Source organism: Hymenobacter sp. BT730 (assembly GCF_030542105.1).
Taxonomy (GTDB): Bacteria; Bacteroidota; Bacteroidia; order Cytophagales; family Hymenobacteraceae; genus Hymenobacter.
On record NZ_JAUOFB010000008.1, the window covers coordinates 1 to 111,638 of the forward strand.

Annotated in this window: 100 protein-coding genes, 2 tRNA genes and 1 pseudogene; 61 read left to right on the top strand and 42 right to left on the bottom strand. The window is 55.6% G+C overall.

Annotated elements, in window-relative coordinates; genetic code table 11:
• The first annotated feature begins 2 nt into the window (after nucleotides 1-2).
• The 9 genes from Q4G72_RS16110 (at nucleotide 3) to Q4G72_RS16150 (ending at nucleotide 13,296) form a co-directional block, all read left to right on the top strand.
• Nucleotides 3-74: transfer RNA gene (locus Q4G72_RS16110), tRNA-Glu, on the top strand.
• 256 nt (nucleotides 75-330) lie between these two features.
• Nucleotides 331-1,080, top strand: a complete 750-nt coding sequence (locus Q4G72_RS16115) for a hypothetical protein (protein ID WP_303312455.1) — start codon at nucleotides 331-333, stop codon at nucleotides 1,078-1,080.
• A 58-nt stretch (nucleotides 1,081-1,138) separates the two neighbouring features.
• Nucleotides 1,139-3,901, top strand: a complete 2,763-nt coding sequence (locus tag Q4G72_RS16120; protein WP_303312456.1) for a TonB-dependent receptor — start codon at nucleotides 1,139-1,141, stop codon at nucleotides 3,899-3,901.
• The gene (locus Q4G72_RS16125) at nucleotides 3,902-5,071 is read left to right on the top strand and encodes a DUF4249 domain-containing protein (RefSeq protein ID WP_303312457.1); all 1,170 of its coding nucleotides are present in this window, start codon (nucleotides 3,902-3,904) and stop codon (nucleotides 5,069-5,071) included.
• A gap of 64 nt (nucleotides 5,072-5,135) precedes the next feature.
• The gene (locus Q4G72_RS16130) at nucleotides 5,136-6,335 is read left to right on the top strand and encodes a DUF4249 domain-containing protein (protein ID WP_303312458.1); all 1,200 of its coding nucleotides are present in this window, start codon (nucleotides 5,136-5,138) and stop codon (nucleotides 6,333-6,335) included.
• Between the two features lie 4 nt (nucleotides 6,336-6,339).
• Nucleotides 6,340-8,817 (top strand): hypothetical protein, encoded by a 2,478-nt coding sequence (locus tag Q4G72_RS16135; protein WP_303312459.1) that lies wholly within the window; start codon nucleotides 6,340-6,342, stop codon nucleotides 8,815-8,817.
• Nucleotides 8,818-8,847: 30 nt separating this feature from the next.
• The gene (locus tag Q4G72_RS16140; RefSeq protein WP_303312460.1) at nucleotides 8,848-10,017 is read left to right on the top strand and encodes a DUF4249 domain-containing protein; all 1,170 of its coding nucleotides are present in this window, start codon (nucleotides 8,848-8,850) and stop codon (nucleotides 10,015-10,017) included.
• Nucleotides 10,018-10,259: 242 nt separating this feature from the next.
• Nucleotides 10,260-12,434: a bifunctional alpha,alpha-trehalose-phosphate synthase (UDP-forming)/trehalose-phosphatase gene (locus Q4G72_RS16145; RefSeq protein ID WP_303312461.1), complete on the top strand. Its 2,175-nt coding sequence runs from the start codon at nucleotides 10,260-10,262 to the stop codon at nucleotides 12,432-12,434.
• Between the two features lie 139 nt (nucleotides 12,435-12,573).
• A complete protein-coding gene (locus tag Q4G72_RS16150) occupies nucleotides 12,574-13,296 on the top strand; it encodes a M48 family metallopeptidase (RefSeq protein WP_303312462.1) in 723 nt (240 codons plus the stop codon).
• Between the two features lie 134 nt (nucleotides 13,297-13,430).
• On the opposite strand, the gene Q4G72_RS16155 is transcribed toward Q4G72_RS16150, so the two are convergent.
• A complete protein-coding gene (locus tag Q4G72_RS16155; protein ID WP_303312463.1) occupies nucleotides 13,431-15,212 on the bottom strand; it encodes a glycoside hydrolase family 15 protein in 1,782 nt (593 codons plus the stop codon).
• A 236-nt stretch (nucleotides 15,213-15,448) separates the two neighbouring features.
• On the opposite strand from Q4G72_RS16155, the gene Q4G72_RS16160 reads away from it, so the two are divergent.
• Nucleotides 15,449-16,948: a L,D-transpeptidase scaffold domain-containing protein gene (locus Q4G72_RS16160; protein ID WP_303312464.1), complete on the top strand. Its 1,500-nt coding sequence runs from the start codon at nucleotides 15,449-15,451 to the stop codon at nucleotides 16,946-16,948.
• A gap of 55 nt (nucleotides 16,949-17,003) precedes the next feature.
• Entirely contained in the window at nucleotides 17,004-18,803 is a 1,800-nt protein-coding gene (locus Q4G72_RS16165) for an ABC transporter ATP-binding protein (protein ID WP_303312465.1), read from the top strand.
• A 21-nt stretch (nucleotides 18,804-18,824) separates the two neighbouring features.
• Here the strand turns inward: Q4G72_RS16165 and Q4G72_RS16170 are convergent, their stop codons facing one another.
• The gene (locus Q4G72_RS16170) at nucleotides 18,825-20,810 is read right to left on the bottom strand and encodes a T9SS type A sorting domain-containing protein (protein WP_303312466.1); all 1,986 of its coding nucleotides are present in this window, start codon (nucleotides 20,808-20,810) and stop codon (nucleotides 18,825-18,827) included.
• A gap of 251 nt (nucleotides 20,811-21,061) precedes the next feature.
• Here Q4G72_RS16170 and Q4G72_RS16175 point away from each other — a divergent pair, with 251 nt between their 5' ends.
• The 3 genes from Q4G72_RS16175 (at nucleotide 21,062) to Q4G72_RS16185 (ending at nucleotide 23,690) form a co-directional block, all read left to right on the top strand.
• On the top strand, nucleotides 21,062-21,937 hold the full coding sequence (locus tag Q4G72_RS16175; protein WP_303312467.1) for a M48 family metalloprotease: 876 nt from the start codon (nucleotides 21,062-21,064) through the stop codon (nucleotides 21,935-21,937).
• Nucleotides 21,938-22,064: 127 nt separating this feature from the next.
• Nucleotides 22,065-22,889, top strand: coding sequence for an Fpg/Nei family DNA glycosylase (locus tag Q4G72_RS16180; RefSeq protein ID WP_303312468.1), 825 nt, complete (start codon nucleotides 22,065-22,067; stop codon nucleotides 22,887-22,889).
• Nucleotides 22,890-23,186: 297 nt separating this feature from the next.
• Nucleotides 23,187-23,690 (top strand): DUF5004 domain-containing protein, encoded by a 504-nt coding sequence (locus tag Q4G72_RS16185; RefSeq protein ID WP_303312469.1) that lies wholly within the window; start codon nucleotides 23,187-23,189, stop codon nucleotides 23,688-23,690.
• Between the two features lie 106 nt (nucleotides 23,691-23,796).
• Here the strand turns inward: Q4G72_RS16185 and Q4G72_RS16190 are convergent, their stop codons facing one another.
• Nucleotides 23,797-24,831: an SDR family NAD(P)-dependent oxidoreductase gene (locus tag Q4G72_RS16190; protein WP_303312470.1), complete on the bottom strand. Its 1,035-nt coding sequence runs from the start codon at nucleotides 24,829-24,831 to the stop codon at nucleotides 23,797-23,799.
• 183 nt (nucleotides 24,832-25,014) lie between these two features.
• Between Q4G72_RS16190 and Q4G72_RS16195 the strand changes: the two genes are divergently transcribed.
• Nucleotides 25,015-25,518 carry a DUF4890 domain-containing protein gene (locus Q4G72_RS16195; RefSeq protein WP_303312471.1) on the top strand — a complete coding sequence of 168 codons (504 nt, stop codon included), beginning with the start codon at nucleotides 25,015-25,017 and terminating at the stop codon, nucleotides 25,516-25,518.
• Nucleotides 25,519-25,587: 69 nt separating this feature from the next.
• On the opposite strand, the gene Q4G72_RS16200 is transcribed toward Q4G72_RS16195, so the two are convergent.
• The gene (locus tag Q4G72_RS16200; protein WP_303312472.1) at nucleotides 25,588-26,352 is read right to left on the bottom strand and encodes a sulfite exporter TauE/SafE family protein; all 765 of its coding nucleotides are present in this window, start codon (nucleotides 26,350-26,352) and stop codon (nucleotides 25,588-25,590) included.
• A gap of 144 nt (nucleotides 26,353-26,496) precedes the next feature.
• Between Q4G72_RS16200 and Q4G72_RS16205 the strand changes: the two genes are divergently transcribed.
• The 6 genes from Q4G72_RS16205 (at nucleotide 26,497) to Q4G72_RS16230 (ending at nucleotide 34,294) form a co-directional block, all read left to right on the top strand.
• Nucleotides 26,497-27,537: an LLM class flavin-dependent oxidoreductase gene (locus tag Q4G72_RS16205; protein WP_303312473.1), complete on the top strand. Its 1,041-nt coding sequence runs from the start codon at nucleotides 26,497-26,499 to the stop codon at nucleotides 27,535-27,537.
• A 220-nt stretch (nucleotides 27,538-27,757) separates the two neighbouring features.
• Nucleotides 27,758-30,304 carry a TonB-dependent receptor gene (locus Q4G72_RS16210; RefSeq protein WP_303312474.1) on the top strand — a complete coding sequence of 849 codons (2,547 nt, stop codon included), beginning with the start codon at nucleotides 27,758-27,760 and terminating at the stop codon, nucleotides 30,302-30,304.
• A 97-nt stretch (nucleotides 30,305-30,401) separates the two neighbouring features.
• Nucleotides 30,402-31,631 carry a PepSY-associated TM helix domain-containing protein gene (locus Q4G72_RS16215; protein WP_303312475.1) on the top strand — a complete coding sequence of 410 codons (1,230 nt, stop codon included), beginning with the start codon at nucleotides 30,402-30,404 and terminating at the stop codon, nucleotides 31,629-31,631.
• Between the two features lie 115 nt (nucleotides 31,632-31,746).
• The gene (locus tag Q4G72_RS16220; RefSeq protein ID WP_303312476.1) at nucleotides 31,747-32,760 is read left to right on the top strand and encodes a bile acid:sodium symporter family protein; all 1,014 of its coding nucleotides are present in this window, start codon (nucleotides 31,747-31,749) and stop codon (nucleotides 32,758-32,760) included.
• Between the two features lie 101 nt (nucleotides 32,761-32,861).
• Nucleotides 32,862-33,320 carry an ankyrin repeat domain-containing protein gene (locus Q4G72_RS16225; RefSeq protein ID WP_303312477.1) on the top strand — a complete coding sequence of 153 codons (459 nt, stop codon included), beginning with the start codon at nucleotides 32,862-32,864 and terminating at the stop codon, nucleotides 33,318-33,320.
• A gap of 113 nt (nucleotides 33,321-33,433) precedes the next feature.
• Nucleotides 33,434-34,294 (top strand): hypothetical protein, encoded by an 861-nt coding sequence (locus Q4G72_RS16230; RefSeq protein WP_303312478.1) that lies wholly within the window; start codon nucleotides 33,434-33,436, stop codon nucleotides 34,292-34,294.
• Nucleotides 34,295-34,365: 71 nt separating this feature from the next.
• Here the strand turns inward: Q4G72_RS16230 and Q4G72_RS16235 are convergent, their stop codons facing one another.
• The 3 genes from Q4G72_RS16235 to Q4G72_RS16245 form a co-directional block, all read right to left on the bottom strand.
• Nucleotides 34,366-35,073: a dienelactone hydrolase family protein gene (locus tag Q4G72_RS16235; RefSeq protein ID WP_303312479.1), complete on the bottom strand. Its 708-nt coding sequence runs from the start codon at nucleotides 35,071-35,073 to the stop codon at nucleotides 34,366-34,368.
• A gap of 120 nt (nucleotides 35,074-35,193) precedes the next feature.
• On the bottom strand, nucleotides 35,194-35,553 hold the full coding sequence (locus tag Q4G72_RS16240; protein ID WP_303312480.1) for a hypothetical protein: 360 nt from the start codon (nucleotides 35,551-35,553) through the stop codon (nucleotides 35,194-35,196).
• Between the two features lie 50 nt (nucleotides 35,554-35,603).
• The gene (locus tag Q4G72_RS16245; protein WP_303312481.1) at nucleotides 35,604-38,219 is read right to left on the bottom strand and encodes an MGH1-like glycoside hydrolase domain-containing protein; all 2,616 of its coding nucleotides are present in this window, start codon (nucleotides 38,217-38,219) and stop codon (nucleotides 35,604-35,606) included.
• A 206-nt stretch (nucleotides 38,220-38,425) separates the two neighbouring features.
• On the opposite strand from Q4G72_RS16245, the gene Q4G72_RS16250 reads away from it, so the two are divergent.
• The gene (locus tag Q4G72_RS16250; protein ID WP_303312482.1) at nucleotides 38,426-38,665 is read left to right on the top strand and encodes an aminoacyl-tRNA hydrolase; all 240 of its coding nucleotides are present in this window, start codon (nucleotides 38,426-38,428) and stop codon (nucleotides 38,663-38,665) included.
• 22 nt (nucleotides 38,666-38,687) lie between these two features.
• On the opposite strand, the gene ygiD is transcribed toward Q4G72_RS16250, so the two are convergent.
• A complete protein-coding gene (gene ygiD / locus Q4G72_RS16255; protein ID WP_303312483.1) occupies nucleotides 38,688-39,521 on the bottom strand; it encodes a 4,5-DOPA-extradiol-dioxygenase in 834 nt (277 codons plus the stop codon).
• Between the two features lie 238 nt (nucleotides 39,522-39,759).
• Here ygiD and Q4G72_RS16260 point away from each other — a divergent pair, with 238 nt between their 5' ends.
• A complete protein-coding gene (locus tag Q4G72_RS16260) occupies nucleotides 39,760-40,470 on the top strand; it encodes a hypothetical protein (protein WP_303312484.1) in 711 nt (236 codons plus the stop codon).
• Nucleotides 40,471-40,647: 177 nt separating this feature from the next.
• On the opposite strand, the gene dnaB is transcribed toward Q4G72_RS16260, so the two are convergent.
• Nucleotides 40,648-42,264, bottom strand: coding sequence for a replicative DNA helicase (gene dnaB, locus Q4G72_RS16265; RefSeq protein WP_303312485.1), 1,617 nt, complete (start codon nucleotides 42,262-42,264; stop codon nucleotides 40,648-40,650).
• Between the two features lie 201 nt (nucleotides 42,265-42,465).
• Between dnaB and Q4G72_RS16270 the strand changes: the two genes are divergently transcribed.
• The gene (locus Q4G72_RS16270) at nucleotides 42,466-43,851 is read left to right on the top strand and encodes a UDP-N-acetylmuramate--L-alanine ligase (RefSeq protein ID WP_303312486.1); all 1,386 of its coding nucleotides are present in this window, start codon (nucleotides 42,466-42,468) and stop codon (nucleotides 43,849-43,851) included.
• A 9-nt stretch (nucleotides 43,852-43,860) separates the two neighbouring features.
• Nucleotides 43,861-44,559 carry an alpha/beta fold hydrolase gene (locus tag Q4G72_RS16275; RefSeq protein ID WP_303312487.1) on the top strand — a complete coding sequence of 233 codons (699 nt, stop codon included), beginning with the start codon at nucleotides 43,861-43,863 and terminating at the stop codon, nucleotides 44,557-44,559.
• A gap of 178 nt (nucleotides 44,560-44,737) precedes the next feature.
• On the opposite strand, the gene Q4G72_RS16280 is transcribed toward Q4G72_RS16275, so the two are convergent.
• Entirely contained in the window at nucleotides 44,738-45,301 is a 564-nt protein-coding gene (locus Q4G72_RS16280) for a hypothetical protein (protein WP_303312488.1), read from the bottom strand.
• 21 nt (nucleotides 45,302-45,322) lie between these two features.
• Nucleotides 45,323-46,117 carry a M48 family metallopeptidase gene (locus tag Q4G72_RS16285; protein WP_303312489.1) on the bottom strand — a complete coding sequence of 265 codons (795 nt, stop codon included), beginning with the start codon at nucleotides 46,115-46,117 and terminating at the stop codon, nucleotides 45,323-45,325.
• A gap of 306 nt (nucleotides 46,118-46,423) precedes the next feature.
• On the opposite strand from Q4G72_RS16285, the gene Q4G72_RS16290 reads away from it, so the two are divergent.
• The 8 genes from Q4G72_RS16290 (at nucleotide 46,424) to Q4G72_RS16325 (ending at nucleotide 54,580) form a co-directional block, all read left to right on the top strand.
• Entirely contained in the window at nucleotides 46,424-47,038 is a 615-nt protein-coding gene (locus Q4G72_RS16290) for a fumarylacetoacetate hydrolase family protein (RefSeq protein WP_303312490.1), read from the top strand.
• Nucleotides 47,022-49,019: a M23 family metallopeptidase gene (locus Q4G72_RS16295; RefSeq protein ID WP_303312491.1), complete on the top strand. Its 1,998-nt coding sequence runs from the start codon at nucleotides 47,022-47,024 to the stop codon at nucleotides 49,017-49,019. Before Q4G72_RS16290 ends, Q4G72_RS16295 begins: the two co-directional genes overlap by 17 nt.
• A 126-nt stretch (nucleotides 49,020-49,145) precedes the next feature.
• On the top strand, nucleotides 49,146-49,700 hold the full coding sequence (locus Q4G72_RS16300; protein ID WP_303312492.1) for a lipocalin family protein: 555 nt from the start codon (nucleotides 49,146-49,148) through the stop codon (nucleotides 49,698-49,700).
• Between the two features lie 9 nt (nucleotides 49,701-49,709).
• Complete coding sequence (bcp, locus tag Q4G72_RS16305; protein WP_303312493.1) at nucleotides 49,710-50,156, top strand: thioredoxin-dependent thiol peroxidase; 447 nt, start codon at nucleotides 49,710-49,712, stop codon at nucleotides 50,154-50,156.
• 182 nt (nucleotides 50,157-50,338) lie between these two features.
• A complete protein-coding gene (locus Q4G72_RS16310) occupies nucleotides 50,339-51,226 on the top strand; it encodes a transketolase (RefSeq protein ID WP_303312494.1) in 888 nt (295 codons plus the stop codon).
• 130 nt (nucleotides 51,227-51,356) lie between these two features.
• A complete protein-coding gene (locus Q4G72_RS16315) occupies nucleotides 51,357-52,769 on the top strand; it encodes a vWA domain-containing protein (RefSeq protein ID WP_303312495.1) in 1,413 nt (470 codons plus the stop codon).
• Nucleotides 52,770-52,933: 164 nt separating this feature from the next.
• Nucleotides 52,934-53,890 (top strand): transketolase family protein, encoded by a 957-nt coding sequence (locus Q4G72_RS16320; RefSeq protein WP_303312496.1) that lies wholly within the window; start codon nucleotides 52,934-52,936, stop codon nucleotides 53,888-53,890.
• A gap of 231 nt (nucleotides 53,891-54,121) precedes the next feature.
• Nucleotides 54,122-54,580 (top strand): ASCH domain-containing protein, encoded by a 459-nt coding sequence (locus Q4G72_RS16325; protein WP_303312497.1) that lies wholly within the window; start codon nucleotides 54,122-54,124, stop codon nucleotides 54,578-54,580.
• A gap of 204 nt (nucleotides 54,581-54,784) precedes the next feature.
• Here the strand turns inward: Q4G72_RS16325 and Q4G72_RS16330 are convergent, their stop codons facing one another.
• Nucleotides 54,785-55,066, bottom strand: coding sequence for a hypothetical protein (locus Q4G72_RS16330; RefSeq protein ID WP_303312498.1), 282 nt, complete (start codon nucleotides 55,064-55,066; stop codon nucleotides 54,785-54,787).
• A 181-nt stretch (nucleotides 55,067-55,247) separates the two neighbouring features.
• Between Q4G72_RS16330 and Q4G72_RS16335 the strand changes: the two genes are divergently transcribed.
• Nucleotides 55,248-55,799, top strand: coding sequence for a hypothetical protein (locus tag Q4G72_RS16335; protein WP_303312499.1), 552 nt, complete (start codon nucleotides 55,248-55,250; stop codon nucleotides 55,797-55,799).
• Nucleotides 55,800-55,982: 183 nt separating this feature from the next.
• Here Q4G72_RS16335 and Q4G72_RS16340 read toward each other — a convergent pair whose 3' ends face one another.
• The 3 genes and pseudogenes from Q4G72_RS16340 to Q4G72_RS16355 all read right to left on the bottom strand — a co-directional run bounded on the left by Q4G72_RS16340 (nucleotide 55,983) and on the right by Q4G72_RS16355 (nucleotide 57,279).
• Nucleotides 55,983-56,237 carry a hypothetical protein gene (locus Q4G72_RS16340; RefSeq protein WP_303312500.1) on the bottom strand — a complete coding sequence of 85 codons (255 nt, stop codon included), beginning with the start codon at nucleotides 56,235-56,237 and terminating at the stop codon, nucleotides 55,983-55,985.
• Nucleotides 56,238-56,271: 34 nt separating this feature from the next.
• A pseudogene (locus Q4G72_RS17925) lies at nucleotides 56,272-56,618 on the bottom strand (single-stranded DNA-binding protein).
• 10 nt (nucleotides 56,619-56,628) lie between these two features.
• Nucleotides 56,629-57,279, bottom strand: coding sequence for a zinc ribbon domain-containing protein (locus tag Q4G72_RS16355; protein ID WP_303312503.1), 651 nt, complete (start codon nucleotides 57,277-57,279; stop codon nucleotides 56,629-56,631).
• A gap of 235 nt (nucleotides 57,280-57,514) precedes the next feature.
• Here Q4G72_RS16355 and Q4G72_RS16360 point away from each other — a divergent pair, with 235 nt between their 5' ends.
• From Q4G72_RS16360 to Q4G72_RS16375, 4 genes are all read left to right on the top strand, one after another.
• Nucleotides 57,515-58,060: an RNA polymerase sigma factor gene (locus tag Q4G72_RS16360; RefSeq protein ID WP_054412355.1), complete on the top strand. Its 546-nt coding sequence runs from the start codon at nucleotides 57,515-57,517 to the stop codon at nucleotides 58,058-58,060.
• A gap of 30 nt (nucleotides 58,061-58,090) precedes the next feature.
• Nucleotides 58,091-58,564 (top strand): hypothetical protein, encoded by a 474-nt coding sequence (locus tag Q4G72_RS16365; protein ID WP_303312504.1) that lies wholly within the window; start codon nucleotides 58,091-58,093, stop codon nucleotides 58,562-58,564.
• Between the two features lie 4 nt (nucleotides 58,565-58,568).
• Nucleotides 58,569-59,084, top strand: a complete 516-nt coding sequence (locus tag Q4G72_RS16370; protein WP_303312505.1) for a hypothetical protein — start codon at nucleotides 58,569-58,571, stop codon at nucleotides 59,082-59,084.
• Nucleotides 59,085-59,208: 124 nt separating this feature from the next.
• Complete coding sequence (locus tag Q4G72_RS16375) at nucleotides 59,209-60,426, top strand: aspartate aminotransferase family protein (RefSeq protein WP_303312506.1); 1,218 nt, start codon at nucleotides 59,209-59,211, stop codon at nucleotides 60,424-60,426.
• A gap of 6 nt (nucleotides 60,427-60,432) precedes the next feature.
• On the opposite strand, the gene Q4G72_RS16380 is transcribed toward Q4G72_RS16375, so the two are convergent.
• Nucleotides 60,433-60,807: a tellurite resistance TerB family protein gene (locus Q4G72_RS16380; RefSeq protein ID WP_303312507.1), complete on the bottom strand. Its 375-nt coding sequence runs from the start codon at nucleotides 60,805-60,807 to the stop codon at nucleotides 60,433-60,435.
• Between the two features lie 325 nt (nucleotides 60,808-61,132).
• Between Q4G72_RS16380 and pfkA the strand changes: the two genes are divergently transcribed.
• A complete protein-coding gene (gene pfkA / locus Q4G72_RS16385) occupies nucleotides 61,133-62,104 on the top strand; it encodes a 6-phosphofructokinase (RefSeq protein ID WP_303312508.1) in 972 nt (323 codons plus the stop codon).
• A gap of 111 nt (nucleotides 62,105-62,215) precedes the next feature.
• On the opposite strand, the gene miaA is transcribed toward pfkA, so the two are convergent.
• Nucleotides 62,216-63,136, bottom strand: coding sequence for a tRNA (adenosine(37)-N6)-dimethylallyltransferase MiaA (gene miaA / locus Q4G72_RS16390; protein WP_303312509.1), 921 nt, complete (start codon nucleotides 63,134-63,136; stop codon nucleotides 62,216-62,218).
• Nucleotides 63,133-64,254 carry a glycosyltransferase gene (locus tag Q4G72_RS16395; RefSeq protein WP_303312510.1) on the bottom strand — a complete coding sequence of 374 codons (1,122 nt, stop codon included), beginning with the start codon at nucleotides 64,252-64,254 and terminating at the stop codon, nucleotides 63,133-63,135. Before Q4G72_RS16395 ends, miaA begins: the two co-directional genes overlap by 4 nt.
• A 142-nt stretch (nucleotides 64,255-64,396) precedes the next feature.
• Between Q4G72_RS16395 and Q4G72_RS16400 the strand changes: the two genes are divergently transcribed.
• The 5 genes from Q4G72_RS16400 to Q4G72_RS16420 all read left to right on the top strand — a co-directional run bounded on the left by Q4G72_RS16400 (nucleotide 64,397) and on the right by Q4G72_RS16420 (nucleotide 71,834).
• Nucleotides 64,397-68,440: a PAS domain S-box protein gene (locus Q4G72_RS16400; RefSeq protein WP_303312511.1), complete on the top strand. Its 4,044-nt coding sequence runs from the start codon at nucleotides 64,397-64,399 to the stop codon at nucleotides 68,438-68,440.
• Between the two features lie 63 nt (nucleotides 68,441-68,503).
• A complete protein-coding gene (locus Q4G72_RS16405; RefSeq protein WP_303312512.1) occupies nucleotides 68,504-68,881 on the top strand; it encodes a response regulator in 378 nt (125 codons plus the stop codon).
• A gap of 95 nt (nucleotides 68,882-68,976) precedes the next feature.
• Nucleotides 68,977-69,744, top strand: a complete 768-nt coding sequence (locus Q4G72_RS16410) for an MBL fold metallo-hydrolase (protein ID WP_303312513.1) — start codon at nucleotides 68,977-68,979, stop codon at nucleotides 69,742-69,744.
• 2 nt (nucleotides 69,745-69,746) lie between these two features.
• Nucleotides 69,747-70,280 (top strand): hypothetical protein, encoded by a 534-nt coding sequence (locus Q4G72_RS16415; RefSeq protein ID WP_303312514.1) that lies wholly within the window; start codon nucleotides 69,747-69,749, stop codon nucleotides 70,278-70,280.
• Nucleotides 70,281-71,834, top strand: coding sequence for an NFACT RNA binding domain-containing protein (locus Q4G72_RS16420; RefSeq protein WP_303312515.1), 1,554 nt, complete (start codon nucleotides 70,281-70,283; stop codon nucleotides 71,832-71,834).
• 79 nt (nucleotides 71,835-71,913) lie between these two features.
• Here the strand turns inward: Q4G72_RS16420 and Q4G72_RS16425 are convergent.
• Nucleotides 71,914-71,995: transfer RNA gene (locus Q4G72_RS16425), tRNA-Leu, on the bottom strand.
• 252 nt (nucleotides 71,996-72,247) lie between these two features.
• Between Q4G72_RS16425 and Q4G72_RS16430 the strand changes: the two genes are divergently transcribed.
• Nucleotides 72,248-72,715 (top strand): low affinity iron permease family protein, encoded by a 468-nt coding sequence (locus tag Q4G72_RS16430; protein WP_303312516.1) that lies wholly within the window; start codon nucleotides 72,248-72,250, stop codon nucleotides 72,713-72,715.
• 66 nt (nucleotides 72,716-72,781) lie between these two features.
• Here the strand turns inward: Q4G72_RS16430 and Q4G72_RS16435 are convergent, their stop codons facing one another.
• Nucleotides 72,782-73,429, bottom strand: coding sequence for a Dps family protein (locus Q4G72_RS16435; RefSeq protein WP_303312517.1), 648 nt, complete (start codon nucleotides 73,427-73,429; stop codon nucleotides 72,782-72,784).
• A gap of 106 nt (nucleotides 73,430-73,535) precedes the next feature.
• On the opposite strand from Q4G72_RS16435, the gene Q4G72_RS16440 reads away from it, so the two are divergent.
• The 3 genes from Q4G72_RS16440 to Q4G72_RS16450 all read left to right on the top strand — a co-directional run bounded on the left by Q4G72_RS16440 (nucleotide 73,536) and on the right by Q4G72_RS16450 (nucleotide 75,365).
• Nucleotides 73,536-74,243 carry a VIT1/CCC1 transporter family protein gene (locus Q4G72_RS16440; protein ID WP_303312518.1) on the top strand — a complete coding sequence of 236 codons (708 nt, stop codon included), beginning with the start codon at nucleotides 73,536-73,538 and terminating at the stop codon, nucleotides 74,241-74,243.
• Nucleotides 74,244-74,313: 70 nt separating this feature from the next.
• Nucleotides 74,314-74,802, top strand: a complete 489-nt coding sequence (locus Q4G72_RS16445; RefSeq protein ID WP_303312519.1) for a hypothetical protein — start codon at nucleotides 74,314-74,316, stop codon at nucleotides 74,800-74,802.
• A 29-nt stretch (nucleotides 74,803-74,831) separates the two neighbouring features.
• Nucleotides 74,832-75,365 (top strand): MOSC domain-containing protein, encoded by a 534-nt coding sequence (locus Q4G72_RS16450; protein WP_303312520.1) that lies wholly within the window; start codon nucleotides 74,832-74,834, stop codon nucleotides 75,363-75,365.
• Between the two features lie 27 nt (nucleotides 75,366-75,392).
• Here Q4G72_RS16450 and Q4G72_RS16455 read toward each other — a convergent pair whose 3' ends face one another.
• Nucleotides 75,393-76,832: an RtcB family protein gene (locus tag Q4G72_RS16455; protein WP_303312521.1), complete on the bottom strand. Its 1,440-nt coding sequence runs from the start codon at nucleotides 76,830-76,832 to the stop codon at nucleotides 75,393-75,395.
• 116 nt (nucleotides 76,833-76,948) lie between these two features.
• Here Q4G72_RS16455 and Q4G72_RS16460 point away from each other — a divergent pair, with 116 nt between their 5' ends.
• Nucleotides 76,949-77,953 (top strand): J domain-containing protein, encoded by a 1,005-nt coding sequence (locus Q4G72_RS16460; protein ID WP_303312522.1) that lies wholly within the window; start codon nucleotides 76,949-76,951, stop codon nucleotides 77,951-77,953.
• 3 nt (nucleotides 77,954-77,956) lie between these two features.
• Here the strand turns inward: Q4G72_RS16460 and Q4G72_RS16465 are convergent, their stop codons facing one another.
• The 8 genes from Q4G72_RS16465 to Q4G72_RS16500 form a co-directional block, all read right to left on the bottom strand.
• Complete coding sequence (locus tag Q4G72_RS16465) at nucleotides 77,957-78,826, bottom strand: alpha/beta fold hydrolase (protein ID WP_303312523.1); 870 nt, start codon at nucleotides 78,824-78,826, stop codon at nucleotides 77,957-77,959.
• A gap of 84 nt (nucleotides 78,827-78,910) precedes the next feature.
• Nucleotides 78,911-79,627, bottom strand: a complete 717-nt coding sequence (locus Q4G72_RS16470; protein ID WP_303312524.1) for a PD-(D/E)XK nuclease-like domain-containing protein — start codon at nucleotides 79,625-79,627, stop codon at nucleotides 78,911-78,913.
• A gap of 169 nt (nucleotides 79,628-79,796) precedes the next feature.
• The gene (locus Q4G72_RS16475; RefSeq protein ID WP_303312525.1) at nucleotides 79,797-80,798 is read right to left on the bottom strand and encodes an MlaD family protein; all 1,002 of its coding nucleotides are present in this window, start codon (nucleotides 80,796-80,798) and stop codon (nucleotides 79,797-79,799) included.
• Between the two features lie 30 nt (nucleotides 80,799-80,828).
• The gene (locus Q4G72_RS16480) at nucleotides 80,829-81,632 is read right to left on the bottom strand and encodes an ABC transporter ATP-binding protein (RefSeq protein ID WP_303312526.1); all 804 of its coding nucleotides are present in this window, start codon (nucleotides 81,630-81,632) and stop codon (nucleotides 80,829-80,831) included.
• An 8-nt stretch (nucleotides 81,633-81,640) separates the two neighbouring features.
• Nucleotides 81,641-82,399, bottom strand: a complete 759-nt coding sequence (locus tag Q4G72_RS16485; protein ID WP_303312527.1) for an MlaE family ABC transporter permease — start codon at nucleotides 82,397-82,399, stop codon at nucleotides 81,641-81,643.
• Between the two features lie 71 nt (nucleotides 82,400-82,470).
• Complete coding sequence (locus Q4G72_RS16490) at nucleotides 82,471-83,373, bottom strand: universal stress protein (protein WP_303312528.1); 903 nt, start codon at nucleotides 83,371-83,373, stop codon at nucleotides 82,471-82,473.
• Nucleotides 83,374-83,432: 59 nt separating this feature from the next.
• Complete coding sequence (locus Q4G72_RS16495; protein ID WP_303312529.1) at nucleotides 83,433-84,254, bottom strand: universal stress protein; 822 nt, start codon at nucleotides 84,252-84,254, stop codon at nucleotides 83,433-83,435.
• Between the two features lie 40 nt (nucleotides 84,255-84,294).
• Entirely contained in the window at nucleotides 84,295-85,119 is an 825-nt protein-coding gene (locus tag Q4G72_RS16500; RefSeq protein WP_303312530.1) for a universal stress protein, read from the bottom strand.
• 318 nt (nucleotides 85,120-85,437) lie between these two features.
• On the opposite strand from Q4G72_RS16500, the gene Q4G72_RS16505 reads away from it, so the two are divergent.
• The 3 genes from Q4G72_RS16505 to Q4G72_RS16515 all read left to right on the top strand — a co-directional run bounded on the left by Q4G72_RS16505 (nucleotide 85,438) and on the right by Q4G72_RS16515 (nucleotide 88,467).
• Complete coding sequence (locus tag Q4G72_RS16505) at nucleotides 85,438-86,142, top strand: Crp/Fnr family transcriptional regulator (RefSeq protein WP_303312531.1); 705 nt, start codon at nucleotides 85,438-85,440, stop codon at nucleotides 86,140-86,142.
• Nucleotides 86,143-86,567: 425 nt separating this feature from the next.
• The gene (locus Q4G72_RS16510) at nucleotides 86,568-86,936 is read left to right on the top strand and encodes a Crp/Fnr family transcriptional regulator (RefSeq protein WP_303312532.1); all 369 of its coding nucleotides are present in this window, start codon (nucleotides 86,568-86,570) and stop codon (nucleotides 86,934-86,936) included.
• Complete coding sequence (locus Q4G72_RS16515; protein ID WP_303312533.1) at nucleotides 86,929-88,467, top strand: thymidine phosphorylase family protein; 1,539 nt, start codon at nucleotides 86,929-86,931, stop codon at nucleotides 88,465-88,467. The genes Q4G72_RS16510 and Q4G72_RS16515 overlap by 8 nt, the downstream gene beginning before the upstream one ends.
• 20 nt (nucleotides 88,468-88,487) lie before the next feature.
• Here Q4G72_RS16515 and Q4G72_RS16520 read toward each other — a convergent pair whose 3' ends face one another.
• Both Q4G72_RS16520 and Q4G72_RS16525 read right to left on the bottom strand, forming a co-directional pair.
• On the bottom strand, nucleotides 88,488-89,300 hold the full coding sequence (locus Q4G72_RS16520; protein ID WP_303312534.1) for a universal stress protein: 813 nt from the start codon (nucleotides 89,298-89,300) through the stop codon (nucleotides 88,488-88,490).
• A 36-nt stretch (nucleotides 89,301-89,336) separates the two neighbouring features.
• Nucleotides 89,337-89,567, bottom strand: a complete 231-nt coding sequence (locus Q4G72_RS16525; protein ID WP_303312535.1) for a hypothetical protein — start codon at nucleotides 89,565-89,567, stop codon at nucleotides 89,337-89,339.
• On the opposite strand from Q4G72_RS16525, the gene Q4G72_RS16530 reads away from it, so the two are divergent.
• Nucleotides 89,551-92,241 carry a cation-translocating P-type ATPase gene (locus Q4G72_RS16530; RefSeq protein ID WP_303312536.1) on the top strand — a complete coding sequence of 897 codons (2,691 nt, stop codon included), beginning with the start codon at nucleotides 89,551-89,553 and terminating at the stop codon, nucleotides 92,239-92,241. The genes Q4G72_RS16525 and Q4G72_RS16530 overlap by 17 nt on opposite strands.
• An 88-nt stretch (nucleotides 92,242-92,329) precedes the next feature.
• On the opposite strand, the gene Q4G72_RS16535 is transcribed toward Q4G72_RS16530, so the two are convergent.
• The 6 genes from Q4G72_RS16535 to uvrA form a co-directional block, all read right to left on the bottom strand.
• Nucleotides 92,330-92,605, bottom strand: coding sequence for a hypothetical protein (locus Q4G72_RS16535; RefSeq protein ID WP_303312537.1), 276 nt, complete (start codon nucleotides 92,603-92,605; stop codon nucleotides 92,330-92,332).
• A gap of 37 nt (nucleotides 92,606-92,642) precedes the next feature.
• On the bottom strand, nucleotides 92,643-92,984 hold the full coding sequence (locus Q4G72_RS16540) for a hypothetical protein (protein ID WP_303312538.1): 342 nt from the start codon (nucleotides 92,982-92,984) through the stop codon (nucleotides 92,643-92,645).
• 18 nt (nucleotides 92,985-93,002) lie between these two features.
• Complete coding sequence (locus Q4G72_RS16545) at nucleotides 93,003-93,272, bottom strand: hypothetical protein (RefSeq protein ID WP_303312539.1); 270 nt, start codon at nucleotides 93,270-93,272, stop codon at nucleotides 93,003-93,005.
• Nucleotides 93,273-93,518: 246 nt separating this feature from the next.
• Nucleotides 93,519-94,508, bottom strand: coding sequence for an ABC transporter ATP-binding protein (locus tag Q4G72_RS16550; RefSeq protein ID WP_303312540.1), 990 nt, complete (start codon nucleotides 94,506-94,508; stop codon nucleotides 93,519-93,521).
• Nucleotides 94,509-94,609: 101 nt separating this feature from the next.
• Nucleotides 94,610-95,179, bottom strand: coding sequence for a class I SAM-dependent methyltransferase (locus Q4G72_RS16555; protein WP_303312541.1), 570 nt, complete (start codon nucleotides 95,177-95,179; stop codon nucleotides 94,610-94,612).
• 83 nt (nucleotides 95,180-95,262) lie between these two features.
• On the bottom strand, nucleotides 95,263-97,809 hold the full coding sequence (uvrA, locus tag Q4G72_RS16560; protein ID WP_303312542.1) for an excinuclease ABC subunit UvrA: 2,547 nt from the start codon (nucleotides 97,807-97,809) through the stop codon (nucleotides 95,263-95,265).
• Nucleotides 97,810-98,336: 527 nt separating this feature from the next.
• On the opposite strand from uvrA, the gene Q4G72_RS16565 reads away from it, so the two are divergent.
• Nucleotides 98,337-100,307, top strand: a complete 1,971-nt coding sequence (locus Q4G72_RS16565; RefSeq protein ID WP_303312543.1) for an OmpA family protein — start codon at nucleotides 98,337-98,339, stop codon at nucleotides 100,305-100,307.
• A 4-nt stretch (nucleotides 100,308-100,311) separates the two neighbouring features.
• On the opposite strand, the gene Q4G72_RS16570 is transcribed toward Q4G72_RS16565, so the two are convergent.
• The 5 genes from Q4G72_RS16570 to Q4G72_RS16590 form a co-directional block, all read right to left on the bottom strand.
• Nucleotides 100,312-100,680 (bottom strand): hypothetical protein, encoded by a 369-nt coding sequence (locus Q4G72_RS16570; RefSeq protein ID WP_303312544.1) that lies wholly within the window; start codon nucleotides 100,678-100,680, stop codon nucleotides 100,312-100,314.
• A complete protein-coding gene (locus Q4G72_RS16575; RefSeq protein WP_303312545.1) occupies nucleotides 100,677-100,916 on the bottom strand; it encodes a hypothetical protein in 240 nt (79 codons plus the stop codon). The genes Q4G72_RS16570 and Q4G72_RS16575 overlap by 4 nt, the downstream gene beginning before the upstream one ends.
• Nucleotides 100,894-102,552, bottom strand: a complete 1,659-nt coding sequence (locus Q4G72_RS16580) for a DUF4153 domain-containing protein (protein ID WP_303312546.1) — start codon at nucleotides 102,550-102,552, stop codon at nucleotides 100,894-100,896. The genes Q4G72_RS16575 and Q4G72_RS16580 overlap by 23 nt, the downstream gene beginning before the upstream one ends.
• A 73-nt stretch (nucleotides 102,553-102,625) precedes the next feature.
• Nucleotides 102,626-102,919, bottom strand: a complete 294-nt coding sequence (locus Q4G72_RS16585; protein ID WP_303312547.1) for a winged helix-turn-helix domain-containing protein — start codon at nucleotides 102,917-102,919, stop codon at nucleotides 102,626-102,628.
• A complete protein-coding gene (locus Q4G72_RS16590) occupies nucleotides 102,916-103,569 on the bottom strand; it encodes a hypothetical protein (RefSeq protein WP_303312548.1) in 654 nt (217 codons plus the stop codon). Before Q4G72_RS16590 ends, Q4G72_RS16585 begins: the two co-directional genes overlap by 4 nt.
• 1,171 nt (nucleotides 103,570-104,740) lie before the next feature.
• Here Q4G72_RS16590 and Q4G72_RS16595 point away from each other — a divergent pair.
• The 7 genes from Q4G72_RS16595 to Q4G72_RS16625 form a co-directional block, all read left to right on the top strand.
• Nucleotides 104,741-105,721: an aspartate carbamoyltransferase catalytic subunit gene (locus tag Q4G72_RS16595; RefSeq protein ID WP_303312549.1), complete on the top strand. Its 981-nt coding sequence runs from the start codon at nucleotides 104,741-104,743 to the stop codon at nucleotides 105,719-105,721.
• 79 nt (nucleotides 105,722-105,800) lie between these two features.
• Nucleotides 105,801-107,078: a dihydroorotase gene (locus Q4G72_RS16600; RefSeq protein WP_303312550.1), complete on the top strand. Its 1,278-nt coding sequence runs from the start codon at nucleotides 105,801-105,803 to the stop codon at nucleotides 107,076-107,078.
• Between the two features lie 87 nt (nucleotides 107,079-107,165).
• The gene (purE, locus tag Q4G72_RS16605; RefSeq protein ID WP_303312551.1) at nucleotides 107,166-107,699 is read left to right on the top strand and encodes a 5-(carboxyamino)imidazole ribonucleotide mutase; all 534 of its coding nucleotides are present in this window, start codon (nucleotides 107,166-107,168) and stop codon (nucleotides 107,697-107,699) included.
• Entirely contained in the window at nucleotides 107,696-108,946 is a 1,251-nt protein-coding gene (locus Q4G72_RS16610; RefSeq protein WP_303312552.1) for a 5-(carboxyamino)imidazole ribonucleotide synthase, read from the top strand. Before purE ends, Q4G72_RS16610 begins: the two co-directional genes overlap by 4 nt.
• An 84-nt stretch (nucleotides 108,947-109,030) precedes the next feature.
• Nucleotides 109,031-110,110, top strand: coding sequence for a glutamine-hydrolyzing carbamoyl-phosphate synthase small subunit (gene carA / locus Q4G72_RS16615; RefSeq protein ID WP_303312553.1), 1,080 nt, complete (start codon nucleotides 109,031-109,033; stop codon nucleotides 110,108-110,110).
• Nucleotides 110,111-110,171: 61 nt separating this feature from the next.
• Nucleotides 110,172-110,744 carry a hypothetical protein gene (locus Q4G72_RS16620; RefSeq protein ID WP_303312554.1) on the top strand — a complete coding sequence of 191 codons (573 nt, stop codon included), beginning with the start codon at nucleotides 110,172-110,174 and terminating at the stop codon, nucleotides 110,742-110,744.
• Nucleotides 110,745-110,847: 103 nt separating this feature from the next.
• Nucleotides 110,848-111,638 (top strand): ATP-binding protein (locus Q4G72_RS16625; RefSeq protein ID WP_303312555.1); only part of this gene is annotated, 791 nt, incomplete at its 3' end.

The following is a 111,638-nucleotide window of genomic DNA, read 5'->3' on the forward strand; positions in this document are numbered from 1 at the left end:
CTGGTCCGTTCGTCTAGGGGTTAGGACAGTAGATTTTCATTCTACCAACAGGGGTTCGATTCCCCTACGGACTACTCCCCGTCGTTTTTAAAAAGGCCAGCTGCTCTTCCTGAGCAGCTGGCCTTTTTGCTTTTTGGCACTTTCCGATAGCCACCCCTATTTTTCTTTGTGGAAGGATGCAACGAATAGCATCCTTCCGGAGTCCGCTAGTAGATAGCGGGGAGAACTGCATGGCTTTCATCCGCCAAAATCAGCTTACCTTAATGGCGGCAATAGCAGGCGTTGAACGCAGTTGATTGAGGCTGAAGAACTTATTACTATCGTGTTTACATGAAAATACTTTTCCCCTTGTTTACGCTGCTGGGAATAGCTGGCAGCCATTCTTTACTCGCCCAATCCTCCTCTCCCGCCGACACTGTTTTACTGGCACAGGCCCGGCAGGAACTAGCCTCCCGCTACACCAAATCCCTGGCAAAAAATGCCAGCCTGTATACCGGGCCGGAATACCTTGACTATACCAAGATTTACAGCAAGCGCGAGGGGCATCAGTTTTTCCTGAGTGAGCAACGGCAGATTGGCAGCGTATTTTATGATGGTGTGCAGTACGAGCAGGTACCGCTACTATATGATACCCGCTTAGATCAGGTGATAACCACGCTGCCGGATAATCCGCTGAACGTACGTCTGAACCGCTCCCTGGTGAAGCACTTCACTTATGCCGACCATCGGTTTATTTATCTGAAGCCTGACTCCGCCTCGGCCAGTGTAGCGCCCACCGGTTTTTACGATGTGGTGTTTGCCGATGGGATACAACTGCTGGCGCACCGCAGCAAACGCATGCAGGAGCACCCTAAGCAGTCTGGGGTAGAAGTTGAGTTTACGGAAACGGATAAGTATTTCCTGCGCAAGGACAACCTCTTATACCCGATCCAGACCAAACAATCTCTCCTGAAAGTGCTGCGGGATAAACGCCGGGAATTGCAACAGTTTGCCCGGGAGCAGAAGCTTTCTTTTCAGAAGGATAGCCGGGAAGCCGCATTCCTGCAGTTGGTAGAACACTATGTCTCGCTACGGAAGTAGTACTTATTAAGAGTATAGGATTCTTTGCATAAGCCTTTCAGAATTAACTCATTTCTACATGCTGCAACGTCTTACGCTGCTAATACTGCTATTGAGTCTGTCAGTAGTCAGTTTCGCCCAGCAGGCTGATTCTGTTCGAATTTCCGGCACGTTCAACCGCACGCCTTTTCCCGATTTTGTGAAGGAGTTGGAGGCCCGCACCGCTTACCGCTTTTACTTTAATCCTGCCGATGTAGACAGCCTTTCTGTTACCCTGCAGGCTACCGGCAAGCCACTGGCTGCAGTGCTGGAGCAGGCCCTAAGCGGAACGGCCCTAAAGTTTGCCATTGATGCAGACAAGCACGTTTTTGTAACGGCGGGCGCCCCTATTGAAACGAAGCTGCCCGACAGTTTTTTTCAGCCTGAGAACTCCGGAGCCATATTTGCTGCCGAGCCTGACCCCGAACCCCAGGGCAATAACCGGCGCCAGAATATCTCAGAGCAAAAGCTCTACGAAATTGGGATTGACCGGGGCAGCGACGCCGGCAGCAAGGCCACCCTGGCTGGCTACGTGCGCGACAGCAAAAGCGGAGAGCCGGTGATTGGTGCCTCCGTTTTTGTGGAGAAGCCTTCCATTGGTACCGCCACCGACCAGTTTGGCTTTTTCTCCCTCACCCTGCCGGTAGGCCGCTATGAGCTGAAAATCCGGGGTATTGGCATCAAAAACGCCAAACGCCAGATTTCGCTGCATTCTGATGGCAAGCTCAATATTGAAGTAGAAGAAGACATTGCCCGCCTGCGGGAAGTGGTGATTGAGGCCGAAAAGGACCGCAACGTGGCCGGTATGCAGATGGGGGTGGAGAAGCTGGATATCAAAACCATTCGCCAGGTGCCTACCACCTTTGGCGAAACCGATATTCTGCGCGTGGTGCTCACGCTGCCGGGCGTGAAGTCGGTGAGTGAGGGCACTACGGGCATGAACGTGCGCGGCGGCGCAGCCGACCAGAACCTGATTCTGTTTAACGATGCCACGGTGTATAACCCGGCGCACTTATTTGGCTTTTTCTCTGCCTTTAACCCGGATATCATTAAGTCGGTGGAGCTATTTAAAAGCGCCATTCCGGCTAAGTATGGTGGGCGCCTGTCGTCGGTGCTGGATATTACTACCCGGGACGGCAACAAGAAGAAGTTTGCCGGGGCCGGCGGCATTGGGCCGCTCACCAGCCGTCTGATGCTGGAAGGCCCCATTCTCAAAGACAAAAGCTCGTTCATTATCAGCGGGCGGAGCAGCTATTCTGATTGGCTGCTGAAGCAGATTCCTAATAAGAGCTACCAGGAAAGCTCCGCCTTCTTTTATGATGTGAATGCGCACATCACCCATGATTTTAACAGCAAGAATACCCTGTACCTGACTGGCTACAGCAGCAGCGACAAATTCCGCCTGGCCAGCGACACGACCTACCGCTATCAGAACCAGAACGCTACGCTTAAATTCAAGCACGTTTTTGGCAATAAGCTCTACGGCGTGTTTACGGGCACCTACAGCCACTATGCCTATGACGTAGCCAGCGAACGGAACCCCAGCACTTCCTCCCGCCTCACCTATGGCATTGATCAGACCGGCGGCCAGTTGGATTTCAGCTACTTCCCCAGTTCCAAGCATACCATTGATTTTGGGGCCAGCACGCTGCTCTACAATATCTCGCCGGGTAGTCTTACACCGCTGGGGGGAGAGTCGTTAATGCTGCCGGACGTGCTTCCCCGGGAAAGGGGCCTTGAAAATGCGCTGTACATCTCCGATAAGATTGATATTTCCAACCGTTTCTCCGTGTATGCAGGCGTGCGTTTCTCGCTGTATGCCGCCTTGGGGCCCCGGGATATTTACCGCTACTTAGCTGATGCGTCTAAATCGGAAAGCACTATCACCGACACTATTTCCTATGCCTCGGGCAAGGTAATGGGCACTTACCAAGGGCCGGAGCTGCGTCTTTCCGCTAAATATGCGGTAACGGAAAACTCTTCGGTGAAAGTGAGCTACAACCAGATGCGCCAGTACATTCATATGCTGTCGAACACGGCTTCTATGTCGCCCACGGATATCTGGAAGCTGAGTGACCCGAATGTGCGGCCGCAGCTGGGCGACCAGTATTCCATTGGCTACTACCGGAACTACAAAAGAAACACGGTAGAAACCTCGGTAGAAGTTTACTACAAGAACATGCGCGACTTTGTGGACTACAAAAGCGGCGCAACGCTCCTGTTGAATCACCACATTGAAACCGACGTGGTAAATGCCAAAGGCGTAGCCTACGGGATGGAAATGATGCTGAAAAAGCTGTCGGGTAAGCTAAATGGCTGGGTAAGCTATACGTACTCCCGCTCCCTGGTCCAGGTGAATAATGCCACCACCGGTGACCTGGTGAATGGCGGCAAGTTTTATCCCAGCAACTTCGATAAGCCACATGACTTCATGCTGGTCTCGAACTACCGGTTCAGCCGCCGCTTCAGCGCCTCTTTCAATATGAACTACAGCACCGGGCGGCCCATTACTCTGCCGCTGGCCAAATACCAGGTAGGCAACACGGTGCGCGTATACTACTCGGCGCGGAATGCCTACCGCGTGCCGGATTACTTCCGTACCGACTTCTCTCTCAATATTGAGGGAAACCACAAAGTGAAGAAAGCCGCGCACGGTTCCTGGACGCTGGGCGTGTATAACCTGACTGGGCGGCGAAATCCATTCTCCGTGTATTTCAAGTCAGAAAATGGACAGATTAAAGGATACAAGCTGGCCATTTTTGGTACGCCTATCCCCACCATCACCTACAACTTTAAATTCTAGATGGCTGCCTTCCGATACTTACTGGCTAGTGGGCTATGCGCCCTGCTGCTGGGCTTGAGCGGGTGCATTGAACCGTTTGAGCCGGAGGTGAAAGTGCAGGACACGAAAGCCCTGGTGGTGGACGGTTTCATCAACAGCAACGGACGTACTACCATCCGGCTCTCCCATACTTATGACCTGGAATCCACGGCCGGGCCATTGACCGAAGACAAAGCGGAAGTCTTCATTCAGGGTCAGGGCGTCGGCGAGGAGTACAGGCTGCGCGAGGTAAAAAGCGGCACTTATGTATCCGATAGCCTGGTGCTGGATCCGACGAAGAAATACCGCCTGTTTTTCCGCACCCGAGACGTCCGACTGCAGCTGAAGGGACAGTATGCCTCCAGCTACGAAACCGTGAAGACCAGCCCGCCGATTGATGCCTTGACCTGGAAGGTTGTGCCGCGTGGCCTGGAGCTCTACGCCAACACGCACGACGAGACCGGTCAGTCCATCTACTACCGTTGGGATTACACCGAAACCTGGGAATTTACGTCTCTGGCCGAATCCATTATCCAGTATGTGGACCACCAGATGGTGAAGCGCACGGAGGACATTTACCATTGCTGGCAGACGGTTAACAGCCCCAGCATCAGGCTGACGAGCACCAAACGCCTGGCACAAGACCAGGTCAAGGAGTTTCCCCTGATTGAGTTTGTGGAAGGAGATACGCGCCTGCGCTACAAGTACAGCGTGCTGGTGCGCCAGTATACGATGAGTGCCGAGGAGTACCAGTATTGGGAAACGCTGAAAAAGAACACGGAAACCATCGGCTCTTTATTTGACCCGCTGCCTTCCCAGTCTTTAGGCAACATCCGCAACCTGAACAAGCCCACGGAACCCGTGCTGGGCTATGTGGGCGTGGGCTCCATGACCCAGAAGCGTATCTTCATTTCTTATGATGAACTCCCCAGATGGCAGTTTACCACCGGCTATGAAAGCTGCGGTATCCCTGATACCCTGCTGCCTTTGAAGGGAGTCCCCTATCAGGACGTAGTCGACGACCGTTTTGCCAGTCAGTCATCACAACCTATCCGGAAGGATTATGATAGTGGCTATTATCTCTATTCCTCCAAAGAATGCGTGGATTGCCGGGAACGGGGTACTACAGTACGGCCCAGTTTCTGGCAATAAGCCCGGCGGGCCCTCCAATTAAGGTTGGGTTTCGCTGATTCTTTTCTATCACTAACTATTCTTTATGCCACTGCCTGACTTCCGCCTCTCTCTCCTCAGTCTAAGCGGGATTTTGCTGCTGGGCCTAAGCCTGGGCGGTTGCATCGACCCGTTTGAGCCGGAGGTGAAGGTGCAGGACACGAAGGCCCTGGTGGTGGATGGCTTCATCAACAGTAACGGACGCACCACCATCCGGCTCTCCCATACCTATGACCTGGAATCCACCGCCGGACCATTGACGGAAGACAAAGCCCAGGTGTTTATCCAGGGGCAAGGAAATGGGGAGGAGTATTTGCTGCGCGAAGTAAAGGGCGGCACCTATGTCTCCGACAGTCTGGTATTAAATCCCGCAGTCCAGTACCGCCTGTTTTTTCGTACCCGAGACACCCGGCAGCAGCCCATGGGGCAGTACGCTTCGACCTATGCTCCGGTAAAAACCAGCCCGCCCATCGATGCCTTGACCTGGAAGGTTGTGCCGCGCGGGCTTGAGCTTTATGCCAACACCCACGATGAAACGGGCCAGTCCGTTTACTACCGCTGGGATTACACTGAAACCTGGGAGTTTACCTCCGCCGGTCTTTCTTATTTCGTGTACGAAAACCACCGTATGCGCCGCCGCCGTCCGGATGAGGACATTTACCATTGCTGGCAGACGGTTAACAGCCCCAGCATCAGGCTGACGAGCACCAAACGCCTGGCACAAGACCAGGTCAAGGAGTTTCCCCTGATTGAGTTTGTGGAAGGAGATACGCGCCTGCGCTACAAGTACAGCGTGCTGGTGCGCCAGTATACGATGAGTGCCGAGGAGTACCAGTATTGGGAAACGCTGAAAAAGAACACAGAAACCATCGGCTCTTTATTTGACCCGCTGCCTTCCCAGTCTTTAGGCAACATCCGCAACCTGAACAAGCCCACGGAACCCGTGCTGGGCTATGTGGGCGTGGGCTCCATGACCCAGAAGCGTATCTTCATTTCTTATGATGAACTCCCCAGATGGCAGTTTACCACCGGCTATGAAAGCTGCGGCAGCTTGCCGGAAGATGTACCTCCTCAGGAAGGCACCCCTTATTTCGCTGTACTGGAAGAAATGTTCGGCAATGGCAAAAACATCCCGATTAGCCAAAATTTCACTGAGGAGTTTGGGCTCTTCTTTACCTCATACCCAGTAGAGTGTGCCGACTGCACTTTACGTGGCACCACTACCCGACCTTCCTTCTGGCAATAGCAGTATGTCTTCCCTATCTACCTCCGTGAGCAAGCGTCTGATTACTACTTCTACTTTACTGGTGCGGCCCTTACGCCAGCAGTTGGCCAGCGCTTTCCTGCTACTAGCTACTGTGGCGGGCACTACCGCTCAGGCCCAGGCGCCGGTTGATTCCCTGAAGAATCAGTTTCAGCGCTATGCACTGCATGGCTTGCACGAAAAGCTTTTTCTACACGTAGACCGCCCCACTTACCTTTGCGGAGAGGTGCTCTGGTTTAAGGTATACGCCGTGGATGGCACCTACCACAAGCCCCTGCCCATGAGCCAGGTAGCTTACATAGAGGTTCTGGATAAAGCCCAGCGGCCGGTACTTCAAAGCAAAATACCACTGCAGCAATCCGTAGGCCAAGGCTCATTCCTGCTGCCCACCTCGCTGGCCTCGGGCACTTATACCGTACGGGCCTATACCAGCTGGATGAAGAACTTCAGCCCCGACTTTTATTATCAGACATCGGTTACGGTGCTGAACCCGGCGGCAGCCTCTTCTCAGTCCACGGCTAAAGACACACTGGCCTACGATATTCAATTTTTCCCCGAGGGCGGCAACCTGGTGCGGAACATCAATAGCAAAGTAGGCTTTAAAATTGCCGACCGAAAAGGCCGCAGCCTGGATGCTGAGGGCTCCGTACTGAATGAAAAAGGAGTTGTAGTAGCGCGCTTCCGCAGCCTAAAATTTGGGCTGGGCTCGTTCAGCTTCACCCCTGAGTTGGCCGGTACCAATTATACGGCATCGGTAAAGCTGCCCAATGGCCGCCTGCTAACGCGCCGTTTACCGGCCGTAGCAGAGCAGGGTATGGTACTTCATCTGGAGGAAGGCGCCGCCGATGAGCTGACTATCCGCGTATCGGCTATGGGGACGGGGCAAATCACTGAGCCGGTGTTTTTGCTGGGCCATGCCCGTCAAAAGGTAACAGTAGTAGCTTCTGCCGCTTTAAATAATGGTCAGGCCCTATTTCAGGTAAAGAAGCAGGATCTGCCCGATGGCATTTCCCACTTCACCCTGTTCAACAGCCGCCAGCAGCCTGTATGCGAGCGGCTCTATTTCCGCCGCCCCACGCATTTGCTCCGCATTTCGGCCACAACCGATAAAAGAGAGTACAGCACCCGCGACAAGGTAAGACTGCAACTGGGCACAGCTACCCCCTCCCTGGCAGTGGCCCCAGCCAGTCTGTCGGTAGCCGTGTTCCGGCAGGATTCCCTGAGCACTACCCCCTCCACGGACATCCTCAGCTATCTGTGGCTTACTTCGGACATCAAAGGCACCATTGAAAATCCCGGCTATTACCTGACCAGCCCCGATGCCGATGCCCGGCAGGCCGCCGATAATCTCATGCTGACCCAAGGCTGGAGCCGTTTCCGGTGGGCAGATGTACAAGCGGCGAAGGCGCCGGCTTTCGAGTTTTTGCCTGAGTTGAGCGGACATCTGATTCGGGGGCGCGTGGTAAACCGCACTACGGGCGCTCCGGTGCCTAACGTGCATGCTTACCTTACCTCACCCAACCGACAGGGGCGCCTGTTCAGTGCCGTGAGTCAGGCCGACGGCAGTGTAGTGTTTGAAGTGAAGGAGTTTTACGGGGCCAAAGACCTTGTGATACAGCCTAACCAGCTGATGGACAGCACTAGCCGGATAGAGATTCTCAATCCCTACTCCGTGAGCTACCCTTCTGCGGCCGCTCCTTACGCCCCCCTCCCGCTTACAGTACGATTTAAAGACGCTATTACGCAGCGTTATCTGCAGACCCAGCTGCAGAAGTCCTATTTCAAGGGCTACAACAACCACTATACCTTCCCCGCGGTAGATACGCTGCTTTATACCGGCAAGCCCGATGAGCACTACAACCTGGACGAGTTTATTCGTTTCCCGACTATGGAGGACATTATGCGGGAATATGTACCCGGCGTGGCCCTGCGCAGACGCAAAGATGGGTTTCACTTCCTGGTAATTGATGCCCCCCGGAAAACGGTGTTTGCGGCCAATCCACTGGTTCTGCTAGATGGCGTGCCCGTGTTCAGCATTAACAAGATTATGACGCTTGACCCGCTGAAAGTGCAGAAGCTGGATGTATTTACCCGACACTATTTTGTGGGCCAACTAATGTTTGACGGTCTGGTGAGCTACACCACTTACAAAGGTGACTTGGCTGGCTTTCCGCTCAACTCCAATGTGCTGATGCAGGAGTATGAAGGTCTGCAATACCAGCGCGAATTTTATGCACCGAGTTATGAAGCGGCCCAGGACCAAGCCAGCCGCCTGCCCGACTTCCGCACCCTACTATACTGGAACCCGAACGTAATGACCTCCACTACTGGCAACAAGCCGCTGGAGTTCTTCACGTCTGACCAGGCAGGCAAATACCTGGTGGTGGTTCAGGGTCTGGCCGCCGATGGCGCAGCGGGCAGCACCAGCCTTACCATTGAGGTGAAGCCAACACCTAAATCGTAAGTTTCGCTAACTTCTCACTGCCATATGCGGATGCAACATTCAAAACTGTTTTTACTGATAACAGCCTGCGGTTGGTTGCTCAGTCTGAGTGGTTGCATTGAACCGTTTGAACCGGAGGTAAAAGTACAGGACACGAAAGCCCTGGTGGTGGATGGTTTCATCAACAGCACTGGGCGCTCCATCATCAAACTCTCCCATACCTATGATCTGGAATCCACGGCCGGACCATTGACGGAAGACAAAGCCCAGGTGTTTATCCAGGGGCAAGGAAATGGGGAGGAGTATTTGCTGCGCGAAGTAAAGGGCGGCACCTATGTTTCTGACAGCTTGGTGCTGAACCCAAAGGCCCAGTATCGGCTCTTTTTCAGTACCCGGGATAAAAAGGAATATGCCTCGGCCTACACCTTAGTCAAGACCAGCCCGCCGATTGATGCCTTGACCTGGAAGGTCGTGCCGCGCGGGTTAGAGCTTTATGCCAACACGCACGATGAAACGGGCCAGTCCGTTTACTACCGCTGGGACTACACCGAAACCTGGGAATTCACTGCGTATGCCCAGTCCATGCTGCAATACGTCAATGGACAGATGGAACCCCGTACGGAGGACATTTACCATTGCTGGCAGACAGTTAACAGCCCTTCGGTCCAACTCACCAATACCAGACGCTTGGCGCAAGACCAGGTCAAGGCATTCCCCCTGATTGAGTTTGTGGAGGGAGATACGCGCCTGCGCTACAAGTACAGCGTGCTGGTGCGCCAGTATACGATGAGTGCCGAGGAGTACCAGTATTGGGAAACGCTGAAAAAGAACACAGAAACCATTGGCTCCCTGTTTGACCCGCTGCCTTCTCAGTCACTGGGCAACATCCGCAACCTGAACAAGCCCACGGAACCCGTGCTGGGCTATGTGGGCGTCGGCTCCGTATCCCAGAAGCGTATCTTCATTGCCCCACATCAGTTGCCTAGTACCTGGAACTTCAAAACCGGAAATGAGAACTGTGGCGACCCAGACACAATTAAACCGCTTCCATTTGTTCCTTTTAAAGAAATTCTGGATGCTCAGTTTGAAGCTGGCAAGCACCTCCCTATCAAGACATTGTACAATGCTGGGGGAGTGGCCTTTGGCTATACATCTTACCCGGTAGAGTGTGCTGACTGCCGGCTGCGTGGCACCACTACCCGACCTACCTTCTGGCAATAGCGGACCATTATTCAATTGCTGAGAATTTAGCCTCAATAACAGGGCCATTTCACCCACAGCTTATCTTTCAAGAGGCATGCTTGCGCCTTCTGGCTTAGCGCCGGGCCCTCATGCAGCCAACACCCAGAAGCCACCTTAACCCACTCAAGATGTTGGCAGAAAAGCAGGAATAGCCTTTTTTTCCGACTAAAAGCGGTTTTTCACGTACGCACTAAGGATGTTTACCCTTTATCCTGATGCGTATGTCCAGAACGATTATTGTTTCTAACCGCCTTCCTACTAAAGTTCAGCGTACCGAAGATAGCCTCACATTTCATCCCAGTGAGGGGGGCCTGGCTACTGGTTTAGGCTCTATTTACAAGCGGGATGGGAACGTCTGGGTGGGCTGGCCTGGCATAGAAGTACAGGATGGAATGGAGGAAGAATATGTGCGGGAGCAGCTGAAGGCCGATAGTATGTCGCCAGTATTTCTGACGGAAGCGGAAATCCGGGATTTTTACGAGGGTTTCAGTAACTCCACGCTGTGGCCTACTTTCCACTATTTTACCCAGTACGCCACCTACGAGCAGTCCCACTGGGACGCCTATGTGGCCGTGAATGAGAAATTCTGCCAGGCCGTGCTGGAGCAAACCGGTCCACTGGATACCATTTGGGTGCACGACTACCAGCTGCTGCTGCTGCCAGAAATGCTGCGGCGCGCCCGTCCGGACGCTACCATTGGCTTTTTCCTGCATATCCCCTTCCCTTCCTATGAGCTGATCCGTGTGCTGCCTTGGCGCACTGAGTTGCTGCGCGGCATGCTGGGTGCCGACCTTATTGGATTCCACACGTTTGGCTACATGCGCCACTTCCTCAGTGCGGTGTCGCAGCTGCTGGGCTTCTCCTCCCAGAACGGCCAGATTGAAACGCCCACGCGGGCGATTCTGGTGGATGCATTTCCCATGGGCATTGACTATAAGCGTTATGCCCGGGCGGCGGCTTCCAAAGTGGCCAAACAGCATGAAGCTGCTTATCGGGAGGCCCTGCAGGAAGAGCGCGTCATTCTGTCCATTGACCGGCTCGACTATACCAAAGGCATTGCGCAACGCCTGCGTGCTTTTGAGCTGCTGCTGCAGCGCTACCCTGAGTGGCGCGAGCAGGTAAGCCTGATTATGGTGGTGGTACCTTCCCGTGACCAGGTGCCACAATATGCTTCCCTGAAAGAAGAAATTGATGAGCTGGTAGGCCGCATCAACGCGCAGTACCGCACCATTACCTGGAACCCCATCCATTACTTCTACCGCTCATTTCCGCTGGAAGAATTGGCCTCCCTCTACCGCCTGGCTGAGGTGGCCCTTGTAACACCCATGCGTGATGGCATGAACCTGGTAGCCAAAGAGTTTGTAGCCAGCAAGGCCGATCAATGCGGGGTATTGATTCTGAGCGAGCGAGCCGGCGCGGCCCGGGAGCTGTCCGATGCTATTATCATCAACCCGACAGATATGGGACAACTGGCAGAGGCTATGCACGATGCCCTGGTAATGCCTGAGGACGAGCAAAAACAGCGCATGGCTTCCATGCAGGCCCTGGTACGGCAGTACAACGTTTTTTCCTGGACCAAGCTATTTATGGCCCGGCTGACCTATAGTAAGATCAAGCAGAAAACCCTGGCCACGGAAATGCTGGACATAGAAGCTTCTGCTCAACTGCTGCAGGATTATAAAGCGGCTGACCAACGCCTGCTCTTGCTGGATTATGATGGCACGCTGGCTCCTTTCCACCCCGATCCGCAACGTGCCCAACCCGACCAGGAAGTGCACCTGCTGCTACGTGCGCTATGCGAAAATCCCAAAAACCGCGTAGTCATCATCAGTGGCCGCGACAAAACCACCTTGCAAAAATGGCTGGGCTATTTGCCCATTGATTTTATTGCCGAGCACGGGGTGTGGCTGCGCCGGGCCGGCGACGACTGGAGCCTGTTTCAGCCCCTACGCAACGACTGGAAACGGGAAATAAGGCCCGTGCTGGAACTGTATGTAAACCGCACCACCGGCTCCTTTATCGAGGACAAAGACTACTCACTGGTATGGCACTTCCGCCGCGCCGACGCTGACCTGGGTGCCGTGCGGGCCCGGGAGCTACTCAGCCATTTATCTTTTATGACCAGCAATACCGACTTGCAGGTGCTGGAGGGCAATAAAGTAGTCGAAATCAAAAATGCCGGCATCAATAAAGGCACTGCCGCTGCCCGCTGGCTTTCTCCGGAGCAGCCGGACTTTATTTTGGCCATTGGTGATGACCGCACCGATGAGGATACTTTTCGGGCTATGCCTACCAACGCTTATACGATTAAGGTGGGCCCGGGTGGCCGCTCCCAGGCCCGCTTTCACGTGCTTTCTACTATAGAGGTGCGGAAATTGCTGCGTAGCCTGTTGTAGCGCCGGATGCAAAACAAAACGGCTGGGCTTTCTCCAAAAAAGTAGGCCCAGCCGTTTTTATGTATTGGCCATACCCGGTCCTTTTCCGCTTCGCCTGGTTTTGCCGTAGCTTGCGGCTTTTCTTAGGCCAACAATACGCATGCCCCTACTTCAGATAGACAACTTGCAGGTGGAAGTGGTGCGCAAGAATATCCGGACCCTGCGGCTGAGCGTGCATATGCCCGATGGCCGGGTCCGGGTTTCCGTGCCGCTGCGCACTACAGAAACCGCTATTCGGGAGCTGGTTATGGCCCGCCGCGCCTGGATTCATAAGCATCAGCAGAACTTTGCGGCCCGGGAGCAGCCCCGGCAGCTGGCCTATATTACCGGCGAAATGCATGCCTACCAGGGTCAGGCCTATGAGCTACGGGTATATCCCACCACAGGTCCGGCCCGCGTGGTCCTGCAAGGCCAGCAGTACCTGGATTTATATGTGCGCCCCGACAGTTCTGCGGACCAGCGTGGCTTAGTGCTGGCGGCCTGGTACCGGCAGCGCCTGCGGGAGCAGCTACCAGGGCTGCTGGAAAAGTGGCAGCCCGTGGTAGGCGCGCAGGCCAGCGCCTGGGCTATCAAGCAGATGAAAACCCGCTGGGGTACGTGCAATATTCAGGCAAAGCGTATCTGGCTGAACCTGGAGCTCATCAAACGGCCCCTTCCCTGCCTGGAATATGTTGTGGTACACGAACTGACGCACTTACATGAGCGCTACCATAATGCCCGTTTCTGGGGTCTGATGGATGTTTACATGCCCGATTGGCGGCAGCACAAAGCCGAGTTGAACCGGGTGCATCTGCGGAATAATCCCGGGGCCGACGAGTGCTAGTTTCCTTCATATCAATGCGCCCCATGGCAGATTAATTAACGCAAAAAAACTGCTACGGCCCTGGTTACTTACCTACCCTACTAAAGGTAAGGTAGGTAAGTAACCAGGGCCGTAGCAGTTTACAAATAGAAGCGCTACAGGAAATTAGGCTGGTCCAGTTTTTTGGCAATGCGGTAAGCGGCATTCACCAGTCCTACGTGGCTATAAGCCTGGGGGAAGTTGCCCCATTGGGAGCCGGTGCGTGCGTCAACATCTTCGCTCAGCAGACCCAGGTGGTTGGTGTAGGTAATAAGCTTTTCAAACTCCCGGATGGCGTCTTCGGTGCGGCCTACGCAGGCCAGGGTTTCCACGTACCAGAAGGAACATATAAGGAAGGTGGTTTCGGGAGTGCCAAAGTCATCTGGGTGGCGGTAGCGGTAAAACAGCCCTTCGGGTGTCATTAGCTCTCCTTCCAGGGCGCGCAGGTGCGTGTGGGCCCGCTCGGAATTGGGGTCGAGGTAGCCCATCATAATTAACTGCAGCGTGCTGGCATCCAGGTGCGTAGAGCCGATGGCATTCGTATATACGCCGCGCTCTGCATCATAGCATTCTTCAATGCGGTGCGCGGCTTTATGCATTAGCTCGGTAGCCAATGCCTCCATATCAGCGTTGCCCAGGGCCTTGGCTACCTTGCGGGCGGCGTTGCTGCCCGCCCAATGAAACAGGTAAGTATAGCAATGGAACTGGGCGATATGCCGGAACTCCCAGAGGCCTGCATCGGGCTGGTCCATAGTGGCCTCGATGCGGTGCAGGGCCTCGTACACCAGCTTGGAGGGGTTGGTGCGCTCCGGGTCAATAAAGCGGGCATCGACATACAGCGGCAGGAGTGCTACCAGTACCTGCCCATATACATCGTTCTGAATGTGCGTGAAAGCATCGTTGCCGATGCGCACGGGCTGGTTGCCGAGGTAGCCGGCCAGGGGCAGTTCCTGTTCCGTCAGCTCCGAGGCACCGCTAATGCCATAGAGCGGCTGGTATTTGTCCTTGACTTTGGTGGAGATGTTGGCGATGTAGTGAAAATACCGCTCCATCTCCTCAAAGTGGCCAATGTTGTTGAAGGAGGTAAGCGTATAATAGGTGTCGCGCATCCAGCAGTAGCGGTAGTCCCAGTTGCGGGTACTGCCGGGGGCTTCGGGCAGGGAGGTAGTGCTGGCCGCAATAATAGCCCCGGTGTCTTCGTACTGGTGCAGCTTCAGGGCCAGCGCCGAGCGGATAACGGCTTCCTGGTGAAAGTTGCTGATGCTGGTGCTCTTTACCCATTTGCGCCAATACTCAATGGTACTACGCAGGAAGCGCTCTGCCGTGCTTTCCAGTGCCGCCTCCAACGGAGCACCATAAGTCAGCACCAGGTAGCGGGGCTCATTCAGTACGAAATCCTCGCTTTCCAGAATATAGGTAAGCGGAATATCGGTGGTAAGGCGGATTTCTTCATCCAGCCCCAAAAAGGCAATATGGTTAGAGCTGCGCCGCCGGCTAAGCTCGGTCTGGCCATAGTTGCCTACCGGGTTGCAGCGCACCCGCACCCGAGGGCTGCCCGCCAGCGGCTCCAGCTTTCGAATTATCATTAGCGGCTTATAGTACCGCTCATACTGTGGAAAGCGCGGGGCATAATCCGTTACCCGGTAGCGGCCGTTTTCCTGTTCGATTTCCGTACAGAGCACGTTGGTGTTCTGCAGATAGTACTGCCGGGAACGGAATTCGCCGGATGCAGGCAGCACACTGAATTCGCCGCCTTTTTGGGTATCCAGCAAATCGCCAAACACAAAGCTGCTATCAAACCGGGGCCAGCACATCCAGGCCACGGAGGTGTCTTTGCGAATAAGGGCCAGAAAGGCGCAATTGCCAATCAAACCCATATCATAGGTATGTTTTGCCATAGAGTATCGGGGCAGTAATCTGGCTTTTACCGCAAAAGCCAGCTGATAAACCTGTTCAGGTTGTACTTGCCGCCAGCCCCTGAGGTTGTCTTCGATCTTATATAGGCAGGTTCCTGCTTCGGGAAATCCTTCCTTGAGCGCCCCTATATAGCCTTATTTAATTTTGAATTATTTCAATAATTTATTATATTGAATAATTCACCCTCCTAGGGTCTTTTCTCACTTCATTCTACTGTATGATGCACTTTCTACTGTATGTGAGACTGGGAATTGTCATGCTGGGGTGTCAGGCCAGTATCTGCCTGGCATACTCCTTCCCTGCTTCTTTACCCGTCCCTGCTCCTTCCCCTTCCATCGTAAGCCAATCCTTACGGGAGTTGCTGGATACTACCAGTATTCAATCCACTAAGGCGTTTGAACGGCTAGGGCTGCAAACCGGGGCAGGCGTGCGTGCCTTCTATACGCACCAGGCACTTCAGCCAGTCTGGACAACGGACAAGGGCTGGTCGGTTCCTGCTACAAAGGCGCTTCGGGTACTGGCGGCGGCTTCTGCTTATGGCCTCCGGCCGCAGGAATATGGGTGGGCAAGGCTCCAAGCCCTGACCGACACACTAGGCCGCACCCCTGCGGAAACGCAGCCCCAATTGCTGGCGGCATATGAGCTTACCCTAACGGATGCTTTGTTGCGCTATGCGCTGCACCTGCGCCACGGCCGCCTGCAAGCTGCTACCCTGCTACCCCAGGTTTACGATACCGTGGCAACCCTGCAAGCCGCGCAGCACCTGAAGACAGCCTTGCTCGCCTCTGATTTTGCGCTGACCTTTCTGCGTTTTCAGCCCGACGGCCAAGCCTACCAGCGCCTGCTGGCCGCCTGGCACACCAAGCTAAAGCTGTTAGCCCCTGATTCAACTGTGGTACTGGACGAAGCCCGGCAAACCGAATTCAAAAGCGTGGCCATTAACCTGGAACGGTGCCGCTGGTATACCAAAGCCACACCGGATACGGCTTTTCTACTGGTAAATATTCCGGCCTATCGCCTGGACGTAATGGGCCAGGGCCGGGTGCTGCGCAGCCACCGCGTGGTGGTAGGAAAGCCCGCGCTGCCCACGCCCCAGTTTGACGCGCGTTTGTATTTTTTCACCACAGCCCCCGAGTGGCGCGTGCCCCCCAGCATTGCGGTGCAGGAAATATTGCCCCAACTGCGCCGCGACCCTGGCTACCTCTATCGGCACCAATACCATATCTATAATAAGTTGGGGCAGTCCATGAATCCTTACCGCATCAAGTGGAAAACCATTACGGCGGAAAACTTTCCCTACACCATTCGTCAAATGCCCGGCCCCGATAACTCGCTGGGGAATGTATCTTACTACATGCCCAACGAGCACACCGTTTACCTACACGATACGCCAGCGCGCAAACTGTTTGCGCAGAATCAGCGGGCCTTCAGTCATGGGTGCGTGCGCGTAGAGCAGTCAGTAGAGCTGGCGGCTTTTCTACTGCGCCGCAGCGGCGCACCCGAGCGGGCCAAACGTCTGGAGCAGGCGGCAGCGCAGTCCTGGACGCAGCGCATTAATCTGCCCCGCTCCTGGCCCGTGCAGGTGCGTTACTTCACCTGCGAGGCTGGTGCAAACGGGCAGCTTCGGCACTACCCCGATGTGTATGGGCTGGATGCGCCCCTGCTGGCGGCTTTCTTTGCGGAGGTGCCGGTTGCAGCCCAGGTGACGCCTCGCTAAACTATTCCGGGGTTCAGTTGGTATCTTACCTCGCGCACTAAGGCGCTCCTCCCGCATGAAACTACTTTACGGATACCTCCGGCAATATTGGGGGCTGCTGGCCCTGGCCCTGTTGCTGGCGGCCGTCAACCAGATATTCTCTCTGCTAGACCCCTACATTTTCCGGCAAATCATTGACCGGCACGTGGTAAAGCAAAACGGCACGCTGCACAACCTATCCTTTTGGGCGTTTCTGGGCGGCGGGGCCGGTATACTTATCCTGAAAGCCATGGGCGTGGCCATGGTTTCGCGCATCGCCAAAAACTTTCAGGACTATTACGTCAACGTCATTACGCAGCGGCTGGGCGCGCAGCTGTACTCCGATGGCCTGCGTCACTCCCTGGAGCTGCCGTATCAGGTATTTGAAGATCAGCGCTCCGGCGAAACCCTGGGCAAGCTCCAGAAAGTGCGCTCCGATGTAGAGAAGCTCATTCAGAGCTTTGTGAACGTGCTCTTTATTTCCCTGGTAGGCATTGTGTTCGTGGTGTGGTACGCCATTAGCGTGTACTGGCCTATTGCGGCGGTGTATTTCCTCACCATCCCGCTGCTGGGCTCTTTGAGTCTGGTGCTGAGCCGCCGCATTAAGGTGATTCAGAAAACCATTGTGGCCGAAACCACCGCCCTGGCCGGCTCCACCACCGAAAGCCTGCGCAACATTGAGCTGATCAAAAGCCTGGGGCTGGCTCAGCAGGAAACCGAGCGCCTTAATGCCACCACGGATAAGATTCTGAAGCTGGAGCTGAAAAAGGTGCGCTACCTGCGCTCCTTGTCGTTTGTGCAGGGTACGTTTGTGAACCTGATGCGCAATGTAATTCTGCTGATGCTCCTGTTCCTGGTAGTACAGCAGATTATTACCGTGGGCGAGTTCTTCTCCTTCTTTATTTACTCGTTTGCCATTTTCGGGCCGCTGCAGGAAATCGGCAGCATCATCAATATATACCGCGAAACGGAAGCCTCCCTGGCCAACTTCCAGTTGATTCTGGAGACGCCCAAGGAAGTGAAGCCACAGCACCCCAAGGTGATTCAGCAGATTGAGACGCTGGCGTTTGATGAGGTGCGCTTTAAGCATTTGTCGGCTACGGCGCCCGCGCTGGATGGCATTTCCTTTACCACCAGGCTGGGTGAAACCATTGCCTTTGTTGGCCCCTCGGGCTCGGGCAAAACCACATTGGTGAAGTTGCTGGTAGGTTTGTACCCGCCGGCAGCCGGGCGAATTCTTTACAACGGTATTCCGGGCCCGGAGCTGGACCTGGACGCGCTACGGGAACAGATTGGCTTTGTAACCCAGGACACGCAGCTTTTTGCGGGTACCATTCGGGAGAACCTGCGCTTTGTGGCGCCCAATGCCACTGATGCTGAATGCCTGCGTGCCCTGCACCAAGCTGCTGCCGACTCCCTCCTGGCCCGGGCCCCACATGGCCTGGACACCGTTATTGGCGAAGGTGGCGTGAAGGTATCGGGTGGTGAAAAGCAGCGCCTGAGCATTGCCCGCGCTTTGCTGCGCCACCCCACTCTATTGGTGTTTGATGAAGCTACTTCGGCTCTGGATTCCCTGACGGAAGAAGAAATCAGCCAAACGGTTCGGGAGCTGTCGGGCTCGCGCCAGCACATTACCATTCTCATTGCCCACCGCCTCAGCACCATCCTGCACGCAGACCGCATCTTTGTGCTGGAGCGCGGCGTTATTGCCGAGCAGGGCCGCCACCAAGAGTTGCTGGCTCAGAAGGGCTTGTACTACGCCATGTGGCGGCAGCAGATTGGGGAGCGGCCGGCACCCACCCCGGTGGCCCCGGTCCGGAAAGTGGCTTCGGTTTAGTTTAAGAGCAGACGGGTTTGCTTACTGCTTTAACAGGCGAATATGCTTGCTTTGGCCGGAACTGGTCCACTCCAGCAGATAGAGGCCGGGCTGCTCTATCAGCTCCAGGTCTAGGGTGGATTGATTGTCGGGCACTTTCAAAGTCCGCATCAGGCGGCCTGTGAGGTCATACAGCCGCAAAACCCCATCTGTTGCTGGTGGTATATTTACCTGTACATGCCGGGAAGCAGGGTTTGGATAAGCTTGCAGGGTAATGGGAGGCGGAAGCGGTTCACAGACAGCTACCGTGGAGTATTGCCAGGTATCATCTAAATCCAGCAAACGTAGCCGGTAGTAGCGCTGCCTGGTCAATGCCTGAGGGTCGTGCCATGTATAGATATGCGGCTCCAGGCTGTTCCCCTGGGCACTTATTCTGGTTACTTCCTGCCAGCCAGCGCTTAGATGCGGGGCCGCTGTGCTTTCAATGATGAAGGCTTTACTGTTTACCTCGGTAGCCGTGCGCCAGCGCAACTGTGCCCCATCCCAGGTGGGCGTTGCACTAAAATGCGTCAGGGTAACGGGCAGAGAAATGGCAGGTGCCAGGGTGTAGGCAGTAAAGCTGCAGGAAACGGCCGAAAGGCTGTAGTTTATTTCCGCCGTTGCGCCTGCCAGATCATTCTTCGGGCTTAAGGTTCGGGCAGTGGTACCAGTCTGCAGCTGAAAATGCATCACGGCGCCGGGCTGAATGATATGCCCTAACAGCAAACCGTGTCCCAGCTCATGCAGGGCCACCGATTCAAAATCGTTCTGACTACTGCCCGGAGCGGCGGAAGCAAAGTTCCAGACTTGCTCTTCATCAAAAATGTAATCGGTGCCCGAGAGTACCCAATGCAGATTGCCAGTACCATCAAAGCACCCCTGGTAGTAGGTGTAGGCAGTGCCCAACACTCCGGCCGGCAGCTCCTGCGCATCATCAAACCCTACAATATTGACCTGATCATCGGCGGGCATGTTTACTGCCGTAGCCGGGCCCGCGGCCCAATTGGCTCCTACGCCGTTCTGCCACAAAACCTGGGCCCGCTGGAATGCCAGATGGGCCGGACTGGCAGCAAACCGATTGGTATACTGCAAGGTATAGCCACCCTGGGGATTGGTCCCAACTAATGCGGCCTGATACGGATCATTATTGTACGTCAGGTTGCCGATGGCATAGTCAATGGTAAGATTGGTGGTGCTGGTGCCCGTTTCGCCATTATTGTTACGCACCTGAATGGAGCCCGTACCCGCCACGCCCGGTGCTCCGGCCGAAGAAACCCGCACCCGAATTTCCGTATCCGACCAGCTGATATACTCTGTGGGCAATGGATTCATGTAGGAAGCTCCGCCCACATTTGCGTTACGAAAGCCTACCGCACCTGTCCCCCTGGCACTGCCAAAGCCGGAACCCTGTATGGTGAGCACCGAGCCGGTACCCGCGGTTGTGGTGGCGGGGCTAAAGGAAGTGATAACGGGGGCAGCCGTAGGGCGGGCTGCTCGGGCCCGCTGGTTAGTAAGCGCCGCATTGGGCCGCACCACGCGCCACTTGGTGCCTGTCCGGGCTTGCAGAGCGGGATACACCTCCCGCTCAATTGACTTATAGCTGCTAAAAGGCTCCGTAGCACTACCGGCAGCTGTATCATACACAATAAACCCTTGCGGGCCAGCTATTAGCTCGTACGTATTGGGGTGTTCCAGGGAAGGAGTCAACAGAAAAACGCCTTGCATTCCTGAGGTAAGTAATGGTGTAGTACTTACCTCCTCGCGGCGTATACCCAGAATCCCCCCGGTTGTAGACAGCACCACTTTTCCGGGCGGCAGCTCTCCCCGGAATACTTTATACACTTCCAGTTCGTTCAGGGTATACAGGTGGTGGTTACCTAACTCCGTGTGCTGAGAAATCAGCTGGGCTTCTATAATAAGGGAGGCCAGTTGCACCCGTTTATCCAGCGGTACCGGGGTTAGCATACAGGCAACCTGTGCCTGGGCCATATCGCTCAGAAATAAGAGTATTACGATTGCCAGTATCGTGATGCACTGCTTCCTTACCCATTTTGTTGGCTGCATGACGTACTAGTATAGCGAAGTAAAACTTTCAGATCAGTGCTTTTGAAACTCCACTAAAGCCTCGGTTTCCGGGCACTATTTTTTAAGAATTTCACTGAAATTACCCTTGCAAACAAACATACACTTTCGGCAGGATTGTTGCCATTGCATGTTTTCAACCTGAATATCATTTTCTTATGAACCAACTCCGCTTCTTCCGCCGCTATGCTGGCTTATGGCTGGCCGGTTGGCTTCTGCTGCCGGCAGCTGCCCAGGCTCAGTCTGTGGCGGGAGGCCAGCACAATATTTTACAGGAAATTACGGACGTAGTGGGGCTCAAGCCTCGCTTTGATTTACGCGCTACTACCGAGGTGCAGAATGCTGCCGCCGTGGTGTATAACGGGCACCGCTACCTGCTCTATAATCCGCAGTTTGTAGCCGCCGTAAACCGCGCCGGCCGCACCGACTGGGCTGGCATCAGCATACTTGCTCACGAAATAGGGCACCACCTGAACGGGCATACGCTGCGGGCAGGTGGCTCTCAGCCTGCCGATGAGTTGGAGGCTGATGAATTCTCCGGGTTTGTACTGCGCAAAATGGGCGCCAGCCTGGCCGAAGCCCAGGCAGCTATGGCGGTAGTAGCCGAAGATGCCCCAACTATGACGCACCCTGGCCGTAGCAACCGCCTGCGCTCTATTGGTGAAGGCTGGCAGCGCGCTAACCAGCAGATTGCGGCCAGCACCCGTACCAGTGCACCTTCTGCCCGACCAGCCATGATGGCCAGCCGCCCGGCACCGCAGACCCGGCCCTCAGCGGCTCCGGTGAGTTTAGTAGGCCGCATTACGTTTCGGGACAACCCCACCGAGCCCTATTATGTCACTAACCGCCTGAACGTCATCCGCGTCGGCAACGACCACACACCGGAGGTAATTGGCCGCCTCACTCGCTCCGATAGCCGCGAATTTCCATTTGTGCTGGTAGATGGTCAGCAACGCCGCCTGTACGTGAGCGACTCCGGGCGCATTTATAATGCCCGCGGCCAGCAGGTAGGCATGGTCTCCGACCCTTCATAGGCATTCTAAATAAGTACGAAAAAGCCGGCCTCTTCTCTAAGGGGCCGGCTTTTTCGTATCCAGAACCTGCAGGTAGCTGATTTGACGGCTACCCTTTTGGTTCACTCCCGCTTTTCTCATTCTCTATATGCCTGAACTTCCCGAAGTAGAAACCTACCGCCGCCTGCTGGAAGAACTGCTGGTATCCCAATCCATTGTGGCTTTTGAAGTGCTGGATGCACACGTATTAGCTACCCCCGAGGAGGAACTACGCCAGGCCTTGGTAGGCAGCACTGTAACCGACACAAGCCGTTTAGGGAAAAACTGCTTTCTGGAGCTCTCTACCGGCCAATTGCTGGTGCTGCACTTCGGTATGACTGGTGACATAGGCGCTTACCGCCACGACCACGACCGGCCACGTTTCACGCGGGTAGCTCTGCACCTGAATAATGACCTGCGCGTTGCCTTTATCGACCCGCGCAAATTTGGGCGTATCCGACTGGCATCCAGCATTCAGGCTTTTCAAACAGAGAAAAAGCTGGGCCCTGATGCTCTAGACATCACGGCCGAAGAGCTACAGCAGCGGCTGGGCATGCGTAAACAGGCTATTAAGCCCTTATTGCTCCAACAGAATATTGCGGCAGGCTTGGGGAACTGGATTGTAGATGAGGTACTATTTCAGGCTCGTATTCATCCGGAGAGACCAGCAAATTCTTTATCAATTGAACATTTTGGTGCCTTGTATAACGCTGTTCAGCTGGTACTTACCACTGCTATCCGCCATGAGGCAGTATATCGATACTTCCCTGCCTCTTTTTTAATCCATGCCCGCGAATGGGATAATTCTCCTACACCGGAAACTGCAAATCACCTAAATTGTCCTATTCATAAAGAAGCAGTTATTGAAAAAACCTATGTTGGCGGAAGGGCTACTTATACTTGCCCGCTCTGCCAGCCTCGTTATAACCAATAGAATAGTGTAAAATTATGTCGCAAAAAAGGGTCATTTTGCGCAGTTAGCTCACTATTTATGGCCTTAACGCACTGATAAATACAATATTACTCCGTTTGTAATTTTCCTGATATAATCTTTCAATTATTGTCTTTTACCGATATCAATCAAATAATTGTTTTTACATTTGTGACAGGCAACACAGCTAAGGATGTGGACTTTGCCGCGTTTGAGGTTGAAATGTAGTTGTTGATTTGGTAGCCAGGCTACCACCGCGCACTGTCACTTAATTCATTTACTTACCAAAGCTTACTGTACATGAACAAATTGCCCCTTTTCCTGAGCTTGGCCCTGGGCCTAACGACCCTGGCATCCTGTGAGAAAGAGACTGTTGAAGTAGAGAATCCAGCTCAGAATAAGGCCGCTGCCGCTGCCACTTCGCTTACCGCTTCTTTGCCCGGCGCCGCCTGGCACCTCACCGACATGACGTCGAGTGTTGTTTTACCCGGAAACAACCAGGTTTCCACCACCAGCATGTTCGCCCGTCTGAAGCCCAGCCTGCGCGATAACCAGATCCAATACCAGGATGGTGGTCAGTACCTTGAAAACGAAGGCCAGCTGAAACAGGACGAAGATGCTCCTCAGCAAAGCACCGGCACCTGGAAACTGAATGAGAAAGGTGATTCGCTAACCATCACCATTGGTCAGGGTGCCCGTAGCTACGCCGTAGCCGAGCTCACTGCTACCTCCCTGCGCCTGCGTAGCACGCAAAATGTATCCGGCGGAGCTTCCGTAACCACTACCTCGGTTTTCTCCCGCTAATCCGTCATTATTGCCCGTTTGATGAACGTGGCAAGCAAAACGCCCGGCCGATTTGGCTGGGCGTTTTAGTGTATAAACCTTTCCGGAACCTTGTACTTGAGTACGATTAAGTTGCCGGGGAAATTTCATTGTTCTGCCGGGCAGCTTTGCGGGTGAGAGTTGTGAGCGGAGACTGGCTGACTTCTGACTCACTTTCGTAACCGCGGCGCCGTTCGTCGCCTACCTCCCCGGTAGGGCCGGGCAAGGTTCGGTTCACCCAGCTCAGGACATCGGCAGTAGTGCCAGGAAACAGGCCATGAAAGGCTGATAGCAGCTTGGCAGGTAGCCCCAGAATCACTTCAGCGTCGCCACGGCGGCAAGCGTTCCAAATCTGGCGGGCGGCCATAGTAGCATCCATAGAGAGAACTGGCAGCGAATCCGCTACCACAAACCAGGCATACTCCTTCTGGTGCTGGCCTTTTACCAGCGCATGGCGGGGGCTGCCGGTGCGCATCAGCCCCGGGCACACAGTAGTCACCTTAATACCATATTGCAGCAATTCAGACCGGAAGCCTTCGGAGAGGCCTACCAGGGCAAACTTGCTGGCACTATAGGGCACCAGGTGGGGTACCGCTACCTTACCGCCTACCGAGGCTATATTCACAATGCGGCCTTCGCCCCGGCGGCGCATAGAGGGCAACACCGCCTGCATGGCATGCAGCGGCGCCCAGAAATGGATATTCAGGGAATCTTCGTATTCGCTGATGTCCATATGATCGAGCGGACCACCCGTGATAATACCGGCGTTGTTCACCAGCACCTCAATAGACCCCAGCTGCTCCTCAACCTCCGCTACCAGCGTACGCACGTCGGCAGCATCGGACAGGTCCCGCACCAGAGCCAGTACTTCGGCCCCGTTGGCAGCCAGCTCCTGGCGGGCGCGCTCCAGCTCGTCGGGGTCTCGGGCACAAATGGCTACTTTGGCGCCTTCGGCCACGGCCTGGCGGGCCAGCAATAGGCCCAGCCCGCGCGAACCACCCGTAATCAGGACCACTCGCCCGTTGAGTTCGAAGGAGCCGCGGCGGTTGCTCCAGAGGGCGGCAGCGACCAGCACCCCTGCTCCCGCAGCCGCCAGCCAGTTATTTCGGGTTTCTCGCTTCATACAGCTTGTAAGCGAAGCGCAGGGCAAAGGTTACAGCCAGTGTCTTTTTTTCAGGATGATGCATAAATTCGTCCGCCGGCTGCGTTATAGCGCCGTTCACTGGGAACTGGCATCATATTTACGGTACCGTTTGCCGGAGCAGGCTTTTTGCTACTCCCCTCCTTACTTCTGTCTTCATTTGCTATGTATAAGCTTCTTGTTGCCTTCTCCGCCGCCGCACTTTTTTCTGCGCCTCTGACGCTTCAGGCCCAAACCGTTTCCAGTAAAACCAAAGTAAAAACCGCGGCGGGCACTACTAAAACCAAGGAAAGCGCACCTGCTCCTGCCGCCCGGCCAACTCCTGCCCCACCCACGGCCAAGGTGGAAGAGCGCGCCTCAGCCCTGACTGCTAACATGCAAAAAGCACTGGGTCTTACGCCGCAGCAAACCGAAAAGGTGCAGCAGATTAACCTTACCAGCGTGCGCAACGTGGAAACCGTGCGGCTGAAATACCGCAGCGACCTGCGCAAAATGGCAGCGCTGATTGATGACATTGGTCAGTCGCGCCTCTCTTCCCTAAAAGATGTGCTGACGCCACAGCAGTTTGACCGGTATCAGCGCAAGCGCGAAGAGAAAATGGGCGTGCCCAACGTTACCGGTACTCAAGGCACACCGGCACCCGGGCTGCCGGGTAACTACGGAGAGTAGTTCAACCTAAACCTTAAAAAGCCCCTTACACGAGCGTGTAAGGGGCTTTTTTTACTGGAGGTAATAGGCTTAACCTTGCCAGGTTTCATAGCCCAGCTTGAGAATAATCCCGCTTACCACTACCAGGAAAAGGACCCGTACAAACCCGGTGCCGCGCTGCAGGGCCACCTTAGCCCCCAACGTAGAGCCTAACATATTACAGGCAGCCATGGGCAGGGCCACGTGGTACAAAATCTGGTCAGTAAAGGCAAAATAAACCAGGCTGGCCAGGTTGGTGGCCACGTTGACCAGCTTGGCAGAGGCAGAGGCGGACAGGAAATCGTAGCCGAACAGCCCAACAAAGCCAAACAACAGAAAGCTGCCGGTTCCAGGCCCGAAGAAACCATCGTAGAAGCCCAGGCACACGCCCATGAGCAGGCCCATAACTACCTCCCGCCGGGGGGAGAGCCGGGGAGCGTGCAGCGCGCCGAAGTCTTTCCGCCAAAAAGTATAGATACCAATAACCACGAGCATACCCAGCACCAAGGGCCGCAGCATGGCCGCCGGCAGCTGGCTTACAACCCGCGCGCCCAGAAATGAAAACACGGCCGCCGTGGCCGCAGCCGCCCCTACGGCCTGCCACCGCATGGGCACCCGCCCGGCGTAGCGCCGCAGTGCGGCCGCTGTACCCGCCAGCGACGAGACTTTGCCCGTACCTAATATAGTAGGCACCGGCACGCCCTTAAGTAACAGCAGCATGGCGGGTAGCTGAATCAGGCCGCCGCCGCCCACCACAGAATCGACGAAACCAGCCAGAAAGGCAAAAAGGCAAAGGGCAATCAGAGTCGTTGTCATACTAGCCGACGAAGATAACGGCCCTACCCTTCTGTGATGTAAAAAGATTAGAGAGAAGCTCTGATTCACCCTTTCCGCCAAAGGGGGCGTACTGCAGGCTAACTCTTCGCCGGGCTTTTGGTTATAGAGAGTAAATATCTGATTATGTCCTTATCAACTCTTCAACTGAGCATTCTGGATCAGTCGCCGGTACCGCAGGGGCGCACCCCGCGCGAGGCGCTGCTGCATACCATTGAGCTGGCCCAACTGGCCGACCGCCTCGGCTATACCCGTTTCTGGGTTTCAGAGCACCACAATACCAATACCCTGGCCGGTTCTGCCCCCGAGGTGCTGCTGGCCCGGCTGGGAGCAGAAACCAAGCGTATCCGGTTGGGCTCAGGTGGCGTTATGCTACCGCACTATTCAGCGCTGAAGGTAGCCGAAACCTTCCGGCTGCTGGAAACGCTCTATCCCGGCCGTATTGATCTGGGTATTGGGCGCGCCCCTGGCTCCGACCGGATTACGGCGCATGCCCTGAATCCGCATAATACCTTTCGCGACGAAGATTTTGCCGAGCAATTGATGGATTTGCGGGCGTATCTGCGGGATGAAGTGGTGGAAGATACCATTCATGCCAAAGTAAAAGCGGCCCCGTTCACGGATACCGTGCCTGAGTTGTGGCTGCTAAGCTCCAGCGGACAAAGTGGCTTGTTTGCCGCTCATGTGGGTGCGGCCTTTTCATTTGCGCACTTCATTAACCCCAACGGTGGGCCTAACATGGTACGCGTGTACCGGGAGCGGTTCCGGCCGTCGCCGGAGCTGGCCGCCCCTCAGGCTAATGTGGCCGTGTTTGTGGCCTGCGCCGATACGGAAAGCCACGCGCAGAAGCTGGCCGATAATCTGGCCCTGCAGATGCTGAAGCTCGAAACAGGTCAGTTCACTCCCATTGGCCCCGTAGATGAAGTGGATGTAACCCATTTTTCTGCCGATTTGCAGGCCCGCCTCGCCTACCATCATACACGCATTGTGAGTGGCACCCCCGACAAGGTAAAAGCCGAGCTAACCACCCTGGCGGCGGCTTACGAAGTGCCGGAAGTGGTGGCCGTCTCCATTATGCATAGTTATGAAGACCGGCTGCGCTCCTATGAGCTTCTGGCCGAGGCCTTCGCCCTGAACCCGGTACAACAAATACTGGCGGAACAGTAAAAAGCTGGCTGTTTCACTTTTGATGAGGCCTTTTAGAGGCAGTACCTAACGGGTGCTGCCTCTTTTTATGCATCTACCTACCCGAAAACCAGCTGTTTCCTATATAGGTCCGTTGGTTATTTAAAATTATTCCAAACACTATTTTGAATCTATCTAAATAGCGCCGAGCTTTGCATTGTTTTGAAAGAATCCAAATAACCGATTCACTTCTCACTGCGCTATGACCCGACGCTTTCCGCTGCTGCTCCTGCTTTCGTTGCCCTTCGCCTCGCTGGCCAATCCTCACCTGGCCAATCCGGCTTCATCGGCCTCATGCACAGAAAAGCGCACCGATGACGACAATGTGCAGCGGGGTCGGGTAGCAGGTCGGGTTACTACGGCAGCCGGACAACCACTGGAAGGAGTGACGGTGGCCTTGAAAGGCACTATCTACGGAGCCACTACTGATGCACATGGGAGCTTCCGGTTCTCGGCACCTGCCGGGGCGTATCAGCTGGTTATTAGCAACATTGGCTTTGGCACCCAAGAGCAAAACGTGCAGATTACGGCCGGTGAAACGGTAAGCTTGCCAGCTATTACACTGTCAGTTACAGATCAGCAGCTGGCCGGAGTTACGGTTATCAGCAACCGCAGCCAGAATGAGAAACCTACCCTTGTAGGCAAAATGCCCATTCGGCCCCTGGACCTGCCACAGAGCGTGGTAACTGTAAATCAGCAAACCCTGGAACAGCAACAGGTACTGCGCCTAAGTGACGCCATTGTGAATGTGAGCGGCATTTACGTGACCAGCACCACGGGCGGTACCCAGGAAGAGCTGGGCAGCCGGGGCTTTGCCTATGGCTCCAATAACACCTTTAAGAATGGGGTTCGCTTCAATAATGGCATTATCCCCGAAGCCAGCTCACTGGAAAGCATTGAAGTACTGAAAGGCAGCACTGCCATTTTGTATGGCAACGTGGCGGCCGGCGGCGTACTGAACCTGGTAACGAAAAAGCCGCAGTTTGAGCAGGGTGGCTCCCTGGGCCTGCGCGTTGGCTCCTTTGGCTTCTGGAAACCTATGGTGGACGTATATGGCGCCGTGGGAACCAGCGAAAAAGTAGCCTACCGCCTCAACACTACCTATGAGCGCAGCAACAGCTACCGCGACGAGGTGAAATCGAACCGCTTCTACGTAAACCCCTCTTTGCTCTTTAAGCTGACGCCGAAAACTACATTGGTGGTGGAAGGCGACTACCTGCGCGACAACCGCACGCCGGACTTTGGCATCGGGGCTATTGACTATGTAATTCAGGACTCGCGCAGCCGCTTCCTGAATGTGGCCGGGGCCAGCAATGCCACCAACCAAACCAGCACCACGGCTACGCTGACCAGCCACCTCAATGAATCCTGGCAGATTAGAGCAGTGGGTGGTTTTCAGCGCTATGACAACGAGCTGCGCTCCGCAACCCGACCCACTGCCATCAACAACGGCACTATGCCGGAGGTAAAAAGCACCAAGACGCCCGCCCACCCCAAAGCCAGCTTGTACGGCGACTGGGGCCGCAGCCTGCAGCGCACCGAAACCACGGAGAACTACTACCTGGCCCAGCTGGATCTGACAGGCAACCTGCACACCGGCACTCTAAACCACACCCTTCTGGTGGGCGCCGATGCCGACCAGTATCAGACCAACGCGCTGACCTATATTTCGCAGGCCTACGACTCAGTGAATATTCTGGACCGCAGCAAGGTGCTGGGTCAGCCCGATAAGCGCGTCAGCAGCTTTGAGGACCTGAAGCAGAACATCCGCACGCTGGGCAATACCCGCCGGGCCGGTTTCTATGTGCAGGATCTGTTGAGCATCAGCGAGAAGCTCAAAGTACTGGCCGGCCTGCGCTGGAGCTATCAGGAAACGCCTTCTGACGTGTATACCTACACGGCTTCCGGGACTAAGGTGGTAGAAAACCGCCGCTTTGATAATGCATTTTCACCCCGCCTGGGCCTGGTATACCAGCCTATTAAAACCACGGCGCTGTTTGTTTCCTACTCCAACTCCTTCCAGCCTAATACCGGGGTAGAGGTTAGCGGTAAGGCCTTGGCACCTTCCACCTTCGACCAGTATGAAGTAGGCGTAAAGAATGACTTGTTCCACGGGGCGCTTTCAGCTAACCTGACGGCCTACCGCATTGTGAACAGCAACCTGGCCCAGACTTATCTGGGTCCGATTACGGCGGCTGATGGCACTACAACCAACAACCTCAATACCAACATCAAGGAAATGGCAGGTGAGGTAACCAGCAAAGGGCTGGAAGTAGATGTGCAAAGCAAGCCTTATCTGGGCTGGTCGGCCATTGCGGGCTATAGCTACAACCATACCGCCTACACCAATAGCAACATCTACGACAAAGGCAGCCGCCTGCGCTACAACCCCGCGCACACCGCCAACCTGAGCCTGTTCTACAACTTCCAGGAATCCTTCCTGAAGGGACTGACCGCCGGTTTTACCACCTACTATGTGGGCGATAAACTGGCCGGCCGCAACAGCCGCAAGTATGACCCCACCACGGGCCTGCCCTGGACGGATGCCAAGCCCGAAACGTTCCGGCTGATTGCCGTGCCGGACTACGTGCTTTTTGATGCCTCGCTGGGCTACACCTATAACCGGGTATCCATGCGCGTGAAGATGGCCAACCTGCTGAATGAGTTGAGCTACAACCTGCACGACGACAACAGTGTGAACCCCATTGCTCCCCGCAACTTCTCGGCTACGCTGAGCTATAAGCTGTAATTGTTTTTGATTTGAGTGAAGCTAAAACCCGGCAGGAGGCCAGCTGCAACTGGTTTCTGCCGGGTTTTTCACTAGCGGTGCCTCCTACTTCTATCCAATGAAAATCTTCTTCCGCAACATTCACCTGTACCTCAGCCTCGTGTCGGGGTTGATTATTGCCGTGGTATGCCTTACGGGGGCTATTCTGGTATTCGAGAAGGAGTTGGAGCAGGCCTGGCACCCGGAGCGTTACTATGTAACGGCACCGGCCGGCACAGCCGCCCTGCAACCACTGGCCCGGCTTTCAGAAGCTGTGCAGGCCTACAAGCCGGGCGCCGCTATTACCGGCGTAAAGGTATACGCCGACCCGGCACGTACTGTAGAATTCAGCCTGGCTGCCGCACCCGGCGCGGAACGAAAAGAGGGTAACCAGCGCCCCGCCGAAGGTGCCTCCGAGAAAAAAGATGGAAAGCCTAAAGAAAAGGGCGGCGCAAAAGGTGGCGGTGAAGGCGGAGGGGGACCCAAGGTTTTTGTGAATCCCTATACGGCCGCCGTAACAGGCGAGCTGAACTACCGCGAAACCATTTTCTTCACCGTAATGGCCCTGCACCGTGGCATGGTGGGCGGCGCCATAGGCAAGCTGGTAGTAGGTATTAGCACGGTTATGTTCCTGTTCATTATTGGAACGGGGTTGGTGCTGTGGTGGCCAGCCACGCGTAAGGCAGTTAACCAGCGGCTACAAGTAAAATGGAGCGGCGGCTGGAAACGGCTGAATCATGACCTGCACATTGTACTGGGTTTTTACTCGGCGCTGTTTCTTTTTGTGTTTGCCTTTACCGGGTTGGCCTGGTCGTTTGAGTGGTTCAATAAAGGCATTTACGCCGTAACCAGCTCCCCTATGCAGCGCCCGGAGCCGCCGGTTTCGGCTACTACCGCTACTGCGCAAGGGCTTACGGCCGATGCGGCACTGGCCCGGGCCCGGGAATTGGCGCCTGCGGCCGTGTCTTATGCCTTGCAGCTGCCAAAAGACGCCACAGGCAGCATCCGTATTGCTACCCTTAAACCTAACGCTGCCTTCGAAAACGCTACGGACGAAGTGTTTTTAGATCAGTACAGTGGCCAGGTATTGCAGCAGCAAACTTATGAGCAGCGCAACCTGGGCCAACGCGTGCGGGGAATGTTCAAGCCAATTCATACGGGGGCTGTTTTTGGCTGGCCCTCCAAAATCATCGGTCTGGTTACCTGCGTGCTGGGCTTCACTTTTCCCGTTACGGGCACTATCATGTGGCTCAACCGCCTGCGTAAGCAACGGCGCAAGGCGCGTAAGCCGGTGCGCATAGCGGGCTAAAAGCAGCCTGGGTTGTACTGAAGCTCCGCTTAGGTGGCAGAAAGCAGAATCCATGAGTAGCTTGCCGGCTCTGAAGGTGCCTGCTGGTGCTGGATGAACCTACTGTACTTTGCTTATGACTGTTTCTGCTGCCGGGCGCCTGGGTGCCTTGCTTGCCCGCCTGGGTATTGACTGGTTTTTGTTAGGATTGCTAGGCGCGGTAGCGCTGGCCTATGCTTTTCCCGAGTTGGGGAGTAAAGCCAGTCCCCTGCCCTGGCGCAGCATTACCACGGTAGGCATCAGCCTGATTTTCTTTTTCTATGGCCTCCGCCTTAGCCCCGATAAGTTGCGGGCAGGCATGCGTAACTGGCGGCTGCATCTTCTCATTCAGGCCACTACATTTCTGTTGTTTCCAATACTGGCCCTGGCGGTGCGGCCGCTGTTTGGCTCTTCTGAAACCAGCCAGCTGCTGTGGCAAAGCATCTTTTTTCTCTGTACGCTGCCTTCCACGGTTTCTACGTCGGTGGTGATGGTATCCATGGCTGGGGGCAACATTCCGGCGGCCATTTTCAATGCTACCTTATCCGGCTTGCTGGGTATTGTGGCCACACCGCTCTGGACGGGCCTGGTGCTGCACACGGCTACTGGTAGCGCGGCCCTCAGCGGCCTGGCGCTGGACTTATTAGTGCAAGTAGTGCTGCCTGTACTGGCCGGGGTGGTGCTGCACCGCTGGCTGGGCGCCTGGGCCGAGCAGCACCGCCTGCGCCTGCGCACCTCCGACCAAATCATTATCCTGCTACTGGTTTTTACTTCGTTTAGTGAGTCGTTTGCGCAGGGCATATTCCGTAGTTATGGCCTGATGGATGTAGTGCTGCTGGCCGCCGGCATGCTCGCCCTTTTTCTAGTAGTATTTGGCAACATCGGCCTCATTTGCCGAGCAATGCTTTTGCCTCGTCCCGACCAACTGACGGCCTTATTCTGCGGTTCCAAAAAGTCGTTGGTGCATGGCAGCGTAATGGCGGCTATCCTGTTTCCCAATATGGCTGCTACGGGGGCCCTGCTTCTGCCGCTTATGCTCTACCATGCCCTACAGATTTTGGCCGCCAGCGTGCTGGCGCAGCGCGCAGCGCGGCAAGGAGCCATTATCTAAATAAGTTAATCAGCCTATTTTTATTACACTTCCTTACCTCACTATCGGCCTTTTAGCTACATTTGAGGCTTGTTATATTCCTAAAATCACTTGTTCCCGGCATGAGAAAAGTCTTTCTTCTTTTCGCCTTATTTATTGGCATTCTTGGCACCGTTTCAGCTCAGTCTACTACCAAAGAGTTGTTCACTGCCGTTCTAAAAAATAAACCCGCTGACGTTGAGACGCTGCTGGCCAACGGCGCTGATCCAAACGGCACGGTGGAAATGATTCCAGGCTTCCCAACGAACTGCCTCATTATTGCTGCGGGCAACAACCGCCTGGAGATTGTAAAGACGCTGGTGCAGCACAAAGCCCAAGTGAATCAAACGGATAACTTCAAAGCCACGGCCCTAATGGCTGCTGCGGGCAAAGGCAACAAAGAAATTGTGGAATTTCTGCTGGCCAACGGTGCCGATGTAAAAGTGAAAGATGAGGACGGGAAAGATGCTTTGGCAGCAGCCAAAGAAAGTGGCAATGCACAGGTTATTATGCTGATTGAGCAAAAGCTGAAGGCGAGCTAATTCCTTCTCTATTCTCGAGGTTCGCGGGGCGGGGTATCACATTTTCATGTGATACCCCGCCCTTCGTTATTTATGCAATTTGTCCTGCTGTACGCTTGCTATCCTCTGCTGCTATGAAACTTGGTATTGCGCTGCTCCTGGCCATTCTGACTGGGGCTACGGTGGCGCCGGCTCAAAACCTGGCCCCTACCCCCTGCGACCAGCAGCTGGTAGGATATGCCAAGCCTCTGCCCGCAAAGCCTACCTGGACCTACACCCGCACCTTGCCTGCGGGAGGCAGTGTGTACTATTTTGGAGCAGAGCACTCCCAAAATGCCTCTCACGAGCAATTCAGCCGCATCAAAAAAGCTTTTGCAGAAGCGAAGCCAACCGTTGTGCTCTTTGAGGGGCCTAACCGGGGTATCGACTCTACCGAGACTGGCACTATCACTAAGTTTGGCGAATCGGGGTATGTGCGCTATCTGGCCAGGCAGCAAAATGTGCGGGTAGAGTCCCTGGAAAACCCGGTAGCGGAATATCAGCACCTAAAAACCAAGTTCGATCTGGAACAGCTTAAGCTGTTTTATCTGCTGCGCGAAGCTCAGCGGTTGCGCACCCGCACCCAAGCCACACCCGGGCAAATTACCAAAGCCATAGAAGTACTGCTAACTAAGAGCGCCCAGATGCTGCCCGGCTCCGATCAGGTCATCCGGACGGTGCCGGAATTAGAAGCCGCCTACCAGAAATATTGGCCCGAAGGCGGGAATTGGTGGGAAGCGCCTGCTGCCTGGTTCGACCCAATGGCCACTTCGGCCAGCACCGGTGGCAAGTTCACCAACGATATTAATCGGGCTTCCAGCGAGTTTCGCAACCTGTACATGTACCGTCTCATTGCCGACAATGCCCGCGCCGGCCAACGGGTATTTGCCGTAGTGGGCCGCAACCACGTGCCCGCCCAGGCACCAGCCATTGACTGTGCTTTGTCGGCGAAATAACGTGCTCCTCTAAAACACCAATGCCCCGTCAGGCTCTTGGCGGGGCATTGGTATTTATCATAAGTTGCGGCTTAACCCAATTTTTCGCGGAAGAAGGCCAGCGTTAGTGCCCAGGCTTCCTGGGCAGCCTGCGGGTGGTAGCTGGGCCGCTCGTCGCAGTGAAAGCCGTGGTCGGCGTAGGAAATAACGGTGTTGATGTAGGGCTTGCCTGCTGCCTCTACGGCTTCCAGCACTTGGGCAATCTGCTCTTTGGAGATGTGCGCGTCCAGCCCGCCCCAGAAAAAGAGGTGCGGAGCAGCCAGGTCTTGGGCATATTTGGTCAGCTGATGCGTGCCGCCACCGTAGTAGGATACCCCGGCCGCCAGAGGCAGCACGGCATTGGCCAGAAATGCTACCCGGCCACCCAGGCAGAAACCAATGCTCCCAATTTTATCGACTACTACTGTATCCTGTGCCTGTAGCCAGGCATGGCTGGCCTGCAAATCAGCCGTGAGGCCTTCATTAGTGATGGCGCCGTAATGCGGAATGGCGGAGGTGAAATTATTATACGCAAACTCCTGCCCTGGCTTGGCGGTGCGGTGGTAGATTTCCGGCGCAATTACTACATAGCCGGCCTCCGCCAGCCGGTCAGCCACGCTGCGGATGTGGTGGTTTACCCCAAAGGCTTCCTGACAAAGAATAATGCCCGGGTGCGGCCCCTGGGAAGCAGGGAAGGCTGTATAGGCGTTTAGATTGGTGTTATCGGAGGCAGTGAGAGTTACGGCGTTGGGGTAGCTCATGCAGAGGAGGATTTAAAAAAGTTTAGCAAGCAAACGATGAGGCAGCCGCAATGTTTAGCTATTGCCTAAATCCTGTTTCTTCAGCTTTCACACAAAAAGCACCGGTCAGCTTAAATCTGCCTAGCGGTTCATGAGCAGGAAGAGCAGATTGTGATACAGAATGCCCTCTGAGCCATTGTACATGCCCGCCAGTCCGGCTTCCTCCATTATTTCCTCCACTTCTTCGTAATCCCGCAGAAAATCAATTTCTACTTCCTTCGAATTCTCATCCATTTGGGTGTGGGTGAGGTAGCGGCGGGGCTCTTCCAGCGTCACAAACAGCTTCTGATCATAGGTTTGGGCAATGAGCAGGGCGTCGCAGCGGCGGCCGGTATCTCCTTCCTCATCCTCGTCGTACTCATTTTGGGCGCTCTGGACATACACAGTGGTTTTTTCATCGGAGGCGGCGTGCAGAAAGAAGGTGGCGCTATCAAGGCTCATGGGGCGGGAGAAAAAGTAGAAAGAGAAGGAAATGGATTGCTTGGGCTTCTTTACGTCAGAAGCCGCACAATGAGCCCGGTCCAGCCGGTTTGGTGGCTGGCACCCATGCCGCGGCCGTTGTCGCCGTGGAAGTATTCGTGAAAGAGCAGGTGGTCCCGGAAGTGCGGGTCGGTTTGCTGCAGCTCCGCATTGCCAAATGCCGGCCGGCGACCCTGCTCATCTTTGAGCAGCAACCGGGTCAGGCGCTCGGACAAGGCATCGGCTACCTGCTTCAGGTTGTGCAGCTTACCCGAGCCAGTGGGAAATTCAATCTGAAAACTGTCGCCGTAGTAGAAATAATACCGCTGCAACGACTCTATAATCAAGTAGTTAATGGGAAACCAGATGGGGCCGCGCCAATTGCTATTGCCCCCAAACATGCTGGACTCGGCCTCGCCAGGCACATAGCTGACGGAGAAGTCGGCGTCAGGGGTGCTGAACACGTAGGGGTGCGTCAGGTGGTAGCGCGACATAGCCCGGATACCGTAATCAGAAAGAAACTCCTTCTCATCAAGCATGCGCGTGAGTAGTTTCCGCAGCCGGTCCTGCCGCAACAAGGAAAGCTTGTGCCGGGCCCCTTTGCCGGGCTCCTCCCACCTTGAAACCAGCTTGGCCAGATAAGGCCGGTTCTCAATCAGCCAGCGGGCCCGGGCCGTAAACTCCGGTAAAGAGTCCAGCAGGTCCTGCTCAATTACCTCAATTGCAAAAAGCGGTATAAGCCCCACAATGGAGCGCACCTTCAGCTTGGTGCGTGAGTCATCGGGGGTGTGCAGCACATCATAGTAAAACTGGTCCTCCTCGTCCCAGAGGTTAAAGGCCCCGTCGCCGCCCCGGGTCATGGCATCGGCTATGTAGAGGAAGTGCTCGAAGAACTTGCCGGCCATTTCCTGGTATACCGGGTTGGTTTTGGCCAGCTCCAGGGCTATACGCACCATATTCATGGCAAACATGGCCATCCAGCTGGTGCCGTCAGACTGCTCTATTTTGCCTCCCGTGGGCAAAGGGGCACTCCGGTCGAACACCCCAATGTTATCCAGGCCCAGGAAGCCTCCCTCAAAGATGTTTCGTTCGCTTTTGTCCTTTCGGTTTACCCACCAGGTAAAGTTGAGCGCCAGCTTGTGGAATACGGCCTCCAGAAACTGCGTGTCGGCGCGGCCGTGGTGCAGCTTCTTGTCCATCTGATACACGCGCCAGGTGGCCCAGGCGTGCACAGGTGGGTTCACGTCGTTCAGGTTCCACTCATAGGCCGGGAGCTGGCCGCTGGGGTGCATGTAACCATCTTTGGTAAGCAGGCGGAGCTGGGTTTTGGCAAACTCCGTATCCACCATGGCCAGCGGAATGCAATGGAAGGCTAAATCCCAGGCGGCATACCAGGGATACTCCCACTTATCGGGCATGGAAATAATGTCGGCGTTGTAAAGGTGCCGCCATTTCCGGTTGCGCCCCAGGCGCCGGCCCGGGTCGGCGGGGTCCATGGCCGGGTCGCCATCCAGCCACTGCGATACATCATAGTAGTAATACTGCTTGCTCCAGAGCATGCCGGCAAAGGCCTGCCGCTGAATGTTGCGCGCATCGGGGTTGGTTAGCGCTTCCTGTATGCAGTCGTAAAACTCGTTGGCTTCCTGTTTGCGGGTGGCAAACTGCCTATCAAAATTCGCGAAGGGCGCATCCCACTCGGCTTTGCTCAGGCGCAGGCGCACTACGCGCTGCTGGCCGGGCGCCAGGGTAAGGTTGTATTGCGCGGCGGCTTTGGTCCCAATTTGCTCCGGGTTGATGGCGCTTTTGTCGCCCTGCACTACATAGTCGTTGATGCCGTCTTTAAAGTAGCGGCCTTCCCGGGGCAGGCCGTAGCGGCGCACTCCGTTGGTTTCGTTGTCGCAGAAAAGCAGCTGAGGCTTCTGGTCACAGTAAAAATGGAAGCGTCCCAGCCTTTTATGATGGATACTGACACTGCCGTTCTTTGTGGCGTGCATTTCCGGTCGGTAGTCATCATAGCCCCAGCTCCAGGTATTCCGAAACCATAGCTGCGGCAGCACCTGCAGGCGGGCCCGCCGGGGGCCGCGGTTGTGCACCGTCACCTGAATCAGGATATCATCGGGTCCGGCTTTGGCATACTCCAGGAAGACGTCAAAATACCGCCCGGCATCAAAAATACCGGTATCCAGCAGCTCATACTCTTCCTCCTGCCGCGAGCGGCGGGCATTTTCGTCCAGTAGCTTCTGATAAGGAAAGGCGCGCTGCGGATACTTATACAGCATTTTCATGTAGGAGTGCGTGGGCGTGCTGTCCAGATAATAGTAGCACTCCTTCACATCCTCGCCATGGTTGCCTTGGCCGTTGGTGAGGCCAAACAAACGTTCCTTCAGCTGATTATCGTTGCCATTCCAAAGGGCCACCGAGAAGCAAAGCAGCTGCTCATCATCGGAAATGCCGCCAATGCCTTCCTCACCCCAGCGGTAAGCGGTGCTGCGGGCCATATCGTGCGGCAGATAGTCCCAGGCATTACCATCGTGGCTGTAGTCTTCGCGCACGGTGCCCCATTGGCGCTCCGTGAGATAAGGGCCAAACTTTTTCCAATGGGCAGCATGTGCGTTCTTCTCTGCTAAGCGTAGTTGTTCCTGCGTCATAGTATCGGGTTACGCTAAGCAGCAAAGTACGAGCCGGAGCGGTAGGTCGTTCAATTAGCAGGCAGAAGTTTCTAGAGGTCTAATAAAAATAGCCTCTATCGTCCTTATTCAATGCTATTTACTCTCTACTTAATTAAATTTCATCAACCTGGAACTAACCAAGACGTATTTGGCTTTTGCAGCCGAACAGATAGAAAAATAGCTATATGATTAACGTGCAGTTGAAGGACGCAGGGTTTTATGAAATAGCCTGGCCTGAGCTGGCCCACGAAGCCGGAGTTACTTACGTACGGCCGGGTTCCCGGGAATGCGTGCGCGTGTTTGTGCCCGCCAACTCCTCAGAGGTAGAAGTATACGCCGGCAACCTGAAAGAAGGTAAGCTGGTATTCCGTGGCCCCGCCGAAACGGCCGCCACTCTACGCTGGTTGGCGCATAACCGCAACTAGCCACCCTTTTATAGATCAGCCGCTACCCCACTACAAAGGTGCGCATGCTCATGCCACCGTAGCTTACTTCCTCGTAGACATGCCGAATGTCGTCGTCCTGCTCGGCCAGGGCCAGGCTGTAGAGCATAGGAATGTAGTGGTCAGGCGTGGGTACGGCCAGTATGCCGCTGGCGCCTGCCTGCTGATAATGGGCCAGGGCGTGCAGGTCGCGCTGGTCAATCTTGGCTTTGGCCCATTCATCAAACTCCCCGGCCCAGGCATAGGGCGTGGCATCATCGGCCATGAATTTGGGCATGCTCTGGCGCAGGTTGTGCACAATGTTGCCGCTGCCAATAATGAGTACGCCCCGGCGGCGCAGAAACTGCAGCTGCCTGGAAAGCTCCGCGTGAAACGTGAGGGGCTGATAATAGTCGATGCTGAGCTGGAACACCGGAATATCGGCCTCCGGAAACAGGTGGTGCAGAATGGTCCAGGAACCGTGGTCGAGGCCCCACTCCTCTGATGGGTGCGCATCGGGCAGGGCGGCCAGCACTTCCTTGGCTACATCGGGCGCACCGGGCGCCGGGTACTGCATGTCAAACAACTCCTGCGGGAAGCCTCCAAAGTCGTGGATGGTTTCCGGCCGCTCATTCGTCGTGACAAACGAGCCGCGCGTGAGCCAGTGCGCCGATACCACCAGAATGGCGCGCGGTGGCTGCAGGTTGCGCACCTCCTTTCCCAGCTGATGCAGCATTTGCGTGAAGGTGTTATCCGCCAGCGCATTCATTGGAGAGCCGTGCCCCACGAAGAGCACCGGCATTTTGGCCGTTTGCTGGAAGGAAGAGGCTGTTTTATGGAGGTCTTGTAGGGAGTTCATCAGAAAGTTGCTGGGCTAGTCGAATTAGCTATTAGGGCATTTAAAGTTATATAACAAACTTTGGCCCTGTTGGGATTTCGCTTCTTAGCTATGAGATACGAGCATTTGCGGCTATACTACCATTGGAAGTTATATTGCCAACATTGTATTGAGGGCAAAGGGCCAATTGCCGATTTTTGTTCACTATTGTGAATGACTGCAATCCAGATGCTAGCGGCAAGCTTTTAATATACTTGACATGACTAACTGTTATAAAATAAAAAGTCCGGAAGAATTAACTGATTACTTAAAAAATCAGGGTAGAGACGCCTTTAACGATTGGGACTATCAACTACAAACAAATTATGGCTTTGTACATGAGTTAGCAAATGGAGAAGTCATTTTCTTTGAAAACCGTTATGAGCATCCGGCGATTCTATTCACTAACAAGAAATGCTTTGACGATATTATAAACCTAGACAAATTTCCCATTGAAAATCCTGAACAAAACATGTTTGATAATGAAGGTGACAAAATAAAAGCCTTTCATCTTCAAGCAGACTACTACAGAAATCATTTAAACAAAGTTTTAAAATTTAATTTTCCTGAAATAACAAAAGAAGCTGCGCAAGAATACCTCAAGAAGGTAATTGGCAGGAAAATTAAAAACCTAACAACTGGCAAAGATATTGTAGCTTTAATCTCTGTTATAGGAGAACTAGTCAAAGCAGAGACAGGCGGAAAGTGGTTTTTAGTAAAAAGATATGGTAGCTATAATCCTACATATGAACCGAACATCTTGACTTCGGCAGGAAATATCTATTTAATGAGCAGTAGAATAATCGGTAAAATCAAGTGGAGGACTTCAAGAATTGAAGACATTTTTATTGAACTTCATTCTACCTTGACGGAGCCGATTAAATGGGTAGATTACTCTAAAAGCAGGAATAACCTAATAGTACTAGAATAATCTGTCCCTAATAAAAAGTTCGGTATTATTGGGGAATAACGCTGTTGGCTTCGGCGGCAGTTCGTTATCAGAGCTTCAGTTGTAGGCTGGCCTTTCTGGGATATTCCCTGTTCGCTGACATCATTTGCATAAAAAAATCCCGCTGTTTCCAGCGGGATTTTTTTATTAAACTCATTCCTAAAACGGCGGGTCTTCATTCCCGAAATTGCTCTTCGGGAACGGCACCGGGCCTGGGCCGCCATCATTGATTTTGCTACCCAGCCGAATGGTATTGGGCGTGAAGCTGGGTTCGTCGTCGAAGTTGCTGCTGGGGAAAGCGCCGGTGTTGTAGCTGGCGCCATCCAGCCCGAAGCCGCCTGCCCCGTCGAGGTCGGCGAACTTGGTGAACTTTCCGATGAACTTGAGCTGCACGGTTTCCAGGGAGCCATTCCGGTGCTTGGCAATAATTACCTCGCCGGTGCCCTGGGTGGGGTTACCCATCTCGTCCTCCGTAATCTTATAGTACTCGGGGCGGTACAGGAAGATAACCATGTCGGCGTCCTGCTCGATGGAACCGGATTCACGAAGGTCACTCAGCTGCGGCTTCTTGTCGCCGCCGCGGGTTTCCACGGAACGGGAAAGCTGCGACAAAGCCAGCACGGGTACGTTTAGCTCTTTGGCAATACCTTTCAGGGCCCGGGAAATAGAGGCAATTTCCTGTTCGCGGTTGCCCATGGCCTTGCCATCCGTGTTGCCACTCATCAACTGCAGATAGTCAATGATGATCATCTGGATGTCGTGGTGGGCTTTGAGGCGGCGGCACTTGGTGCGAAGCTCCCGGATGCTGAGGCCCGGCGTATCATCAATAAAGATGGGCGCCGAGGACAGGGCCGAAATCTTGTGGTTCAGCTGGGCCCACTCGTAGTCGGCCAGGTTGCCTTTCTTGATTTTCTCCGAATCCAGCTCTGCTTCCGCCGAAATCAGACGATTCACAAGCTGCAGCGAGGACATTTCCAGCGAGAAAATGGCCACCGGCTTCTTAAACTCCACGGCCGCGTTGCGCATGGCCGAAACCACGAATGCCGTTTTACCCATACCAGGGCGGGCAGCAATAATGACTAAGTCAGAAGGCTGCCAACCAGAGGTTACCCGGTCCAGAGCCGTGAAGCCGCTGGGCACGCCGGTGAGCCCGTCTTTCTGGTTTTTCTTTTCTTCCAGTTCCTTGATGGCCTTGCCCATCAGGCTGCGCATGTCGTCGAAGTTCTTCCGAATGTTCGACTCCGATACTTCAAACAGGGCCTGCTCGGTGCTATCCAGCAGGTTAAACACGTCGGTAGTATCCTCGAAGGCGTCGCGCTGAATGGTGCTGGCAATGCCGATCAGCTCGCGCTTAATGGCATTTTCCGTGATGATACGGGCGTGGTACTCAATGTTGGCCGCCGAGTTGACCTTGAACGTCAGATTGGCCACATAGTGGGCGCCCCCGGCTGCCTCCAGCTCGCCCATCTCGCGCAGCTCGTGCGTGACGGTGAGAATATCAATCGGCTCCGATTTATCGAACAGATTGAGGATGGCCTTGAAAATGCGCTGGTGCCCTTCCTTATAGAAACTCTGGGTTTTCAGAATATCAATAACGGTAGTCAGGGCATCTTTTTCCAGCATAAGAGCCCCCAGCACAGCGGCTTCCAGCTCCAGGGCCTGGGGCGGTAACTTACCTGAAGGTCCACCCACGGGGAGCTGGGCCGGACGCGAGTTCCAGGCTGCTTTGGCGCGGGAAGCAGATATTTTCAGGCGGTCATCCATTTGGTCATTCATCGTCGTACTCAGCAAATCTAACCCAAAGGGGGGTACAAAGCTACTAGCTGAACAGTAGAAATTACGGGGCGAAAGAATAGTTTCTTTTTGGTACTTTGTCCGAAGCATGCCCTGCATGGAGGCCATTTTCGGGCCATACAATGGTAGTTGTGCTTACCTTTGCCCCGGCTTTTTGCCGATTGTTTCGCAATTCCTTTCTGCATGGCTACAACGCCCGCTTCGCTTCAGCGTCTTCACCTTATTGCCGTAGGCGGCAGCATTATGCACAACCTGGCCCTGGCTCTGCACCGCCGCGGCGCCCAGGTAACCGGCTCCGACGACGAAATTTTTGAACCTGCTAAAAGCCGCCTGGCCGCCGCCGGCCTACTGCCGGCCCAGGAAGGCTGGTTTCCGGAAAAGATAACCGCCGACCTGGATGCCGTGATTGTGGGCATGCACGCCCGCGCCGACAACCCGGAATTGCTGCGGGCCCAGGAGCTGGGCCTGCGGGTGTATTCCTTCCCGGAGTTTATCTACGAAGCCTCCCGCGACAAGCAGCGCATCGTCATTGGCGGCTCGCACGGCAAAACCAGCATCACCTCCCTTATTCTGCACGTGCTGCGCTACCACAACCGCAAGTTCGATTACGCGGTGGGCGCGCAGCTGGAAGGCTTTGATCTGATGGTGCAGCTAACGGAAGATGCGCCTATTATCATTATTGAAGGCGACGAGTACCTGTCCTCCCCCATCGACCGGCGCCCGAAATTCCACCTGTACCAGCACCACATTGGCGTAATTTCCGGCATCAGCTGGGACCACATCAACGTGTTTCCTACCGAGGAATTCTACCGCGAGCAGTTCAAGATTTTCGCGGATATGACGCCCAAGGCCGGCACGCTCATCTATGACCGCGACGATGAGCAGGTACAGTTAGTAACGGTGCCTTCTAACCCGGATGTGACGTACATCGGGTACGGCCCGCACGAACATGTTATCCGCAAGGGCAAGACCTTCCTCATCACCAAAAAAGACGAGGAAGTGCCGATACAGGTATTTGGCGAGCACAACCTACGCAACATCTCGGCCGCTAAGGAAGTGTGCAAGCAGCTGGGTATCAAAGGCAAAGACTTTTACGAGGCGCTGGCCACGTTTAAAGGCGCTGCCCGCCGCCTGGAGCTGGTGCGCGAAGGCGCTGACTCTGTAGTATATAAGGACTTTGCCCACGCACCCAGCAAGCTGAAAGCCACTGCCGGGGCCTTTAAAAAGCAGTACCCCAAGCGCAAGCTGGTGGCCTGCCTGGAGCTGCACACGTTCAGCTCCCTCAACCCCGCTTTCCTGCCCCAGTACGCCCACACCTTCGATACGCCGGATGTGGCCGTAGTGTACTTTAACCCCCACGTGCTGGAGCACAAGCGCCTGCCCGCCCTGCCCCCGGAAGCCGTACAAGCCGCCTTCAAGCGCCCCGATCTGCGCGTGTTTACCGACAGCAAGCAGCTGGCTGAGTTCCTGCACGAGCAGGACTGGCAGAACGCCAATCTGCTCATGATGTCCTCCGGCACGTTTGATGGTCTGGATCTGGTAAATCTGGCCACAGAGGTAACTAAATAGGCAAGGCATATGAAACCACACCTGCTCCTGCTGCATGGCGCCCTCGGCTCGGAAGTTCAACTAAAACAGCTTGCCCGGGAGCTGGGGGCATTTTTTCGGGTGCATACCTTTTCCTTTTGCGGGCACGGAGGGCGGCCATTGGTGCCGGCCGATTTTACCATGCCCCATTTTGCGCAGGAAGTGCTGCATTTTATTCAGGACCGGGATTTAGCAGCTGTGCATGTATTTGGCTACAGCATGGGTGGCTATGCGGCCCTGGTAGCAGCGCTTTCAGCAGGCGGCCGCATTAAATCAGTTACCACGCTAGGCACTAAATTCAACTGGGCACCTGATACGGTTGCTACGGAGGCGCGTCTGTTGAATGCAGAAGCCATGCGGGAGAAAGTGCCACAGTTTGCTGCTCAACTGGAACAGTTGCACGCTCCTACTCTACTACCGGAACTGCTAAATGCTACGGCGGCCATGATGCAGGAACTAGGCAATGCGCCGCTGCTGACGCCGGAAAAGCTGGCTTCTCTCACTATTCCGGTGCAGATCCTGGTGGGCGAACTGGACAAAACGGCCGGAGTAGATGTCTCCGAAAAGTATGCTGCCTATATACCCCACGGTACGTTTGAAGTAATTATGAACACGCTGCACCCGCTGGAACGGGTAAACCCGGATTTGCTGGCGAGCCGCATTATTCGTTTCAGTGAGGAGCAGAATTAGCTTCAACCATCCATAAAGCAAAACGCCCGCAATAGTAGCGGGCGTTTTGCTTTATGGATGAGGCGGTGGTGGTGGCACTACCGGGTTCGGCCTTCTGCGGTCCGTAGTAACCAGCAAGGCTAGGGCCGTGAGGGTAAGACGTAAAAGCCACTTGCTGCTCATCAGTCCGGTGTAAAGGTTATTTAAAGAACGTGTTGTTGTCTTTAATAGTCAGGTCACAGCTGCTGCCGCCGGTGTTTTCCTCGCAGGTGGTGCCTACAATCTTGTTGCCTTCGAAGTTGAAAAAGCAAAAGGTGCAGCCCACTCCCTCAATAATATACCGTTCGGCGTTAGAGCTCAGATACAGGCTGTTATCGGTGGAGTATTGCAGGGGAATAGCCATACCACGGAACATGCCATCTTTCAGCCCCAAGCCTACCAGGTAATACACCGGCTTATCCTTGGGCTTTTCCTGCACCTTTCGGATAGTGACTTTATCTACCGTGGTACCATCGTTGAACTGATGGATAAAGCTGCGGGTCAGTTGATCTTTGGGAATCGAGTACACGATTTTTCCCTCCGATATTTCGGCTACCAACTTACTCACCGCCTCCAGTTGCCGCTGCTCTACCTTGGTAGGATCATTGGCCGGGGAACTGATTTCGGGCATTTGCTGGCGGCGGGTGGTTTCGCAGCTGCTTAGGCCGGCCAGCAACCCCGCAGCAAATAATAAATGGAAACCGGAAAGTCGGGAAAAGCGCATGGACAGAGTTAGCAGAAGAAATTAGCGGGGTTTGTAATACTTAAGTGCCTCTGGCAGCTCCCGCTGAATATCGGCAATACGTGTGCCGCTGGAGGGGTGAGTAGATAAGAATTCGGGTGGTGAAGCCTGGTTGTCGCGGGCTTCCATGCGCTGCCAGAAAGCAATTGCCCCCTTGGGGTCGTAACCGGCAATGGCCATAAAGATAAGCCCCAGGTGGTCAGCTTCCGATTCCTGGTTGCGGCCATATTTGAGCAGGCCTACGGTACTGCCTACGCCAAACGCCTGCAGGGCCAGCTGCTGCGTAGCCTGGGTGTTATTGGCCAGTGCTACGGAAAGCGCCTGCCCACCCAACTGCTGCACCAGGCCTTGGCTCATCCGCTCGTTGCCATGCTTGGCTACGGCGTGGGCAATTTCGTGCGCCATCACCACGGCCAGGCCATTTTCGTCCTGCGTAATGGGCAGAATACCCGTGTACACGGCTACTTTGCCGCCGGGCATACACCAGGCGTTTTCCTGCTTATCTTCAATCAGGTTAAACTCCCACTGATAGCCGGCCAGTTGGTCTGAGGCGTTCTGCTGGCGAAAATAGGAATCCACAGCCTGCTGAATACGCTGGCCTACGCGGCGCACCATAGCCGTTTGCTGTGCGTTACTGGAAAGGCGGCTTTTGCCGATGACTTCCCGATACTGCTGCTCACCTAAGGAAAGCATTTCGCCATCAGATACCAGGCTAAGCTGCCGGCGTCCGGTAATTGGAACGGTGGAGCAGGCGGCAGCTACGGTAAGGCAGCAGGCCAGCACAATTTTTTTTAACATGAGTACAGATCTTTAGGAACAGGAGATAAAAGAGACGCACTGCAGCAGATGCAGCAGTTTTCGGGCCACAGTATATTTCCCTGTAGCGCTTTCTATACGCAGAGTAGGCGGCAAAATGTTTGCTCCGGCCTTGGGCAACGCAGCAACAGGCGCGCACGTAAGGCCGGATTTTGGTTTTTCGGGCCGGGAATTAGCGTTAATTTTGGCAAATCCCCAGGCGCCTGCCTGTATACCGAACAGCCTGTTTTGCTCGTTTGGGGTCTTGTTTACCGGCCTTCGGGCCCTGCTCCTGTTCTCACTTCCCTCATGAAGATACTCTGCATTGGCCGCAACTACGCCGAACATATTGCCGAACTGCACAACGAAGTACCCGACGAGCCCGTCATTTTCCTGAAACCTGATACCGCGCTGCTACAGCGCAACATGCCGTTTTTCTACCCCGATTTCTCGCAGGACATACACCACGAAATTGAACTGGTGCTACGCGTGAGCAAAAACGGCAAGAACATCGACCCTAAATTTGCCCACACGTATTTCGATGCCATCGGCCTGGGCATTGATTTCACTGCCCGCGACCTACAGAGCAAAGCCAAAAGTAAAGGCCTGCCCTGGGACCTGGCCAAAGGCTTCGATGGCTCCGCTCCCCTTTCGCCTACTTTCAAGCCGGTGGCCGAGTTTGCGGATCTGAACAACATCAACTTCCGGCTGGAAGTGAATGGCGAGGTGCGGCAGCGCGGCAACTCCGGCCTGATGCTGCACAATTTCGACAACATCATTAGTTACATCTCCCGATTCATCACCCTGAAAATGGGCGACTTAATATTTACGGGCACGCCCAGTGGCGTAGGCCCGGTACAGGTAGGCGACCAGTTAGTTGGATTTATAGAGGAGGAGCGCGTACTGGATGTGGCTGTTAAATAACCTCCGTCAACTTTCCGGTGGTGCGCTGGCTTTGCTGCTCTCTACCGCTGTTCTGGTACCTGCCGCCTGCGGCAACAAAGAACCGGAAAAGGTTTCCCGCAAAGCGCCCACAGCGTCCAAGGATAATGCTGGCCGCGTGAAGGTGGAACCGGGCTATTTCCTGTTTCCTATTAAGCCCGGCAAGCCGAACTACTTGGCCGGCAGCATGGGCGAGTTGCGCCCCAACCACTTCCACGGCGGCCTCGATATTAAAACCGATGGGCGCACCGACCTGCCCGTCTACGCCTCGGCCGATGGCTATATTTCCCGCCTCAAGCAGTCGGCTTTTGGCTACGGTAATGTGCTCTACATTACCCACCCCAACGGGCTGACAACGGTATACGGGCACTTGAACCGCTTTATTGGGCCGGTAGCGGATACGCTGCGCGCCCGCCAATACCAGAAACAAACCTATGAACTAGAGCTATTCTTCACGAAGGATCAGTTTCCGGTGAAGCGTGGCGATATAGTGGCCTTGTCTGGCAATACCGGCGGCTCGGGTGGCCCGCACCTGCACTGGGAAGTGCGCGATGCGCAAGACAATCAGCTAAACCCCCTGCAATGGGGTGGTTTCCCCGAAATCCAGGACCATGTGGCGCCTTCATTGCAGGCATTTGCCCTGGAGCCGCTCAGTATTGATGCCCGCGTGCAGGGCCGGTTTGACAAAGCAGTATTTGTCCCGAATCCATTACCTGGCCCGGGCGTGGCTACAATCTGGAAAGACACCATTGCGGCGTACGGCACTGTAGGCATCCTCCTGCAAGCTTTTGACCGCTACGACAATGCCTGGAATAAAAACGGGCTGCAGCGGGTGGAAGTACGGGTAAACGGACAGCCGCTATACACCCACGAGGTAGACGGTGTGCCGTTTCCGGAAGGCTCCCGCGAAATCAACCAGCACGTAGACTACGAGTGGCAGAAAACACACGGCCGCACCCTGGAAAAGCTGTTTGTGGATGATGGCAACAGCCTGAAAATGTATACCACCGGTCCCAGCAAAGGACTGTTGCAGGTGCAGCCTGGCAAGCTGTATTCCGTGGAAATCCGCATGAGCGACTCTTACGGCAATACCACGCCCCTGAGCTTTGTTATCCGGGGCCAGCAGCCTATGTATTTCAAAACCCGTAGCGCGGCCGTAAAGAAGCCGGCACTGCGTTATGAAATTACCCGCAACATCCTGAAAGTAGTGGCCGCTGACCCCGATACGGCGCGGCAGGGCGGGAACCTTATGCTCTACCGTGGCAACCGCCAACTGGAGCTACGCCCCAGCTACACGGCCCAAAGTGAAAACGTGTACCTCTACGATCTGCGCGCCGGCCGGCCGGACTCTATGCGCTTTGGCCCGGTTACGCGCCGCTTCGATCGGCAGGCCCTGATTCCCTCGGGGCAGGAGTTTGCCTTTACCACCAGCAATATGCAGCTGGAGTTCAAGCCTCAGACTCTCTTTGACACCCTATACCTGCAAACCAGCTACAAAGAAGGACTCTGGACGGTGCAGAATCCCCGGCAGCCGCTTTATCAGCCCTTGCGCGTAACCCTGCGCCCGGAACAGCCCATTACCGACAAAGAGCGCTCAGCAGTATACATGATTAATGCCCGCGGCGGCCGTCTTTACCAGGGCGGCAAATGGGTAGATGACGCCATTTCGGTGCCGGTGAAAACGTACGGCTCGTTCCGTATCCTGACCGATACGCTGCCCCCCACAGCCCGCTTGGTGCGCAAGTCCCCCCAGGGTCTGACTTTTATAGTCGGCGACAATCTTTCCGGGCTATCCAGCTACAAGCTGTACATCAACGGGCAGTGGCGCCTGCTGAAATATGAGTACAAAAACGCCACGCTCTTTACGGATCCCCAGGACCATACCGTACCGTTGCGCGGGCCAGGTGAGCTGCACATTACTGACCAGGCAGGCAATCAGCGCGTTATCAAATTCACTATTTAACCGCCGTAGCGCCGTTATTTAAAAAACCAGGCAAGGGCCGGCCAGCGGAGTTTTTCCGACTGTGCCGGCCCTTTTCGCGTAGTTATTAAGCAGGCTTTTATTTTACTTCTGATAAGCAACATTGCTATGAAAACTCGTCGTCCTATACTATTTGCGGCAGCGGCTACTGTGGTAGGCGCTGCCGCTATGTTGTATTCGCGTGCCCGCCAGACATCGCTACCGGTGGTACCCCACGTAGATTTGAAACGCTACGTCGGGCTTTGGTACGAAATAGCCCGATTGCCAACCCGCTTTGAAAAGGACTGTGTGGCCGTTACGGCTGAATATAATCTGCAACCCGATGGCACCCTGAGCGTGCGTAACTCCTGCCACCGCAACAAGCTGCACAGCCCGGCAGAAACGGCCACCGGCACGGCACGAGTAGCAGACCGCCGCACCAATGCTAAGCTAAAAGTGAGCTTCTTCTGGCCTTTCGCGGGAGACTATTGGATTCTGGACCTGGAAGGCGACTATCAATATGCGTTAGTTGGGGAGCCCAAAAGGGAGAACTTATGGATATTGTCCCGGCATTCACACCTGGAGCGCAGTATTCGGGATAAACTGGTGGCAAAGGCACGCAGGCTGGGTTTTCCGGTAGAAAAGCTGATTTTTACGCCTCAGCCTGATTCTGAAAAATCCTAACCCTTCCTTATGGATCTGCAACCCGGCTCTCCGGCCCCCGACTTCGAAGCAATTGACCAAAACGGCATTCTGCACCGCCTGGCAGACTACCAAGGCCGCAAGGTGGCCCTATATTTTTACCCTAAAGACGATACCAGCGGCTGCACGGCCCAGGCCTGCAACCTGCGCGACAACCAAGCAGCCCTCACCAGCGCCGGCATTCAGGTGCTGGGGGTAAGCATTGACAGCGAGAAGTCGCACCAAAAGTTTGCTACCAAGTACGACCTGCCCTTTCCCCTGCTGGTTGATGAAGACAAGAAAATAGTGCAGGATTACGGCGTTTGGCAGGAAAAATCGATGTATGGACGCAAGTACATGGGCACCATGCGCTATACCTTTCTCATTGATGAAAATGGGCTAATCGAGAAGGTCATCACCAAAGTAGACACCAAAAACCACGCGGCGCAGCTGCTGTAGGCCCGCTGCTACTAACATCTCCCCTGCCAACTGCTCCCAGTAGCTGGCAGGGGATTTTTATACCCTGCCAGCTGCACAAACCAAGAAACCGGATGAAATCGACGGTCAAAGTCCCGAAGGATTTCCGCCTCCGGCGAAGCTTGTTACCTTTGCCCGAGCAACCACCTTCTCCTTCTGTACCCATGTCGCAGGATACTTCCCTCGCCTCCCAGGCTACCGCCAACCCGAAAACCATTGCTGAGCTGCAACAAATTGCCTCTCAGGTGCGGCGCGACATCGTGCGCATGGTGCACGCCGTGAACTCCGGTCACCCTGGCGGCTCCCTCGGCTGCACCGATTTGCTGGTAGCCCTCTATTTCCGGGTGATGAAGCATGACCCCAGCTTCTCGATGAACGGCGTAGGCGAAGACCTGTTTTTCCTGTCGAACGGCCACATTTCGCCGGTATTTTACTCGGTGCTGGCCCGCTCGGGTTACTTCCCGGTGAGCGAGTTGGCTACTTTCCGCAAGCTGAATTCCCGCTTGCAGGGCCACCCCGCTACGCACGAGCACTTGCCCGGCATCCGGGTAGCGTCGGGCTCCCTCGGCCAGGGTCTCAGTGTAGCTATCGGCGCGGCACAGGCTAAAAAGCTGAACGGCGACGACCGCACCGTCTTTGTGCTGATGGGCGACGGCGAGTTGGAGGAAGGCCAGGTATGGGAGGCAGCCATGTATGCCCCCCACCACAAAGTGGACAACCTCATTGCCTTTGTAGACCGCAACGGCCAGCAGATTGACGGCCCCACCGAGAAAATTGCTGGCCTCGGCGACCTGCGCGCCAAGTTTGAAGCTTTTAACTGGCTGGTGCTGGAAACCGATGGTAACGACTTCGAGAAGCTGGTAGCTTCCATTGAAGAAGCGCAATCCTTGCTGGGCCAGGGTAAACCCGTGATGGTGCTGATGGATACCCAAATGGGCTTTGGCGTCGATTTCATGATGGGCTCGCACAAATGGCACGGCGTAGCGCCCAATAACGAGCAGTTGGAAATTGCTCTGCAGCAGCTCATCGTAGAGCACGCCAGCGACTACTAAGCCACTTTCCGGTAATTCAAATACTGCGGCGGAAAACTTTCCGTTCTCCTTCAGCAGCTAGTATATTACTGAACCGAGGTAACCGGCCCGCCTCCCTGAGGCGGGCCACTCGGGGGCTTGGGCTTGTTCTATGCGCTATCCACCGGTTTTCCTGCGCTACTTCCTGGTTTTAGGCGCGCTGCTGCTTTTTAGTGGCCGCTTGTGCCATGCCCAGAACCAGCCTTCCGTAAAGGCTCGTACTACCCGCATTCTGTTTTTGCTGGATGCCTCGGGCTCAATGCTGGCGCCGTGGGAAGGCGAGCCGCGTATGGATGTTGCCAAGCGCCTGCTGGCAAAAATGGCCGATTCTCTAAACGCCTACCCCAATCTGGAGCTGGGCCTGCGGGTGTATGGCCACCTGCACGATAAATCGGAGAACAACTGCGAGGACTCACGCCTGGAAGTGCCCTTCGCGGCCAAGAATGCCCGCGCCATTAAGGATAAGCTCAAGCAGATAACCCCACAAGGGAATACGCCTATCACCTACTCCCTGATGCAGTCGGCCGGCGACTTTCCAACGGACAAGAATAGCCGGAACGTACTGATTCTGATTACCGACGGGCTGGAGTCTTGCAAGGGCGACCCGTGTGCTACTTCAATTGCCCTGCAGCGCAAGCGGGTATTTCTGAAGCCATTTGTGATTGGCATTGGCGCAGAGCACGACTTTGGTAAGCAGCTGGAATGTCTGGGCCAGTACTATAATGCCGCTGACGTTAAGACGTTTCGCACGATTCTGAACGACGTTATTGCGCAAACGCTGGCTAAGACCACCGTGGCCATAAACCTGACCGACGCCGACGGCCGCCCGGTAGAAACCAATGTGAACCTGACGTTCATTAACAACATAACGGGGGCCATAGAATACAACTATGTGCACTACCGCGACGATAAGGGCAAGCCCGATGCCCTGGACATCGACCCGTTGCAGAGTTATGACCTGGTGATAAATACGGTACCGGCCCTGCGCGCTAACAACCTCCAGATTAAACCAGCGAAAGCCAATGTGCTGTCGTTTAAATCACCTCGGGGCACGTTGTGGCTGCAGTCGCCGCAGCTCACACCCAACCCCTATGGGACTATGCAGGCCGTTATCCGGCAAGCCGGTGAGCCGGGTACGCTCGTGGCCCGCACTTTTGGCAACCGGCAAAAACTCCTGACCGGCAAATACGAGGTTGAAATTCTGACGCTGCCGCGCATTACGCGCCAGGTTACCATCCGGCAGGGTCAGGAAACCGTGGTAACCTACGATGCGCCCGGCACCCTGAACATCATTACCGATCTGAAAGGCTACGGCAGCATTTACCGCCTAAATCAGGACGACTCGCAGACATGGATTTACAACTTGCCGGAAGGTGGCAGCAGCAAAATGAACGTGCCGCTGCAACCGGGAAACTACCGGCTGGTCTTCCGCTCTAAAAACGCCACCGGCAGTAAGTTTTCGGATGCCCGCACTTTCACGATTAAATCGGGGCAGACGACGTCGGTTAGCTTGTTTGGGAAATGATGAAAGCTGATTGTCAAAATATCCGTCATGCTGAGCTTGTCGAAGCATCTCGCGAGCTGATGTTGCAAGTGATAATACCACACTAGCGAGATGCTTCGACAAGCTCAGCATGACATACGAGAATAAAAAATAAGTCCCAAGACCCTAAGTACTTACACCCCACGATGAAAGACTTCCCCTACACCGAATCGAAAGACACGCGCTCCGGCTTTGGGGCGGGCCTGCACGAGCTGGGCAAAACCAACCCTAACGTAGTGGCCCTCTGCGCCGACCTCATCGGCTCCCTGAAAATGGATGCCTTTGTAAAAGACTTCCCCGAGCGGTTTTTCCAGGTGGGCATTGCCGAAGCCAACATGATGGGTCTGGCCGCCGGCCTAACCATTGGTGGTAAAATCCCCTTCACGGGCACCTTCGCCAACTTCAGCACCGGCCGCGTGTACGACCAGATCCGGCAGAGCATTGCTTACTCCGGCAAAAACGTGAAGATCTGTGCTTCGCACGCCGGCCTCACGCTGGGCGAAGACGGCGCCACCCACCAGATTCTGGAAGATGTGGGCATGATGAAAATGCTGCCCCACATGTGCGTCATCAACCCCTGCGACTACAACCAGACCAAAGCCGCCACCCTGGCCATTGCCGAGTACGAAGGCCCGGTGTACCTGCGCTTCGGCCGCCCGGTAGTGCCCAACTTCACCCCCGCTGACCAGGAGTTTGAAATTGGCAAAGGCGTGCTGCTGAACGAAGGTACCGACGTGAGCATCTTTGCCACCGGCCACCTGGTATGGAAGGCCATTCTGGCCGGCAAGCTGCTGGCCGAGAAAGGCATCAACGCCGAAATCATCAACATCCACACTATCAAGCCGCTGGATGCGCAGATGGTTCTGGAATCAGCCCGCAAAACGCGTTGCGTGGTAACAGCCGAAGAACACCAGATGAACGGCGGCCTTGGCGACTCCATTGCCCAGCTGCTGGCGCGGGAAGAGCCGCTGCCCCTGGAAATGGTAGCCGTGAATGACTCCTTCGGCGAATCGGGCACGCCCGATCAGCTAATGGAGAAATATGGCTTGAATGAAGCCGCTATTGTGGCGGCGGTGGAGAAAGTAAGGGCGCGGCGTAAGTAAGATTTAGTTGCGTAGCAAAAAGCCCCAACAGTCCAATGACTATTGGGGCTTTTTTAATATGTAACGAACGGGTATTTATGCAGTGGTGGCATTCTGCGTTCCGTCAGCATTGGTTAATGATATAAGCCAATTTAAAAACAAAAGCCGGGAATATGCACGTCAGCCACCATTGCATGCATACCGTGTTATAGGCCGTAATTTTCCTTTAATAAGGATCCCTCAGTTCTAGGAATGGAAATTGTAATATCTCTCCCAATGGCAGAAAAGCAAAGAATATACAAGGCTTTAATTATGAACGATTATCCAGGCGCACCATATGCGGATTGGATAAAGAACGGAGAAAAAACTATAGAAACCAGGTTCAGAAATTTTAATTATCGTGGTGATATTGTTATCTGCTGCGGAAAAACAAACTCAGTTGGCAAAAATGCCGGCAAAGCCTTATGCATTGTTGAATTATGGAAAATAAGACCCATGAAAAAAGGAGATGAGAAAGCTGCCGGAGTAAAATTTAACCCGAAACTCAATTGTTTCTTACTCAAAAACTGGAGACATTTTAGCCGTGACTTTGAGTTCTCACCACAAAGGATTTCAGGAGCATGGCAAAGTCTTTTTGATATATCTATACCAAACGATGTTGAGATTATTTCAAAACCCAACATAAAGGCCTTTCCAGAAAATGAGCAGTAACCTGCAATAGTTTATAGTGGCAAAAGCCCACCTGCAAATCTGAAACAAATCATGGCCACTAACGTAGCGAGGCTTTGTGCAGGTTGGATATTTGAAAACCCGACGCTTCACTTAACCACTGCTGTTGATTATTGTTTTATCGTTTAAATATACTTCCATCCGCCCAACTTGCACACAAGCCTTTGTTAGGCGCAGTTAAGTTAGTTACCAACCGATTTCTTTATCTGATGCAAGATGACCGTATTCAATGAATGGCAAATCAGAAATATCAGTATAATCTTCTTGGGCAAATTTTACTAACCCTGATTTTGCAAACGTGTTTATATGATTTCTCTGTATATATTCCTTACTTAATTTATCGCCCCATTCCTTCGCGTCCTCCGCACAGTTTGCCTCAATGACAATACAAGCACCCCATTCATAGTCTTCTTCGTCAGGCAGCAAGTTGTTGTCAATAAACCAAACTGTATATAGCCATTTTTCCATCGTCTGCAACTTGGGTTGATTGTATTGCGCCTAACGTGAAGGGCTTGGCGAAGAAGCGGCAATAGAATTATCACTATTGAATACAAAGGCACAGTTGACCGACCATTCATAGCCCAATTTCGCACTTCAGCCGCTTTTTTGCCAAACCCATGTTGGTTGCACGTGCATTTCAACAGTACTTTTGAAAGCAAATACAAATCAAATGTCAGAAACCTGGAAAGATATCGTAAAAGACTGGGAAAAGGTGCCGATCGAAGCCTACAAGTTTTTATTCAGTCAAGCTAAGGACCGATACGATGAATTTATGTCAGTGTCAGAGTCAATTTCCAATAAAGCTGTTACGTTAGCTACAATAATGGTAGCAGTGATATCAGGCTTTGCGAGCTACAAATTTACCGGAAATTCGAATCACGGCTTTCTAATAATTCTCATCTTTTTATTTTTAGGAGATGTGTTTTGCCTCGGGCTGTTATTATTCCCCAAAAACATTCTGCAGATAGGTTCACCTCCTAATGAAATGTTTATCGATTATTTAGACAACACTGAATTAGTTGACGATGAGAAAACGAAACTTATTTACTACAACGAGCTAAAACGTTATCAAGAAAAGATGAATTCGATGGAAAAGGTGAATAGATATCGACACTGGTTGTATGGCATAGCTCTTTGTCTCACAATCCTCGCTACTATTATTACTGGAGGTCTTATCTTAAGCACTGTTTACCACCCTTAGAGGGTGTTGTCGGGATACTTGGCTTGTAGTCCCGGTCGCTTTAGCAAAATGTCTCATTTATTCCTTTTGCATTAAAAGTAGCTTGCTCTTGCATTGCAACCAACATCTGTGTTTACGAAAGTGTCCCGGCCTCGGAGTTTCGGGAACCGGCGTTCTGTACGAAACCAACTTTCGGAAAGCAGGCTATTTTAGCCTGCTTTCCGAAAGTTGGTTTCGTACAGAACGCCGGCGTATCAAGGGGTGACCTAACGGGGCGCAGGCTGTTTGTAATTGCGCCACGGCCTCTGGGGTGGCAGGTAGCACATAGCCGCGCATGGGTGCGCTGCAGCGTATGCCGGCTGTGAGGAGCGCCGTTCGTATCACCACATCGGAATACGGAAAAAACACCTGAAAATCGGTGCTGGAGTCGCACAGGCGCAGCGTAACGGCAGCTTTCATAGCAGAGCAGCAAGGAGAACCAATATAAGTCTCCTCACCCGGTTTCGCCGGTTTTTTTGTCGAGCATCAATATTTGCTCGCCTACTATTTCGGTTACATAATGGCGCACGCCGGCGGCTTCATCGTAGTGCCGGTTTTTTAGCTTGCCCTCTACATACACCAGGCTGCCCTTACGTAGGTAGACCTGGGCCAGCTCGGCCAGCCCACGCCAGAGTACTACGGTGTGCCAGTCGGTGCTGGTATGCACCTGGCCCGTTTTGTGTGGAAGCTTTCGGAGGTGGCCAGCGAGAATTTGGCTACTGGCATGTTTCCCTCCAGTACCTGCACTTCGGGGTCTTTGCCGAGGTTGCCGATCAGCGTTACTTTGTTAAGGCCACGCATACGTCAGGAGCTAATTTTTAGCGCCACACTCCGCGCAAAACTTCTGCTCGGGTTTCATGGGAGAGCCGCAGTCGGTGCAGAACCGGTCTTTTTGTTGGGCTACCACATTGGGCGTGCCGCATTCGGGGCAGAATTTCTGTCCGGGGTTTAGCTTGGCGCTGCAGCTTTTGCATTGCACGATGCCACCGCGGTTCAGGAAATCCAACTCTTTGGTGTAGTCCTGGGCGCGGGTTTTTTCACGAATCTGCTCGCTGGTGGCCTGGGCCTGCTGCGAGGCCAGTTCTTCGTGCTCATCGGGGGCGCAGTCTTCGCAGAGGCCGGCCTTGTGGTTCCAGCACACATCGGGGCACACCCAGTGGCCGCAGCGGGTGCATTGCTTGAAATACACCTTGCCTTCCTGCACGGCTTTTTCCAGCGCCGCATCGTGGGCCTTGCCGCCAATAGCGCGCTGCACATGGTAGGCCGCGTTACCAGCATCGTAGAAGCTACCGCCGAACAGGCTGCCCGCTGCCCGCATCAGCTCCCCGGCAATACCTACGCTGTTAGGCTGAAAGCGCGACATGTGGCCGTTGCGGCATTTGTCACAGTAAAACTTAAACTGAAAACCTTTGTCCGTAGAAAGGTCATCGTGGTTAGCTACAAATTGTATCAGATTGCTCATAGCGCAGAAAGTAGGGTTCGGGGTAAAAATAGTGGGAAGATTCGTGCTCCTATAAATTAATATTTATCTATTTGAATTTTCCGGGTAATTACCCTTCGTCCGCATCACTGTTTAAAGAGCAATACCATCTTTATGTGAGCCCATTCGTCCTACTAAATCAGAAAGAAAGGGCTGGTTTTTAAACCTAGGCTACCTTTCTGCCTCTAAACCGCCGTCACCCCTCTTCGCACCCTGTTTGGAAGACCAGGAAATACTCCTCAAGTTTCAGGACCCGGCCGCCCGCAACGTGGCCTTCAATCAGCTGGTGCGCAAGTACCAGACGAAGGTGTATTGGCACGTGCGCAAAATGGTGATTGACCACGAGGACGCCGACGACCTGACGCAGGATGTATTTATTAAAGTGTGGAAGCACCTGGAAAACTTCCGTCAGGATGCCTCGCTTTACACCTGGATTTACCGCATTGCCACCAATGAGTGCCTGAACTTCCTGAGTAGCAAGCGGCGCAAGTTCTTTCTGCCACTGAATGACGTGGGGGCCGAGCTAGCTGCCAAAGTAGAAGCCGACCCCGCTATTGCCGGCGACGAAATAGAGCTGAAGCTGCAAAAAGCCATTCTGCAGCTGCCGGATAAGCAGCGCCTGGTGTTCAACCTGCGCTACTACGATGAAATGCCCTATGAGCAAATGGCGGAAGTAACAGGCACCAGCGTAGGCGCGCTGAAAGCCTCCTACCACCATGCCGCTAAGAAAATAGAACAGTACATCAATACCCACTCCGATTAAACCTCAAGGCCCTCATGGCTTCTAACTGATATGAAAACCCCATTTCGTCTGGACGACCACCCCCGCCGGACTTCACCCTTAGCTCCGCCCCCGGATGGCTACTTTGAGCGGCTCCCACGCCAGGTGATGGAGCGCGTACAGCCGGTACCGGCTGCGGAGGGGGCTCTGCCCGGTTGGCTGCTGGCCTTTTCCCGGCCCATGCGTACTGCTTTGGCTTCGGTCGTACTGCTGGGCGGTTTTGCCACCTCATTTTTTCTAAGCCAACAAATAGTTTCTCCGCAGCAACCGGTAGCGGATAGTTCTGCCGCTTTGGCTCTGGCTAATGTGCCGCGCACAGAAATGGTGCAGTACCTGCTGGCCAGCGACCAGCGCGTAACCCTGCCGGACCTGGCCGAGCTCCCCGGCACCGCCGACCAAACTGTAACGGACAGTTTCCTGCAGGCCTCTTCGGCCGAAGTGCAGGATATCCTGGACGAGCAACCCACCGATGACCTTTATTTGTAAGCTGATGTCCTTTTCTCTCCCCTCCCTATTGCCGACAAAAAAGCTGGGCCTGGCAGTATTCCTGCTCCTGGCCGGCCTGTTGCTGCACACCTCCGCCTGGGCGCAGAAGCTTGACCGCCAGGAACGCCTCTCCCGCCTGGAAAACGCCAAAATTGCGTTCCTCACCGATAAGCTCACGCTCACCCAGGACCAGGCCCAACGCTTCTGGCCCCTTTATAATGAGTTTACCGATAAGCGCCGCGACCTGAACCGCCGCCAGCGACAGCTACGCACCAGCGACCCGGAAGGCCTCACAGACCAGCAAATCAAAGAAAACCTGACCCAGGCTTTTGCCATGCGTCAGCAGGAAGTGAATCTGGAAAAGGAGTACTTCGATAAGTTTCAGAAAGTGCTTTCTATCCGGCAGGTGGGGCGTCTGTATCTGGCTGAGCGGGAATTCACCCGTGAAGTACTACACCGCCTGGATGAGCGGCGCGGTGGCCCTCGTTCCGGCGACGTGGCAGCTCCCTCTCCCCGCTAGAGAAGACTTTACCTAAGAGCCAATATGCTTTAAGCACCTGGCTGTCATTTTATAAAAAAGGCTGCCCAATGTGGGCAGCCTTTTTTTCATGCTTGCGGTAAATTGACACCGTACCTTTGTCTCTATGCAAACGGCTTCTTTCACCTCCCGTCAGCTTTTTTTGCGCCACCAGGCACAAACCTCTGATTTCCCTCTGCTGCTTGAAATTGAGCGGGCGGAAGGTGTGTATATGTACGGCTATGATGGCCGCCGCTACCTGGATTTGATTTCCGGAATTGGAGTGAGCAACGTGGGCCACCGCCACCCTAAAGTGCTGGCTGCTATTCAGCAGCAGCTGGATAAATACCTGCACCTGATGGTGTATGGCGAGTTGGTGCAAGCTCCGCCAGCCGAGCTGGCTCACGCCCTGCACCAAACCTTACCCACCCGTCTGGACTCGGTGTATTTTACCAACTCCGGAACTGAAGCGGTGGAAGGTGCCCTGAAGCTAGCCAAACGCTATACCGGCCGCACCGAGCTCATTTCTTGTCACCGGGCTTATCATGGCTCCACGCAGGGTGCCTTGTCGGTTACAGGGTCCGAGGAATTTAAACGAAGCTACCGCCCTTTGCTGCCCGATGTGCGCCACATCGAATTCAACCACCAGGCAGATTTAGAGCACATCACCTCTCGCACCGCCGCCGTAATTGTGGAAACTGTGCAGGGCGAAGCGGGCGTGCGGGTAGCGTTGCCGGGCTATTTACCCGCCTTGCGCCAGCGTTGCACCGAGGTGGGCGCCCTGCTGATTCTGGATGAAATTCAGTGCGGGTTTGGGCGCACTGGTACCTTCTGGGCGTTTGAGCAGTTTGGCATCGAGCCGGATATTCTGCTCACGGCCAAAGGAATGGGCGGCGGCATGCCCATCGGGGCTTTCATCGCGCCCCAGGAAATCATGGCCGTTTTCAAAACCAACCCTATTCTGGGCCACCTCACCACGTTTGGCGGGCATCCGGTTTCGTGTGCGGCTTCGTTGGCTACGTTGCGCGTGATTCAGGAAGAACATCTGCTGGCTGGTGTGCACGAAAAAGCCGCCTTGTTCAGGCGGCTTCTGCGGCACCCGGCTATCCGCGAGGTGCGGGGCTGTGGGTTGTTGATGGCAGTGGAATTTGAGTCGTTTGCCGTGCTGAAGCCTATTATTGACCGGGCTTTGGAGCACGAAGGTGTGCTGACGGACTGGTTTCTGTTCTGTGACAACTCTTTGCGGCTGGCTCCTCCCCTTACTATTTCCAATGTGGAAATTGAAGAAGCATGCGCGGCGCTGTTGCGGGCTGTGGAGCACGTAATAGGCGCTCCGGCCAACTAATAGCCGTTACTCGCCGCCGTTGTAGTTCAGGAAGGATTGTGACTCTTGCTTAATCTGCTCCCGGGGCAGGCCGTCTTTCACGCCCAGGGAGATTTTGCGGACCAGCACACCTACGATGGCTTTGCGGAAGCCCAGCTTTCTGGCCATATCAATACAGAAATCCATTTCGTGGTCATCTACCACACCATCGGCCAGCATCATATCTACCAGATCAAAAATCTGGTCAAAACGCTCTGAGTCGTTATCGGGCACCACCATGGCGGGCATGTTGGTATTGGCTACCAGGTTGCGGACGTCTTCCGCACGCATGCCATTCTTTTTGCCCACAGCCACAATGAAAGTCATTTCCCGCTCATCAATATGCCCATCGGCCTTGGCCAATGAAGCTAGATTGCACAGGTGGCTTTTGACTTTCTTCGTCTGTTCGCTTTCGAAAAAACCAAACATATAACGGAAACAGGTTTATGGGTGGGAATTAGGAGGATAACCGGAAGGCGGAACGGCAAGCTAAATCCTGCCGGGGTGAAAACGAAGATTAGTCAAAGGGAGGTTAAGATAACTACTACCCCGCTAGAACACAATACGCAGTTTCGGAAAAAATAGCCACTTCGGTGGAACAACGGTTGAATTTATCTTACTTCGCATCATTTGTGCCGGCGGCGGCTCTGCGGCCGGCCTGTTCCTGGGTACCAGACCAACTTAGTATATGAAACGCATAGGAGTTTTTACCAGCGGCGGCGACTCGCCGGGCATGAATGCCTGCATTCGGGCTGTGGTGCGCACTGCCGTTTACCATGGCATTGAAGTGTATGGCATTATGCGCGGCTACAGCGGCATGATTAAGGGCGAGTTTGTACGCCTGGACTCCGCTTCTGTTTCCAACACTATTCAGAAAGGTGGCACTATTCTGAAATCGGCACGCAGCCAGAAGTTCATGACCAAGGAAGGCCGGCAGCAGGCCTTTGATCAGCTGGTAAACAACGGTATTGAAGGTCTGGTGGCCATTGGCGGCAATGGTACGTTCACGGGCGCTAAGCTATTTGAAGAAGAATTCGGTATCCCGACCGTAGGTGCCCCCGGCACCATTGACAACGACCTTTTCGGTACCGATTATACCATTGGCTATGACACAGCGGTAAACACCGCGCTGGAGGCCATTGATAAAATCCGGGACACGGCCGACTCGCACGACCGGTGCTTTTTTGTGGAAGTAATGGGCCGCGACTCCGGCTACATTGCTATTCCGTGCGCCATTGGCGGCGGCGCCGAAATTGTGATGATTCCGGAAACCAAAATGTCGACGGACGCCGTGATTGAAAGCCTGCGTACCGGCTGGCAGCGCTCCAAAACTTCCTTTATCGTGGTGGTGGCCGAGGGCGACGAAGAGGGCAATGCCCACGCCATTGCGCAGCGCGTAAAGGAAGAAATTCCACAGCTGGATACCCGTGTCACCATCATTGGCCACATTCAGCGCGGCGGCGCACCCTCAGCAGCTGACCGAATGCTGGCCTCTCAGATTGGCATTGCAGCCGTGGAGGGCCTTATGAATGGTATGCGCAATGTTATGGCTGGTATAGTAGACCGCAAGCTGGTATACACTCCCTTCCATGACACCATTTACAAGAAAAAGCTTATCAACCAGAGCTTTATGCGAATGGTTGAGATTTTGAGCGTGTAAATTCTGAATCCCGTCTTCTCTCCGATGTTTTCGGGCATGCCTTAACCAGAACGCCCCTACTGCCTGCATGGTAGTAGGGGCGTTCTGGTTAAGGCATGCTTATTTCTTCTATTACTGAATTCCCAACTTTTCCCCTGCCTCATCCGGATGCAACCAATGGTAGGCCGGGTCACGGCGAAGCCAGGTAAGCTGGCGCTTGGCATAGCGGCGCGTATTGCGCTTGAGCAGGCGCACTGCCTCCTCCCAGGCATATTCCCCGCGCAGGTACCCAAATATTTCCTGATAGCCCACCGTTTGCAGGGCATTATGTTGCTGATATGCTTCCACCGATTTCACTTCGTCTAAAAGCCCGGCCGCCAGCATATCGTCCACCCGCTGGTCTATGCGGGCATAAAGCTCTTCCCGCTCCCGGGTAAGGGCAATTTTTACGATGCGAAAGGGCCGCTCTGCCCCTTTGCCAGCCTGATGAAAACTGGAAAACGGCTGCCCGGTACCGCGCGTGACTTCCAGAGCCCGCACTACCCGTTGTGGGTTTTGCCGATCTATCCGTTCATAGGTGACGGGGTCAAGAAGGCGTAGCTGCTCCACCAGCGCGGGCAGACCATGGATAGCTAATTCCTCCTGGATTTGGGTGCGCACTTCGGGAACTATGGCCGGCAATACATCAAAACCATCGGTAACAGCCTGCAGGTACAGGCCAGAGCCGCCGGTGAGAATCACCACCTGGTGCCGTTGAAAAAGCTGTTCCAGTAGCGCCAGTGTCTCGCTTTCAAAGCGGCCCGCGTTATACTCCTCGGCAATGGAATGCGAATCAATAAAATGATGCGGCACACCCTGCATTTCGGCCGGAGTAGGCTTGGCCGTACCAATACTTAGCTCCCGGAAAAACTGACGGGAGTCGGCGGAAATAATTTCGGTCTTGAAGTGCTGGGCCAGCCGCACGCTCAGAGCAGTTTTGCCCACGGCCGTAGGGCCCGCCAGCACCAGCAGAGTGCGGCCGTTAGTTGCAGAAAGGTCTGGTAATTCTATCATAAGGCAATATGCTGATCAGGCCATAGGCCGGCGTAGAGAGCCACCAGATGCTGCTCTTCCTGCTGCCAGTTCAGCACTAAACGGGCACGGCGGCAATTCTGCGCCAGCTCCTGGTAGCGCTCGGGGTTAGTGAGCAGTTGGTTGAGTACCGTTGCCAGTTCTGCTGGGTTTAGCGTGGCGTATTCGGCTACCTCAAATTCCTCATTCAGTGCCCGGTACTCCGGAAAATCTACTACCACCTGGGGCACGCCGGCATGCAGATAATCAAAGAACTTATTGGCCAGGGAGTAATAATAGCTCAGTCCACGGTTTTCCAGCAGCATTATGCCCAGCGCCGCTTGTCGGGTCAGAGCGCGCAGCTCGTTAGGCAGCACATAGCCTTTAAATACTACCTTTTCATTTTCCAGCAGCCCCAACTCCTCCGCCCGCCGGCGCAGATCATCCGACAGGTCTCCTTCCCCGCACAGCACCAGCTGACTGTCTACCTGTGGCATAGCATCCAATAAAGCTTCCAGACCCCGGCCTTCATTTAACACCCCTTGGTAGAGAATAAAACCAGAAGCAGGTCCGGGTGCTTTGGGCAGAAGTGGTTGAGCATCGAGGGAGCTAATGTTTCGGATAACGTAGAAATGCCGCCCATAGCGCTGAGCAAACACCCGGGCCAGCGCCGGCCCCACTGTATAGGCCAGTGTAGCCCGCGGAACTATAAAGGCTTCCAGCCACCGCCACACGCGTTGTACCGCCGGGCGCCGTACTACCTCGGGCACTTCGGTAAACAGCTCGTGGGCATCATAGATGAAAGGTTGGCGCCACAGCCTGGCCCGCAGCCACACAGGCAGGGCGGTGTCCAGATCAATAGCACACCAGGCGTCGGCGCGCAGTTTCAGCAGAAACAGGAACAGCCGCACTGCGTACTCCAGATAAAATAGCTTGCCCCGCACGAACCAGCAGTGCAGCCGGTGCTGTTGGTAAGGTTGTGGTACAAGTGGCTCTGACCGGGGCAGAACCCGGCCTACCAGCAGCACCTCATAGCCATGCCGGGCCAGGCTGCCGCAGATGCGCTGCATGCGCTGGTCGTAGTTTAAATCCGTAGTAACGGTGAAGACAAGGCGGCGCATGAGCGGGCAAACGGTGGCCCGCAGCGGAGAAATGAAGCTGCCAGCACTTTATTCTGGATATTTTTGACAAATTTAAGCAGTCAACTGATACAGCCGGGCTGACTGGTTCCTCAACATACAGCGTCCGGTTTATTAACTGCCCATGGCTTCTCGTTCCACCCCTAGTACCTCAGGCAAAAAAACAGCTTCCCCTACGCAGGACAGTAATTACCGTGCCTTATTCGATGCAGCGTATGATGCTATTCTTTTATATGATGAGCAGGGCCAGCTGACCGATTGCAACCGTACGGCCCTTACCCAGTTGGGTACCACCCGGGCGGTGCTGCTCAGCGCCGGCCTGATGGGGTTTGCTTCGCCAACGCAGGCCAGTGCCGAGGAGTGCTGGGTAGATGATGCCCAGCTGCACGCAGCCATTCAGGATACCGCGCGCACGGGCCGGCAGTTTTCCAAGTGGTGGTATGGCCATCGGGCCGATCAGTCCACGCTGGATGCCTGGGTTACCCTGCACCGGGTGGAACTGCCTACTGGCCCCCAGGTACAGCTTACCCTGCGCGATGCAGCCCTGGCTCCGCCGCGTTCCGGACCCGCTGTCCGCCAGGAGGCGCCCCGTCAGAATCTGCGGGATTTACTGGGGCGTTCTGGTCTTAGCTATGTCTGCTGCGACCGGGAAGGGCTGATCAATGATGTGAACGACTATTTCCTGGAGTACACGGAGTACAAGCGGGAGGAGATAATCGGGCGGCCCTATCATGATTTGTTTGTGCTGGCCGATGAGCGGGAAGCCCGTCGGGAAGCCTACCTGAACAGCATCAAGACCGGACGGTTGCAGGACTACTATGAGCGTTCCATCCCCACCAAGGCCGGGCAGCTGCGCATGGTGTTCTGGCACGCCGAGTATGACTACGACGCTGAAGGTAAGATCAATGGCATTTTTGTGGTGGGCCGCGACCTAACCGACCGCCACATTACGGCCCGGGCCCTCTCTGATAACCGCAACCGCCTGCAGGACTTTCTGGACAATGCCCACGACCTGATCCAGAATCTGAGCATCGACAACCACTTTCTTTTTGTCAATAAAGCCTGGAAGGAAAAACTGGGCTACGATGACGACGACCTGCCGGAGCTGACGCTCTCCGATGTGGTGCACCCCTATTACAAAGCCAAGCTGATGTACCAGCTGCGCAACTTGTACAAGGGCGAAAAGGTGAATAAGCTGGAAACCGTTTTTCTGACCAAAAGCGGCAAGCCCGTCCACCTGATTGGCAGTATTTCCTGCTCCTGGCAGGATGACGAGCCAGTAAGCACCCGGGCTATTCTGCACGATATAACGGACCGCATTAAGGCCGAGCGTCTGCAGAAGGTATATTACAGCATTGCCAACCTGGCTATCAGTACCAAAGATCTGAACTCGCTGTATGGCGCCATTCACCGGGAGCTGAGTAAGATCATCGAAACCAACAACTTCTATATTGCCCTCTGCGACGATGCCCGCACGCAGTTGCAGTTCGCCTATTTCGTCGATCAGCACACGCAGGGCGAAAAGGCGCTGGTGTCACGGCCCTTCTCCTCCGGCATCTCGGAGTACATTATCCGCACGGGGCGGCCGCAGTACCTACGCCGCGTCGATATTCAGGCACTGGTTGCTTCAGGCTCCATCACGGCCTATGGCTCCATGCCGGAGGTAATGCTCTGTTCACCGCTGAGTGTAGGCGACCGAATCATTGGGGTTATTGCCGTGCAGGACTACTCCAAGGAAGATGCCTATGCCTCCTCGGATATTGAGATTCTGCACTTTATCTCCAACCAGGTGGCACTGGCCATTGAGCGCAAGCGCAATGAGGTGCAGATTAACAAGCAGAACGCCCGCCTGAACGCCATTTTTGAAAGCGGCACCCACTTAATGTGGTCCGTGGATGTACAGTCCCGCCTCACCTCCTTCAACCGCAACTACGCGGCCTACTTCCTGCGGCGCAACGGGGTATATCCTACCCTGAATGTGAACCTGATGCAGGCCGATCTGGACATGATGGAGCCCGAAGCCCGTTCGGCCTTCATGAACAACTACCGCAAAGCCTTTAAGGGCCAGCCCCAACGCTTTGAGGTACGTCTGAACGACGCCCGGGGCATGGACAGCTGGCGGGAAATTTACCTCAACCCTATTTATCTGGATGACGGCTCCTTCGAGGAGATTTCCGGCATTGCGCACGACATCACCGACAAGAAACGCTCCCAGCTGGAGCTGGCGGCGCAGGAAGAGAAGTTCCGCGCTATTTTCGAGTCGTTCCAGGACGTGTACTACCGCACCGATGGCAAAGGGGTACTGACCCTGGTCAGCCCCTCGGTAATGGATATGCTGGGCTACACCCCGGAGGAGGTCACGGGCACGTTCATTGGGGATTATTACCAGAATTCAGAGGACCGGGAGTCGTTGCTACAGGCCATTCGGGTGCAGGGCGAGGTGCGTAACTACGAGATAGATATGCGCCACAAAAGCGGCCGGGCTGTGAGTGTGCTGATTAACGCCCGCATGGTGAAAGATGAGCTGGGCGGCGTATCCGGCACAGAAGGCATTGGGCGCGACATTACGGAGCTCAAGCAGATTCAGGATGATTTGCGGCGGGCCAAAGATGCGGCAGAAACTGCCCTGCACGCCAAAACCCAGTTCCTGGCCAACATGAGCCACGAGCTGCGCACACCCATGAACGGCATTATTGGTATGATTGACCTGCTGCACCAGACGGTTTCGTCGCCGGAGCAGGAAGATTACGTGGATACCCTGCGCAAATCTTCCGATGCGCTGCTGGCGATTCTAAACGATATTCTGGATCTGTCTAAAATTCAGGCAGGCAAGCTGGTGCTCAATGAAACCGGTATTGACCTGTACTATTCCATGGATAAGATTCACTCGCTGTTCGCCAACCGGGCACAGCAGAAGGATCTGCTGTTCACTTACCATATTTCGCCGGAGACGCCGCGCTTTATCCGCACCGATGAAACCCGTTTGCTGCAGGTGCTCAGCAACCTTACTTCCAATGCCATCAAATTCACCAACGAGGGCAATGTGCATGTGCAGATAACCAGCAAAGCGCACCGCGGCGACAAGCACGTACTGCGTTTTGAGGTGCAGGACTCCGGCATTGGTATTTCGGAAGAGAATGCCAAGCTATTGTTTACCAACTTCACCCAGCTGGACAATACCCCCACCAAATCGTTTGGGGGCACTGGGCTGGGGCTGGCCATCAGTAAGCAGCTGGCCGAAATGCTGGGCGGCAGCATTGGGGTAAACTCTGAGGTGGGTAAAGGCAGCACCTTCTGGTTTGAGATTAAATGCCGCGTGGCCCACAACGAGGAAGAAATTGTGCAGGAGCGCCTGGCCTCCCGTGACCGGAGCCAGCAGGAAGTAGTGCAGTTTGATTCTGTGCCCCAGGTGTTGCTGGTAGATGACAACCCCATCAACCAGAAAGTAGCCGAGCGCCTGTTGCAGAAGCTGGGCTGCCGCATAGACGTAGCCAGCGACGGGTTTGAGGCCATAAGCCGGGCTACCAACGGCACGCATTACGACCTGATTTTCATGGACATCCAAATGCCGGAAATGGATGGCGTTACGGCCATGCGTGAGATTCGGCGGCGGTTGGGGGCTCAGTGCCCGCCCATTGTAGCCATGACGGCCTACTCCATGAAAGAGGACGCTGAGCGGTTTGTGGAGCAGGGAATGGATGGCTATGTCTCCAAGCCGGTGAAGTCTCAGGACTTATACTCTATTCTGATGCACTGGCGGCCCAACCAGCCGGTAATAGCAGCCCCCGTGGAAGTGCCTACCGCGCCTGCGCCGGAGCCCGTACCCGAGAGCCTGAACCTGGAAATACTAAGCCAATTGCGGGAACTAGGGGGCGAAGAATTTGCCGCCCAGCTCTACGCCGATTTTGAGCAGGAAGCCGGACAGCTGCTGGAAGAAGCGGCTCCTTTGGTAGAAAGTGGCCAGTACGAGCAGATTTTACCACATTTGCACCAGCTAAAGGGCACTGGCTTCACGCTGGGCCTGAACCGGCTGGCCGAAGCCGCCAAGCAACTGGAGCATAAAATCAAAAACGGTCAGGTACAAAGCGTGCCGGCCGATTTTGCGGAGCTTCAGGATTTTTTCCACCATTTTGCTGAAACCTACGTTACCCAAACAGGCGTTTCGTAAGAATTTATTAGGTTTCCTCCCTCCTCACTTACATTCCCTTCCCGTTTTAATCTACTCCCTATCATGGCCGACCAAAAAACGATTCTAATTGCCGAAGACAGCTCCGTAATTCTGAATCTGACCAAGAAGATTCTGGAGTTGCAGAAGTACAAGATTATTTCCGCGAAAAATGGTGGGGAGGTCCTGAAACAGGTGGAAAGCCAGCCTATCGACTGCGTGCTGATGGACATTAACATTCCGGTGAAAGACGGGATGGAGTGTACGCGCGAAATTCGTCGTAACCCGGACCAGCGCATTTCTAGAATTCCAATTATTGCCATTACCGGCAACGCCAATAACTACTCCATGGAGCAGTTCCGTGAGGCGGGCGTAACCGATTATCTGCCCAAGCCCCTGGACTTTGATGCTCTGGTGCGCGTGGTGAAGCAATACATTGGCTAAGACCCGGGCAAGCAAGATGTGAGAAGTGACAGCAAACGGGCACTACTGCTCTGGCTTGCTGTCACTTCTCACATCTTATCCCTTTCTCGTCACTCATGCAGATTACTTTCCTCGGAACGGGCACGTCGCAGGGGGTGCCCGTTATCGGGTGCCATTGTGCCGTATGCCGCTCCGTTGACTACCGCGACAAGCGTCTGCGCGTATCAGTACACGTGCAAACGGCCGGCAAAAGCCTCATTATCGACAGCGGCCCCGATTTCCGGCAGCAGGCTCTGCGGGCGCGCATCGACCACCTCGATGCCCTAGTGTTCACCCACGAGCACAAGGACCACACGGCCGGTATGGATGACATCCGGGCCTATAACTTCCGTCAGCAGCAGGATATGCCAGTGTATGCCGAGCCGCGCGTGCTGGATCAGTTGCGTCGGGAATATGCTTACATCTTTGCCGAGCACAAATACCCCGGCGTGCCGCAGGTGAAAGTGCATCCTATTCTGAGTGATACTGACAGCTTCTGGGTAGAGGGTGTAGAAGTGCAGCCCATCCGAGCCATGCACTATAAGCTGCCGGTGCTGGGCTTCCGCATCGGTGGCTTCACCTACCTGACTGATGCCAACCATCTTTCTCCAGAATCCATGGAGCGCATGCGCGGTTCAGAGGTCATTGTGCTGAATGCCCTGCGCCACGAAAAGCATATTTCCCATTTCACGCTGCAGGAGGCTGTCGATATTTTAACGGAACTGGCGCCCGCCCGCGGCTACCTGACGCATATCAGCCATCAGTTAGGCCGCCACCGGGAAGTGGAAGCAGAATTGCCGCCATTTATTCGGTTGGCTTATGATGGGTTGCAGGTAAAAATATAACTATGCGTTTCGTCCCTTGGGTTACTGAGCAATTCTATACCCCTCTTTCTCCAGAAGAACTTTTACAGCGTCTCCAAGAAAACACTGCCCCTCGTCTAACATGGTTTAAAATCTTTTCCTTTAAGCCTTTAAAACCATTTCTTGGCACAGTTGAAATCAATTCCTTTGATATCCAGCGTGTTATTCGATACAAAAATTCCTGGCTGCCTCAGATTAAAGGAAAGATTGAACCCCATCAATCCAATGGTGGCAGTTTAGTTTTGCTTCGGCACCATTTACATTACTCTGTACTGGTGTTTTGTATTATTTGGCAGGCAGTGGTAGGGTTTTCAGTTGTATCCTCTATTGGGAACTTGCTCACTACAGGTAAGCTCAACCAAGAATTGCTCAGCACACTAGGGATGTTTGCTTTCGGTCTGATACTTTTTACTGTACCATTTTGGCTTGAAGTTCAACAGTCAAGACCAATGTTAATTAAGTTGCTGAAATTGGAAAAGCCCTTTAATCAGGCAGTTCCTGTTTCTGTCTTGATATAAATGCACAACAACTATTACTTCTTTCGCCTGCTGGCTCCTGCTCTCACCCAACAACTAGTCGGTTTCCGGGTAGTCACGTGCTTTTCGCAGGAGAAGGATGAGTTGGTCGTTGGACTGACGAATGGTGCTGCTGAGTACTGGCTGAAAGTGCAGCTTTCAGCCGCGTTTCCGCTGCTGGCATTGCCAGAAACCTTCCATCGGGCCCGGCAAAATTCCGTGGACCTGCTGCCTGCTCTCTTGGGGCGTGAGGTGGCCTTAGTGGATGTATTTCCCCAGGACCGGGTGCTGTCTATCCAGTTTACCGATGGTGCCAGCCTGCTGCTGAAACTATATGGCCCGCGCCCCAATGCGGTTTTCCGGACTGCGCCCGATGCCACGCCCGAGCTTTTTCACCAGCGGTTTACGGCGGATGCGGCGCTGGCCCCAGCCCGGTTGCCTACTTCAGACGACCCGCTGAAGCGCCTGCCAGCGCTGGGAGATGTACCGCGCCACTGGCTACGTGCCCACGGCTACGAAACTTCCGACGCTGCTACCCGTGAGCACTTGTTGCAGCAAGTATTAGCTCTGCTGGAAAACCCAGCACACTTCTACCTGATTTCACTGGAAGGCCGTACTCGCCTGAGCTTGCTGCCTGTGGGCGAAGTAGAGCAAACGTGGGTGCCCCATCCCATAGAAGCCCTGCGTCGTTTTGTGCCACTTATTCTAAGTCGGCGCACGTATGAAACCGAGCTGCGCCAGTTACGCCAGCAACTGGAGCGTCGAGCCGAAGAAGCTACCACCGGCGCGGCTCACGCACGCCGGCGCCTGCACGCGCTGGAACACGAAGCCGGCTTCCGCCACACCGCCGACCTGATAATGGCCCACCTGCATCAGATTGCCCCCGGTGCAGCACAGGTAGAGGTGGTAGATTATCTGACCAATGAGCCACGCGTGCTTAAGCTGAAGCCTACTGAAACTCCACAGCGCACAGCCCAGAACCTATACCGAAAGGCCAAAAACCAGCAGCTGGAAACCCAACAGCTGAAAGAGCGGGCCGAGAGGCGCGAAAACGAGGCACTATGGTGTCTGGAGCGCTTAGAGGTGTTGGAGTCGATTTCCGATTTACGCAGTTTCCGCACCTGGCGCAAGCAGCATGGTCTGGAGCCAGAAACGAAAGCCAAAGCGGCCACTGAGCTACCCTTTAAAGTATTTGAAGACTCTGGCTACACCATTCTGGTAGGCCGCAGTGCCCAGAATAATGACCTGCTCACTCAGCGCTACGCCCACAAAGACGACCTATGGCTGCATGCCAAGGATGTAACCGGCTCGCACGTGGTTATTCGGCAGAAAGCCGGGCAAACCGTGCCGGAACCGGTAGTTGAGCGGGCCGCACAGCTGGCCGCCTGGTACTCCCGCCGCAAAAACGACTCGCTTTGCCCGGTCACTGTTACGCCTAAAAAGTTTGTACGCAAGCCCAAAGGTTCTGTGGCCGGCTCGGTGGTGGTAGAGCGCGAACGAGTGGTGTTGGTAGTACCGGCTAACCCGTTTGAGCGGTTTGGCAGCCTGGAAAGCTGATGATGTGCAATAACAACCCCAAACAAAAAGCCCAACCTGCAATAGGTTGGGCTTTTTGGTGGCCAATCGGCGGCCGGAGTGCGCGCGGGGAGATTCGAACTCCCACACCCGAAGGCACCACCCCCTCAAGATGGCGTGTCTACCAGTTTCACCACGTGCGCAGCGGTAGTTTATACTTGGCAAGCTACAACAGAAACCGATGTTTCTGGCTTCACTGAGGCGGCGAAGCGAGGGCAAAAGTAGGCACTGCTGCATAGCGTTGCAAGCGCGCCCCGCATTTTTTTGCCATTCCGAGCGTTTTTACCTTACCTATGAGTTGCTTGCGGCTCATTGTCAGCTACTACCCTGCCGCCCTAATTTTAAGGTAGCCGTAGGAGGGTAGAAATTGTTCCGAGTATTAGCCAACTATTCCCATGAACATTCCCTCCGATTCTGCCAGCTCTCCTCATTTGTTTGCGCGTCTGGCCGGACAAATTACCCAATTTACAGGCACAACGGCCGCGTTTTGCATAGCTGCCAGCGTTGTAATAATATGGGCCATACTAGGGCCAGTGTTTCACTATTCTGCCACCTGGCAGCTTGTTATAAATACTGGCACTACCATCGTTACTTTTCTGATGGTTTTTCTGATTCAGCGGGCCCAGAACAAAGATTCCCTGGTGCTGCACCTTAAGCTCAACGAGCTACTGGCAGCTACGAAAGGAGCGAGCAACCGTCTCATCAATGCTCAGGATTTCACCGAAGAAGAAATTCAGATGCTCCACCAATACTTCTGCCTGCTGGCCGAAAAAGCGAAGGCCGACAGGGACATAGGCCGTACGCACACAGTGGAAGAAGCGGAGGAAAACCACGCCAACAAGCTGCACGCGCGTCGGGTATAATCATAAGAAAGGCCTGAAACATCAGTTTCAGGCCTTTCTCAATTTTGGTTTAATGATGGCAGCGCCCTATGACTGGGCCAATGGAGTATCTACCACGTGCTCCGAGATAAACCACACCTGCATTTCGTTGGTGCGCATCACGTCGCTCACCACCAGGTCATTGGTGCCATCATCACCGGATTCATCGGCTTTCTTGGCGAATTCGTGGCAGTTTTTGAGCATAATCTGATGCGCCTCCAACAGGCGGGACACCTGAATGGGGGCTTCCTCCCGGTCTTTTGGCGGGCGCGGAATGCTGGTTAGTTCGGCCACATCGGGAGCCATGGCAATAGCCACGCCCCCCAGAATCTGGATGCGCTCCGCAATGGTATCTACCATCACACTTTGCTCCTCATAATGCTTGTCGTAGAGCAGGTGCAGCTGGTAAAAAGTGGGGCCTACAACCTGCCAATGGTGTTTTTTGTACAGGTCGCGCAGGGTCATGGTGTCGGCCAGGAGTTGGTTGAGCATAGTTACACTCTCCTGCCGCACATTCTCGGCCAGGCCAATGGGCAGGCGCTGCGACACGGTACCATATTTCTGCAGAGGGGCCGGCGCGTTGCGCTGTTGGTTTAGAATGGGCTGCACGCTCACGGCCGTGCGGCCGCTGGCAGAGGTTGACGCTGCTTTACGCGGCGCGGCTGGTTTTTTGGAAGCGGGTGTTTTGGTTGCCATAATGAGTTCAGAGATGAATGGGGCAACCGCCGGTTATGGCTGCTGCCGGGCTTTTCTTACGTAGGGGGTTTGGTTGGGTTGATGCAAACTCCCTACTTTATCCGCTATGAACCACATTCATCCACACCCGGAAGCCCACCTCAGCAGCTCCGCCATGCTGCAGGACATTGTGATTGGGCTCTCTGATGGCCTGACGGTACCTTTTGCCCTGGCCGCTGGCCTAAGCGGGGCGGTGCAGTCCTCCGGGCTGGTAATTACCGCCGGGCTGGCCGAGATTGTGGCAGGCTCTATTGCTATGGGCCTGGGAGGGTATTTGGCGGGCCGTACGGAGGTAGAGCACTATCAATCGGAGCTGGACCGGGAGCACCGGGAGGTGCAGGAAGTGCCCCACGTAGAGCGCGCCGAAGTAGATGAGCTACTGGCAGAAATGGGCCTATCGGACAGCACCCGGGAGCAAGCGGTGCGGGAACTCACCTCCGACCCCGAGCAGTGGGTGCGCTTCATGATGAAGTATGAGCTGGGCCTGGAAAAGCCCGACCCCAAACAAGCTTGGAAAAGCGCCGTTACCATCAGTATGGCATATGCGCTGGGCGGCCTCATCCCATTAAGCGCGTATTTTTTCACGGATACACCAACGGAAGGACTCGGCTGGTCGGCGGTTATTACCATTGTTTGCCTGTTGGTGTTTGGCTATATCAAGAGCCGCATTACGGGACAGCCGCCCAAAACAGGCGCGTTAAAAATGGCCGGTATCGGCGCCTTGGCGGCCGCTGCCGCTTTTCTGGTAGCCCGCCAGTTTCAGGACCATTTTTAACCTTTAAATCAACGGAGCTATTACGGCTGTTTTCTTATGTCTGAATACTTCCTGATTTCGCTATTTCCTGATGAATGAAGCGCACTGGCACCTGCTCCTGAACCACACTCCTATTTTAGGCACCTTGTTTGGGCTACTGGTTCTGGCAGTTGGCTGGTTCCGGCAAAATACTACCGAGGTGCGTATCGGCCTAATAGCCATTCTGGTTGCGGCAGTGCTTTGCGTTCCTACCCAACTTACCGGCGAGGGTGCGGTGGAAATTGTGAAAGGCCTGCCTGGTATTACCCAGGCACTTCTTCAGAAACATGAGGAAGCCGCTGAATTAGGTTTTTGGGCACTGGAAGGAACGGCGGTGCTGGCTCTTCTGGCCTTGCTGATTCCGCAACGCCAGCGTTTACTCAGTGGGTTTACAATGGCCGCTACGGCCGTTAGCTTTGGGCTGCTGGTACGAGCCGGCTACCTGGGCGGAAAAATTTCTCACCCCGAAATCCGCTCCCCTGCCGTAAGTTCCGCATCAGGTTCCCTTCCGCCTGTAACAGAAGCAGCTGATACTCTTTAGCTCATCTTAGTACCTCCTCCCGCCTGCTTATGCCTTTCCCCTTTTTTGGCGACGATAAATCCACAATTGCAAAGCTGCTGAGCACGTTGCCCCAGGTAGGCCGGGTAGAGTGGATAGGTTTACGCCCAGCCCGGCGGCAACCTCTGCAGGCTGTAATTGAAGCAATAGCCGAAACGGACCGCCACCTGACCGGTGACCACGCCCGTCCCAAGCCCGGCGGCAAACGGCAGATAACTCTGATTCAGCACGAGCATTTAGCCACGGTAGCCGGATTTTTAGGCCTTGAAGAACCCATTGAACCCGGGCAGCTTCGGCGCAATCTGGCCATCAGCGGCATAAATCTGCTGGCCCTGAAAAACCGCCGCGTGCTGATTGGCGAGGAAGTAGTGCTGGAAATTACCGGCGAGTGTCACCCTTGCTCCCGCATGGAAGAAGAGCTGGGCCCCGGCGGCTATAATGCCATGCGCGGGCACGGCGGCCTTACCGCCCGCATATTGCTTGGCAGCCCTATTCGGGTAGGCGACGCAGTACGAGTGCAGGAGCAGCCCAAGCCCGAAGCGTAAACTTACACTGCGGGCTTGGGCTGCTTCTTACTCGCCGCCGTACTTGCTTTTCCCTTTGCTGCTGCCGCCCGCATCCATGCGTACAATGCGGGGCATGAAGGAGCCCAGCACGTCTACCAGGTCGCGCTGATGGGCCATTACCTGGTGAATGTCTTTGTAGGCCATGGGAGCTTCATCCAGCCCGCCGCCAATTAGCTCCACGCCTTTGTCGCGCAGCAGGCGGCGTAGCTCGCCTTCCGTTACCTGAAGCTTGGCCTGAGTGCGGGAAAGCCGCCGCCCGGCCCCGTGTGAAGCAGATTGCAGCGAATCCCGCTCACCGCGGCCTCGCACAATGAAGCCGGGTGCCGTCATGGAGCCGGGGATGACGCCCAGTACCCCCTTGCCGGCCGGCGTGGCGCCTTTGCGGTGCACAATAGCTTCTGTACCATCTGGCAAAGTTTCTTTCCAGGCAAAGTTGTGGTGGTTCTCTACCTTGGCCAGCGGCTTTTCGCCCAGTGCCTTGCTCAGTCGGCGGTGAATGTCGAGGTGGCAGGCAGAGGCATAGTCGCCGGCCAGGTTCATGGCAGCCCAGTACTCCTGCCCTTCCTGCGAGTCCAGGGAAAGCCAGGCCAGGTGCCGGGCCTGCGGGGGCAGCTGGCACATATCCATGGCAATTTTGGTGTAGTGCTGCGCAATGGCGGCGCCCAATCCGCGCGAGCCGGAATGGGACAACACCCCCAGATATTGCCCCACGGCCAGGCCCATTTCATTGCTGGCATCGGTGATGTCTACCACTCCAAACTCCACAAAATGGTTGCCGGAGCCGGAGCTGCCGATTTGCGCTACCGCGGAGTCCAGCTTATGCCGGGCCACCCCAATTTGCCGGAACTCGGGCCGCTCGAAAATGGGGTCGTCGGTGTTGCGGTCTTTGAAAACTTCCCGGTTACCGAATCGGGTATTTTCGAGCAGCATCTTCTTTAAGGCGTGCTGGCGTTCATCCAGAAATGATGCGGGCAGATCATACACCGACAGCGCCATACGGCAGCCGATATCCATCCCTACTCCGTAGGGAATGACGGCATTATCAGTAGCCAGCACGCCGCCAATGGGCAGGCCGTAGCCCTGGTGCGCATCAGGCATCAGGGCTCCGTCTATGGTAATGGGGAGCTGCATAGCGGTGTCCATCTGCTTGCTGGCGCCATCCTCAATGAAGTCCTCGCCGTAGCGGCGGTAGTCCTTTATTTCCGGATTCAGGGCCACATCCCGGCTGGGCTGGGGCACTAGCTCCTCGGCAAGCGGGCGCCACGTTTCGTCACGCACATAAGCAAAAGGGTCGTCTTTTATTTGTTTGAGCAGGGATATGGCACTGCCTTTATCCAGCTTCTTAAACTGTTTCTGATCCAAAATATCGAGGGCTATACCAATAGCACGTCCCTCAGGGAAACCCACCTGACGCAGGTCGTTTCCACGGAGTTTCTGAGAAGCCATAATGGAGATACAAAAGATAAACTCAAGGGAGAAAACGCCGGCTACAACCTGCCCGCGCTGCTTTCTATACGGATATCAGGCCCTAAGTGTGGGCCTTGCCTACCTTTGTACCGCTTATGACCTCAGAAAATGCCTCCCTTCAGCCTCCGCGTCCACTCCCGGTACCTGCTACCGAAGTAGCCACCTCACCCGCGCAACAAGCGTTTCGGCAAGCAGTAGAGCAGGTGGAAGGACTGCGGCAGCGCCTAACGGAAGTTCGCCAGGAACAAGCCGAAGCCCGCCGCACGTATTGGAAACAGGTAGGACCGCTGGCCGAGGCCGTAATTGCCGTGCGCAGGGCTCTATTTCCACCTCTGGAAGAAGCACTGCTGCTGGACTTTTTTTCCCGGGCTGAGCACCGTCAGCTAGAAGAAATCATCATTGGCAACGCGCGCAGCCTGCAAGATAGGTTTGGGGAAGATGCGTCCGATATCCTGACTAAATACGCCGCTACTTTGCGGCGTAGTAGCCCGGATCAATCAGAAACCGGCAAACCAGCAGCTTCTGCGGAACCGGCTGACTATACAAAGCCGCACGAGCAGGCCGCACACGAGGCCCGAAGCCGCCGCAAAACCAAAGCCGACCGCGCCCGCGAAGCCGCCGAGCAGGCCGCCCGCGAGGAGCAGCAGCGGCTACTTTCCAACACCAAAACAGTGTACCGCCAGCTGGCCCGCGCCAATCACCCCGACCTGGAGCGTGACCCGGCGCTGCAGCAACACAAAACAGCCCGGATGCAGCGCATTACGGAGGCCTACGAAGCCAATGACCTCTATACGCTGCTACAGCTCCTCTCTGAGTCTGGCCCCACCGACCAGGAAGCCGACGATGTACTGCTACGCTATACCCAGGCACTACAGCAGCAGCTGGCGGAGCTAAAACAGCAGCTGCAGGAGCTTTTGTTCGGCGCGAAAAGCTTCCTGGGCAGTACGGGTAAAAAGCGTGAGCAGGAGCTGCGGCAGCTCAAGCGCCATCTGCGCGCCGAGGCTGACTATCTGCAGCACATCAGCCAGCTGATTCAGGAGCCCGAAGGGCTGCGTAATGTGATGCGGAGTCTGGCCGCAGAGGGCCACGAAACGATTTAAGTGCTATTGCAGGAACTCCAGTATCTGCGCTATTACCATCGGGTCTCGCATAATGCGGTTGTGGCCCAGGCCGGATGTAGGCCGAAATTCCAGACCAGGCCAGCGGCTGGCCAGCTCCTGGGCTTCCGCAAACGGAATGCTTTCGTCGGCGTGGTCGTGCAGCAGCAGGGCGCGATGCGTGGGAAACAGGCGGCCGGTTTGTAACAGGCTAAAGCTTTCGGCGTCGCGGCCGTGCTGCTGGCGCACGTACTGACTCATGCGCTCCAGCACGGTCGACGGCAGCTGTAGCAAGGCAGCAAACCGCTGAGCTACGGCTGAGGTGCTGGCCGGCACACTCAGTAAGGTCAGGCGCGGCAGTTGTCCATCGGCCGCCTTATTGAAATGAACAGGCACTCCCACTGTAGCCGCGCCTCCGAAGGAATGCGCGACCACGGCATATATTGGCCCAACCTGGTCGGCTACCGTCTGCACCGCCTGAGCAAAGGCGGGTAGCGTGGTCTGGCTGCCAGAAGAAGCGCCGTGGGCCGGCCCATCCAGCGCCACTACCCGGTAACCTGCCTTTATCAATGAGCGGACAAACACTCCCCAAAAACTGGCCCGGTGCTCCCAACCATGCACCAGCAGCACAGTTTTAGAGCCCTCTGCATTCCACTCATACGCTGCTATCTGGTACTTCCCTGACTGCACCTGGAAGGATCGGGCTTGTGCCAGCGCGGCTGCTTCCCAGGCTTTTGCCGGCAACCGCCGCGGTGTGGTAAATACCCGCCAGGCCGCCCGAAAAGCCAGCTCGGTGGAAACCAAAGCCAGTAGCCGCATCTGAATCCGAAGGAATTTAAGGGCGGTTTCCGGGGAGGGGTAACGGTTTTTACCCATGTATTGGGTTCTAATAGGATAGGACGTAGAACTCTATGGTTTCGGCAGGCAATAACTTCCTCACTAAGAGATAGAGCAGGAATATTACTCCTCGCTGGTCTGGCCCAGGCTGCTCACTACGCCGCGTACGGCCTCGCTCAGATAAGCAGGCACTTCAGCGTCGGGTTGTAGAAGGCGGAGCAGGTAGAGATACTTACGGCGGCCTTCTTCCAGCATTTGCGGCGTTACTTCTACCGTAAAAACACCGAAAGGCTCTACCTTTTGCACGCCTACCAACAAAAACCGTTCGGCCTGCAGCGCATCCGAGTAGAAAGCCGCCTGCCGGTCATAATCATACCCGGTGCAGGTGGACCGGAAGTGCTCATAGTCGCGGGCCATGGTGGTTTTGAAGTCCACGATGGTGTAGGGCTGATGCGGCTGGTCAATTACCAGGTCGGCGCGCAGCTTGCAGATGGTGCCGGTGGTGGGCTCAGTAAACAGGCAGCTGGGCTCAGGGGTACCGGCTTCCAGCAGCTGGCGCAGGGCGGGCTGCATTTTCACGCCTTCTACCAGCCACCACACCAGCGTGTCGTTAATGCCAGGCTCACCGGGAATATAGTCGTCGGGCTCCAGCAGGGCCGTATGGAAAGCCGTACCAAAGCTCAGGGCCCCGCTATTGCTGAGCGTGCGGGGCAGGCGGCCGTTCAGGGCATCGCGCAGACGCGAAAGGTCAGAGTTGGCAATGGCCGGCAGGGCACGGTAATCGTCATACGGCACGCGCAGCAAGTCGGGGCGGCGGTTTTCGGAATAGTTATCAGTCACGGAATTCAAACAGCAATACCACTAAAAAGCTTCCTCCAGCAACAGCAAAGGTGCCATAAAAAAACGGGTACCAGGCTGCGCCTTACATCTTGGCTATAACGGCGCCCGCTGTCTGGCGGCTACGTCTTACAGCAAAATTCTATTCTGCTACTAAGGCTGTGTGGCAGGTTTATTTTGTTTCCTGTAGCGCCTCCTGCTGTTCGGCACGGGCTTTTTTCTTTTGCTGCCGTTTGAAATAGCCCTTTAGCAGGAAGTTGTGCTGCAGGGCTTCCATGCTCTCATTGAAGCGGGCCGTACCCTGCTCCACGTTGCCCATAGACTGTTCCAGGCGGCTGGCCATGGCGGTATCTACCAGCAGCGTGCCCAATGGCCCCTGCCCGGCCTGTACCTTGCGGGTAATGGAGTTTAAGGTGGAAGTCATAGTATCGGCGGTGGCGCTCAGGCGGCTGGTGCGCCGCATGGTTTGCTGCATCTGGCCCGCAAAGCTTGTATCCGTAAACAGGTAGCCTACTACTCCCCGCCCGCGGCGGGCATCACGGGCCATGTTCCGGACATCGTGGGAGGCGGCATCCAGGCGGGTAGTAGTGCCTTCTATGTTTTGCACAGTGCGGCGCAGGCTATTAGTTACTTTTTTATCCCCAATCAACTCCCACATGGCAGAGCTGTTATTAAGCTTGCTCGTTACTTCCTTCATATCTTCCGTAATACCCACCAGGTTACGGTTGGTGCGCTGCAGGGTATTCAGCATGGCCTCAATTCGCACGGGCTGCCGGGCACGGAGCTGGTCGCCGTCCGTTACGGGTGGGGCCGGCTCCGGCTCAGCAGTAATATTGACTACCGTATTGCCCATCAAACCATCGGTACCGATAGAGGCTATGGCGTTTTTCTTGATGAAGGGCTGCACCTCGCGCCGCAACGACATACGGACCCGCACGGTGGTGTCGCCGACAATATCAATATGCTCTACCGTGCCCACCATAATACCGGCAAAACGCACGTTGTTGCCGGTCAGCAAGCCGTTTACGGTGCGGAAATCCGCTTGAATTTCCAGCGTATCGCCAAACATATTCTGCTTGCGCCCCAGCAAAAACAGCAGCATAATGAGGCACGCCAGCCCCGTCAGCACAAAGGCACCTAGTCGGACGTTGTTGGCGGCGGTTCGCTGACTCATGGCTAGTGTGGAAAAGTGAAGGGCAGGAAATCAGGCGCGGGGCACCGCACCTTCAAAAAACTCGCGCACCACGGGGTCGGTGGAGTGGCGAAGCTCTTCATAGGTGCCTTGCTGGTAGCAGCGGCCATCTACCAGCAGCGCCACACGGTTGGCCGTGATGCGCACACAGTTCATATCGTGAGAAATAATAATGGCGGAGGTGGTGTAGCGGGCCTGCACATCCAGAATCAGCTGACTTATTTCGCGGGCGGTGATGGGGTCCAGGCCGGTGGTGGGCTCATCGTACAGAATGATATCGGGCTTGAGAATGAGGGTGCGGGCCAAGCCAATGCGCTTGCGCATACCGCCCGACAGCTCGGCAGGCATCATGTTCTGGGTTTGCTCCAGACCCACACTTTGCAGGGCTTCTTCTACCATGGCCTGCTCTTCGGCAGGCGTTTTATTGATCCAGTGCCGGCGCAGGGGAAACAGCAGGTTTTCGCGCACGGTCATAGAGTCGTACAGCGCATTGCTCTGAAAGAGGAAACCCACGCGGGCACGCAGCTCATCCAGCTCCTGGTGCTCGAGGCCGGTAACTTCCTCCCCAAACACACGGATGCTACCAGAGTCCGGCTGCAAAAGGCCAATGATGCACTTAATCAGCACGGACTTACCCGAGCCGGACTTGCCCAGCACCACCACGTTTTCGCCGCGGTGCAGCTGCAGGCTGAAATCCTGCAGCACATGGTTTTCGCCGAACGACTTAACGAGATGCTCTACCTCCAGCACCACTTCGGCTGAGGCGGCTGGCTGTTGCGCGGGCGCTTCCTGTACCTGAGGGCTGACAGACTCCATGGCACCGGTTAATTAAGACCTAACAGGCCGGTAATCTGCACGGCCAGCAAATCAATAACAAAGATGACCAGCGACGATACCACCACCGCCGAGTTAGCCGACTGCCCTACCCCCTCGGTGCCTTTCTGTGAGTGGTAGCCTTTGTAGCAGCCGATAATGCCAATAGCAAAACCGAAGAAGAACGTCTTGATAAACGCCGGCACCACGTCACTGAATTCCAGCCGATTCATGATGTTATTGACAAAGAGCGACAGGCTGGTAACTCCCTTCATATTTACCCCGAGGTAGGATGCATACAGGCCAATGACATCGGCCAGAATGACCAGCACGGGTATCATGAGCGTGGTGGCCAGCACCCGCGTTACCACCAGGTATTTAAACGGGTTAGTGCCCGATACTTCCATAGCATCAATCTGCTCGGTCACGTTCATTGAACCCAGCTCGGCCCCTATACTGGAGCCGATTTTTCCGGCGCAGATCAGGGCGGTAATAATGGGGCCCATTTCCCGGATGATGGACAGCGCCACCATGGCCGGTATCCAAGCCTCGGCTCCAAACTTGGCCATGGTAGGCCGGGCCTGCAACGTGAGTACCATGCCCATGATAAACCCTGTAACACCCACCAGCGGTAATGACTTATAGCCCACCACATAGCATTGATACAGGAACTCCTGCACCTCATAGCGCGGCCGGAAGCCTTCGCTAAAAAACCGCCCCGCAAACCGGGAAATGGCACCGGCTTCTGCCAAAAACTCACTGGCCTGCATAGTAGGCGGTTTAGCAATACATGGAAGATGAAACCTCTATTGAAGAATAACCGGGCTGAGCATCAGAAAAGCTAAAACATCAGGTCATCGGCCTCAGTGCCTGCCTGCTGCCGCTGAAAGGCGGCAGCAGTATCCGAAACAGGCATTTCCACAGCGGGTAACAACAGTACCGGTACCGGAGTATGCTGCAGCACCTGGGCCGTTACGCTGCGGTGAAATAATTCGCCCAGGTAGCTGCGCTGCCGGGCTATCAGCAGAATCAGCCCGGCCTGAGTAGCTTGGGCGGCCTCCAGAATTCCGGCTGCCGTGTGCGAATTCTGAAAGCACCGTAACTCCACCTGCTGATTGCCCGCTACCAGCCCACTGTTGTGCACGGCTTGCAGGGCCATAGCACAGGCATCATCATCCTCCATCTCCGAAATATGTGCTACAGTAGCCGGGCACTGCAAGCTGCTCAGTAATTGCTGCGCAAACTGCCCTTCCTCTTCCAGCCCGAAGCTCTCGGTATCGGCCGCAATCAGGACTTGGTGTGGTGGGGCAGCGGCTGTAGTGCCCACAGGTACCAGCAGCAAAGGAAAATGAGCCGCCCGCAGCAAATCAAGCGCGGCACCGCTCACCTGGTCGCCGGAGGCTACTGCTTCGGCGGGCCGCCCCAGCACAAACAACGCGGGATGGTAGCGCGCCATTAGCGAATGGGCCATGGCGGGCAGCAAATCGGTAGCCATTTCTACGGTAGCGGGCACGGGCAGGCGGGCTACCAGCTCCTGCATGGCCTCGGCAGTGGGGGCTTCAGCATCCAGCTCGGCTTTCCGCCAGTTCTCGCCCGCAAATACATAGGGGTCGAAGAGGGAGGCGCGCTTTACGTGTAATAGCACCAGCTGGGCCTGCAACTTGGCGGCCAGTCCCGCCGCATATTGCATAGCCTGATTGGCAGCCGGGTAAAAGTTGGTGAGAACGATGAAGGTGAACGACATGGCAGTGCAGCAGAACAACGCTTGAACAAATGGCACCTGGCCTGCACCAGGACTACCCATTAAATAACGGGCAGCACCAGTACCGGCACGGGGCTGCGCTGCAGCACCTGGGCCGTTATGCTCCGGTGAAACAGGCCGCCCAGTAGGCTTCTTTCCCGAGCCAGCAGTACTAACAGCTCCGTCTGGGTGTCAGCGGCGGCCTGCAGAATGCCAGTGGCCGGTCTGGTATGGTGCACGGTGTAGAGGCTATCGGGCGGCAGGTCCTTTACCAGGTGGTTATGCCGCAGTGAGTTTACGGCGGTGCGGGCGCGGTCATACTGCTCCTCGGTTTCTACGTGCAGCACAAAGTACTTGGCACCCAGCGCCTCCCACAGTGGCTGCATATTCAGGGCATTATCACGTAGCTTAAAGGGCTCTCCATCGGCCACCAGCCCTACCCGGGTGGGCGAACCAGGAAGGTGAGCATTTTCAGGAACCATCAGAAGCGGGTAGTGCAGGTGGCGCAACACGGGCAGGGACTGGTCGCCCAACAGCTGGTCGAGAAAATCGGGCGTGGCGGCGCGGCCACATACCAGCACCAGAGGGTGGTAGCGGGCAATGGCATCGGCCAGGGCTTCGGCCAGCGTATTTACGGACAGATCCACGGTGGCCGGCACCGGTAGCTCTTCGGCCATTTTTTCCAGGGCGCGCCGGGTTTCCCGCTGACTGCGGATGGCCGCGCCGGCCGGAATCACAACATACTCCGGATCCAGCAGCACATCCTGATACAGATGCAGCAGTACTACCCGGCTTTGCAGCGGCTGGGCCAGCGCCGCTGCGTAGGCCAGGGCCCGCCGTGAGGATTCCGAAAAATCAGTGAGTACTACCAAATCAGGTCCCATAGCATCCAATGAAAAACTGAGTATAGCCTAATAGCAACCTTTAATCGGGTGAGGGCAGCACCAGGATGGGCAGTTGGCTTTCCCGGATAACCTGGGCTGTTACGCTCCGATGGAACAGGCTGCCCAGTAGGCTGTGCCGCCGGGCAATGAGTACCAGCATATCGGCCCGCAGCTCATTACCGGCTTGCAGAATGCCTTCTGCTACGGAGGGATATTTCAGCTCGTGCACATCGGCGGAGGTCAGGTCGGAGGCCAGCCCGCTGGCACATACGCTCCACACCGTTTCGCGCGACATGGCGGGCTGGGTGGCCGTAGGGCTGGAAATGTGCGCCACTGAAAGCCGCGCCCCAAAGGCTGCCCGCAGCTTATCTACCACGCCGGCGTGGCGGCCCAAGGTAAACTCCTGCCCGTCTACGGCCAGTAGCAGATGAGCCGGAGGCTGTACTTCCCAACCAAGTGTGGGCACAATCAGGAGCGGATAGGGCGCCGTGCGCAGCAGGTCCATTACCGTTACACTGATGAGCTCCGTGGGCGTAGTAGCGGTGCCGGGCCGGCCTAACACCAGCATTAAAGGATGGTGATGATGCACGGTATCCGTTACCGCATCGGGCAGAAACTCTTCGGATATCTCCACCTCTGCCGGTACAGCCAGCGAATGCACCAGTTTGCCCAGCACTTGCTCCAGCTGTTTTTCGCCCTGTGGGGTGTGCTGGCGGCTGTACTCATCGGGGGAAAGCAATCCATCGTGTCGCAAATGCAACAGCACCAGGTGGGCATTCAGGGGAACGGCCAGCGTGGCCGCGTACGACAACGCGCAGTTAGATACGGCCAGGAAATCCGTTAAAACAACTAATGAGGCGCTCATGGCAAGGGAAAGGAAACAAGGGAAAGCGCAAGCGAAATCCGGGAAAACCGCCTTACAAGCCTCTTCAACCGAGTACAGCAACGCGGACACTACCACCAGCCGCTGGTGGGCCATACAGCACAATACCTGCCACCGGGATTACCCGGGCAAATCATTGTGAATATCGGTGATTTTATTGTACATTAAACAATACTAATATTACTTATTTCGCTTTGCTTTAAGTCCAATCCGCCGGGAGCCTCTCCTCACTCAAAAGCGCAGTTTTATCATAGTATCCTCGTAGCCCTATTGCTACTGCGGCCTTTACTGATTTCGGCCATGAAACGCTTTATTCCCCCTGCCTGCCCTGAGTGCCCCAACCGCTATGGCTGCCCTATGTCCTGCTGCCAGCCGGAAGAGTTGGAGATGCTTTCCCAGGCGAAATCGGCACAGATGTACCAGCGAGGCCAGGTTATTTTTCAGGAGAATGGCCGTCCTATGGGGCTATACTGTATTCATTCGGGCAAAATCAAGGTCATGAAGGTGGGAGGTGATGGGAAGGAGCAGATTATCCGGCTGGCCCGCGAGGGTGATTTACTGGGTTACCGGGGACTATTGGCAGGAAGCAGTCACTCGGCCTCTGCAGTGGCGCTGGAAGAATCTATTGTATGCTGCATTCCCCGCACAGAATTTTTCCGAATTATTGAGCAGAATCTACGCTTCACCACCTCTCTGATGCAACTGCTGTCTAAGGCGCTGGGCGATGCCGAAGAGCGGATGCTGCACCTGGCTTATAAGCCCGTGCGCGAGCGGCTGGCCGAAGCCCTGCTGTTGCTGGCACGCACCTATCAGCAGCAAAGTCAGGAGCCCGTAACTATTCCTATTTCCCGCGATGATCTGGCCTCTTTGGTCGGAACGGCCAAGGAAACTACCAGTCGGTTTGTATCAGAGTTTCGGGATGAGGGCGTATTGCAGGCTCGCGGTAGCCTCATCACTATTCTGAACCCGGCCCGCCTGGCCGAAATTTCTACCCGCTACGACTAGCCGCCTCCGAGTGGTTTTTGCGGCAGTCTATGGCCCTCTTTCCGGGTGGCAAACCACTACTATCCGCACCGGGTGTGGCACAGGCAGCAGGGTACGTAGGGAACAGGGAGTTTTCATATAGAGGCACTCTTGTCTTGGGCGAATTCGGCCGTGAACAAGCCGGATTTTACCATGTTTACCAGCCATTGCAACAGGCCACCGTATGGGTAAGAACCACCTGTTGCACTGTACCGAAGTTGCTCTATTGTTTCATGGAATGCATTGATAAGTATCAGCCTGTTGCGTGATATTCATCAGGTTTTTCGTAGTGGTCATCGTCAGAAATTAAGGTCCTGTTTGTGCATAGCGGTGCCTGAGTAGCGGTTGGGTTGATGCAGGTCAAGACCACCCCGGGTACTGCTCCACGGCCCTTAATTTTCCGGTGCATGTTGCTCCCCTGGCTTCCCATTCCGCGCACGGAAACGCAGCGCCTGTTTTGTGCTGCCGGCCACTGCCTCTTCCGGGCGGGCCGGCCGGCCCGCGGCGTATATTGGCTGGAGCGAGGCAGTGTGGGTATCTGGTCCCGAAACCCTACGGGTTTGTTTCAGGTGATTTCGGCCCCGGCATGGCTGGGCACTGAGCACCTGGTAGCCAGTCGCAGCCGGTATACCGTGCAAGCCCTGCAACCATGCGTACTGGTGCTGCTAAGCCGCAGCCGCCTGGAAAGAATAGCCCGGGAGTACCCGCCCCTGCGCTTCTGGCTGCTGCGCGGGTTCAGTCAGGAAACTATGCACGTACTCCCGCACTATGAATAGCCCCCCTCCTTTCCTGCCACCGCCCGTAGTGGCTGTAGCGCCCACTCTGCTGCACCTACGGCGCATGGGCATTGATACCCGCAATGAGCACGTAGTGTACCTGCGCTCCGACTCCCCGGTTTGCCACGCTGAGGGGTTTCGGGCATTATCGCGGCTGCAGGTGACTGCCAATGGCATCACCATTATTGCTTCGCTGAATACAGTTGTTGGCAACAGCCTTCTGGAAGCGCATGAGGTAGGCGTATCGGAAGTGGCATGGGAGCACCTGCGCGCCCGCGCCGGCGACGAGGTACGGCTGATGCACTTGCCCCCTTTGGCATCTATGCACCGGGTGCGCGCCAAAATGTACGGCCGCCGCCTCATGCCCGAAGACTATCAGGCCATTATGCGTGACGTGGCAGCCGAGCGGTATTCTAACGTAGAGCTGGCCGCCTTCATAACTGCCTGTGTGCAGGACGTTACCACGGAAGAAACCATAGGACTTACCAAGGCCATGATAGCGGCTGGCCGACAACTGCACTGGCCCGCCCATATAGTAGCCGATAAGCACTCCATTGGTGGCTTGCCGGGCAACCGTACCACTCCCATTGTGGTAGCCATTGTAGCGGCGGCTGGCCTGCTGATGCCCAAAACCTCCTCCCGGGCCATTACGTCGCCGGCCGGCACCGCCGATGCTGTGGAAGTGATAACTTCCGTGAACCTGACGCAGCGCCAGATGCGCCGGGTGGTGGCCCATCACGGGGCCTGTCTGGCATGGGGCGGCACCATGCAGCTAAGCCCCTCCGATGATATCCTGATTCGGGTGGAGCGCGCGCTTGATATAGATAGTCCGGCCCAGATGGTAGCCTCGGTGCTGTCCAAGAAAGTGGCGGCAGGTGCTACTCATGTGGTTATTGACGTGCCTGTAGGCCCTACCGCCAAAGTGCGCAGCCTGCAGGAAGCGCAGGCAATTGCCTCCCTATTCCGGCAGGTAGGGCAGGCGGTGGGGCTCCAGGTGGAAGTGATACTCACTGATGGCAGCCAACCGGTGGGGCGCGGCATAGGCCCGGCCCTGGAAGCCCGTGACGTGCTGGCCGTGTTGCAAAACAGCCCCCAGGCACCACCCGATCTGCGCGAAAAGTCCTTGCATCTGGCTGCCGTCCTGCTGGAAATTACGGGACATGCTGCTAGCGGTAGCGGCGCAGCGGAAGCCGGAGAGTTGCTTTCTTCCGGAAAAGCCTGGCAGAAGTTTCAGGCTATTTGCCAGGCCCAGGGCGGCCTGCATTTTCCCAAATCCGCGGCCCAGCACTGGGACATGGTGGCGGAGCGGCCAGGGTTGGTTCTGAGCATTGATAACCGTCGCCTGGCTACCCTGGCCAAGCTGGCCGGTGCGCCCTGGAAGCCTAGTGCCGGTATTGACCTGCACGTGCGGCTGCGGCAGCCAATACAGGCCGGCCAACTATTATTCACGCTTTATGCGGAAAGTCCCGGCGAGCTAACCTACGCCCGCGACTACCTGCACAGCTCCTCTGATCCTATCATTCATTACTAATACTGGCCGGCTTTGCATTTTCAGCCCGCAGCTGGCACTACCAGCACTGGCAGCCGGCTCTGCAAAAGCACCTGGGCCGTTACGCTGCGGTGAAAGAGTTTGCCCAGAATGCTGCGCGGCCGGGCAATCAATACCACAATATCATACTGAGCAGGATCGGCAGCCTGCAGAATGCCCTCAGCGGGGCTGGAGTGCCGCAAGAGGAGGGATTGTACGGGCGGAAGGTTTGCTGAAAGGCCGGTTTGGGTAAAAGAATCCAGGGCTGAGGCAGCGGTTTCCATGTGCGTACTGATGTGTAGCAGGATAAGCTGGGCATGCAGCGCCTTAAAGAGCTGGGCCAGCAGCTGGTTGCCCTGGCCCAGGTGGAATGGCTCCCCATCCAGCGCTATTAGCAGGCGGCGCGGGCGGGCACCGTGGGGTACGTGGGTCGGCAGTACCAGCATAGCATATGGGGAAGCCTGCAGAATAGCCAAAGAAGCCGTAGAAACAGATTCTTCCGGCTGCGCTTCAGTATCGGGGCGGCCCAGCACTAATAGGTCCGGTTGATGTTGTTTGATGGCCTGGGCCACTACTTCCGCCACGCGCCCCTGGCGTACTTCTATCACTGCGGGCACCGACAGTCCTTCCGCCAACCGACTCAGCGCCACCCGCGCCGACTCCTGAGTCTGGCCGGAAACGGCCCCGCTAAACCCTTCCGCATCTAGCAGAGAAGTGCGGCGCACGTGCAATAAGATCAGGCCCGCATGCAGCGCTCCGGCCAGGTTGGCAGCATAGTCCAGGGCACGATTCGCCGCCGGAAAAAAATCAGTGAGTACCAGCAAGGACGCAGCCATAAGCAGAGAGAGAAAGAGGAAGCAATGGAATTCTTTTTATTTGGCAATCAGCAGGATAACTAATTGACATACGATGATAAATATCATGGCTTCTTTCTTGTCTGCCTGCTTACCTTCCAGCCCGTATGCATATTGGCTTCCTACCAGCGGGTGGTCCAAATCGTAGCAGCTTTCCTTATCTGTTAACAATTGACCACGAACTATTGCAGTTTGTGTTCCTGCAAAATCGGGGGCCTGTACTTCTGATGCTATGATGCCGGCCAGCATTTCTCCAACTACGCATCCATCCTCTGCTACAGATTTGCAGCAAGGGCTGACGTCGGCAGAGGCCAGGCAGCGGTTGCAGCAGCATGGTCCCAACGTACTGGCCACCCGTGGCGAGGACCCAATCTGGCTGCTGTTGTGGCGGCAGATCCGGAGCCTGACTGTGCTGGTGCTGATTGCGGCGGCCATTTTTTCCTGGGTAATGGGCGATACGGCCGAAAGTCTGGCTATAGCTGCCGTTGTGCTCATTAATTCATTTATCGGACTGTGGCTGGAGTGGCAGGCCCGGATTTCGATGGCCGCCCTACACCGGCTGGATGTGCCCCAAGCCCGCGTGGTGCGCGACGCCCAGCAGCAAACCATTCCCTCCCCCGATCTGACCCTGGGGGATGTAATCCTGATAGAAGCCGGCGACGTACTGCCGGCCGATGCCGAGTTGCAGGAAGCCCGCCAGCTGCAGGTTAACGAGTCGGCCCTCACGGGGGAGTCGTTGCCGGTGGCCAAGCAGCCGGGAGCAGCTGGCACCGCAGGCCAGCCGGCCGATACCCCCACCCGCCACCTCTACAAGGGCACGGCGGTGGTAAATGGCAACGGCCGGGCTATTATTACAGGCATAGGCATGAACACCGAGCTGGGCCGCATTGCGCAGCTGGTGCAAACTGCCGGGCGCTCCGCTACCCCGCTCGAAATCAAAATCAATCACCTGGCCCGGCAGCTAATTCTGCTCACGCTGGGTATGGCCCTGCTCTACCTACTAATTGGATTACTGCAGGGCCGGGAGGTAGTAGTCATGATTAAGATGGCCATTGTTCTGGCCATTGCCGCTATTCCTGAAGGACTTTCCATTGTGGCTACGCTGGCCCTGGCCCACGGTATGCTGCGCCTAGCCCGACAGCACGTTATTGTCAAGCAGCTGGCGGCGGTAGAAACCCTGGGTAGCACCAGCGTTATTTTCACCGATAAAACCGGCACACTCACGCACAATCAAATAGCCGTGAATACCATCTGGCTACCCACAGGCCGCGCCGAGATTAGCCTGGCGGAAGACCAGCCGCTTACGGTAGGCAGCGGAGAAGAAGCATTACTGACATCACCGCAATTCAAAGAGCTGTTACGTGTGGCTATATCCTGTAACAATGCCCCCTACGAGCCGGGCAAGCGCCCCAACCCGAACGTAGGCGACCCGGTGGAAATAGCCCTGAACAAACTGGTTTACTCGTCTTATCTACCGGAAATGAGTGCCTGCCCGCGGCTGGATGAAAAAGCCTTTACCTCTGAAACCCGCCTGATGGCTACCCTGCACCAGCAGCCTGACGGTCGGTTTTATGTAGCTGTGAAGGGTGCAGCCGAAGAGGTATTAGCCCAGTGCCCCTACCGCTGGGATGCTGCCGGGCGGCAGCCCCTCCCTGAGACGGAAAAGCAGGAATGGGTAGCGCATGCAGAGTTGCTGGCCCAAGCCGGCCTGCGTACGCTGGGATTTGCCAGCTCGGTGCTCAGTACCCATCCGGGCCCCGACTTTGTCCGGGAACTAGCTTGGGTAGGGTTAATCGGGTTTCTGGACCCACCCCGGTTGGAAGTCTTGCCTGCTCTGCAAGCCTGCCGGGAGGCGGGTATTCGGGTCATTATGGTCACCGGCGACCATCCGGCTACGGCCCGCACAGTAGCGGCCAAAGTGGGACTGGTAACCAATCAAGAGCCATTGGTGATGAGCGGTCCAGCGCTGAAACCCATTGACCAACTCACCTCCACCGAAAAAAACGAGCTGTATACCTGCGCCATTTTTGCACGCGTTAGTCCGGCGCAGAAGCTGGACCTGATTTCACTTTACCAGCAGCGCGGTGATATTGTGGGCATGACCGGCGACGGCGTGAACGATGCACCAGCCCTGCGCAAAGCCGACATTGGTATAGCCATGGGCAAACGAGGAACGCAGGTAGCCAGCGAAGCTGCTGACATGGTGCTGCAGGACGATGCCTTTGCCTCCATTGTGGCCGCTATTGGGCAGGGACGCGTTATTTTTGCCAACATCCGCACCTTCATCCTCTATCTCACCTCCTGTAACCTGAGCGAAATTCTGCTGGTGACGGGTGTAGGCCTGCTGCACCGCTCCGTGCCCCTGCTCCCCCTACAGATTCTGTTTCTGAATATGATTACGGATGTATTTCCAGCCCTGGCCTTGGCCGTGGGCACGGGGCACCCACACCTGATGCGACAAGCACCGCGCCCGCCCCAATTACCCCTGCTCACCCGCCCCGACTGGATAACGGGGCTCTTATATGCTGCTGCTCTGATGCTGGGACCGGTAGTGGTATATTTCTATAGTTGGGAAGTACTCCGCCTTTCGCCGGCTATATGCAATAACATTCTGTTTTATGGCATGGCGCTGGGGCAGCTGTTGCATGTATTCAACTTCTCCGCTGACCACCGTAACTTCTTTCGCTCCGAAATTACCCGCAACCGTTACATCTGGATGGCACTGGGTATCTGCTTTGCCTTGTTTTTGGCTTCGTATTACATCATAACATTGCGTCAGTTGCTGGGCATTCAGCCTTTCACTCCTATGATAGTGGGCCTGATTGCAGCAGCCGGCATACTGCCGGTTTTGCTGGTGCAGCTGGCATACCGGGTATTAGCGCTGACGCCTTCCTCCAAGCCGAAGACAATAGCTTCCGTCTAATACGGAATTGGCTGCATTGGCAATAAAAAAGCCCCGGTAGCTGCCGGGGCTTTTTACAGGGTTACAAACGCATTCAGTTGTAGCCCTTCTAGAAATGAGAAGTGGAATAATGCTCGTCAATGGCCTGGTCCATGGCTTGCTGAAACGATGCCAGGAGCTTTATACGCTCCGCATCGGGCATATTCTGCAGCGCGTTTTCAAAGGTGGTCCGGTACACGTGGGTCATGAAATTAGCCCCGTAGGTGGAGAAAAAATCGTCATGAATTTTATTGAACGATATTTTCTCGGCCGAGGAGATGGATAACGAAAGCGCCAGCCATTCCTTGGCGTTGTTGGCCAGGCTGAATTGTAAGTCTTTGTCCATGTAGAATTAAGTGTCAAAGCGGCGACCGGACCGGGGCTTAGCGTGCCCGGCGGAATGGGCGAAAAGTAGGCGCCTCAAAGGCCGGAATAATAGCCCCTTTGCCGCCGTGCGCCGCATAAAATGATTGAATGGCGGCTTCCAGGGCGGGCCGATCATGCAGGGGCATGGCCGCAAACACATCCTGGGCATTCAGCGGGGCCGTGAGGTGGCTCAGGCGGCAGCTGTCAATACCCAAAGGGTGTTCAATGAAAAGGGCAGTGCCATCCTGAGCCATGTGGTCGTGCTGGTAGCGCCAGGCCTGGTTGAAATTTGGGCGGCTGGCCGTGCGGCCTTGGTCGGTGGGCGTAAAGCCTAGGCTGCGCAGGTAGGTATCGGTCATGGGTACAGGAAAAAGAAGTCAGATTGAAGAAGGAAGTTCAGCCGACCAGTTTACCTGCCGTAGCAGCACCCGGAATTCGGCCTCAGAAGCCACGCGGCCCTGAAAGCTGTACAGCATCTGGCCGTTCACCACTTCCAGTAGTGTAAGCTCAGCATCCTCATACAGCACAATGGTTTCCTGCCCACAGGCACTGGCCCGACTATACCTTTTCTGGCGGGGCGGGGCGCTGAAGGCAGCAAAGCCAAACGCCTGCAGTAGCTCGGCAGATGGCTGATAGTAGGAATTCATAAGGTTATACCCGTGAAGGGGGCGCAAAGCCAGTAGGCAATGCGGTACGCTAGGTGCTGCAGAACACTAGGCTTTGCAACTGACATCGGCGGTGCCGGGGCCGGTACTCAGGTAAGGAATACCGGAGCGGTTAAGTTCATAAGGGACCCGAGCGGAAGTGAGGTTAGGGCACCTTGATGAGCTGATAACAGACCAGTGTGCTTAACGTTTTCTTGCCCTGGAAATTGGTTGCAGCGCGTGATTCTCTCAAATATACCAAACTCTGTCTGCCGAAAGCGAAACTGCCACTGTGTCGTCCACAGAAAGGCCACTTTCTGTAGTTTTCAAGCGGATATTACTGGCCAGCAGGTCGATGTTAAGCTCAGAGTAGCTGCCAAAGAAATCCACCCTGGTTACGGTACCAGCTACCCCACCTGCCCCGTCTCGGGCTTGTAGTTTCACATCCTCCGGGCGCACTAGTAACTGGTGGCCTTTCTTCAGCTTAATACCGGCTTGTTTGGCCAGAGCCCGTTGTAAGGGGCCCTGTATTAGATTATAGTCGCCGAAAAGGGCAGCGGCATAAGCGGAAACGGGTTGCCGGTAGATTTGCGCGGGCGTGCCCCGCTGAATGAGCTGCCCGGCCTGCATCACCAGGATTTCATCGGCCCAGGAAAGCGTATCCAGAGGGTCATGAGAAATTAAGGTGCAGGTGATGCCGAGTTGTTCGCTAATATCCCGGATAACGGACTTCAATATCTGCTTATGACCCGGGTCGAGGTTGGAAAAAGGCTCGTCCAGCAACAGCAGCTTGGGCGAAGTGAGCAGCAAACGCGCCAGCGCAATGCGCTGCCGCTCGCCGCCGGAAAGCTGATTGGTTTGCCGTTGGGCCAGGTGCCGGATGCGGCACACATCATACAGCGTGTCCAGCTCTTCCACGGAAAGCTTGTTGGCATAGCGCAACACCTGCTCTACCCGCAGGAACTTGGGCAGTTCGAACTGCTGCGATAAATACGCCACACCCGGCGTGCCGGGAACCAGCCGCTCTACCGGTCCGCGCACGCGGTTTTCCTCAAACCACACCTCCCCTGCTGTGGGCTGTACCAAACCGGCTATGGTTTGCAGCAATGTGCTTTTCCCGGAACCGGTTTCGCCTGCAATGGCAATTTTCTGGAATTGCTGCTGCGTGAAGCTGATACCCTGAAGCACCATGTTTTCCCGCTCCTGCAAACTGATTTCGGCAACTTCTAAAAAACGCATAAGGGACAGGTGGAGAGAAAGCAGAAGCCGTGTATCCAGCCGGGCCGGAAGCTGAGGTTGAAGATGGCCAGGACCTTAAAGGCCCGACAAAGATACGTACCTTACTCTGCCGCTGCTCTCTCCGGGGCATACACCAGCACATAGGCAGGCGGTATATTCCGTAGCACATGGGCTGTGCTGAGCATGCGAAAGAACCGCTCAAACAGCCTTTTATTCCGCAAGGAATACTGAAAAAGAATGAGCTTGCCGGCAGGCTGTAATACCTGCCGGGTATGCTCCAGAATGCGCCAGCGCAGACGCCGGGGAAGTGAGGAAAAGGGCAGGCCGCACACCACATAGTCGGCCGGCGGGATGCTTAACTGTTGCAGATACTCCCCGGTTTTATCAGCAGAACCGTGGATGACGTGCACGTGGGCGTGCGAAGCGTAGCGCTCCTGCAGGTGCTGGCAGAACCGGCGGTTTACCTCAATCAGCACAATGTGTGTCTCGGGCTGGCGCCGCTGCATCAGCACATCGGTGAAGACACCCGTACCAGGGCCATACTCTACTATACAGCGGGCGCTGCTGAAATCTATGGGCGCTACTACCTTCTCCGTCAGCTCAGGGGAGCTAGGCACCAGGGAGCCGACTGTAGCTGGGTTGCGCAGGAATTCTTCCAGAAATGCGGACATAGAGGAACAACTGAAAATCAAAAACTATCGGCTAATAAATTCCGCTTTCGACTTAGGGGAAGACTCTTACCAGTTAAACGGAATTAGACGGCCTCGCCAATAAACTGCGCCAAATAAGGGGCCGTCCGGCTTTGCTTGAAGCGGGCCACCTCAGCCGGTGTGCCGGCCACCACCACCTGTCCGCCCTCGTCGCCTGCACCGGGGCCCATGTCAATTACCCAGTCGCTGCCGGCTACTACCCGCATATCGTGCTCTACCACAATAACGGTGTTGCCCGCGTCTACCAGCCCATTCAGCTGGGCCAGTAGTTTCTCCACATCGGATGGGTGCAGCCCGGTGGTAGGCTCATCCAGCACGTAGAGAGAATTACCGCGCTGCGCCTTTTGCAGCTCCGTAGCCAGCTTAATCCGCTGGGCTTCCCCACCCGATAGCTCGGTAGCGGGCTGGCCCAGGCGCAGGTAACCCAGGCCTACTTCGCGCAGTACGGTTAGGGCGCGGTGCACGGCTGGCTCATCCGCAAAAAACTCCCAGGCGGCATCTACTGTCAGGTGCAGCACCTCCGCAATATTCTTGTCGCGGTAGGTGATTTCCAGTGTTTTGGCATTATAGCGCGCCCCATGACACACGGGGCAGGGAGCATACACGCTAGGCAGAAATAGTAGCTCCACCATCACAAATCCTTCGCCCTGGCAGTTCTCGCAACGACCTTTGGCTACGTTGAAGGAAAAGCGCCCGGCATCGTAGCGGCGCCGGCGGGCATCGGGGGTAGCGGCAAACAGCCGCCGCACATGGTCGAACAGGCCGGTGTAGGTGGCCATGTTGGAGCGCGGCGTGCGCCCGATGGGCTTCTGATCAACCCGCACCAGGCGCTTAATATGCTCCATGCCGCTCGCCAGCTTTCCACCCGTAACAATGGGCGCGGAGCGCTCCAGCGGGTCTCCCTCCTCTTCTTCCGTTGGGAGTTCGTGCCCCAGATGTTCAGCCACCAGCTCCACCAGCACCTGGCTTACCAGGCTAGACTTACCTGAGCCCGATACGCCTGTTACGGTCGTAAACACCCCCAATGGGAATTTCACATTCAGCCCCTGTAGGTTGTTCCGGGTAATACCATGGAGCTGTAACCAGCCGGTGGGCTTGCGCTCCGGCCTTACCGATTTAGCTTCTTCTTTGAACAAATAGCGGCGGGTTTGCGAAGCACTGATGTGCGCCAGTTCTGCGGGGGGGCCGCTGTAGAGGATTTCGCCACCCAGCTCGCCAGCGGCCGGGCCTACGTCAACCAGCCAATCGGCCTGTCGCACTACATCCAGATTATGCTCTACCACAAACAAGGAATTGCCTGCCCGCTTCAGCCCGGCCAGCGCCTTCAGTAGAGCCGCCGTGTCCGAAGGGTGCAGGCCTGCGGAGGGCTCATCAAGCACATAAACCACTCCAAATAAATTGGAATATAGCTGCGTGGCCAGCCGCAGCCGCTGCAGCTCGCCCGGCGACAAGGTGGGGGTGCTTCGTTCCAGTGAGAGGTAGCCCAGCCCCAAATCCAGCAACACCGAAAGACGGGCACATAAGTCCTCCGCAATGCGCTGCGCCACAATTACCTGCTCCGGATGGGCCGCATCGTGCTTTTTACGCCCGGCAGCCGTGCCTTCCGCATAGGGCTTCAGCAGCCCGGATACCCGCTTTAGGGGCAGCGCCGACATATCTGCAATATCCAGCCCCGCAAACTTTACCTCCAATGATTCCGGCCGCAGGCGCTTGCCGTGGCACGTGGGACACTCGGTGCTGAGCATGTACTGCAGGGCCCGTTTTTTCATGAGCGGGCTTTGCGTGGTGGCAAAGGTGTGCAGCACATGCCGCCGCACACCGGTGAAGGTGCCCATATAGTTAGGTGATTCCCGGCGCTTGAGGGCCCGCTGCGTTTCAGCGGGTGTGTAGCCCGGATACACCGGCACCACGGGCTGCTCCTCGGTGAATAGTATCCAGTTGCGCTGTTCCTGGGGCAAATCCTGCCACGGCCGGTCAATATCGTAGCCCAGCGTAACAAGGATGTCGCGCTGGTTCTGCCCACCCCAGGCCTGGGGCCAGGCCGCAATGGCCCGCTCCCGAATGGTGAGCGAAGGGTCTGGCACCATGGTTTGCTCCGTCACCTCATAGATGCGGCCCAGACCATGGCAGGCGGGGCAGGCACCCTCGGGCGTATTGGGCGAGAAGCCTTCCGCATACACAATACTTTGGCCGGCAGGATAAGTCCCAGCCCGCGAGTACAGCATGCGCAGCAGGTTGGACAGCGTAGTGACCGAGCCCACGGAGGAGCGCGTGGTGGGGGTACCGCGCTGCTGCTGCAAGGCTACAGCCGGAGGCAGCCCTTCAATAGATTGTACTTCCGGCACGGCCATCTGGTGAAAAAGCCGCCGTGCGTAGGGCGACACTGACTCCAGGTAGCGGCGCTGGGCCTCGGCATAGAGCGTACCAAATGCCAGGGAGGATTTGCCCGAGCCCGACACGCCGGTGAATACGACCAGCGCATCCCGCGGAATGTCTACATCAATATTCTTGAGGTTGTGTTCCCGGGCACCGCGCACGCGCACAAAGCCGGAGAAAGGATGTTCTGGAAGGTCAGCAGCAGATGTTCCCATAAAGCAGCAGTAGTTCAGGTGAGTCACCCAAGCATACGTAACGGCCTTTCGCGCATCCGATTTTCGTCCTAGAAAATTAGCCGCCGGGCAGACTACGCATTCGTACTTACCTTCCCTTGTATCTCTGATACAGTCACTTAACTACCGGCACCAGGTCTTCTTTTCCTGTTGATGCCGCGTGCACGCGATGCGCTTTTCGGGAACCGGCCAGATGAGGGTTTCTAGTATGAACTGCCCCTGGTCCTTCTGTATTCCTATCAAGTGGCTGCACCTCCCAGGCAATTGAGCATCGGCGAATAGTGGCTTTGCGAAGCATGATTAATACTTCACGGCTAAAGTCCTCGAAGCGGATATCCTATATATCGTTCGTTTTGCCTTAAATCAATATAACCATAATTAAACATCACTATTTCACAAATAACAGCACAACATCTCCTTTTTATTCAATAGGCATGATCTAAAATTCGTGAGAATGGCATAAGGTTACCTAATTTTGAAGGATAAAGGCATTCCTGCTTCCGCTGATTATGAGGTTTTTACTGACGCTGGTTCTGGTGCTGTGCTGCCTAACGCTGCACGCACAAAGCCCGGCGGCTGTACGCGAATATGTGAGCCCCTACGCTGGCTATCGGCTTGCCTATCCTATAGACTGGCAGGCTCGCTCCAGCGAAGATCTGCTGACTGTGGATTTCTTTACGGGGGGCAAACAGCCTGGCATCCCAGCAAAAGTGGAGTTGCTTATCCGTCCTGTGCCGGAATTGCAGAAGGATTTTAACCTTCTCACCCACGGGCAACTGGACTCTCTGTGGAAGGTCATCAAAACCTATCCTCAGGTTCGGCTTTTTGAGTTGTATCAGCGCGATGCCGGTAGCTTTCAGGAGATTCGCTACGAATATTCCTACAAAGTCTCCATAACAGACTCGGTCCGTACCCGCGTTATTGGCCGCCGGGTATGGCGGGGTGGCTATGAGTTTCGGTTGGAGTACCGTGCCTTGGCAAGCTACACCAGGCTTTACTACGCACACGGGAAGCAGTTGATCAACTCTTTCTCGCTTCTGCCCACCGGGCTACCCAGCCTCCGCTACGCCGACCAACTCTGTGACGATAAGATGTATGGTATTTCGGCCCTGCGCGTGCATGATGGGTTATGGGAAGACGACTGCCGCACCATTCACGAGTTTTCCGTGGAAGATCCTTCCGAGCCGCCTACAATTCATCGGCAAGTGCTCCCATTTCAGTCTTACGCCTTGGCTAAAGGCTTCGACAATTGCCTGTACTCCGTCACCAAAGCCCCAACAAACGCGTCGGAGTATGTTTACCGCTACGACCCGAATACGCGTCAGGGCCGCTATACAACCTGGCAACTACCGGCACAGGGGCCCGAAAACATCTGGATTTCCGCCTCCACCAATGAGCGGGGCGAATTACTCTTCATTACGTCCGATGCGGGCAAGTTGGTGAAAGTAAGCCCCACAGATGATGTAGTAACTGTGGTTTGGGAGAAAGACCCCGTGCGCCAGGCACCTTATTATCCGGCTATTGGGTTTGCCGGGGCAGGCACGCACGCCAATTTCTGTATCGACGATACCCAGACACTATACCAGGTGTATAGCACCGATGGCGCCCTTCTGAAGGTGGATCTGAAAACCAGACAACCTTTCCCGGAACTCCTGCCGCTGGATGGGCTGCCGGAACAGGGCGGCTACAGCGACCTGCTGCTCCAGTACGACGTGGACGGCAACCGGGTGTTCTTCCTGGCCGGGCCCAAGGCACTATATCAAGCTGACGTAAGCAGCCACCAGACCACGCGGGTACGCCGGGGCGTGTACACGGACCTGGCCGGCTGCAACCTGTTCCGTACCACGGTACAGCCTGCCTTAACCACCACCATACCGGCCACTACCTGGCGGGGCCGCGTGCTGGATGCCCTTACGTATCAGCCCCTGCCCCAGGCTCAGCTACAGTTGCAGCAGGACAGCAGCATCATGAAAGTGCCACTAACTGCTGATGGAGCCTTCCTGATTTCGGCCAAGCCGGGTAAGGCCTACAAAGTACATGCCCTCCTGGCGGGCTACTTAGTGGCCGATTCTACCTATACGCCACGCTCCGGCCCCTACGGGCAGGATATTCTGCTGCAACCGCTAAACATTGGCACTACACTGCCGCTGGATAAGGTCAAGTTTGAGCAAGGTCAGGCCGTACTCCTGCCTGCCTCCTACCCTGATCTGGAATACCTGCTGGCCCTACTCACGAAATTCCCCCAGCTAACTATTGAATTGCGAGGACACACGGATAATGTGGGCGACCCCACGAAGAATATTACACTTAGCGAGCAGCGGGTTGAGGTGGTAAAGAGTTACCTCGTAGACCATGGTATTGCCGAAACGCGCATTACCGGTATCGGCCTTGGTGGTGCCGAGCCCCGGGCCAGCAACGACCAGGAAGCCACCCGACAGCTTAACCGCCGGGTAGAATTCCGGGTAACGGGGATGCAGTAGGCAACTAGAATGATGATTTTGCTACAAAGACCATCATTAACACCCCGGCAAGCAATGTAATAACTGCTGCTACTGCAAAACTACCAACCATAAGCAGACGCCACAGCCAATACCAGGTGCTGCCCTGATGTTGAAGTGTTTGCGCAACCCGGTTTGCTGTTTTCCCCGCCAACCACGGTACCAGTAGCGCACACACGGCCATTAGCCCTACCAATACATACTCTGCCTGAGGCGTATTGGGCCATATTTCCTTTAGTAGCAGAAGATTCAGGAAGCACCCTATCCCCACTGCTACCGCCCACCAGATCAAGGCGGGCATCAGCCGGAGTACCAGCCACGCAAAATTTAGCAGCTGTTCCATCTGTCGTTTCATAAACCAGCCAGCAGGGCCGTGCCTCTCGGCGACCAGGCCATCATTAGTAGAAAGAACAGCCCCAGCAGGATAAGCACTACCCCGCCCGCCACGGGCAGCACGCCCGTGAGCAGGCGCTGTTGCCGGTCGTGGGCAGAGGCGCCCCGTTCCTGCCACGTTAGCACACTGGCCAGGAGGATAATGCCCCCCACACAGGCCAGCAGCACCAACAAACTAAATGCGACTTGCAGTAACATGGCGCAGGGTGTAGCGGGTTAGGTTGGCGTGCTGATCAAAAAAGCGGGCAGCCTGCCAGTCGGCCCAGGTGCGGCTGGGCCAATGACGGCGGGCTTCCAGGGCCCGAAAATCCTGGATGCGCTGGGCCAGCAACTGCTGGGCTGTTTCCTGTGCCAGGGGTTTCCAATTACCGTATTCATCATCCTTCGCCAACTGGCGCCCGGCCAGGGTATGGGCTCGGGTTGCCAGCTCTGGCAGCACCCGGTCAGGCATAGCCAGCAGAAATCCATAATCCACCTGCTGAAACCGCGGCTGTAAATTGAAGCGCACCATCCAGACTTCCCAGTTACCGCCTGCTAACAATAGCAGCAGGCCATAGGCGGCCAGCGCATTCAGCCGCACCAGCGCATAGGCCGAGCGCCGCTGCCAGATCTTGAGCAGGATGGTAGCCAGACCAAACATCGTCAGCAGCAAAAACCCATACACACCAATGCGCTTGTAGGCCAGGCCGCTGTGCTGGATATAATAGTAGTTGCGCAGTGCTACCGATACGGCCAGCACGGCATTTTGCAGCACCCAGATAGTAGCTCCCACGCGCAGCACCTGCAGGCCGGGTTGGTAGAAATTGAGGTTGCGCCGGAAGAACCAGAGTATAATGCCCATGGCCACCAGTATGCTCAGGATCAGCACATAGGTGCCCTCGTGCACAAACTGCGTAAGGTCAAAGCCCGGCGCAGGGTGAAAGCCAAACCAGATCCAATGGATGTCAATGGCATTCACCACAAATAGTAGCAGATTTACCAGGGCCAGCAGCCCCACCGCCATCAGGTATTCCTTGCGCAAATCCAGGGGTCGAAATGTGCGGGTCCGAAAATCAGGCTGCCGCACGGCGAAAGAGGCCACCCGATTGCGCTGGCGTAGCACAAATTCTCCAAAGCGCGACTCCTGATCGGCCAGATAATGTACCGGGATAATAAAAAGGCAGCCCGCCGTGAGGGCTAATCCGAGGAGAAAGAACAACAGGTGCGGCACTGACAGCCGCTCAAATAACAAACTCAGGAAATCACCCAGCACAGCCCATACTTGATTGGAGAGGGCACTGTAGCGGGGATTAGCTACCGCAAACAGAACATGGAAAATGGCCAGGGCTACCAGGGGAAGCACCAGCAAACGACCATAGTACCACAGCCGGCCAAGGCCGCTGCCTATATTATCTGGCAGGCGCAGGAGTTGCCCCATGCGCTCTACTGCTGGAAACAAGTTGTATAGCCCGGTTAGAAGGGCAAACATCACGAGTTTCAAATGAGGCTGATTCATATACCCCAACCAGATGGCTAACGACGCTACACAGGCCAACCTGGCAGCGCCTGAACCATATATCCCCACCATTACCGCACTGAATACCGTGCCCAGCAACGCCACCCAGAAATAGCCCGAGCGCCACACCATAGCATTTCGGGGCGTACTGGTCAGCACCGCTCCCAGCACAAACACCGTGTACAGCAACAAGCTTAGAGCGGCGCGCTCCTGCCAGAACAGCACATCAAAAAGAATGGCACCCACCGGCAGCAACAGCTTCTGCGCCAGGGTTAGCGGAAAAGGAGGCGCCGTTATAGTTCGGGGCCGAATCGGGACTGATGAGGAGAGGGTATTCATAACAGTTGACAATGAGGATTTTATTTTAAAAGAACTTTGAATTACAAAGTTGATAAGCAAAAAAAAGTCACGCCTAGCCGCGCAACAATTTTTCCAAGGCACTCAGGTGCTCCTGAAAAGCTATTTTCCCTTCTTTTGATGCCATATAGGTGGTATTAGGTTTCTTCCCGACAAATTGCTTGGAAACCTGCACATACCCGGCTTTTTCCAGCGCCGATACGTGACTTGCCAAGTTGCCATCTGTCAGGTCCAGCGCCTCTTTCAGCTCATTGAAGCTTACCGTATCATTTGCCAGCAGCACGGCCATCACGCCCAGCCGTACCCGGTTGTCGAATGCCTTATTCAGCGTATGAATGACGTGTTTCACAGGACAGGTTGTGAAGCGCGTTCATAGCGGTTGTACATAAGCAGGCCATAACCAATGTGTCCCAGACCAAACCCCGCCGCAAAGAAAATAAGTCCCCAGCCTGGCAACACCAGAGCCAGCAGCCCCAGGGCTAATTGAGTGAGTCCTAGCAGCCGAATTTCATCCAACGTGTATTTACTGGCATTCAGCAAGGCCAGTCCGTAAAAAATCAGCAGCCCTGGCACCACGCAGGAGGCAGCCCCACGCAGGTATAAGCCCAGGCAAAATAACCCACCTGCTACCAGAGGCACTGCCAGACTCAGCAGCAAACGCCGGGCAGGTGCATCCCACAGCAGGCGCCCGTCCTGCACAGCACGCCGGCGGGTGAAATACAAAGCCACCCCGAACGCCACCACAATCATAGCAACTGCCAGACCTAGCAAAAATGGTAGCGCCTGCCGCCTCTCTTCCGCCGGGGCTTCCACTAAACGCAGGAACCCCATTGGTCCATATTGCGCCTGCAGGTAGAAATGCCCTACCGCTGCCCCTACCAGAGCCACAATGCCCGCCCCCACCCCGGATAAGCCACTGAGTGAGAGGAAACGCGAGGAACGCTCCATAATGGCACGAATCTCCGTAAGCTGGGCAAGCGGGTCGGTAGCAGGCTTCATATTATTCAGAGCACTTTGTGATGCAAAGCAATCAAATATTCTCCGCTTTACAAGCTTCTCAGTGAAATTATTCAGCGTAAGTGCACTGCCAAGTAAAAACTCCCAACTGCCGACATAAGCAGGACGGCAATTAAAATGGGACATCTCGAGAAACTTATAACTGCAAAGTGGTTAAAGTACCTTGTCTTTTTTTCCTAGTTATCCAGTGGCACAAGCAAACAAAAAGCCCCTCCAAAAACTGAAGGGGCTTTTTGCTCATTAAAATGGTGGTCCTGTTGGAATCGACTCCCCCATTCAGGCGGTACGCTACCAAGGAAGAAAACGAGCTGTACAGTGGTTACCGAAGTATGAACTGCTCTCTTCCCATACCGGGCGCTGCACTTCATTACCCAGAGCCTAGAGTGGAGGATGTCACCTGCCGTCATCATGAAGTTCACGGGGCATAAGGATATTAAAACCTTAATGCGCTATGTAAAAGTGGTTGATGCCTAGAAGCGGAGTCAAATGGAGAAGGTGTGGGGATAGGCCCAACCAGTTCGAATCCCAATTCCAAACCACGCCTCTATTGTGTCCGGCTTAGCTGGACCACCTCATTCAATAGTAGTCCTGCCCAAGCCGCATGTTTACATTAGGACCCAACTTTAACCGCAGTCTAGTGAGCCAACCGGCCCGAAACGCTTCCGCATAGCGCATTAAACCGAAGGTTCTTTACTCGTTTGTGAGCAATACGTTCACCTCAACGGAAATTCTTGCCTGACATGCGCAAAGGATCCGTAACAATGCCGTAGCTTTGCCCCATGCTTCAACCAAAAAACTTGTTGATGAAGCGCGGGACTCTGGTCTACAGGAAACCGCGAGTGGACCGGAAGGTCTTCGCTACCATCGGTTTTCCCGATTTTGCCTTTGGTATTTCCGTTGTTTTTTCTGGGTTTTGCCCCGCCACCGTTTCGGATTCCGAAACGGTTTTTTTATGTCCATTGAGTTCGGCGGCCGCCGCCCCGCCGCCCATTCACACCTCCTATGGACGCCAACATTCTCGCCGCCACCGGTGGCGGCTTCCGCCAGTTCCTCAGCCCAGGCCGGTAGCCAGTTGCTCCGTCATGAATAGTAGCAGATAAGACTTTACACTGTTTGTTTTAGCTAGACAACCTCCCTTTTCCTCCACTCCGGTATGGCACGTAAAGACCTGCTCGACATTGCATCCCTTCACCGCGAGGAAATCGAGTTCCTGCTCGACCAATCCACGTCCTTTAAAAAATTATTCACCCGCTCGGTGAAAAAAATCCCCGCCCTTGAGGGCAAGTCCGTGCTCATGCTATTCTATGAGGCCAGCACCCGGACGCACTCCTCCTTCGAGGTCGCCGCCAAACGCCTCTCGGCGGAGGTAACAAATTTCAACGTCGACCACTCCTCCATCACCAAGGGTGAGTCGGTGCGCGAAACCATTGAGACGCTCCAGGCGATGCGCACTGACTACATCGTCGTGCGCCATAGTCACTCCGGCCTGCCCGGCATGATTGCCCGCCAGACCACGGCGTCGGTAATCAATGCCGGCGACGGGGCGCACGAGCATCCCACCCAGGCCCTGCTGGACGCTTTCACCATCAAGGAGAAATTTCCCGACCCCCGGGGCAAAAAAGTCCTCATCATCGGGGATATTCTCCACTCCCGCGTCGCGCGCTCTACCAGCACCCTGCTGCAAAAGCTGGGCGTGGAAGTCGCTTACCTCGGTCCGGGCTCACTGGTGCCCAAGTATGTCCCAGCAAGCATTCCCCGTTTCACAGACTACGAGGCGGCCATGGCCTGGGCGCCCGATGTGGTGTACCTGCTCCGCGTACAGATGGAGCGACAGGACGTGCAGTTTTTCCCCAGCGTCCGCGAATACCACCGGGTTTATGGCATTACCAACACCCGGCTGGCGGAAATCAGCGACCGGGGCCTCTACATCATGCACCCCGGCCCCGTAAACCGGGGAGTCGAGCTGTGCGACGCCGTCATGGACTATGAGCGCAGCCTGATTACCAACCAGGTTGAAAACGGCATCTCCGTTCGCATGGCCGTGCTCGACTGGCTCACGCCGGGCGGGGAGTTCCCCAAGCAGGAAGCGTATGCCGCACAGCAGCGAGCCGGCTCACCGGTCACTATGCCCTAGCTGGTTCCGCCCGTATATCTTCATCTCTAATATCCTGAATATCACCACCCCCTTGCCCGTTTACAGCCCTCCTGCATCCATGCTCCTCCTTCAAAACGCCCGTATCGCCTCTGAAAATTCACCTGTACTGCTCGAGGGCGATGTCCTGATTGTCGAAGGAAAAATTCAAGACATCGGCAGTAACTTGACCATTCCCGAGAGTGCCCGCGTCATCGACGCGCGGGGTCGGATTCTTATGCCGGCCATGTTCGATGCCCACGTCCATTTCCGCGCGCCGGGATTTGAGAACAAGGAAACCATCACCACGGGTAGCGAAGCGGCCATCAACGGCGGCATTACCGGCGTGGTCATGATGCCCAACACCCGCCCGGCCCTCGACTCGGCAACCGCAGTAGCCACCGTGCTGGAAAATGCCAAGGACCGGTCCCGCATTCCAGTGTACACCTCCGGCTGCGTCACCAAGAACCGCGAGGGCAAGGAACTGGCGGAAATCGAGGGCATGCGCGAGCTTGGGGTGAAAATGCTCACCGACGACGGGGATACGACCGGCGACCCGGCAGTGCTTCTCCGGGCCATGCAGTACGCCACCGAGTTTGGGATGTTTTTCGCCAGCCACTGCGAGGTGCCGGAGCTGGCCGGGCCGCGCGCCCTGAATGAAGGGGTGATGAGTTATCGGCTCGGCATCAAGGGCTCGCCGGCTTGCGCAGAGGAAATCATCATTGACCGCGACATCCGCCTGGCCCGGGCGGCGGGCGCGCACGTGCACATCCAGCATGTGTCCAGCAAGCTGGGCATGGAAACCATCCGCTGGTGGAAATCCCGCGGCGATGTGAAGGTGACGGCGGAAGTGGCCCCACATCACCTGTTATTCACCGACGAGCACATCGGGGACTACGACACGAACTATAAAATGAACCCGCCGCTGCGGACGCAGGCCGATTGTGATGCCCTGCTCGAGGGGCTCATCGAGGGCGTCTTCGACCTCATTGCCACGGACCATGCGCCGCACACGCCGTTCGAAAAAGCCCAGGATTTCATCAGCGCACCCAATGGCATCACCGGCCTGGATACGGCCCTGGTATCGCTCTATCACTTCTTCGTCGAGCCTGGAAAATTCGGGTGGGACCTGGTAGTGAAGCGCTATTCGGCGGAGCCCCGCCGCCTGATGGGCCTGCCGGTAGCCGCCATCGAAGTCGGCCAGCAAGCCAACTGTGTCTTGTTCGATACCGAAGCGGAAACAACCTTCACGAAGGAATTCATGAAATCCAAATCCCAGAACACGCCCTTCATAGACCAGACGCTGAAAGGCCGGGTAGACCTGGTGATTTTAGGTACGGAAATCCTGCTGGAGCGCTAACAGAAGGCGGGCTCTGGCCCGCGCTGCGCCCCAAATCACTTTTTTCCGACCACCCCGGGCTGCCCAGCCCCCTCTACAAGCCCCATCATGAGTACCCTTTCCACCTCCGCCCCCCTCAGCCCCAGCACCGCCCCGGCCAAGCCCCTGGTGGGCGTTGTGATGGGCTCCAGCAGCGACTGGAACACCATGCAGCATGCCGTGCAAATGCTCGCGCACTTTGGCGTGGCGCACGAAGCGCGCGTAGTGTCGGCCCACCGCATGCCCGACGACTTATTTGCCTACGCCGAACAAGCGGGCCCGCGCGGCTTGCAAGTCATTATCGCCGGCGCGGGGGGCGCCGCCCACCTGCCAGGCATGTTGGCCGCCAAAACCGCGCTGCCCGTGCTGGGGGTGCCAGTGGCCAGTCGCCATTTGCAGGGGGTAGACTCCCTGCACAGCATCGTGCAAATGCCCAAAGGGGTGCCCGTGGCCACGTTTGCTATTGGCGACGCCGGGGCGGCCAATGCCGCCCTGTTCGCCGTTAGCCTGCTGGCCTTGCACGACCCGGGCCTGGCGACCAAGCTGCAGGCGTTTCGCGCCGAACAAACCGAAGCCGCTCGCGCTATGACGCTGCCCGTATGAAGGACGGTATTCACGTTGCAGCCATGACCCCGGTTTTCCCGGGCAGTGAAGACGCCGCGGGCCAGCCGGCCACCCTGGGGGTGATGGGGGGCGGCCAGCTGGGCCGGATGTTTGTGCATGCCGCCCAGCGCCTGGGTTACTTCACCGCCGTGCTGGATCCGGACGCGCAAAGCCCGGCCGGACGGGTGAGTCACCACCACATCCAGACTGACTACAATGACCCGGCGGGGCTCTCGCAGCTGGCCCAGCTGTGCCAGGCCATCACCACCGAGTTTGAAAACGTGCCGGCCCAGGCCCTGCACGTGCTGGCACAGACCCGCCCCGTGGCGCCGGGCGCGGCCGTGGTAGGCATTGCCCAAAACCGCATCGAGGAAAAAGCCCACTTCGCGGCCTGCGCTGACCTATCGGGGGTGAGTTGCGCGCCCTATGCGGTGATTGAAACGCCCGCTCAGCTGCAGGCCATACAGGAGGACCAGGCGGATTTGCTTCCCGGCATCCTGAAAACCGCGCGCATGGGCTACGACGGCAAGGGCCAGATTCGCATCAAGAACGCCGGTGAGCTGGCCGCCGCCTGGATGGAGCTGGGCAGCGTCGCCTGCGTGCTGGAAAAGATGCTTCCGCTAACCGCCGAGTGCTCGGTGCTGGTGGCGCGCGGCTGGGACGGACAGGTCGTCAGCTTTGCCCCCCAGCGCAACGTGCACGTCGATGGCATTTTGGCCGTGACCCACGCGTACGAAGGAAACATGCCGTCCGCCCTGGCAACCAGGGCCCGCGAGGCGGCCGTTTCCATCGCGCATCATCTCAGCTATGTCGGGGTATTGTGCGTCGAGTTTTTTGTAGTGGACGACGGCAGTCCGCACGGGAGCCTGGTGGTCAACGAAATGGCCCCGCGCCCGCACAACAGCGGCCACTACACCTTGGACGCCTGTGACGCGTCGCAGTTTGATCTGCAGGTTCATGCCATGGCGGGCTTGCCCTTGCCGTCGCCGCGCCAGCATTCCCCGGCCATCATGCTCAACCTGCTGGGCGAGGTGTGGTTTGACGCCCGCGGGCAACGGCGGGAGCCGGACTGGACCGCCGTGCTGAGCCTGCCGGGCACGCACCTGCACCTGTACGGCAAGTTGCAGGCGCGCGCAGGCCGCAAGATGGGCCACCTGACCATCACCGGCCCGGATGTCGCCAGTGTCAAAGCCGTGGCGCGCCACGCCGCTGGTCTGCTCGGCTTGCCGGGGCTGGACGCCATATAGAGGCTATTAATCATTTTCAGTCGTGCCGCCTTAGCTCCCCTCTCTAACGGAGAGGGGAGCCGGGGTGAGGCGAACCAACAGAACATGACCCAAACAGTAAAACTCATTCTCGAAGACGGCACTGAAATCGAGGGCACTTCTTTCGGGGCCTTTACCTCTGCCGCGGGCGAGGTCGTGTTCAGCACGGCCATGACCGGCTACCCGGAAAACCTGACGGACCCCTCTTTCGCCGGCCAGATTCTGGTGCTCACCTACCCGATGGTCGGCAACTACGGCGTGCCCGGCGAGGAGCTGTACGAGTCTATTTCCCGGATTTTCGAGTCGGATAAGGTGCACATTGCCGGTCTGGTGGTGAATTATTACTCTGAGGAGCACAGCCACTGGAACGCGGCCAAAAGCCTGGGCGACTGGCTGCAGGAATACAACATCCCCGGCATTTTTGGCGTGGATACGCGCATGCTGACCAAGAAGCTGCGCGAGAAAGGCGCCATGCTGGGCAAAATCGTGGCGGAAGAAGATGTGCCCCTGCACGACCCCAACCAGGACAACCTGGTGGCGCAGGTCAGCCCGACGGAGGTCACCCGCTACGGCCACGGCCAACATAAAATTGTGCTCGTGGACTGTGGCACGAAAACCAACATCCTCCGCTGCTTTCTCGAGCGCGACGTGGAGCTGATTCGGGTGCCCTGGGACTACGACTTTACCCAGCTCGACTACGACGGCCTGTTTCTGAGCAACGGCCCTGGCGACCCCAAAATGTGCGAGGCCACCATCGGCCACCTGCAAAAAGCGCTGCAGCAGGACAAGCCCATTTTCGGCATCTGCCTGGGCTCCCAGCTCATGGGCCTGGCTGCGGGCGGGGACACGTTCAAGCTCAAGTACGGCCACCGCAGCCACAACCAGCCCGTCAAGCTGACCGGCACGCAGCGCTGCTACATCACCAGCCAGAACCACGGCTTTGCCGTCGACCCGGCCACGCTGCCGGCCGAGTGGCGCGTGCTGTTCGAGAACCTGAACGACGGCACCTGCGAAGGCATCCGGCACCAGAGCAAGCCCTTCTTCTCCACTCAGTTCCACCCCGAAGCGGCTGGCGGCCCGCAGGACACGGAGTTTCTGTTCGACGACTTTTTGACTGCCGTAGCGGAATACAAAGCTGCTAAGTAGAATGGGAAAACTGAGAGAAAAAACGTCTTGCTTTGCGATGCTCAGCATAACATTATAGGCAATGTCAAATCCAATAATTCTAGAAAAGGACTTTTCGCTTTTGAAAAGTCTAATTGGCAGACATATTGGTTTCGCTGTAGCCCCCGACTTAGTTGTTTCTAGACAGCACTATTCCTGTCTGACAAGTATTCGCTCTGAAAACCCATTAACGTTCTATCATTCCTCACCAATTAGCTTATGTGTAATACACAATAATTGGCGAGAAAATATTTGGGTTGCCTTAGATGCAGGGCCTGATTCATCAGATGAACCTTGGGCTCCTTTTGCTGCGCGGATAGTTTCTGAGCCTATTACAACTTGCTTATTCGGAGAAATTAAGCATCCAAATGGCTGGGTTTTGGAAGAACAAGAATTTGATGAGCGACCAGCAAGATTAGAATTGTGGACTGGCTCAATAATCAAGAAAATTATTGTGCACAGACTAGGGGTATACGCAGCCCTGACCTGTGAACATGAAGACGGTTTGATTTGGTCGGCTTATGCAGAATACGACCGTATGTTTTGGCTTTCCTTTGATAAGGAGGTTGCTTCCGCAATAGAAGCAGAACACGACGACTATGCTGTCTTGCAGTAGAACAAAACAGTAATTACTTCTTCAACGAAGCGGTAGAGATGCTTCGACAAATTCAGCATGACGTTCTGATTGCTTCTGGCAATCTATTATCCCAACCCTTCGCATGAACAAACCCACGAAAGTACTGCTGCTCGGTTCCGGCGCGCTGAAAATCGGCGAGGCCGGCGAGTTCGACTATTCCGGCTCGCAGGCGCTCAAGGCGCTCAAAGAGGAAGGCATCCGCACCATCCTGATCAACCCCAACATTGCTACCGTGCAGACCTCGGAGCACCTGGCCGACGACGTGTACTTTCTGCCCGTGACCCCCTACTTCGTGGAGGAAGTCATCAAAAAGGAGCGGCCCGACGGCATCCTGGTGGCCTTTGGCGGGCAGACGGCGCTCAACTGCGCCGTGGCCCTGTTCCGCGCCGGCGTGTTCGAGCAGTATAATGTGCGCGTGCTGGGCACGCCCGTGCAGAGCATCATCGACACGGAGGACCGCGACATTTTCAAGGACAAGCTCGACCAGATTGGCGTGCTTTCGGCCCGCAGCGTGGCCGTGACGACGCTGGACGACGCGCTGGCCGCCGGCGCGCAAATCGGGTTCCCCATCATCGTGCGGGCGGCCTTTGCGCTGGGCGGGCTGGGCAGCGGCTTTGCGAATAACCCAGACGAGTTGCGGGCCCTGGCCCAGAAGGCCTTTACCTCCTCGGACCAGATTCTGGTAGAAGAGTCGTTGAAGGGCTGGAAGGAAGTGGAGTACGAAGTGGTGCGCGACCAGTATGATAACTGCATCACGGTCTGCAATATGGAGAACTTCGACCCCATCGGCATTCACACCGGGGAGAGCATCGTGGTGGCCCCTTCGCAGACCCTGAGCAACCGGGAGTACCACAAGCTGCGCAGCATCGGCAT

What these genes read in the sequence shown, in the direction of transcription:
- Q4G72_RS16115 (WP_303312455.1), top strand. Translation starts at nt 331, where the DNA reads ATGAAAATACTTTTCCCCTTGTTTACGCTGCTGGGAATAGCTGGCAGC.
- Q4G72_RS16120 (WP_303312456.1), top strand. Translation starts at nt 1,139, where the DNA reads ATGCTGCAACGTCTTACGCTGCTAATACTGCTATTGAGTCTGTCAGTA.
- Q4G72_RS16125 (WP_303312457.1), top strand. Translation starts at nt 3,902, where the DNA reads ATGGCTGCCTTCCGATACTTACTGGCTAGTGGGCTATGCGCCCTGCTG.
- Q4G72_RS16130 (WP_303312458.1), top strand. Translation starts at nt 5,136, where the DNA reads ATGCCACTGCCTGACTTCCGCCTCTCTCTCCTCAGTCTAAGCGGGATT.
- Q4G72_RS16135 (WP_303312459.1), top strand. Translation starts at nt 6,340, where the DNA reads ATGTCTTCCCTATCTACCTCCGTGAGCAAGCGTCTGATTACTACTTCT.
- Q4G72_RS16140 (WP_303312460.1), top strand. Translation starts at nt 8,848, where the DNA reads ATGCAACATTCAAAACTGTTTTTACTGATAACAGCCTGCGGTTGGTTG.
- Q4G72_RS16145 (WP_303312461.1), top strand. Translation starts at nt 10,260, where the DNA reads ATGTCCAGAACGATTATTGTTTCTAACCGCCTTCCTACTAAAGTTCAG.
- Q4G72_RS16150 (WP_303312462.1), top strand. Translation starts at nt 12,574, where the DNA reads ATGCCCCTACTTCAGATAGACAACTTGCAGGTGGAAGTGGTGCGCAAG.
- Q4G72_RS16155 (WP_303312463.1), bottom strand. Translation starts at nt 15,212, where the DNA reads ATGGCAAAACATACCTATGATATGGGTTTGATTGGCAATTGCGCCTTT.
- Q4G72_RS16160 (WP_303312464.1), top strand. Translation starts at nt 15,449, where the DNA reads ATGATGCACTTTCTACTGTATGTGAGACTGGGAATTGTCATGCTGGGG.
- Q4G72_RS16165 (WP_303312465.1), top strand. Translation starts at nt 17,004, where the DNA reads ATGAAACTACTTTACGGATACCTCCGGCAATATTGGGGGCTGCTGGCC.
- Q4G72_RS16170 (WP_303312466.1), bottom strand. Translation starts at nt 20,810, where the DNA reads ATGGCCCAGGCACAGGTTGCCTGTATGCTAACCCCGGTACCGCTGGAT.
- Q4G72_RS16175 (WP_303312467.1), top strand. Translation starts at nt 21,062, where the DNA reads ATGAACCAACTCCGCTTCTTCCGCCGCTATGCTGGCTTATGGCTGGCC.
- Q4G72_RS16180 (WP_303312468.1), top strand. Translation starts at nt 22,065, where the DNA reads ATGCCTGAACTTCCCGAAGTAGAAACCTACCGCCGCCTGCTGGAAGAA.
- Q4G72_RS16185 (WP_303312469.1), top strand. Translation starts at nt 23,187, where the DNA reads ATGAACAAATTGCCCCTTTTCCTGAGCTTGGCCCTGGGCCTAACGACC.
- Q4G72_RS16190 (WP_303312470.1), bottom strand. Translation starts at nt 24,831, where the DNA reads ATGAAGCGAGAAACCCGAAATAACTGGCTGGCGGCTGCGGGAGCAGGG.
- Q4G72_RS16195 (WP_303312471.1), top strand. Translation starts at nt 25,015, where the DNA reads ATGTATAAGCTTCTTGTTGCCTTCTCCGCCGCCGCACTTTTTTCTGCG.
- Q4G72_RS16200 (WP_303312472.1), bottom strand. Translation starts at nt 26,352, where the DNA reads ATGACAACGACTCTGATTGCCCTTTGCCTTTTTGCCTTTCTGGCTGGT.
- Q4G72_RS16205 (WP_303312473.1), top strand. Translation starts at nt 26,497, where the DNA reads ATGTCCTTATCAACTCTTCAACTGAGCATTCTGGATCAGTCGCCGGTA.
- Q4G72_RS16210 (WP_303312474.1), top strand. Translation starts at nt 27,758, where the DNA reads ATGACCCGACGCTTTCCGCTGCTGCTCCTGCTTTCGTTGCCCTTCGCC.
- Q4G72_RS16215 (WP_303312475.1), top strand. Translation starts at nt 30,402, where the DNA reads ATGAAAATCTTCTTCCGCAACATTCACCTGTACCTCAGCCTCGTGTCG.
- Q4G72_RS16220 (WP_303312476.1), top strand. Translation starts at nt 31,747, where the DNA reads ATGACTGTTTCTGCTGCCGGGCGCCTGGGTGCCTTGCTTGCCCGCCTG.
- Q4G72_RS16225 (WP_303312477.1), top strand. Translation starts at nt 32,862, where the DNA reads ATGAGAAAAGTCTTTCTTCTTTTCGCCTTATTTATTGGCATTCTTGGC.
- Q4G72_RS16230 (WP_303312478.1), top strand. Translation starts at nt 33,434, where the DNA reads ATGAAACTTGGTATTGCGCTGCTCCTGGCCATTCTGACTGGGGCTACG.
- Q4G72_RS16235 (WP_303312479.1), bottom strand. Translation starts at nt 35,073, where the DNA reads ATGAGCTACCCCAACGCCGTAACTCTCACTGCCTCCGATAACACCAAT.
- Q4G72_RS16240 (WP_303312480.1), bottom strand. Translation starts at nt 35,553, where the DNA reads ATGAGCCTTGATAGCGCCACCTTCTTTCTGCACGCCGCCTCCGATGAA.
- Q4G72_RS16245 (WP_303312481.1), bottom strand. Translation starts at nt 38,219, where the DNA reads ATGACGCAGGAACAACTACGCTTAGCAGAGAAGAACGCACATGCTGCC.
- Q4G72_RS16250 (WP_303312482.1), top strand. Translation starts at nt 38,426, where the DNA reads ATGATTAACGTGCAGTTGAAGGACGCAGGGTTTTATGAAATAGCCTGG.
- ygiD (WP_303312483.1), bottom strand. Translation starts at nt 39,521, where the DNA reads ATGAACTCCCTACAAGACCTCCATAAAACAGCCTCTTCCTTCCAGCAA.
- Q4G72_RS16260 (WP_303312484.1), top strand. Translation starts at nt 39,760, where the DNA reads ATGACTAACTGTTATAAAATAAAAAGTCCGGAAGAATTAACTGATTAC.
- dnaB (WP_303312485.1), bottom strand. Translation starts at nt 42,264, where the DNA reads ATGAATGACCAAATGGATGACCGCCTGAAAATATCTGCTTCCCGCGCC.
- Q4G72_RS16270 (WP_303312486.1), top strand. Translation starts at nt 42,466, where the DNA reads ATGGCTACAACGCCCGCTTCGCTTCAGCGTCTTCACCTTATTGCCGTA.
- Q4G72_RS16275 (WP_303312487.1), top strand. Translation starts at nt 43,861, where the DNA reads ATGAAACCACACCTGCTCCTGCTGCATGGCGCCCTCGGCTCGGAAGTT.
- Q4G72_RS16280 (WP_303312488.1), bottom strand. Translation starts at nt 45,301, where the DNA reads ATGCGCTTTTCCCGACTTTCCGGTTTCCATTTATTATTTGCTGCGGGG.
- Q4G72_RS16285 (WP_303312489.1), bottom strand. Translation starts at nt 46,117, where the DNA reads ATGTTAAAAAAAATTGTGCTGGCCTGCTGCCTTACCGTAGCTGCCGCC.
- Q4G72_RS16290 (WP_303312490.1), top strand. Translation starts at nt 46,424, where the DNA reads ATGAAGATACTCTGCATTGGCCGCAACTACGCCGAACATATTGCCGAA.
- Q4G72_RS16295 (WP_303312491.1), top strand. Translation starts at nt 47,022, where the DNA reads ATGTGGCTGTTAAATAACCTCCGTCAACTTTCCGGTGGTGCGCTGGCT.
- Q4G72_RS16300 (WP_303312492.1), top strand. Translation starts at nt 49,146, where the DNA reads ATGAAAACTCGTCGTCCTATACTATTTGCGGCAGCGGCTACTGTGGTA.
- bcp (WP_303312493.1), top strand. Translation starts at nt 49,710, where the DNA reads ATGGATCTGCAACCCGGCTCTCCGGCCCCCGACTTCGAAGCAATTGAC.
- Q4G72_RS16310 (WP_303312494.1), top strand. Translation starts at nt 50,339, where the DNA reads ATGTCGCAGGATACTTCCCTCGCCTCCCAGGCTACCGCCAACCCGAAA.
- Q4G72_RS16315 (WP_303312495.1), top strand. Translation starts at nt 51,357, where the DNA reads ATGCGCTATCCACCGGTTTTCCTGCGCTACTTCCTGGTTTTAGGCGCG.
- Q4G72_RS16320 (WP_303312496.1), top strand. Translation starts at nt 52,934, where the DNA reads ATGAAAGACTTCCCCTACACCGAATCGAAAGACACGCGCTCCGGCTTT.
- Q4G72_RS16325 (WP_303312497.1), top strand. Translation starts at nt 54,122, where the DNA reads ATGGAAATTGTAATATCTCTCCCAATGGCAGAAAAGCAAAGAATATAC.
- Q4G72_RS16330 (WP_303312498.1), bottom strand. Translation starts at nt 55,066, where the DNA reads ATGGAAAAATGGCTATATACAGTTTGGTTTATTGACAACAACTTGCTG.
- Q4G72_RS16340 (WP_303312500.1), bottom strand. Translation starts at nt 56,237, where the DNA reads ATGAAAGCTGCCGTTACGCTGCGCCTGTGCGACTCCAGCACCGATTTT.
- Q4G72_RS16355 (WP_303312503.1), bottom strand. Translation starts at nt 57,279, where the DNA reads ATGAGCAATCTGATACAATTTGTAGCTAACCACGATGACCTTTCTACG.
- Q4G72_RS16365 (WP_303312504.1), top strand. Translation starts at nt 58,091, where the DNA reads ATGAAAACCCCATTTCGTCTGGACGACCACCCCCGCCGGACTTCACCC.
- Q4G72_RS16370 (WP_303312505.1), top strand. Translation starts at nt 58,569, where the DNA reads ATGTCCTTTTCTCTCCCCTCCCTATTGCCGACAAAAAAGCTGGGCCTG.
- Q4G72_RS16375 (WP_303312506.1), top strand. Translation starts at nt 59,209, where the DNA reads ATGCAAACGGCTTCTTTCACCTCCCGTCAGCTTTTTTTGCGCCACCAG.
- pfkA (WP_303312508.1), top strand. Translation starts at nt 61,133, where the DNA reads ATGAAACGCATAGGAGTTTTTACCAGCGGCGGCGACTCGCCGGGCATG.
- miaA (WP_303312509.1), bottom strand. Translation starts at nt 63,136, where the DNA reads ATGATAGAATTACCAGACCTTTCTGCAACTAACGGCCGCACTCTGCTG.
- Q4G72_RS16395 (WP_303312510.1), bottom strand. Translation starts at nt 64,254, where the DNA reads ATGCGCCGCCTTGTCTTCACCGTTACTACGGATTTAAACTACGACCAG.
- Q4G72_RS16400 (WP_303312511.1), top strand. Translation starts at nt 64,397, where the DNA reads ATGGCTTCTCGTTCCACCCCTAGTACCTCAGGCAAAAAAACAGCTTCC.
- Q4G72_RS16405 (WP_303312512.1), top strand. Translation starts at nt 68,504, where the DNA reads ATGGCCGACCAAAAAACGATTCTAATTGCCGAAGACAGCTCCGTAATT.
- Q4G72_RS16410 (WP_303312513.1), top strand. Translation starts at nt 68,977, where the DNA reads ATGCAGATTACTTTCCTCGGAACGGGCACGTCGCAGGGGGTGCCCGTT.
- Q4G72_RS16415 (WP_303312514.1), top strand. Translation starts at nt 69,747, where the DNA reads ATGCGTTTCGTCCCTTGGGTTACTGAGCAATTCTATACCCCTCTTTCT.
- Q4G72_RS16420 (WP_303312515.1), top strand. Translation starts at nt 70,281, where the DNA reads ATGCACAACAACTATTACTTCTTTCGCCTGCTGGCTCCTGCTCTCACC.
- Q4G72_RS16430 (WP_303312516.1), top strand. Translation starts at nt 72,248, where the DNA reads ATGAACATTCCCTCCGATTCTGCCAGCTCTCCTCATTTGTTTGCGCGT.
- Q4G72_RS16435 (WP_303312517.1), bottom strand. Translation starts at nt 73,429, where the DNA reads ATGGCAACCAAAACACCCGCTTCCAAAAAACCAGCCGCGCCGCGTAAA.
- Q4G72_RS16440 (WP_303312518.1), top strand. Translation starts at nt 73,536, where the DNA reads ATGAACCACATTCATCCACACCCGGAAGCCCACCTCAGCAGCTCCGCC.
- Q4G72_RS16445 (WP_303312519.1), top strand. Translation starts at nt 74,314, where the DNA reads ATGAATGAAGCGCACTGGCACCTGCTCCTGAACCACACTCCTATTTTA.
- Q4G72_RS16450 (WP_303312520.1), top strand. Translation starts at nt 74,832, where the DNA reads ATGCCTTTCCCCTTTTTTGGCGACGATAAATCCACAATTGCAAAGCTG.
- Q4G72_RS16455 (WP_303312521.1), bottom strand. Translation starts at nt 76,832, where the DNA reads ATGGCTTCTCAGAAACTCCGTGGAAACGACCTGCGTCAGGTGGGTTTC.
- Q4G72_RS16460 (WP_303312522.1), top strand. Translation starts at nt 76,949, where the DNA reads ATGACCTCAGAAAATGCCTCCCTTCAGCCTCCGCGTCCACTCCCGGTA.
- Q4G72_RS16465 (WP_303312523.1), bottom strand. Translation starts at nt 78,826, where the DNA reads ATGGGTAAAAACCGTTACCCCTCCCCGGAAACCGCCCTTAAATTCCTT.
- Q4G72_RS16475 (WP_303312525.1), bottom strand. Translation starts at nt 80,798, where the DNA reads ATGAGTCAGCGAACCGCCGCCAACAACGTCCGACTAGGTGCCTTTGTG.
- Q4G72_RS16480 (WP_303312526.1), bottom strand. Translation starts at nt 81,632, where the DNA reads ATGGAGTCTGTCAGCCCTCAGGTACAGGAAGCGCCCGCGCAACAGCCA.
- Q4G72_RS16485 (WP_303312527.1), bottom strand. Translation starts at nt 82,399, where the DNA reads ATGCAGGCCAGTGAGTTTTTGGCAGAAGCCGGTGCCATTTCCCGGTTT.
- Q4G72_RS16490 (WP_303312528.1), bottom strand. Translation starts at nt 83,373, where the DNA reads ATGTCGTTCACCTTCATCGTTCTCACCAACTTTTACCCGGCTGCCAAT.
- Q4G72_RS16495 (WP_303312529.1), bottom strand. Translation starts at nt 84,254, where the DNA reads ATGGGACCTGATTTGGTAGTACTCACTGATTTTTCGGAATCCTCACGG.
- Q4G72_RS16500 (WP_303312530.1), bottom strand. Translation starts at nt 85,119, where the DNA reads ATGAGCGCCTCATTAGTTGTTTTAACGGATTTCCTGGCCGTATCTAAC.
- Q4G72_RS16505 (WP_303312531.1), top strand. Translation starts at nt 85,438, where the DNA reads ATGAAACGCTTTATTCCCCCTGCCTGCCCTGAGTGCCCCAACCGCTAT.
- Q4G72_RS16510 (WP_303312532.1), top strand. Translation starts at nt 86,568, where the DNA reads ATGTTGCTCCCCTGGCTTCCCATTCCGCGCACGGAAACGCAGCGCCTG.
- Q4G72_RS16515 (WP_303312533.1), top strand. Translation starts at nt 86,929, where the DNA reads ATGAATAGCCCCCCTCCTTTCCTGCCACCGCCCGTAGTGGCTGTAGCG.
- Q4G72_RS16520 (WP_303312534.1), bottom strand. Translation starts at nt 89,300, where the DNA reads ATGGCTGCGTCCTTGCTGGTACTCACTGATTTTTTTCCGGCGGCGAAT.
- Q4G72_RS16530 (WP_303312536.1), top strand. Translation starts at nt 89,551, where the DNA reads ATGATGCCGGCCAGCATTTCTCCAACTACGCATCCATCCTCTGCTACA.
- Q4G72_RS16525 (WP_303312535.1), bottom strand. Translation starts at nt 89,567, where the DNA reads ATGCTGGCCGGCATCATAGCATCAGAAGTACAGGCCCCCGATTTTGCA.
- Q4G72_RS16535 (WP_303312537.1), bottom strand. Translation starts at nt 92,605, where the DNA reads ATGGACAAAGACTTACAATTCAGCCTGGCCAACAACGCCAAGGAATGG.
- Q4G72_RS16540 (WP_303312538.1), bottom strand. Translation starts at nt 92,984, where the DNA reads ATGACCGATACCTACCTGCGCAGCCTAGGCTTTACGCCCACCGACCAA.
- Q4G72_RS16545 (WP_303312539.1), bottom strand. Translation starts at nt 93,272, where the DNA reads ATGAATTCCTACTATCAGCCATCTGCCGAGCTACTGCAGGCGTTTGGC.
- Q4G72_RS16550 (WP_303312540.1), bottom strand. Translation starts at nt 94,508, where the DNA reads ATGCGTTTTTTAGAAGTTGCCGAAATCAGTTTGCAGGAGCGGGAAAAC.
- Q4G72_RS16555 (WP_303312541.1), bottom strand. Translation starts at nt 95,179, where the DNA reads ATGTCCGCATTTCTGGAAGAATTCCTGCGCAACCCAGCTACAGTCGGC.
- uvrA (WP_303312542.1), bottom strand. Translation starts at nt 97,809, where the DNA reads ATGGGAACATCTGCTGCTGACCTTCCAGAACATCCTTTCTCCGGCTTT.
- Q4G72_RS16565 (WP_303312543.1), top strand. Translation starts at nt 98,337, where the DNA reads ATGAGGTTTTTACTGACGCTGGTTCTGGTGCTGTGCTGCCTAACGCTG.
- Q4G72_RS16570 (WP_303312544.1), bottom strand. Translation starts at nt 100,680, where the DNA reads ATGAAACGACAGATGGAACAGCTGCTAAATTTTGCGTGGCTGGTACTC.
- Q4G72_RS16575 (WP_303312545.1), bottom strand. Translation starts at nt 100,916, where the DNA reads ATGTTACTGCAAGTCGCATTTAGTTTGTTGGTGCTGCTGGCCTGTGTG.
- Q4G72_RS16580 (WP_303312546.1), bottom strand. Translation starts at nt 102,552, where the DNA reads ATGAATACCCTCTCCTCATCAGTCCCGATTCGGCCCCGAACTATAACG.
- Q4G72_RS16590 (WP_303312548.1), bottom strand. Translation starts at nt 103,569, where the DNA reads ATGAAGCCTGCTACCGACCCGCTTGCCCAGCTTACGGAGATTCGTGCC.
- Q4G72_RS16595 (WP_303312549.1), top strand. Translation starts at nt 104,741, where the DNA reads ATGGCACGTAAAGACCTGCTCGACATTGCATCCCTTCACCGCGAGGAA.
- Q4G72_RS16600 (WP_303312550.1), top strand. Translation starts at nt 105,801, where the DNA reads ATGCTCCTCCTTCAAAACGCCCGTATCGCCTCTGAAAATTCACCTGTA.
- purE (WP_303312551.1), top strand. Translation starts at nt 107,166, where the DNA reads ATGAGTACCCTTTCCACCTCCGCCCCCCTCAGCCCCAGCACCGCCCCG.
- Q4G72_RS16610 (WP_303312552.1), top strand. Translation starts at nt 107,696, where the DNA reads ATGAAGGACGGTATTCACGTTGCAGCCATGACCCCGGTTTTCCCGGGC.
- carA (WP_303312553.1), top strand. Translation starts at nt 109,031, where the DNA reads ATGACCCAAACAGTAAAACTCATTCTCGAAGACGGCACTGAAATCGAG.
- Q4G72_RS16620 (WP_303312554.1), top strand. Translation starts at nt 110,172, where the DNA reads ATGTCAAATCCAATAATTCTAGAAAAGGACTTTTCGCTTTTGAAAAGT.